Raw genomic sequence first — 114,281 nt, forward strand, 5'->3', positions numbered from 1 at the left:
GTGGATTGAGTGATATCGCCCATGCGCAAAAAAGCGTGCCGCAAATGCTGGAAGATTTTAAACAACACCCCGCCATTCGCCCGCTGATTAGCGGCGGCAAACTGCTTGAATATTCCGCGCATATGGTGCCGGAGGGCGGTCTGGCAATGGTGCCGCAGCTGGTTAACGATGGCGTGATGATCGTTGGTGACGCCGCAGGCTTCTGCCTGAATTTGGGTTTTACAGTTCGCGGCATGGATTTAGCCATTGCATCAGCTCAGGCTGCCGCCACAACGGTGATCGCCGCCAAAGAACGCGCGGATTTCTCCGCCAGCAGTCTGGCGCAATACAAACGTGAGCTGGAACAAAGTTGTGTTATGCGCGATATGCAGCATTTCCGCAAGATCCCGGCGCTGATGGAAAACCCGCGCCTGTTTAGCCAATACCCACGAATGGTCGCCGACATCATGAACGATATGTTCACCATTGACGGCAAACCAAACCAGCCGGTACGCAAAATGATCATGGGACACGCGAAGAAAATTGGGCTGATCAACTTGCTGAAAGATGGCATTAAGGGAGCAACCGCGCTATGAGCCAGAACGCTACGGTTAACGTCGACATCAAATTAGGCGTCAATAAATTCCATGTTGATGAGGGCCACCCGCATATCATTTTGGCGGCAAATCCCGATATCAATGAATTCCGTAAATTAATGAAAGCTTGCCCTGCCGGACTTTATAAGCAGGATGACGCAGGAAACATTCATTTCGATTCCGCCGGTTGTCTGGAGTGCGGCACCTGTCGGGTGCTGTGCGGCAACACTATTCTCGAACAGTGGCAATATCCCGCAGGCACCTTCGGTATTGAATTTCGCTACGGCTAATCATGCATCCCACAGGCCCGCATCTCGGGCCTGATGTTCTGTTTCGAGAGTCCAAAATGAAAGTGACATTAACGTTCAACGAACAACGTCGTGCGGCGTATCGTCAGCAAGGGTTATGGGGCGATGCTTCGCTGGCCGATTACTGGCAGCAGACCGCTCGTGCGATGCCAGACAAAATTGCCGTGGTCGACAATCATGGTGCAACGTACACCTATAGCGCGCTCGATCACGCCGCGAGCTGTCTGGCAAACTGGATGTTAGCGAAGGGTATTGAATCAGGCGATCGCATCGCATTTCAACTGCCAGGCTGGTGTGAATTTACCGTTATCTATCTTGCCTGCCTGAAAACCGGTGCGGTTTCCGTGCCGCTGTTACCTTCCTGGCGGGAAGCAGAACTGGTGTGGGTGCTCAATAAGTGTCAGGCAAAAATGTTCTTTGCACCGACGTTGTTTAAACAAACGCGTCCGGTAGATTTAATCCTGCCGCTGCAAAATCAGCTTCCACAACTACAACAAATTGTCGGCGTGGACAAACTGGCTCCCGCCACCTCTTCCCTCTCATTAAGTCAGATTCTCGCCGACAATACTCCTCTGACCACGGCGATAACGGTCCACGGCGATGAATTAGCCGCTGTGCTATTTACCTCCGGAACCGAGGGTCTGCCAAAGGGTGTGATGCTAACGCATAACAATATTCTCGCCAGTGAGCGGGCTTATTGCGCGCGGCTAAATCTGACCTGGCAGGATGTCTTTATGATGCCTGCGCCACTTGGTCACGCAACGGGCTTTCTGCATGGCGTAACAGCACCTTTTTTGATTGGTGCTCGCAGCGTGTTGTTAGATATTTTCACTCCTGATGCGTGTCTCGCGCTGCTTGAGCAGCAGCGTTGCACCTGTATGCTCGGCGCAACGCCGTTTGTCTATGATCTTTTGAATTTACTAGAGAAACAACCCGCAGACCTTTCAGCGCTGCGCTTCTTTCTTTGCGGAGGTACCACAATCCCCAAAAAAGTGGCGCGAGAATGCCAGCAGCGCGGCATTAAATTATTAAGTGTTTATGGTTCCACAGAAAGTTCGCCGCATGCGGTGGTGAATCTCGACGATCCTTTGCCGCGCTTTATGCACACCGACGGTTACGCTGCCGCAGGTGTAGAGATTAAAGTGGTCGATGACGCACGCAAGACTTTACCGCCAGGTTGCGAAGGTGAAGAAGCCTCGCGTGGCCCCAATGTGTTTATGGGGTATTTTGATGAACCTGAATTAACCGCCCGTGCCCTGGATGAAGAAGGCTGGTATTACAGCGGCGATCTCTGCCGCATGGATGAGGCTGGCTATATAAAAATAACCGGGCGCAAGAAAGATATTATTGTCCGCGGCGGCGAAAATATTAGCAGCCGTGAAGTAGAAGATATTTTATTGCAGCATCCTAAAATTCACGATGCCTGTGTGGTTGCGATGCCCGATGAACGTTTAGGTGAACGTTCATGCGCTTATGTCGTGCTGAAAGCGCCGCATCATTCATTATCGCTGGAAGAGGTGGTGGCTTTTTTTAGCCGTAAACGGGTCGCAAAATATAAATATCCTGAACATATCGTGGTAATCGAAAAACTACCGCGCACTGTCTCAGGTAAAATACAAAAGTTTTTGTTAAGGAAAGATATTATGCGGCGATTAACTCAGGATGTCTGTGAAGAGATTGAATAAGTTTCATCTTCGGGGATCACATAAACCCGGCGACAAAACGCCGCCGGGTATTTATTTTATTTCTTCAGTTCAGCCAGGCTTAACCAGGTTTGCACCACGGTGTCCGGGTTCAGAGACAGGCTATCGATCCCCTCTTCCATCAACCATGCAGCAAAGTCTTCGTGGTCGGATGGACCCTGACCGCAAATCCCGACATATTTGCCCTGTTTCTTCGCGGCACGAATCGCCATCGACAGCAGTGCTTTCACCGCATCGTTGCGCTCATCGAACAGTTCGGACACCACGCCGGAGTCACGATCCAGACCGAGCGCCAGCTGCGTCATGTCGTTTGAGCCAATTGAGAAGCCGTCGAAATATTCCAGGAACTGCTCTGCCAGCAAGGCGTTGGACGGAATTTCACACATCATGATGATTTTCAGCCCGTTCTCGCCACGTTTCAGCCCCTGACGCGCCAGTTCCTCAACCACCGCTTTCGCCTGATCAACGGTACGCACGAACGGGATCATGATCTCAACGTTAGTCAGCCCCATGTCGTTGCGCACACGTTTCACTGCTTCACACTCCAGCGCGAAGCAGTCGCGGAAGGTGTCGGAAACATAGCGGCCCGCGCCACGGAAGCCGAGCATCGGGTTCTCTTCATCTGGCTCGTAACGCTCACCACCGACCAGATTGGCATATTCGTTCGATTTAAAATCAGAGAGACGGACAATGACGCGCTTCGGATAAAACGCGGCACCCAGCGTCGCGATCCCTTCAGTCAGACGACCAACGTAAAATTCACGCGGAGAATCAAAACCTTTCATCATCTCGCGGATTTCGTTTTGCAACTGCGGTTCCTGATCGTCAAACTCAAGCAGTGCGCGTGGGTGGACGCCAATCATACGGTTGATGATAAATTCCAGACGCGCAAGGCCCACGCCTTCGTTCGGCAGGCAGGCGAAGTCGAAAGCACGGTCCGGGTTACCGACGTTCATCATCACCTTCAACGGCAGGTCCGGCATCGTTTCTACGCTGGAGCTTTTCACGCTAAATTCCAGCAACTTCGCATAGACGTAACCGGTATCACCTTCGGCACAAGAAACAGTGACGTTCTCGCCGTCTTTCATCCGTTCTGTTGCATCACCACAGCCCACTACCGCCGGAATGCCGAGTTCACGAGCGATGATCGCCGCGTGACAGGTACGACCGCCACGGTTGGTGACGATGGCAGATGCTTTCTTCATGATCGGTTCCCAGTCCGGGTCGGTCATGTCAGTAACCAGCACGTCGCCAGGTTCGATGCGGTTCATTTCGCTGATGTCATGGATGACTTTCACCGGCCCCGCGCCGATGCGATGACCAATAGCACGGCCTTCGGCGATAATCTTACCCTGTGAATGCAGCGTATAACGCTCCATGACCTGACCGCGTGAGCGCACGGTTTCCGGACGCGCCTGCACAATGAACAGTTTGCCGGTGTGGCCATCTTTCGCCCACTCAATATCCATCGGGCGACCGTAGTGTTTCTCAATTTGTACGGCCTGTTTTGCCAGTTCCTGCACTTCTTCGTTGGTCAGCGAGAAGATGTCACGCTGTTCCTGCGGTACGTCTTCGATTTTAACCTGCTTGCCGTGCTCCTGGGTCGGCGCGTAAACCATGCGGATTTTTTTCGACCCCATGGTGCGGCGCACGATAGCCGGGCGATTCGCCGCAAGTGTCGGTTTATGCACATAAAACTCATCCGGGTTAACCGCACCCTGCACGACCATTTCACCAAGGCCCCATGCGGAAGTGATAAACACCACCTGGTCAAAGCCGGATTCGGTATCAATGGAGAACATCACGCCAGAAGATGCGAGGTCGGAGCGCACCATCCGCTGAACACCGGCGGAGAGCGCCACGCCACGGTGATCGTAACCCTGGTGCACACGATAAGAGATGGCGCGATCGTTAAACAGAGAAGCAAATACATGTTTCACTGCCACGAGAACGGCGTCAAAACCCTGAACGTTGAGGAAAGTTTCCTGCTGACCGGCAAAAGAAGCGTCCGGCATATCTTCTGCAGTAGCGGAGGAACGCACCGCAAACGAAGCGTTTTCGTCATCGGCGGAAAGCTGTGCATAGGCTTCGCGGATGGCGTTTTCCAGCTCAGGCTGGAAGGGAGTGTCGATAATCCACTGGCGGATTTGCGCGCCCGCTTTCGCAAGCTGGGTAACATCGTCAATATCCGTTTTATCCAGCAGTTCATAAATGCGCTGGTTTACGCCGCTTTGGTCCAGAAACTGGTTAAACGCGTCGGCGGTTGTGGCGAAACCATTCGGAACGGAAACACCCATTCCGGAAAGGTTAGTAATCATTTCACCCAGGGAGGCATTTTTGCCCCCAACCCTGTCTACATCATTCATGCCGAGTTGGTTATACCAAAGCACCAGCGGTGACGAGCCATTGTTGGACATCGAACAATCCTTTTGTGATAAATGAACGGTTTGAGAAACACATTTCTGCGCATTTATCTTTGCATATTTAACCGGATGAAAAAAACGGTGAATCGTTCAAGCAAATATATTTTTTTACTTTTTAAGACTGATCCCAGCGTTGCGCAAATCTGCTCTCTTCGACAATTTCCACATAAACCATCGGTATAAACGAAACCATAAAAATGAAATGCTGTTTTCATAAAAAATAAAATTTAAGTTTCATTTTATAAACCAGACATAACGTTCTACGCTTCTGTGCGTTTTTAATTTATGCTTTCATAGAATTATGTCTGCATCACGGGAAGAACAACATGGATAATGCTGTTGATCGCCACGTTTTTTATATTTCTGATGGTACGGCAATAACTGCGGAGGTATTAGGACACGCAGTAATGTCACAATTTCCCGTCACTATCAGCAGCATTACGCTGCCGTTTGTCGAAAATGAGAGCCGTGCACGGGCAGTGAAGGATCAGATTGACGCAATTTATCACCAGACAGGTGTGCGCCCGCTGGTCTTCTACTCCATCGTGTTGCCGGAGATTCGCGCTATCATCTTGCAAAGTGAAGGCTTTTGCCAGGATATCGTTCAGGCGCTGGTTGCCCCGCTACAACAAGAGATGAAACTGGATCCAACGCCGATTGCTCATCGTACCCATGGCCTTAACCCTAATAATCTCAATAAATATGATGCGCGCATTGCGGCGATTGATTACACCCTTGCCCACGATGACGGTATTTCGTTGCGCAATCTGGACCAGGCTCAGGTGATCCTGCTCGGTGTTTCTCGCTGTGGTAAAACCCCCACCAGTCTGTATCTGGCAATGCAATTTGGTATCCGCGCGGCAAATTACCCCTTTATTGCCGACGATATGGATAATCTGGTGCTACCCGCGTCGCTCAAACCACTTCAGCACAAATTGTTCGGCCTGACTATCGACCCGGAACGTCTGGCGGCGATTCGCGAGGAACGTCGGGAGAACAGTCGCTATGCCTCGCTTCGTCAGTGCAGGATGGAAGTCGCGGAAGTGGAAGCGTTGTACCGTAAAAATCAGATCCCGTGGATTAACAGTACCAATTATTCGGTAGAAGAGATTGCCACCAAGATCCTCGATATCATGGGCCTTAGCCGCCGAATGTACTAGAGAACTAGTGCATTGGCTTACTTTTTTGTTATCATGCTAACCACCCGGCGAGGTGTGACACACCTCGCACTTGAAATCAGCTGCGATTGGTTTATCGTGATGCGCATCACTTCCCGGTAGTCCTGCCGTAGAAGCAACAAATTTCTGAGACTTGTAATGAACAGAACTGACGAACTCCGTACTGCGCGTATTGAGAGCCTGGTAACGCCCGCCGAACTCGCGCTACGGTATCCCGTAACGCCTGGAGTCGCCACCCATGTCACCGACTCCCGCCGTAGAATTGAAAAAATACTGAATGGTGAAGATAAGCGACTGTTGGTCATTATTGGCCCCTGCTCGATCCACGATCTCACCGCTGCGATGGAGTACGCCACCCGTCTGCAGTCGCTGCGCAACCAGTACCAGTCACGGCTGGAAATCGTAATGCGCACCTATTTTGAAAAACCACGAACGGTTGTCGGCTGGAAAGGACTCATCTCCGATCCAGATTTAAACGGTAGCTATCGGGTAAATCACGGTCTGGAGCTGGCGCGCAAATTACTTTTACAGGTAAATGAGCTGGGCGTCCCTACCGCGACTGAGTTCCTCGATATGGTGACCGGTCAGTTTATTGCTGATTTAATCAGTTGGGGCGCGATTGGCGCACGTACTACCGAAAGTCAGATCCACCGCGAAATGGCTTCGGCACTCTCCTGTCCGGTGGGTTTTAAAAATGGTACCGATGGCAACACGCGGATTGCCGTGGATGCTATCCGCGCAGCCCGCGCCAGCCATATGTTCCTCTCGCCAGACAAAAATGGTCAGATGACCATCTATCAGACCAGCGGCAACCCGTATGGCCACATTATTATGCGTGGCGGCAAAAAACCGAATTATCATGCCGATGATATCGCCGCAGCCTGCGATACGCTGCACGAGTTTGATTTACCTGAACATCTGGTGGTGGATTTCAGCCACGGTAACTGCCAGAAGCAGCACCGTCGCCAGTTAGAAGTTTGTGAGGATATTTGTCAGCAAATCCGCAATGGCTCTACGGCGATTGCTGGAATTATGGCGGAAAGTTTCCTGCGCGAAGGAACGCAAAAAATCATCGGCGGTCAGCCGCTCACTTACGGTCAATCCATTACCGACCCGTGTCTGGGCTGGGAAGATACCGAACGCCTGGTCGAAAAACTCGCCTCTGCGGTAGATACTCGCTTCTGAATGCGTGCCCATTCCTGACGGGATGGGCATTTCTGCGCAACTTGTTGTCTTCTCAACAAATTACTACTTGCTCTGGCCCGCCATAATATTGATAATAAGAATCATTGTTATATAAATTATTATTAATTTTTATGCGTTATACGGATAGCAGAAAACTCACGCCTGAAACGGATGCCAGTCACAAGACCGCTTCCCCGCAGCCCATCCGGCGAATTACCAGCCAGACACTGTTAGGTCCGGATGGCAAACTGATTATCGATCATGACGGGCAAGAATATCTGCTCCGTAAAACTCAGGCTGGCAAGCTGCTGTTGACCAAGTAGCCTTTAACTCGAGCAGCTGACTTCCAGCCGTTTACCCCAGTCGGGTGGACGACTGACATAGTCATCATCTCTGTCGCTGAAAGGATTTCGCAACGCCTCATGCAGGCGGTGCAATTCCGTCATATCACCCTTTTCTGCCGCTTCAATCGCCCGTTGCGCCAACCAGTTGCGCAACACCAGAGCCGGGTTAACGCTTTGCATCAGCTGCTGACGCTCACTATCGGTAACCTCGTCTTGTTGCAAACGTACCCGATAACGGGCAAACCAGTCATCAAATGCCGCACGATCGATAAACTCATCACGTAGCGGTGACGCCGCGCTGTGCTGCTCGGTCAGACTCAGCATGCGGAATGTGCGGGTATAATCGCTGCGCTCTCGCGCCATCAGACTGAATAATTCATTAAGTAGCGCGTTATCCTCTTTTTGCTCCGTCATGAAGCCCAGTTTCTGCCGCATCCGTTGTCCATAATGCGTCAACAAAACCTGCTGATAGCTGTCCAGGGCCTCATTCAGGCCATCTACGGCAACAAATGGCGACAATGTCTGCGCCAGACGCTGTAAATTCCACAACGCGACGGCAGGTTGATTATCAAAGCTGTAACGCCCTTGATGATCCGAGTGATTACAAATAAAACCGGGTTCGTAATCATCAAGAAAACCAAACGGCCCGTAATCAAGCGTCAGCCCCAGCAGCGACATGTTGTCGGTATTCATCACCCCATGAGCAAAGCCGACCGTCTGCCATTGGGCAATTAACGAGGCGGTACGTGCGACAACATCGGTAAACCAGAGACGGTATTTGTCCTCCTCATCATCAAGATGTGACCAGTAATGACGAATGGCAAAGTCAGCTAACTGACGAACCTTTTCCGGCTCGCGGCGATAGTAAAAATGTTCGAAATGACCAAAGCGCAGATGACTTGGTGCCACACGCATCAGCATCGCGCCTGACTCCACCGTTTCCCGATACACTGGCGAATCGCTGGTGACGATACTTAAAGCGCGGGTCGTCGGAATGCCCAGATAATGCATCGCCTCACTGGCGAGACTTTCTCGTATCGTCGAACGTAAAACCGCCCGTCCATCCCCCATTCGCGAATAAGGCGTCAGGCCAGCACCTTTCAGATGCCAGTCCATTGTAGTGCCATCAGCAAGCAGTTGTTCGCCGAGTAAAATGCCGCGCCCATCACCCAGTTGGCCCGCCCAGACGCCAAACTGATGACCACTGTAAACCTGCGCAAGTGGTGACATACCCGGCAGTAGGTTTTCGCCGCCCCAGACACCTGCGCCATTTTTAAACAGCGACGATGGAATACTCAGCGTGTTAGCCAGTTCGGTATTATGCCAAATCAGCCGGGCATTATTTAAAGGCGTAGGGGAAAGTGCTGTATAGGTTTCTGGCAATTCATCGCGCCAGCGGGTAATAAAAGACAGGGTCATAGATCCTCCTGTTTGATAGTGTAGACGGTTACTCTCGTCTTAAACACCAGCAAACAGGAGGGTTATCGCTGAACCAACGTCGTTATCTGATTTATAGGAACCGCAGGCCACAGGCATCCCTGGAGAGCATGGAAATCAAAGGGGATAATCTGTGCCAATATTTCTGGCGTATCAATGCCCCCCGCGATGATGCAATTGCAACAAGGGGAAATTTGCGCCTGGATCGCACGAATAAACGGTTCGAAGGAGCGATGCGTGATTTGTTGCTGAATAAAACTTTTATCCAGCATGACGCGGGTGAAAAGACCATCAAACACCGCTTTCATTGTGCTATTACCTGCTCCCAAATTACCTAACACAAGGGGATACATTTGCGATAAGGATAAAAGATCGCGATTATCTTTTCCTTCATTGAAATGCGGGTAATTCTCATTAATCAACAGTTCAATAAAGGGATATTTTAATAGTTCGCCTGCGAAATTATCCCTGTCTAATAATAATGTAGCCACTTGTGGCGTTAAATTAAGCCAGGCAAAGAGTTTATGTTGAATAAAAAAGTGTTGGCATGATTTTAGTAATTCCAACTGTTCAGAAAATAATTGCCAATGTTGCTCCTCGGTAAGTTGCGCTATAACCCGACTCGTCGGGATACGAACCGTACCATCTTCACTGGAGAAATGGGTAATTAACTCAACGCCGACAAGGTCTTGCTGGTTATCTCTTATCGGCAGGAAATAGCAATCAGAATGATAAAGATTCTCCAAAAAAATCTTCATGGTAACCGTCCCTCTCGAAGGATGTTTTTCAGTATCCGGCTAAAAGGGATGAGGCCATAAGACATAACAATTACAGAAGGAGTAACTTTCATTTGTTCCATGTTAACCACTTTTTCAGGGGTCCTTTTTTTAGATTATCCTGATTATAAACGAATAATCCATTTACGGAATTTTTGTCTGCAAAATACTACTGTATTCAGGAGTAAATGGACGGCGATGTATCATCGCCGTCCATTTTTCGACATACTAGATTCGTCTCGCCTGCCAGAAATTTTTCTGCCAATAGACATTATCAAGTGAGGAACGCATCACTCCCTTGCTGGTAGAGGCGTGGATAAATTGGTTGTTGGTATCGTAAATACCTACATGCAAACCATTTTGTCCGGAACCCGTTTTGAAAAAGACCAGGTCACCTGGCAGCAACTCGTCTTTATCAATTTGCGTGCCAATAGAGGCTTGTTGTTTGGTTTCACGGGGCAGCTGCAAATCGAAACGATCGCGCATCGTCACAACCACAAATCCCGAACAGTCCACACCGCGCCGCGTCATGCCACCATAACGATACGGCGTGCCATGCCAGCTTTGTAGCTGGTCGTTCAAACCGGCAATAACGGTAATCGAATCAGAAAGTCTGGCATTTGGCGGCGGTGCTTTATGGTGGCTACACCCGGCCAGAAACAGTGCTGTGATCAAAATAAGGCAGAAACGCATTCCGTACGGTTCCTCTGTTTTTTATTCTTGCATTAATTTAGCGTCGTAATTACCCGATTTTCAAGATACTAATGAAATCAGATGGTCGAAATCAGCATTCTGTGACCTTCGATATCCAGACGGCGAAAATTCATCCCATAGGCCTGCGCCAGATTTGCCGGCGTGAGCACCTCTTCTCTGCGTCCACTGGCCAGCATTTTTCCACCTTTTAGCAACCACGCCCGATGCGCATGACGCAATGTGTGGTTGAGATCGTGACTGCTCATCACAATCGCCAGTCCTTGCTGACACAGCGCGCTCAGAATTTTGTCTAAGGCACTTTGTTGCGCAACATCAAGACTGTTCATCGGCTCATCAAGAAGCAGCAATTGGCCTGCGGGATTGGCTTGTGGTGTGATTTGCAGCACCACCGCAGCAAGACGTACGCGTTGCCATTCACCGCCGGAAAGTTGATTGGTGCTACGTCCGAGTTTGTCATCAAGAGCCAGCGCCCCCGCGACATCATTCAGTAGTTCGGTACGCGTTTTATCGTGCTGATGCAGTGTCAGGTAGTGCCAGACCGGCATTGCAAACGGCGGCGTCTGCTGTTGTGAAAGATAGGCGCGATGCAGCGCGAGCTTTGTTGCAGACCATGCTTCCAGTGGTTGCCCCGCGAACTGAATGCTGCCCTTACCGCTGGTCATTCCGGCCATTCGCGCCAGTAAGGTACTCTTACCCGCGCCATTCGGCCCCACCAGGTGCAGGATCTCCCCAGCCCGAACCTCGCCAGAAAGCGGCCCCAGGCGGGTGGATTCCGCAACATCCTGTAACTGCATCACAATAGACATTATTTTGCCAACGCCAGTTTAATGCTTTCCATCACAATGGGATCTTCCGGCGTCATATCCGGGGAAAAACGCTGGATGACCTTTCCGTCCCTGCCAACTAAAAATTTCTCAAAATTCCATAAAATATCATCAGGGTACAGCGGTGCACGACCTTTGCTGACCATACGGGCATAGAATCCGCTCTCTTCCGGCGCGACTGCAGTCGGCGCTGCGGCAATCAATTTTTGATACAGCGGATGGCGTCCTTCGCCATTAACTTCAATCTTACTGAACATCGGGAACGTCACCCCCCATGTGGTGGTGCAGTAAGTTTTAATCTCTTCATCGCTACCCGGTTCTTGCTCCAGAAACTGGTTACACGGGAATCCCAGCACCACAAAACCACGATCAGCCCAGGCTTTCTGAATATTCTCAAACTGCTCATATTGCGGCGTTAAGCCACACTTTGAGGCGACATTGACAATCAACAGCACATTACCGGCGTACTTCTCCAGCGTGGTCACTTCACCGTCGATATCTTTCACTACGGTCGTCAGAATGGAATCTTGCATCGTTTCTCCTGGGTGTGGTCAGTAAAAATCTTAGCTTTTAATCATAGACCGTCTTTTGCGGCTAACGTCCTGCTTTTAACAATAACCAGATAAACACCGGCGCACCCAACGTTGCGGTGACCACGCCAATTGGCAGCTCTGCGGCAGCTAATGCCAGGCGCGCTACAATATCGGCCAGCAGCAATGCGCTCGCCCCTGCCAGCGCGCAGCCGGGAAGTAATACGCGATGATCGGTTAAACCACACAGCCGGAGAATATGTGGGATCACCAGACCAATAAAGCCGATAGCACCCGCCAGCGCCACACTGACGCCAACCATCCAGCCGGTCGCTGCCACCAGCACATTGCGCCAGAACCACAGGGGTAAACCCAGTTGCCGCGCCGAGATCTCGCCAAGTGCTAACATATTCATCGGCCTGGACTGACAACAGATCCACAACAACACGGGGATCAATGCCAGCATCAGCCAGCTTTGCCGCCAGTCTACGCCGCCAAAACCGCCCATCATCCAGTACATCAGCTGACGTAAATCAACAGAGGTGGAAAAGTAGATAGCCCACGTCATTAGTGCGCTACAGATAATCCCTAATGCAACGCCAGCCAGCAATAACCGACTGGTCGAAAGATGACGACGAGCGAAACGTAAGAGTATTAAAGTGATGATAAGTGCGCCTGCAATCGCACACAGCCCTAGCGCCCAGTTGGGGAGTTGCCCTTGCCCAAGCAATACCGCGGCGATAAGCCCCACGCCTGCGCCGTTAGAGACGCCAAGTAGTCCAGGTTCTGCCAGAGGATTTTCGAACAACGCCTGCATTACAGCGCCGGATATAGCCAGCGCCGCACCAACCAGCAATACAGCCAGCGTACGTGGCAGGCGAATTTGCCAGACGAACAGTTCGCCACGAGGAGTAAACCAGTCACCTGGCGAGATCCATTGTTCACCGGCGCAAAGGCTTAAGAGAAGCGCCAGCAGCATCAAAACTGACAGGCATAATAACCAGCGAATATTTTGTCGCTGTTGTTGGCGGGCAAGTGTCAGCATGGTATCCGTTCTGCTGAAGTGTCATGGCGTTGATTTTACGGTGACTCTTCGACAGTGAAAAGAAAAAAGGCCGCAGAGCGGCCTTTTTAGTTAGATCAGATTACTCGTCTTTGGGCGAAGCGTTTTCGACCCGGCTTTTTAACTTCTGCCCGGGTCTGAAGGTCACCACGCGCCGTGCTGTAATGGGAATATCCTCGCCCGTTTTCGGGTTACGTCCCGGGCGTTGATTCTTATCACGCAGATCGAAGTTACCAAAACCAGAGAGTTTCACCTGTTCGCCGTTTTCCAGAGCGCGACGGATCTCTTCGAAAAACAGTTCAACCAGTTCTTTGGCATCCCGCTTGCTAAGCCCAAGCTTATCAAACAGATATTCTGACATTTCAGCTTTTGTAAGCGCCATAGGTTCAATCCCTCAATGATGCCTGGAATCGCTCTTTTAATGCCTCTACACATTTGGCGACGGTAGCGGCAATCTCCTCTTCTTCGAGTGTACGGCTGGTATCTTGCAGGATCAGGCTTATGGCGAGGCTCTTATACCCCTCCGCAACACCCTTACCGCGGTACACGTCAAATAAGTTTACGCCAACTACCTGATTTACGCCAACTTTCTTACATTCGGATAAAATATCCGCTGCGGGAACGTTTTCTGCGACCACCACCGCGATGTCACGACGGTTCGCCGGGAAGCGAGAAATCTCGCGCGCCTGAGGCACCACGCGGTCTGCGAGCTTGTTCCACTCCAGTTCGAACACCAGAGTGCGACCGTTAAGATCCAGTTTACGTTCCAGTTCAGGATGAACAACCCCAACAAAACCAATACGTTCACCTTTCAGATAAATCGCTGCGGATTGCCCCGGATGCAGTGCCGGATTCGCTTCTGCACGGAACTCAACCTCATTCAGTTTACCGGTCAGGTCGAGAACGGATTCAAGATCGCCTTTCAAATCATAGAAATCAACGGTCTCTTTTGCCAGGTTCCAGTGCTCTTCGTAACGGTTACCGCAAATCACACCGGCTAACATCAGATCCTGACGAATACCCAACGGTGCCTGAGTATCTGGCACGAAACGCAGACCGCTTTCGAAAATGCGTACACGATTCTGCTGACGGTTCTGGTTGTACACCACGGTTGCCAGCAGGCCGGTCCACAGGGAAAGACGCATTGCTGACATTTCAACAGAGATCGGGCTTGGCAGCAGTAAGGCTTCAACGCCAGGATGGATCATCTGCTGCACTTTCGGATCAACGAAGCTATAGGTGATCACTTCCTGATAGCCTTTGTCGTTGAGCAGCGTTTTTACGCGCTTGAGCGACAGGTCAGCTTCACGGTGAGTCCCCATAATCAGGCTTGCCTGTACCGGCTCATCCGGGATGTTGTTGTAGCCGTAAATACGCGCGACTTCTTCGACCAGATCTTCTTCAATCTCCATGTCGAAACGCCAACTCGGCGCAACTGCCTGCCACTCGTCTTTGCCTTCGGTCACTTCGCAGCCGAGACGACGCAGAATGTCTGTTACCTGCTCATCAGCAATATGATGGCCGATCAGGCGATCCAGTTTGCTACGACGTAAAGTGATGGTTGCACGCTTCGGCAGCGTTGCTTCGTTAGTGATATCAATTACCGGACCCGCTTCACCACCGCAGATGTCGATCAGCAGACGGGTCGCACGTTCCATCGCTTTGTGCTGCAGTGCCGGATCAACGCCACGCTCATAACGGTGAGACGCATCAGTATGCAGGCCATGACGACGAGCACGACCGGTGATAGACAGCGGGCTGAAGAAAGCGCATTCCAGCAGAACGTTTTGCGTTTCGTCATTCACGCCAGAGTGTTCGCCACCAAAGATGCCGCCCATCGCCAGCGCCTTGTTGTGGTCGGCGATGACCAGGGTGTCAGCATCCAGCTTCGCTTCAGTGCCGTCGAGCAACACCAGCGTTTCGCCCTCTTTCGCCATCCGCACCACAATGCCGCCTTCAATGCGATCTTTATCGAAAGCGTGCATTGGCTGGCCCAGTTCGAGCAGCACATAGTTGGTGACGTCAACAACTGCATCGATAGAACGGATCCCGCAACGACGCAGTTTTTCTTTCATCCACAGCGGAGTTGGCGCTTTAACGTTAATGCCTTTTACCACACGGCCAAGATAGCGCGGGCAGGCATCCGGCGCTTCTACTGCAATCGGCAGCGTGTCGTCGATGGTCGCACCAACCGGAACGATTTCCGGTTCAACCAGCGGCAGCTGGTTCAGCACGGCAACGTCGCGCGCAACACCAATGATACCTAAGCAGTCGGCACGGTTTGGCGTCACGCTAATTTCGATGGTGTTGTCATCGAGTTTCAGGTATTCGCGGATGTCGGTGCCAATCGGCGCATCCGCAGGCAGCTCGATAATGCCGTTATGATCGTCAGAAATTCCCAGCTCAGAGAAGGAGCACAGCATCCCTTCAGACGGTTCGCCACGCAGTTTCGCGGCTTTAATTTTGAAATCACCCGGCAGAACAGCACCAATGGTCGCTACCGCCACACGCAGGCCCTGACGGCAGTTTGGCGCACCGCAGACGATGTCCAGCAGGCGATCGCCGCCGACATTCACTTTTGTCACACGCAGTTTGTCAGCGTTCGGATGCTGCGCACACTCAACCACTTCACCAACGACCACGCCGTGGAAGCTACCGGCAACCGGTTCTACACCATCAACTTCCAGGCCCGCCATCGTGATTTGATTTGCCAGCGCGTCGCTATCAATCGCCGGGTTCACCCATTCGCGTAACCACAGTTCACTGAATTTCATAATCTATTCCTGCCTTATTTAAACTGTTTGAGGAAACGCAGATCGTTTTCGAAGAATGAACGCAGGTCGGTGACGCCGTAACGCAACATGGTCAGACGCTCCATCCCCATCCCGAAGGCGAAACCAGAGTAAACTTCCGGGTCGATGCCAACGTTACGCAGCACGTTCGGATGCACCATCCCGCAGCCCAGTACTTCCAGCCATTTACCATTTTTCCCCATGACGTCCACTTCTGCAGAAGGTTCGGTAAACGGGAAGTAGGAAGGACGGAAGCGGATCTGCAAATCTTCCTCAAAGAAGTTACGCAGGAAGTCGTGCAGCGTGCCTTTCAGGTTGGTAAAGCTGATGTTGGTATCAACAATCAGACCTTCCATCTGATGGAACATCGGCGTGTGAGTCTGGTCGTAGTCGTTACGATAAACGCGGCCAGGCGCGATGATACGAATCGGTGGCTGCTGGGCTTTCATGGTGCGGATCTGTACGCCAGAGGTCTGGGTACGCAGCAGGCGGGTAGCGTCAAACCAGAAAGTGTCGTGGTCAGCGCGCGCCGGGTGGTGACCAGGAATGTTCAGAGCATCGAAGTTATGATAATCGTCTTCGATTTCCGGCCCGGTTGCCACGGTAAAGCCAAGCTCACCGAAGAAACTTTCGATACGGTCGATGGTACGGGTCACCGGATGCAGCCCGCCGTTTTCAATGCGACGACCCGGCAGGGAGACATCAATCGTTTCCGCCGCCAGACGCGCATTCAGTGCAGCGCTTTCCAGTTCCGCTTTACGCGCATTCAGCGCCTGCTGAACCTGCTCTTTCGCTTCGTTGATAACCGCACCAGCTGCCGGACGCTCTTCTGGCGGCAGCTCACGCAGGGTCGTCATCTGAAGGGTTAAGTGCCCTTTTTTACCCAAATATTCGACGCGCACATTATCTAACGCGGCAACATCTGACGCCTGGCTAATGGCCGCCTTCGCACTGGCAACCAGTTCTGCGAGATGTGACATGTTTTTCCTCATTGTGTCAGTGGTGACACTGGTTCGTTGGACTTAGAGCCCATCCCATCAGGCTATTTTACTTGCCATTTTGGTCCCGGGCAGTGCTCGAAATCCTCACGTACTTAAGTACGCTCCGGTTTCTCCGCGCTGGCCGTGTCCAGACTGGCTGCGACAATTACGCATGATGAGACAGACTTTTTATTTTTCAAAACGCGCATACAAAAAAAGCCTCCACTGGGAGGCTTTCAGGCGCTGTTTTCCGTTTCTCTTCTCACGCGCTAGCCTCCTGGAGTCAGGTGCTAAAGTAAAAAAAGAAGCGGAAAATAGCAGCATTCATTGCTTGCGTTACCTTTTGGTACTCTTCAAAAGACCTTTATTGAAAAGGCTACGGCGATAAAAGTCAATGTTTTGATGGCGTTGAAACGAAAAGAGGGAGACTAGCTCCCTCTTTCAACTGGCTTATGCCAGAGCTGCTTTCGCTTTTTCAACCAGAGCGGTGAACGCTACTTTGTCGAATACTGCGATATCAGCCAGGATCTTACGGTCGATTTCAACAGAGGCTTTTTTCAGGCCATTGATGAATTTGCTGTAAGAAATACCGTTCTGACGTGCTGCTGCGTTGATACGCGCAATCCACAGTTGACGGAACTGACGCTTACGTTGACGACGGTCGCGGTAAGCATACTGACCAGCTTTGATAACAGCCTGGAAGGCAACGCGGTATACGCGAGAACGCGCACCGTAGTAGCCTTTAGCTTGTTTCAAAATTTTCTTGTGACGTGCGCGTGCAATAACACCACGTTTTACGCGAGCCATATGTGCTCTCCTGTATCTATATTCTAATTAAAAAGTTAAAAACGTTAACGGCTTATGCGTACGGCAGGCACGCGATTACCAGGCCCAGATCGCCTTTGGAAACCATGGCTTTCGGACGCAGGTGACGTTTACGTTTGGTCGCTTTTTTGGTCAGAATGTGACGCAGGTTAGCGTGCTTGTGCTTAAAACCACCTTTACCGGTTTTTTTGAAGCGCTTAGCAGCACCGCGTACGGTCTTAATTTTTGGCATTTTAATAACTTCCACTTCGCATTGTTAATAAACGAAACAAAGGCGAACAATGCCTGTGAAGCCCAAAGGCTCCACAGACAGTGCTACTTGAAGGCCTTACTGTTTCTTCTTAGGAGCGAGCACCATGATCATCTGGCGGCCTTCGATCTTCGTTGGGAAGGATTCGACCACTGCCAGTTCTTGCAAATCGTCTTTCACGCGATTAAGCACTTCCATACCGATTTGCTGGTGCGCCATCTCACGACCGCGGAAACGCAGCGTGATTTTGGCTTTATCACCCTCTTCGAGAAAGCGAATCAGGCTGCGGAGTTTTACCTGATAGTCGCCTTCATCTGTACCAGGACGGAATTTAATTTCCTTAACCTGGATAACTTTTTGCTTTTTCTTCTGTTCCTTAGAAGACTTGCTCTTTTCATAGAGGAATTTGCCGTAATCCATTATACGACAAACCGGCGGCTCGGCGTTAGGGCTGATCTCGACTAAGTCTACTCCGGCTTCTTCTGCTTTCTCCAGAGCTTCTCTCAGACTCACAATACCAAGCTGCTCGCCTTCCAGACCTGTTAAGCGAACTTCCTGGGCGCGAATTTCGCCATTGATACGGTTAGGGCGCGCCGTTTGAACTCGTTTTCCGCCTTTAATACCTTATTCCTCCAATTGTTTAAGACTGCGGCTGCGAATCTCTTGTTGCAGCTTCTCGATCACTTCATTTACGTCCATGCTTCCCAGGTCTTTACCACGGCGGGTGCGAACGGCAACTTTGCCTGATTCCACCTCTTTATCACCACAGACCAGCATATATGGGACGCGACGCAAAGTGTGCTCGCGGATTTTAAAGCCAATCTTCTCATTTCTCAAGTCTGCTTTAACACGAATGCCCGCATTTGATAGTTTTTGCGTCAGTTCGTTAACGTATTCAGACTGAGAATCGGTAATATTCATGATAACAACCTGAACTGGCGCAAGCCAGGTCGGGAAGAAACCAGCAAATTCTTCGGTCAGGATACCGATGAAACGTTCCATCGACCCCAGAATTGCGCGGTGAATCATTACCGGTACTTTACGTTCATTGTCTTCGCCTACATAAGAAGCGCTCAGACGAGAAGGCAAAGAGAAGTCCAGCTGTACTGTACCGCACTGCCATGCACGATCGAGGCAGTCATACAGGGTAAATTCAATTTTCGGACCGTAGAAAGCGCCTTCACCCAGTTGATATTCAAACGGGATGTTGTTTTCTTCCAGCGCAACCGCCAGGTCCGCCTCAGCACGATCCCACATTTCGTCGCTGCCAATACGTTTTTCAGGACGAGTGGAGAGTTTGACGACGATCTTCTCGAAGCCAAAAGTGCTGTACATATCATAGACTAAACGGATACATCCGTTAACTTCATCGCGAATTTGTTCTTCAGTACAGAAGATATGCGCGTCATCCTGGGTAAAACCACGCACGCGCATCAGGCCATGCAGCGAACCTGACGGCTCGTTACGGTGGCAGCTACCAAACTCGGCCATACGCAGCGGCAGATCGCGATAAGACTTCAGCCCCTGGTTGAAAATTTGTACGTGCCCCGGACAGTTCATCGGCTTAATGCAGTATTCACGGTTCTCAGAAGAGGTGGTGAACATTGCATCTTTGTAGTTGTCCCAGTGACCGGTTTTTTCCCACAGGACACGGTCCATCATGAACGGACCTTTAACTTCCTGATACTGGTACTCTTTCAGTTTAGAACGAACAAACACTTCCAGTTCACGGAAGATGGTCCAGCCGTCGTTGTGCCAGAATACCATACCCGGCGCTTCTTCCTGCATATGGTACAGGTCGAGCTGTTTACCGATTTTACGGTGGTCGCGTTTCGCGGCTTCTTCCAGGCGTTGCAGGTAAGCGTTAAGCGCTTTTTTGTCTGCCCACGCCGTACCGTAAATACGTTGCAACATTTTGTTATTGCTGTCGCCACGCCAGTAAGCCCCTGCCGTTTTCATTAGTTTGAAATGATGGCAGAAACGCATGTTCGGTACGTGCGGACCGCGGCACATATCGACATATTCTTCATGGAAGTACAGACCTGGCTTGTCATCATGGGCGATGTTTTCGTCAAGAATGGAGACTTTGTAGCTCTCCCCACGGTTGGCGAAAGTTTCACGCGCTTCATGCCAGCTGACTTTCTTCTTAATGACGTCGTAGTTTTTCTCAGCAAGCTCATGCATCCGCTTCTCGAGTGCTTCGACATCTTCCTGGGTTAACGTGCGGTCAAGATCAACGTCGTAATAAAAACCGTTGTCAATAACCGGGCCGATTGCCATTTTGGTATGCGGCCAAAGTTGTTTAATCGCGTGCCCTAACAGGTGCGCACAGGAGTGACGAATGATCTCCAGACCTTCTTCGTCTTTGGCAGTAATGATCGACAGTTGTGCGTCGTTTTCAATCAGATCGCAAGCATCAACCAGTTCGCCATTAACGCGCCCTGCGATACAGGCTTTCGCCAGACCTAGACCAATGTCCAGCGCAACATCCATGGGGCTTACAGCGTGGTCGTAATGGCGTTGGCTGCCATCAGGAAGAGTTATAACAGGCATTTTATATCCTTATTTGCAGTGGTGACCCACACGAAAGATCACATACAAAGAAAAATTTGTTTATTAACAGTTCATTGCGCAACCATCTAGCCAACAAATGCTAAATTGGTCCGCAATCAGGTACACAAATGAAAGACATTAACCTCTCACCTTCCACCCGGTTGAACGATGTTAACACTAAAAAAAGGGAGATTGTACCTTTCCGTTTCACATTGATTCGATTCGCAATTCGTTTGTAGTGAGTACACCAGCAAAACGCTTAAAGAACCACTGATAACATCACAGAGTGTCTGAAAGGTTTACTACGAGCGGATTTACAGCAGCATAAACTGAATCCAGCAAAGTTCGTTGCGTGATTTGGCGGTAGTATTTAAACGATCATGAGATTAATGACGAAGTAGTCATATCGCAATGATAAAAGTGACACAATTCTTATAGCAATTTTTCGTGCGCATTTCGTTCTGGCGATAATAATCAATCATCATCCTCAAAATCTCCAGACATATATAAGGCGAATAGATTATGAGTAAAAACGATATCATTATCAGAACTCATTATGAGTCTCCTCTTAGAATGCACATCGATAGCGACATACTAACGCCTTCATCAGAGCCTATTAATCAATTTGCGCGCCAGCTCATCACCCTACTTGATACCTCTTATTTAAGTTCGATGCTGTCATACTGTGTTACTCAAGAATTTACCGCAAGCTGTCGAAAAATTTCACAAAATTGTTATTCCACTGCCCTTTTTATCATTAACTTTGCCACTTCACCCATCCATGCAGAAAATACACTCATTACATTACACTATAAAAAAGAAATCATTTCCTTATTCCTGGAAACCACGCCGATTAAAGCTAACCATTTGCGAAGCATACTGGATTATATTGAACAGGAACAGTTAACTGCCGAAAAACGTAACCATTGCATGAAACTGTCCAAAAAAATTCATAGAGAAAAAACCATACAGCCAACAGTAAATCTCAACGATAGTGCATTTTTTTGCAATCTCCTTCTGACACTATTTTTTGTCGCCATCTGTCATTAAAATACGCCCTTGATTCATTGAGAAATGGAAAAGGCAAAGTCAACCTGATTAAACATTACTCCTCTGTTGAATCCATACAGCAGCATGTCTCCTTAGTCCGGGACGCGGAATTCAGAGCATTACTTCGCCATCCTCTTGCAAGGAGTCGCGTTATCGCGAGTCAGGATTTTGGCTTTGCTTTAGATATTTTCTTCTGTCGAATGATGGCAAACAATGTCAGTCATATGTCCGCGATTTTATATATAGACAATCATACTTTGTCAGTAAGTAAAGATGTCGTGTTATCTTATATATCAACGTTGGGTACTTTTGAAAAAAATATTCTTTTAGCCAACGTCAGTTATTTACACTGTTGGCCGCTAAAAATCATGACAACATGTCAGCTGTTCATATAGCCATTCATCATAATCATCATAAAACTGTAGAAACATATTATGCTGCTATAAATGTAATCAGCCAAAGCCTGAGTTTTAGTGCTGATGAACTAAAGACGTATTTATAACCCGCTATTTATGATATTTGTATATCGATACATAATTTTTTTCATAAAATGCAGAAACAGTGACCAGGTGTACAACGCCACCCGACGACTGTAATAACAAAAAATCCCTTGATGCCTGTCCCTTTTGTTACACTCCGTTATCACGCACAAGAGATATGCAGGACACTGGTATGCCGACTAAACGCTTTGATAAAAAACACTGGAAGATGGTGGTGGTGCTACTGGCAATCTGTGGCGCTATGTTGTTGCTACGTTGGGCAGCAATGATTTGGGGCTGAGCAGTGACAAACGAAAACAGCCAGACCGCATAACACGGTCCGGCAGATAATTTTACATGCTGTAACCCAACGATAAGGTTGTCCGACGATCGGTATGTTCCGGTGCAGACTCTGGAGGTTCAGAGTTCCATGTAACGTTGTAAGCCACCTTCAGTCCAAAATGTTCATTAATAGCAACATTTAATGCGCTTTCGGAGTTCAGCGTTGTGTCTTCCGCGCCAAAGACCGAAACACCCTGCGTAAATTTAGCGTTGTCAGTCAACTGCCATGCATAAGCCCCGGAGGCATAGCCCAGCGGCTGGGTTTCACTGGCATTGTCGGTATATTTGTCGTAACGCACACCAGGGCCGAATTCAAAGCGGAAACTGTGTACCGGGCCATTCAAAAACTGGCGACCATAACCCGCGGTCAACACATCGCGCTCTCGATAGCCGTTATAACGGTCTGTCAGCCAGCTTGCCTGACCAAATAAATAGTCATAATCAGTTAAATTAAAACGGCTACGCCCGCCCGCCGCATATTTTTCTGAAGAACGCTCATCATTAGAAGAAGTATTACTGGCGTTCCCCCACAGCGACCAGGCAGTGGTTTGTCCATACCAGGTCATAGTGGTGTCAGCCGTAAGTGAGGAGCTTTTCGTATTGCCTGATTGTGCAAGATATCCTGCGTTCAGATTACCTTCGAAAGGTTTTTTAGCGCTGGCAGGATCGTCCATGACAGTAAAAACGGAATCATCGGCAGCTGCATTCAGTGACGCAAACATGCCCCCCGCCAACATAACGATGGCAGGAACTGTCTTCAAAAGCTTCATTTATCAAGAGTCCGTACAACAAAAAAAGAGACCATCGCGGTCCCGGAAACTTTCTTAAGGATCAAAGATTAGCGTCCCTGGAAAGGTAACGAATTATAAAAAGGCGCGAATAACTTAGCAATGTATTCTTATTTCATTTTTTGAATAAGCATGTGGCGAAAACAGATTTTTATTTATATATATTTATCTGCAAAATTTTAAATAAAGCTCCAATAAATCATATTGTTAATTTCTTCACTTTCCGCTGATTCGGTGCCAGACTGAAATCAGCCTATAGGAGGAAATGATGGTACGTATCTATACGTTGACACTTGCGCCCTCTCTTGATAGCGCAACAATTACCCCGCAAATTTATCCCGAAGGAAAACTGCGCTGTACCGCACCGGTGTTCGAACCCGGTGGCGGCGGCATCAATGTCGCCCGCGCCATTGCCCATCTTGGAGGCACTGCCACAGCGATCTTCCCGGCGGGTGGCGCGACCGGCGAACATCTGGTTTCACTGTTGGCGGATGAAAATGTCCCCGTCGCTACTGTAGAGGCCAAAGACTGGACCCGGCAGAATTTACACGTACATGTGGAAGCAAGCGGTGAGCAGTATCGTTTTGTTATGCCAGGCGCGGCATTAAATGAAGATGAGTTTCGCCAGCTTGAAGAGCAAGTTCTGGAAATTGAATCCGGGGCCATCCTGGTCATAAGCGGAAGCCTGCCGCCAGGTGTGAAGCTGGAAAAATTAACCCAACTGATTTCCGCTGCGCAAAAACAAGGGATCCGCTGCATCATCGACAGTTCTGGCGAAGCGTTAAGTGCAGCACTGGCGATTGGTAACATCGAGTTGGTTAAGCCTAACCAAAAAGAACTCAGTGCGCTGGTGAATCGCGAACTCACCCAGCCAGACGATGTCCGCAAAGCCGCGCAGGAAATTGTTAATAGCGGCAAGGCCAAACGGGTTGTCGTTTCCCTGGGTCCACAAGGGGCGTTGGGCGTTGATAGTGAAAACTGCATTCAGGTGGTGCCACCACCGGTGAAAAGCCAGAGCACCGTTGGCGCTGGTGACAGCATGGTCGGCGCGATGACACTGAAACTGGCAGAAAATGCCTCTCTTGAAGAGATGGTCCGTTTTGGCGTAGCTGCGGGGAGTGCAGCCACACTCAATCAGGGAACACGCCTGTGCTCCCATGACGATACACAAAAAATTTACGCTTACCTTTCCCGCTAACTGAAACATTCCCCCTGCATTGGGGGAATCACCACCAACCTGTCGGCAACGCGTTTCTCCGACTATGCTCAAAAGTCATGTGATAACAAAGGGGTGAACTATGGCCAGTGGCGATCTTGTCCGTTATGTCATAACCGTCATGTTGCATGAGGATACATTGACTGAAATTAATGAGTTGAATAATTACCTGACTCGCGACGGTTTTTTGCTCACCATGACGGATGATGATGGCAATATCCATGAGCTGGGGACTAACACTTTTGGACTTATCAGTACCCAAAGTGAAGAAGAAATTAGAGAACTGGTTTCGGGGCTTACCCAAAGTGCAACCGGTAAAGATCCTGAAATAGCCATCACGACCTGGGAGGAATGGAATAGCAACAGAAAATAAATGGTTTTTGGGCAATAATCAGTCTGTGGTGTGCGTTAGCTCGTGTTTTTACACCGCATTCTTGCGCTAACCTTATGATCTGGCAGACAACATGGGAGAGACATCATGTGGCAGGCAATCAGTCGTCTTTTGAGCGAGCAGTTAGGTGAAGGCGAAATCGAACTGCGTAATGAACTGCCTGGCGGAGAAGTCCATGCCGCATGGCATTTGCGCTATGCAGGACATGACTTTTTCGTCAAATGTGATGAAAGGGAACTGCTTCCCGGTTTTACCGCCGAAGCCGACCAACTGGAGTTACTGTCGCGTAGTAAAACCGTCACCGTGCCTAAGGTTTGGGCAGTTGGCGCTGACCGTGACTACAGTTTTCTGGTGATGGATTATCTCCCACCTCGCCCGCTGGATGCGCATAGCGCATTTATTCTTGGTCAGCAAATTGCGCGTTTACATCAATGGAGCGACCAACCGCAATTTGGCCTCGATTTCGATAACGCGCTCTCCACAACTCCCCAGCCCAACACCTGGCAACGTCGCTGGTCAACTTTTTTTGCTGAACAACGGATTGGCTGGCAGCTGGAACTGGCGGCAGAAAAAGGGATCGCTTTCGGCAATATCGATGCCATCGTCGAGCATATTCAGCAGCGTCTGGCCTCGCATCAACCGCAGCCTTCTCTGTTGCACGGCGATTTATGGTCCGGCAACTGTGCGCTGGGTCCGGATGGCCCGTACATTTTCGACCCGGCCTGCTACTGGGGTGACCGAGAGTGCGACCTGGCGATGTTACCGCTGCATACTGAACAGCCGCCACAAATCTATGACGGCTATCAGTCAGTATCCCCGCTACCTGCCGATTTCCTTGAACGTCAACCGGTTTACCAACTCTACACGCTGTTAAATCGTGCAAGGTTATTTGGCGGTCAGCATTTGGTTATTGCTCAGCAGTCACTGGATAGATTATTAGCAGCATGATACGGGTTGAGGATAATGGCCGCTCCGTGCGGCCTTTTAATTAAATAAACCCCAGCAGAGAAAAGAACACATAACCTGCAGCAATACAAATAACCGGCAGGATATACAGCGAGAAAAACTGCAGGAAAATAGTATGGTGCGGCACAACAATACGTGACTCAATTTGTTCACGCGTTAGCCCCTCTTCCCCTTTGGCTTTTTCCAGAATGAGTTGATCTTCAACACCTTCCCGCAAGAAGCGCGCCTGGCGACTCATCCGGGCACCGGAATCCTGCAACGCCAGTCCGACAAAAATCAGGATGAAAATCACCCAGAACATAACGTTCACGCCACCATTAAAATTGGGCGTCGGAGAGTTGTACCAGAACACATTCAAAAAAGGCGTATTCGCCTGCATCATATCGATCATGACATGAGTAAAGTCGAGCATGACCGCATTAATGCCTTCCTGGTTTTCCTGCCGGGTATTCATAAATTTCAGCAAAGAAATCAATGTAGAGATCAATGCAGGTATAAAAATCACCCAACCCAAAATCCTTTTCAAAACAGCAATGCGTCCAGCTTGTTGATACGTCATGAGTTCTCCTTGATTAAGACGCGTCATTTCACTTAGTTTACCTGTAGATATCTGTTTTCGCCCATTCTTTAAAGGCGATATGATAGGCGCTTAATCATAAGCACGGCTTAATACCTTACATATAATGCTCTAAAGGAGAGGTTGTAATGTCAACCCCGCGTCAGATTCTTGCTGCAATTTTTGATATGGATGGATTACTTATCGACTCAGAACCTTTATGGGATCGAGCCGAACTGGATGTGATGGCAAGCCTGGGGGTGGATATCTCCCGTCGTAACGAGCTGCCGGACACCTTAGGTTTACGCATCGATATGGTGGTCGATCTTTGGTACGCCCGGCAACCATGGAATGGGCCAAGCCGTCAGGAAGTAGTAGAACAAGTTATTGCCCGTGCCATTTCACTGGTTGAAGAGACACGTCCATTATTGCCAGGTGTGCGTGAAGCCGTTGCGTTATGCAAAGAACAAGGTTTATTGGTGGGGCTGGCCTCCGCGTCACCGCTGCATATGCTGGAAAAAGTATTGACCATGTTTGATTTACGCGACAGTTTCGATGCCCTCGCCTCGGCTGAAAAATTGCCTTACAGCAAGCCGCATCCGCAAGTATATCTCGACTGCGCAGCAAAACTGGGGGTTGACCCTCTGACCTGCGTGGCACTGGAAGATTCGGTAAATGGCATGATCGCCTCTAAAGCAGCCCGCATGCGTTCCATCGTCGTTCCTGCGCCAGAAGCGCAAAATGATCCACGTTTTGTATTAGCAAACGTCAAACTCTCATCGCTGACAGAACTCACCGCAAAAGACCTTCTCGGTTAATGACCAGGGGGCAGTGATCACACTGCCCCTGGTTCTTTATCTGAATTTGCATTCAACTGACGGATTAATCGCCAATTTAAGAGAAAGAGTTACACCGTCACCACTTCCGTGCACTGTATAAAAACCCTATACTGTACGTATCGACAGTTTAGTGAGTTTTATCATGACGGCGGAAGGTCACCTTCTCTTTTCTATTGCTTGTGCGGTATTTGCCAAAAATGCCGAGCTGACGCCCGTGCTGGCACAGGGTGACTGGTGGCATATTGTCCCTTCCGCAATCCTGACGTGTTTGTTACCGGACATCGATCACCCAAAGTCGTTTCTTGGGCAGCGATTAAAGTGGATATCAAAACCGATCGCCCGCGCTTTTGGGCATCGTGGTTTTACCCACAGTCTGCTGGCGGTATTTGCGCTGCTGGCAACCTTTTACCTTAAAGTTCCTGAAAGCTGGTTCATTCCGGCTGATGCGTTGCAGGGTATGGTGCTGGGTTATTTGAGCCACATACTTGCCGATATGCTGACACCCGCCGGTGTTCCCCTGCTCTGGCCATGCCGCTGGCGTTTCCGCTTGCCTATCCTGGTTTCCCAAAAGGGCAACCAACTGGAACGTTTTATCTGCATGGCATTATTTGTCTGGTCGGTATGGATGCCCCATTCATTACCCGAAAACAGCGCTGTTCGTTGGTCATCGCAAATGATCAATACCTTACAGATCCAGTTTCATCGGCTTATTAAGCATCAGGTTGAATACTAAAAAGGCAAAAATCGCCTTTCTGGAATAAGCAATTCCATTTGAATATAAGAGCCAGCTCACAGTTCTGTTAATCTTGCGCCAACACTATGACTGTTACGCAGTGATAGAAATAATAAGATCAGGAGAACGGGGATGAACTTTCCATTAATTGCGAACATCGTGGTGTTCGTTGTACTGCTGTTTGCGCTGGCTCAAACCCGCCACAAACAGTGGAGTCTGGCGAAAAAAGTGCTGGTGGGTCTTGTGATGGGTGTGGTTTTTGGCCTTGCCCTGCATACCATTTATGGTTCTGACAGCCAGGTACTTAAAGATTCTGTACAGTGGTTTAACATTGTTGGTAACGGCTATGTTCAACTGCTGCAAATGATCGTTATGCCGCTAGTCTTCGCCTCTATTCTGAGCGCGGTTGCCCGTCTGCATAACGCATCTCAGTTAGGCAAAATCAGTTTTCTGACCATCGGTACGCTTTTGTTTACCACGCTGATTGCAGCGCTGGTCGGTGTGCTGGTCACCAACCTGTTTGGTTTGACGGCTGAAGGTCTGGTTCAGGGTGGTGCAGAAACTGCACGTCTGAACGCCATCGAAAGTAACTATGTTGGTAAAGTCTCTGACCTGAGCGTTCCGCAGCTGGTCTTGTCCTTTATCCCGAAAAACCCGTTTGCCGATCTGACCGGAGCCAATCCGACGTCAATTATCAGCGTGGTAATTTTTGCCGCATTCCTCGGCGTAGCTGCGCTGAAACTGCTGAAGGATGATGCGCCGAAAGGTGAACGCGTCTTAACCGCTATCGATACCCTGCAAAGCTGGGTGATGAAACTGGTTCGCCTGGTCATGCAGTTGACCCCTTACGGTGTTCTGGCGCTGATGACCAAAGTGGTTGCAGGTTCTAACCTGCAAGACATCATCAAACTGGGAAGTTTCGTTGTTGCGTCCTACCTCGGTCTGCTGATTATGTTTGCAGTGCATGGCCTTCTGCTGGGCATTAATGGCGTGAGCCCGCTGAAGTACTTCCGTAAGGTATGGCCAGTACTGACGTTTGCCTTTACCAGCCGTTCCAGTGCTGCGTCTATCCCACTGAATGTGGAAGCACAAACGCGTCGTCTGGGTGTTCCTGAATCCATCGCCAGTTTCGCCGCCTCTTTCGGTGCGACCATTGGTCAGAACGGTTGTGCCGGTTTGTATCCGGCAATGCTGGCGGTGATGGTTGCGCCTACGGTGGGCATTAACCCACTGGACCCGATGTGGATTGCGACGCTGGTCGGTATTGTCACCGTTAGTTCCGCAGGCGTTGCCGGTGTCGGTGGTGGTGCAACTTTCGCCGCACTGATTGTGCTGCCTGCGATGGGCCTGCCGGTAACGCTGGTGGCATTGTTAATCTCCGTTGAACCGCTTATCGACATGGGTCGTACGGCGCTAAACGTTAGTGGCTCGATGACCGCTGGCACGCTGACCAGCCAGTGGCTGAAGCAAACCGATAAAGCCATTCTGGATAGCAAAGACGACGCCGAACTGGCACACCGTTAATCCTGATTTGTTACGTTAAACGCCTGTCATCCCGACAGGTGTTTTTTTATTCTTCGACCTCATTTTCCTGACGAATCTGATTTGCCCAACGCTGGGCGGATTCAGGCACAGTAAACGCCGGTGAGCGCAGAAATGACTCCCCCATCAGTACAAACGCAACATATTTGCCACGCAGCATCCAGACATCACGAAACGAATCCATCTTTATCGCATGTTCTGGCGGCGCGGGTTCCGTGCGTGGGACATAGCTAATAATCTGGCGGTTTTGCTGACGGAGCGGTTTCTTCATTACTGGCTTCACTAAACGCATATTAAAAATCAGAAAAACTGTAGTTTAGCCGATTTAGCCCCTGTACGTCCCGCTTTGCGTGTATTTCATAACACCGTTTCCAGAATAGTTTCCGAAGCGGGATCTGGCTGGTGGTCTATAGTTAGAGGGTTTTTTGACCAAAACAGCGGCCCTTTCAGTAATAATTTAAGGAGACGAGTTCAATGTCGCAACATAACGAAAAGAACCCACATCAGCACCAGTCACCACTACACGATTCCAGCGAAGCGAAACCGGGGATGGACTCACTGGCACCTGAAGACGGATCTCATCGTCCAGCGGCTGAACCAACACCGCCTGGTGCACAACCTACCGCCCCAGGGAGCCTGAAAGCCCCTGATACGCGTAACGAAAAACTTAATTCTCTGGAAGACGTACGCAAAGGCAGTGAAAATTATGCGCTGACCACTAATCAGGGCGTGCGCATCGCCGACGATCAAAACTCACTGCGTGCCGGTAGCCGTGGTCCAACTCTGCTGGAAGATTTTATTCTGCGCGAGAAAATCACTCACTTTGACCATGAGCGCATCCCGGAACGTATTGTTCATGCACGCGGATCAGCAGCTCACGGTTATTTCCAGCCATATAAAAGCTTAAGCGATATCACCAAAGCGGATTTCCTCTCAGATACGAACAAAATCACCCCAGTATTTGTTAGGTTCTCTACCGTTCAGGGCGGCGCTGGCTCTGCCGATACCGTACGTGATATCCGTGGCTTTGCCACCAAGTTCTATACTGAAGAGGGTATTTTTGACCTCGTTGGCAATAACACGCCAATCTTCTTTATCCAGGATGCGCATAAATTCCCCGATTTTGTTCATGCGGTAAAACCAGAACCGCACTGGGCAATTCCACAAGGGCAAAGCGCCCACGATACTTTCTGGGATTATGTTTCTCTGCAACCTGAAACTCTGCACAACGTGATGTGGGCAATGTCGGATCGCGGTATCCCGCGCAGTTACCGCACTATGGAAGGCTTCGGTATTCATACCTTCCGCCTGATTAATGCCGAAGGGAAGGCAACGTTCGTACGTTTCCACTGGAAACCACTGGCAGGTAAAGCCTCACTCGTTTGGGATGAAGCACAAAAACTAACCGGACGTGACCCGGACTTCCACCGCCGCGAGTTGTGGGAAGCGATTGAAGCAGGCGATTTTCCTGAATACGAACTGGGCTTCCAGTTGATTCCTGAAGAAGACGAATTCAAGTTCGACTTCGATCTTCTCGATCCAACCAAACTTATCCCGGAAGAATTGGTGCCCGTTCAGCGTGTCGGCAAAATGGTGCTCAATCGTAATCCGGATAACTTCTTTGCTGAAAACGAACAGGTGGCTTTCCATCCAGGGCATATTGTCCCCGGTCTGGATTTCACCAACGACCCGTTATTGCAGGGGCGTTTGTTCTCTTATACCGATACACAAATCAGTCGTCTTGGTGGGCCGAATTTCCATGAAATTCCGATTAACCGCCCGACCTGCCCTTACCATAATTTCCAGCGTGACGGCATGCATCGTATGGGGATCGACACTAACCCTGCGAATTACGAACCGAACTCGATCAACGATAACTGGCCGCGCGAAACACCGCCGGGGCCGAAACGCGGCGGTTTTGAATCATACCAGGAACGCGTGGAAGGAAATAAAGTTCGCGAGCGCAGTCCATCGTTTGGCGAATATTATTCCCATCCGCGTCTGTTCTGGCTAAGTCAGACGCCATTCGAGCAGCGCCATATTGTCGATGGTTTCAGTTTTGAGTTAAGCAAAGTAGTTCGTCCGTATATTCGTGAGCGCGTTGTTGACCAGCTGGCGCATATTGATCTCACTCTGGCCCAGGCGGTGGCGAAAAATCTCGGTATCGAACTGACTGATGACCAGCTGAATATCACCCCACCTCCGGACGTCAACGGTCTGAAAAAGGATCCATCCTTAAGTCTGTACGCCATTCCTGACGGTGATGTTAAAGGTCGCGTGGTAGCAATTTTGCTTAATGATGAAGTGAGATCGGCAGACCTTCTGGCCATTCTCAATGCACTGAAGGCCAAAGGCGTTCATGCCAAACTGCTCTACTCCCGAATGGGGGAAGTGACTGCGGATGACGGTACGGTGTTGCCTATAGCTGCTACCTTTGCAGGTGCGCCTTCGCTGACGGTCGATGCAGTCATTGTCCCTTGCGGCAATATTGCGGATATCGCTAACAACGGCGATGCCAACTACTATCTGATGGAAGCCTACAAACACCTTAAACCGATTGCGCTGGCAGGAGACGCGCGCAAGTTTAAAGCAACAATCAAGGTCGCTGACCAGGGTGAAGAAGGGATTGCGGAAGCTGACAGCGCCGATGGTAGTTTTATGGATGAACTGTTAACGCTGATGACAGCACACCGCGTGTGGTCACGCATTCCTAAGATTGACAAAATCCCGGCGTAAATATGGATAAGGTCACGCCCCCTGGGGAGTGACCTTACCACCTTACTTGCACATCATGATAACTACCCAACCGATAACCACGCTCAGCAATCGCATATTTCAACGACGCTGAAGTCAGCACATCCAGTTCCGTTAACCGAGGGAAGCAATAAGCACTCTGGCGAATCGTATTATCGACAAACGCCGGATGGCACATAACTTCCAACGAGCGTTCCCCACGATGGCTGGAATCATCAAGCACTTGCAGGAACAATGCCTCGCTAATCTCTTCACCATAAAACGCGCTACTGAATCCCTGCGAACTGCGCAGATTAGCCGGTAAATCACCATCGTTAGATAGCGGTTGACGGTCGATGCGCAACGCAATCCCCTCTTCAGCCGCAAACTTTGCCACAATCGGGAAAATCTGCGGGAACATATGCACATGATGATGGCTATCAAGATGCGTAGGTTTGCGTCCAAATAGCTCAATGAAACGCAAATACTGACTGGCGAGCTCCTGAGTAATTTCTTCCAGCGGTAAAGCATCTTCTTCTGCCAACTGCCAGATCCATTTTCCCAGCACACCATCGCGGGTTAACCCCGGCATAACTGTCAGAGGCTTGCCCATAGTAAGGACAAAGTGCATCCCTATGGCCAGACTCGGTTCATCACGGCTCAACTGCACCGCATGGTCAATAGCCTGCCCATTCACCAGCGCCGTCGTCGACGTGACAATCCCATTGCGACAGGCCTCGATAATGCCGTAGTTCTGACCTTTGCTTAAGCCAAAATCATCGGCATTAACAATCAGTAAGCGTTCCATAATCAGCCTCGGTTAATGTGCTTTTTTAAGCTCTGCGATGCAGTCGGCAAAATTTGGCAGCCATTTCTCGTGCGCCAGAATCATCTCGCGTGCCAGCAGCTCAGCATCGCGATCGGAATGCACCAACGGACTAAGGTTTAGCGCCAGTAAGACATCGTTAAATTCTCCACTAAGTGCGGCGTTGCTGGCAGCAATCTCGAAGCCTTTGATGGTGTGAATCAGCCCCATCACTTTATCATCGAAATGCGTAATGCGCGGATGTGGCGTCGCGCCATCGCGCCCCAGCGTACAGGTCATTTCTACCGCCCAGTCTGCCGGAATATTATCAATATGCCCATGATGCGGGATATTAACGTAATGTTCTGCTTGCTTGTCGTTATAGATAGCGTTGATCACTTCGCACGCAGCATCAGAATAATAAGCCCCACCGCGCTGTTCCAGTTCTTTCGGCTTAACGTTCAACTCCGGGTTTTTATATAGCTCAAAAAGTTGTTTCTCGACTTTCTGTACTACCTGCGCTCGTGCGCCGCCTTTGTAGTATTCGCCCATTTCAATAGCCAGCATCTCTTTTTGCTTGAAGTAATAAAGCAAATAAGAACACGGCAACAGATTCATAGAACGAATTAAGCCTTCGCTAAATGGCAGATCGAAAATATTTTTAACGCCAGATGCTTTTAACTGCCCGGATGCCACACCATCAAGCAATTCGGCAAAGCGTGATTTGCCATTTACCAGCACATCCTTAATGAACACCATATGGTTGAGGCCGAACAGATCGATAGATAAATCATCGCTGTCTTTCAGCATCAGAACATCGCGAATAAACATCTTCATGCCGATCGGAATATTACACACGCCGATAAAGCGTTTAAATCCGGTATGACGATAAACGGCTTCAGTGACCATTCCCGCCGGGTTAGTGAAGTTAATCACCCATGCATTCGGACATAGTTCTTCGACATCTTTTACGATGTCAAAAATCACCGGAATGGTACGCAGACCTTTAAACAGACCGCCCGCGCCGTTAGTTTCCTGACCAAGATAACCATGACTTAATGGAATACGTTCATCCAGTTCCCGCGCCGGTAATTGGCCAACGCGCAGTTGGGTAGTAACGAAATCAGCATCTTTCAATGCTTCGCGGCGATCCAGCGTTTTATAAAGCTTCATCGGGACGCCAGCGTTATCAATCATCCGTTGGCAGAGATCAAAAATAATATCCAGTTTCGCTTTACCACCTTCGACATCCACCAGCCATAATTCGCTGACCGGCAATTCGTGATAACGCTTAATAAATCCTTCCAGTAACTCCGGGGTATAGCTGCTCCCGCCACCAATAGTGACGACTTTTAATTTCTGGCTCATAATTTCTCCCTTCAGTACAGAATACTGATATCTGGCATATCTGCCCCCCGGACATAAATAATCCAGCAACAGGACAGATATGTGAATTGTCAGGTATAACGACTTACTGATTAAATTCAGTCAATTTCTTACGATAGCTCTTAGGCGTAAAGGACGTTAATTTCTTAAACGTTTTAATAAACAAGCTCGGGCTACTATAACCGGCCTCAAACGCAATATCCGTCACTGAATAGTTGGTCATTTCCAGTTGTTTTTTGGCAAAATTAATACGGATTTCATTAATAATCTGCATTGGCGTTTTACCATAGTATCGTTGAGTCGCTCGCGTCAAATATTCCTGTGATTTGGCTGACAACGTCACCATATTCTCCAGCGCCGATTCACTAAACTGCTCTTTATCATGCATCTTTTCTACCGTACTTTTCAGCCACTGCGGTATATCATCAATCACCTGTTCTTCGCGGTAATGACGTAAACGGTTAATGACATAAAAAGTAACCATCTCAACAAACTCTTCCAGCCCTGTTTCGCGGAAATTCAATGAAGAAATCACTGTTTCCACATAGGTGAGAAAAGCGTTATTGGTCCGGTATACCTGCGAAGCTACAAAGCAATAAGGCAACAACGGCAGGTAATGCTGCTCAAAAAAGCGTTTACTGATCCCAACGTTCAATATACGCGTGGCACCAAATTCATAAAAACTTTGATGGTGCGAACCTAACGGAATAAAAACAAAATCGCCCCGTTCCAGTAACACGCGCTTACCGTTAATCTCCTGGAAATAACGCCCGGTTAATACCAGAGTAAATTCATAATAGTCGTGCTGATGCAGTCCACTGATACTCTCAGTTTTATTGTAGATAAACACATGGAAGTTTTTGCCATTAAACAACTGCTGTTCTCGGGCAGTGGCAATTTCCGGCGCGTTAATCACTGGCTGCATCATCGACTCCTTATGCCTTCAGTTTTTCATGAAGCTCAATTAATTCAGTAATCAGTTCACGCGCAAGCATGGACGTCATTAAATGATCCTGAGCGTGGACCAGCACCAGACTCACTTTCATCTTACCTTCGCCAGCATCGCCTTCAATCAGTTTCGTCTGTACCAGATGCGCTTCATTCAATGCCATCCGTGACTGATCCATCATCGCTTTTGCTGCGGCAAAATCGCCCTGCTTCGCCTGTTTCAGTGCCGCATACGCCAGGCTACGCGCTTGTCCGGAGTTGATGATAAGCCCCATCACCACTTCTTCCAGCTCTTCAGCTTCCGTTTGCGTATCGGGAATATTATCGAGATCCATCATACATCGTTCCTCTCTATTCTTACCGGCACGATTACCCGTACCGGCATCAATTAAAATTTCAGGGCGTTGGCGATATCTTCTTCGCTCTCTTCTTTATCAATCGCGTTTTGTGCTTTGTTAGCGACCACAACAAAGGGCAGATAAATTAACGTTGCGATACCAAGATTGAAGAGTGCGACCAGCAATGCGGCGACGCTACCGTTGGTGTTAAAGAAGGCTCCCAGACCGGTGGGCATGGTCCACGGTGCAATATTGGTCACCGGTGGAATAATGCCCATGTAGTACGCTGCCAGGGTGATTGCCGCCAGAATCGGTTGTACCAGTACAAACGGGATAAACATCACCGGGTTCATGATAATTGGCAGACCAAACAGAATCGGTTCGTTAATCTGGAAGATGCCGGACGGCAGCGCCAGTTTTGCCACCTGACGATAATCAGCACGGCGAGAAGCGATAAAGATAGCCAGGATCAGGCCTAAAGTCGCACCACTGCCACCAAGGAAAATAAAGGAGTCCAGCATCGGTTTGGCCCAGATATGGAAGGTCTTACCGGCTGCCAGCGCCGCTTCGACGGAACCATATTGCTGATAGGTCGCGATATTTTCCAGCGCCCACGGCGTCATAATGCCGTTGTCCAGTGCGGTCAGCGCCAGCGCGCCATGAATACCGAAGAACCAGAGCAGTGGAACAAAAATCACATAGGCCCAGCCTACCACGCTACCCAACGATGCCAGTGGGGTTGAGATGGTATCCATAATGATCTGATGGAAGTTTGTGCCCCAGGTATTCAACGCCCAGGCAATAATCCCCATCACGGAAAGAATAATAAAACCTGGAATTAATGCTGAGAAAGAGCGCGAAACCGATGTCGGAACGCTATCAGGTAACTTAATGACCCAGTTACGATGAACAATAAAGGTAAACATTTCTGCCACCACCAGGCCAATAATAATCCCGGAGATGATATTCGCCCCACCTAACCAGTTTGCGCCAACCGCATAGGCCTCACCGACACTATATGGGGTGACGGTCATAAATGCTGCAACGGATAACAACCCGGCCGCCAGCGCATCGACTTTACGCTCTTCTGCCAGCGCCATGCCAATAAAGAACGGTGCCATTAAAGACATTATCCCTAATGTTCCGTTATATACGTTGCCGCCAATACCTTTCAGACCATTAAGTGTTTCAATGGTTGAGGCATCCAGGCGAATACCTAAGGAATAAAAAAACGACCCCTCCCCAAAACTTAGAAAAACGTTGTTAATTAATACAAACATGGCCCCCGCAAGGGTTAACGGCATTAAGCGAATAAAGCCATTTTTGATTGCATTAACGTGTGGCTGCTTTCCTATTTTAACTGCAAAAGGGAGGAGTACCTTTTCAAGCGATGCAATAACATTACTCATAGAAAAATACCCTTTAAAACCGCAATTTAAATATTGCGGTATTGATTTATGAAATAACTCTTTGACGGGAAAATTTAAAATAAATTAATTTGCTGCGGCTTTTTTAATCGCTGCAACCGCAGCCTTAAGCACGCCTAAACCATCGACTTTGCCATAAAGCAGCGAGTCAATTACTTCAACCGGTTTGTTGGGTAACAAACGCTGGATTTCGGGCAACATATAAGCAATCTGCGGCCCTAATAACACGACATCGGCATTCTGACCTTTTTCACCAGCCAGTGTTTCCGGAAATGCTTCAATAATGACCGGAACTTCATATTTTTCTGCCTGTGCGCGCATTTTTGATACCAGTAAAGAGGTAGACATGCCCGCAGAACAAAACAGATAAATGTGTTTCTTTTCCATAAAACTGCCCTCATCGACGATTATCTGTCAGCCAGACACTCCGCAAGCCTTAACCTGCTTCCATGCTCTGGGTAACTTGCGAAACCAACATGACTTTTTTTGTGGCTGAAAGGAGTATACGGTATAGGCCTGAGCAATAGTATTTCTTTGACCTTAGAAATTGTCTCTCCTTGACCTGTGGTTATGACCCTCTTCACATTTCGGGCAAATAATTCGCGAAGATAATTAAGAACACAGGCCAAAAAAAAACCGGCGCAATGGCCGGTTTCCGTTGTTACTCAAGCTTTCAGGCGAAGTGATTACTTCGTAGCCTGTGGATCAGTGTCGTATTCAGCACAGGTCTGATAACCGGAGTTGATGACATGTCCGGTATCATCTAACGCGACAAAGTAGGTTTCTGCTTTACCATCACGTTGACCCAGGATGTAGGTCTGGCAAGTACCACGAGCATGGATCATGCTCACTTCAGACGAAGGTTTACCCGCAATTTGTGCAACCTGCGCCCGGCTCATGCCTTTTTTGACGTCTTTCACCACAGGCTGTACAAACTGGTCTTTGGTACGATCATAAGCCGTACAACCCGCCAGCATGGTTAATACCGCCGCTGCACTCAGAATTCCTGCCATATTCTTGTTCATATTCCGTCCTCTTGTTTATCAGCGTGTTAGATAAGCCTGGAATACATTGGGCGCTTTTTCAAGCCCGTGAACGAAACGGCTCCTCTTTCAGAGGATTCCTGTATGACGTTTTAACCACCATTCAGCCCGCTGTCGCTTGTCGTTTCAGTAGCAACGGGTTAGCTTTAAGGAAGTTTTGTCTTTTCTGTCTGGAGGGGTTCAATGACATTGCAACAACAAATAATAAAGGCGCTGGGCGCAAAACCGCAGATTAATGCTGAAGAGGAAATTCGTCGTAGTATCGATTTTCTGAAAAGCTACCTGCAAACTTATCCGTTCATTAAATCACTGGTGCTCGGGATCAGCGGCGGTCAGGACTCCACGCTTGCCGGTAAGCTGTGCCAGATGGCGATTAATGAGCTGCGCCAGGAAACCGGCAACGAATCACTGCAATTTATTGCCGTACGCCTGCCCTATGGTGTTCAGGCCGACGAACAAGACTGCCAGGATGCCATCGCCTTTATTCAACCGGATCGCGTATTAACCGTTAATATCAAGGGCGCGGTACTCGCCAGCGAGCAGGCATTGCGGGAAGCAGGCATTGAACTGAGCGATTTTGTCCGTGGCAATGAAAAAGCGCGTGAGCGGATGAAAGCACAATATAGCATTGCGGGTATGACCAGCGGTGTCGTGGTGGGCACCGATCATGCAGCAGAAGCTATTACCGGATTCTTCACTAAATATGGTGACGGCGGTACGGACATTAATCCGCTGTATCGTCTCAACAAACGTCAGGGTAAACAGTTACTGGCGGCATTAGGTTGCCCGGAACACCTTTATAAGAAAGCGCCAACGGCCGATCTTGAAGATGATCGCCCTTCACTGCCAGATGAAGTGGCACTCGGCGTGACCTATGACAATATCGACGACTATCTGGAAGGGAAAAACGTGCCTGAACAGGTCGCCAGAACAATAGAGAACTGGTATCTGAAAACCGAACATAAACGCCGTCCGCCAATTACCGTTTTCGATGATTTCTGGAAGAAGTAATAATTTGCACATATTGGTTTGTGCGAAAAAGAGTACTTTGTTCACGCCGGATGCGGCGTGAACGCCTTATTCGCCCCACAAAACTATGCAAATTCAATATATTGCATGAGTCGAATAGGCCTGACAGGCGTAGCACGTCAGACGGTGTAACCTTTGTCATCAACCCGCCTCTTTTTTAATCGCTCCCCGCCTGTTACACTGGATAGATAACCAGCATTCGGAGTCAACAGTGGTAAGGCGTTTAACTTCTCCGCGGCTCGAATTTGAAGCTGCGGCAATTTATGAATATCCCGAACATTTACGTTCATTCCTTAATGACTTACCCACCCGACCAGGGGTGTATCTGTTTCATGGCGAAAGTGACACCATGCCGCTCTATATCGGCAAAAGCATTAACATCCGCAGTCGGGTGCTTTCTCATTTACGCACCCCTGATGAAGCCGCCATGCTACGGCAATCCCGACGCATCAGCTGGATATGTACCGCCGGTGAAATCGGCGCTCTGCTCCTTGAAGCGCGATTAATCAAAGAGCAGCAGCCGCTGTTTAATAAACGCTTGCGCCGCAATCGCCAGCTCTGCGCCCTGCAATTAAATGAAAAGCGCGTCGATGTGGTGTATGCCAAAGAGGTGGATTTTTCACGAGCCCCCAACCTGTTTGGCCTGTTTGCCAATAGGCGCGCAGCTTTGCAAGCATTGCAGACCATCGCTGATGAACAAAAACTTTGTTATGGCCTGTTGGGACTGGAACCGTTAAGTCGCGGTCGTGCATGTTTTCGTTCAGCGCTAAAACGTTGCGCCGGAGCATGCTGCGGTAAAGAGAGCCATGACGATCATGCGCTACGTTTGCGCCAGTCTCTGGAACGTTTACGAGTCGTTTGTTGGCCGTGGAAAGGTGCGGTAGCGCTGAAAGAACAGCACCCGGAAATGACTCAATATCATATTATTCAAAACTGGCTGTGGCTGGGGGCGGTTAATTCGCTGAAAGAAGCGACAACGTTAATTCGGGCACCCGCCGGGTTTGATCACGACGGTTATAAAATTCTTTGTAAGCCGCTGCTTTCCGGTAACTATGAAATTACTGAACTTGATCCGGTGAATGACCAGCAAGCCAGTTGATTTCACTGAACAACAGTTTACCTTGCGGTTGCAAAAGCCGCAGGGTGTGCCTGCCATCGAACCAGCACGCGCCCTGGTCAGTAGTGAGCAGTTTGTCGCCCAATTGCCACGCCCCGTTTATTACAAACACCACCCCGCCGCGTGAACCAAAGGTAGTAAACGTACGTTCGGCAATTCTGACTTTCGCCTTACAGACATCCAGGCGTGTCATGATGTTGAAATCCATCGACATCTGCCCTGCCGTCAGTTTCGCTTTTACCACCAGGTCCGCTGCAAAGGAAAAAGGTTGTAACGGTTTTAAGGTATGGTTAAAGCGGTCTGCGCTTTCAAGGAACATCTCGCCGCCTTCCAGCAACGTCACTATCCTTTCCATACCGGGAAACAAAGAAAACTCCCCATTCGCCGCGATGGATGTAATGCTGGCACGCCAGTAAAAATCACGTTTTGCCGGTGGGAAAGTGCAAATTTCGCGCGTTTCACCGGCAGCGTTTCGCCACAGATTCACCGACATTTTACGCATATCAAAGTATTCCATACCCGCTCCCGGCCCGTTCTTTTCATTGCTATCGTTCAGGTAACCGTGGATGGTTATCGGCAACTCGGGTGATTTACGTTAGTGGCGATCAGGCTTTTTTTGCATCTGTTTGAGAAGAGAAAAGAAAACCGCCGATCCTGTCCACCGCATTACTGCAAGGTAGTGGACAAGACCGGCGGTCTTACGTTTTTTGGCTGAAAGATTATTCAGCAGTTGCAGGCATTTTACCTTTTGCCGCTGGACGTTCTGTCAGACGCTTCTCAAAATTAGCATTAAATTGCTTTTTCTGTTCCGGCGTCAGGATGTTGTAAATCTTGTTCTGGGTTTCCATGTGCGCCAGCATGTTAGCTTTGCGCTGTTCTTCCATTTTTGCGATCTGCGCTTCAGCTTTTGCTTTATCGAAGGTATCGCTGGCAATGATGTCATGCATTGCGCGGCGTTCTTCCAGCGGCGGACGTTTCATCTGGTCACGCTGGCCTTTCATGATTTCGCGGATCTGCTGTTTCTGCGCGTCGGTCAGGTTCAGGTCTTTGAACATCATGTCCTCATGCGGACCGAACTTGCCTTTATGGTGCATCATCGGCTTCGCGTCAGCCGGTGCTGCGGTAGTGGTGTCTGCGGCATGGGCCAGGTTAGCCGCGCCAAGAGCCAGGGTAGAGGCAACAAACAGTGCAGTTAATTTACGCATATTCTATATCCTTCCTTTCAGTTATTTATTACGGCTTTCTTAAGTAGCGTGCCGTGTTGACGAGATTAACTTTACTGACTTTAGCGTCAATTAATCAGAGCAACGGTAAAACAATGAAAGTGTAAAAAACACTTTTGCGCCAATTATGGAGAAAAAAAGAAAATTTGATGGAGAGTGATGAGAGAATATTACAACACGATGATTTTGCAGAGATTATGAAGAACTATACCGGATGACTGGTGATAAATAAAGCAAATAACCAGGATTAATCTGTATTAATTTATAAGAAAGCAACTTAATACCCGCAGAATGATTTCTGCGGGTAAGTATTAGCTTATTTTTTCGAGCATTAATCCCGCACGTAATCCCAACGCTACCAACGGATTAGGGAATAACACATACTCTACATCATGGGTTACGGTAAAACGTTCCTCCCCGTCCTGCGCCAGCAATGTTCCTTTCTCAAACGGCATAAAATTCAGCGTGTCATTTGCCATATGCATTTCGAAGGACGGCGAGTGGCGAGTAATTTGCGAAACCACCCGATAACGGAGCGGCGGTGTTCTCACGATACCGACACTCTCACCAGATAGCAGCGCAGCAATTGCGCTGGCAGTTACTGCAAACTGGCGAAGATCGTTTTGCCCAAAGGGCAACGCTTTGCCAAGTTCCAGCGTACAGGCCAGCGCGCCAAAATGTCTGGCGCTGAAATGGGTAAACGTACCACCAGGGTCCTGATGGAACACCAGCGCCTCCAGCCCCGCCGCACCCAGCCACGTCAGAAATTTCTCGTCCCAGGGAATGTCGCGTTGCGGTAATACACCGAACTGCGGATGCAAGGAGCCACGAATTGCGGTATGTAGATCAAGGTGCCAGCGCACAGATTCTTTGCCCTGGTCATAAAAATCTTCCAGGCACTGCTCCAGTTCGCGCGCCCGACAGGTTTCCCCGCTTTCAGCAAACAGTTGCCAACGACCGCCAAACATTCGATTCATATCGCTATGGCAATAACGTTTCCCTTGCTTCAGCGCAGGAGGATTCCCGAGGATCACCAGTAACCGCCAACGTAACGGGATCTCACCGTGAGATATCGCGCCAAGCAACGCGTCCAGCATTTCCACAGGAGCCGTCTCATTACCGTGGATCCCCGCTGAAATCACCAGCGCGCCTTGCGGTGGCGTTAATGGCGTCAGTTCCAGCACACCATCGCCCAGCCAGCGCCAGCGAACGCCGTTGATTTCTCGCTCGGTGATAACCGGTTTTTTACCCGTTAAGGTTAGAGCAAGAAAATTATCCATTGCCCCCTCCCTCGCGCTGGAATGGATAAACCGAACCAAGATCCAATAATTGAGTCAGTGTATCCAGCGCTTCCCTTCCTTCGCGCAGCAATTGTGGATCGGCAAGATCCGCCGCAGTAAGACGATCGCGGTAGTAACGATCCACCCAGTCATTGAGCGCATTAAACAGCGTATCGTTCATCATCACCGCCGGATTCACCGCCCGGCGTTCTTCTTCTGTCAACACCACGCGCAACCGCAGGCACGCCGGGCCACCGCCATTCGCCATGCTTTCACGTAAATCAAAAACTTTTAGTGAGCTTATTGGGTTATCGGCAGCAAGCAATTCATTGAGATAACGCCATACTCCAGCATGTTCCCGACATTCCTGAGGCAGCACCAACATCATGGAACCATCATCGCGGCTCAGTAACTGGCTGTTAAACAGATACGTAGACACCGCATCCGACACGGAAACCTGTGCCGCCGGAACTTCTATCGCCATAAAACCATTGACCCGCGAACGCAGGTTTGCCAGTAACTGTGACTGGCGAGCGAACGCCTGTTGATGGCAAAACAGCACCTGGCGGTTACTCACGGCAATCACGTCATTATGAAAAACGCCCTGGTCGATAACGTCCGGGTTTTGCTGGGCGAAAATCACCTGTTGGGGATTCACCTGATTCAACCTTGCCACCGCCTCGCTGGCTTCGCGAGTCTGCCGCGCCGGATAACGGGAAGGCCGGGTATCATTGCCCTCTTCTCGCCCGTAGACAAAAAGTTGAATACCCGGTTCACCGTAATGACCGCCGAGACGATTGTGGTTTGCCGCTCCCTCATCACCGAGCAAGGCTACCTGCGGCAACGCCGAATGGACACTAAATTTCTCTTCGTCGTTAAAAATCGCTTTTAACAACGATTCGGTGACGGGGGCTTCCAGCGAACGGTGAAATTTATTGTTCAGGTTGGCAACGGTGAGATGCACTTTGCCATCCAGCGTATCGGCAGATGGCGCGATCGTTGCCGCATTGGCTACCCACATTGGCGAAGCGGAGCTGACGCTGGAAAGCCAGTGCGGTGCCTGGCGGGCAACCTTTTCCAGCACTTGTTCATCGCTACCACTGAATCCCAACTGACGTAAAACCGGTATAAACGGACGCTCGTGCGGCGGGATCACGGCCTGGGGGAATCCCGCATCGGCAAGGGTTTTCATTTTCAGTAAGCCCTGTTTCGCCGCCAGTCGCGGGTTAGAGACCTGAAAACAATGACGGGTAGAGGCTTCATTACCAAACGACAGGCCCGCGTAATGATGCGTCAGCCCTACCAGCCCGTCGAAATTGACTTCCCAGGCGTTCATCGCACCACCTCATCGGAAAAATCCAGCCCAGGGTTAAGCGTGGCGGGCAATGTTAACGAGTCCGACTCCAGGCTCGCCATCGGCCAGGCACAATAATCTGCGGCATACCAGGCGCTGGGGCGATGGTTACCGGAAGCGCCAATGCCGCCGAATGGCGCGGTACTGGCAGCGCCGGTAAGCGGTTTGTTCCAGTTAACAATCCCCGCCCGCGCCTCCAGCAACAGTTGATCGAATTTTTCCCGCTCGGGGGAAACCAGACCGCAAGAGAGGCCAAAGCGAGTGTTATTCGCCATTCGAATCGCTTCATCGAAAGTATCATAACGCCAGACGCGCAATAACGGTCCGAACACTTCTTCATCCGGCAAGCCAGTAACGCCTGTCATTTCAATGATCCCCGGCGTCAGCAACGATGTCCCTGCTTGTAATAAGCGCGGCGCAAGCAGGGTCCGTCCGCCCATCGCCTCCAGTTCCTGCCAGGCAGTAACCACCTGCTGTGCGGCCTGCTCAGAAATCAGCCCACCAATAAATGGCTGCGGTTCGTCATCCCAAGTGCCCGGCGTTAACCGCTGGCTGACGGCAACCAGGCGAGCAAGAAATGCATCGCCCTGCGTTCCACTTTTCAGAAATAAACGGCGGGCGCAGGTGCAGCGTTGCCCGGCAGTGACAAACGCCGACTGAATGGTCAGATGGACAGCGGCATCGATATCCGCCACCTCATCGATAATTAGCGGGTTATTACCGCCCATCTCAAGGGCGAGAATTTTCTCCGGCTGACCGGAAAGCTGGCGATGCAGCTGGTAGCCGGTATTGGCGCTGCCGGTAAACAGCAAGCCGTCGAGATCCTCCAGCGCACTCAGCGCCTGACCCGTTGCACGCCCGCCCTGCACCAGGTTCAGCACGCCCGGCGGCAAGCCAGCCTGCTGCCATAAACGCATTACCGCGTCGCCACTCCACGGTGTCAGTTCGCTGGGTTTAAAGATAATGGTGTTACCTGCCAGCAATGCCGGAACGATATGTCCGTTCGGCAAATGACCAGGGAAATTATACGGCCCAAACACCGCCAGCACGCCGTGCGGGCGATGTCGCAGGCTCGCCGCGCCGTCCGGCATTTCGCTACGCTGCTCACCGGTACGAACGTGATACGCCTTAATTGATATCGCGATTTTATTGATCATCGCCGTCACTTCGGTTGCCGCTTCCCAGCGCGGCTTGCCGGTTTCTCTGGCAATAATCGCGGTTAATTCGGCTTTATTGCTTTCCAGCAATCCGGCAAAGCGTTCAACTCTTACCTGACGATCGCCAAATGAGAGCCGAGCCCAGCGCGGAAACGCCGCACGGGCAGCCCGACAAGCCTGCCCGACCTGAGCGGCATCGGCATCATTGCCCTGCCATAACACCTCGCCCGATACCGGATTACGCTTCACACGCAATGCGCCCTGGCCCGTTACCCAGTCACCGTTGATCCATAAAGTCATGCTGTTTTCTCCTCTGCGCACAGGCGCACCAGACGAACGCGATCCCCTGCGTGGCATTTGAGGGCATCCAGTTGTGCGGCGGTTAAAATCAAACGCTCGGTCGCTGGATCGGTACGCACCAGCACCACGCGGAAATGGTGATAATTTTCATTGGCGACCAGGCAGGCCGGAAAATCGCCCTGCGCAGGCTGCCCTTCGGCCACTTCCACCAGCCGACTTTTACGGATGGCGCGCACGCGGTCGATATCACATTCAAGTGTCGGCCCGCCGTCAAAGATGTCGATATAGTTACGGTAGCGAAAACCTTCTTTCTCCAGCACCGCACGGGCAGGCGCGGTTTGCGGATGTACCTGACCGATGACGTCCTGGGCTTCCTGGGATAAAAAGTGGGTATAGATCGGATGTTTCGGCATCAGTTCTGCAATAAATGCCTTTTGCCCGGTGCCGCAGAGAAAATCAGCGCGGCTAAAATCCATCGAAAAGAAGCGTTTACCGAGGCTTTGCCAGAACGGTGAATAGCCGTGTTCGTCAATCACCCCGCGCATTTCGGCGACCACTTTGTCATTAAACTTGTCGCGAAAAGCCGCCATAAACATAAAGCGCGATTTCGACAGCAAATAGCCGTTGCCCTCTTTGCGCCACTCCGGGTCGAGAAACAGCGTGCACAGCTCGCTGCTGCCGGTGTGATCGTTACTGAGAAACAGCGTCGGCAATGCGTTATAGACATTCAGCTCTTTCGAAGCGTGAACCAGCGTGCCGACACGATAGTTGTACCAAGGATCGTTCAGCCCAACCGCCACCTCAATGGCGCAAATCCCCGCCACAGTGCCTGTCTCACTATCTTCCAGTACAAACACATAACCCTGCTCACTTTTGGGCAGTTCGCCTTGCCAGGTTTTGATTGCCCTTTCAATACGCACCGAAAGCGTGGCTTCATTGGCGGGAAGCGACGTCAGGCCGCCGCCCGTTTTGCTGGCAAGCTGCATCAGCGCCGAGACATCTGAGCGCTCAACGGGACGAATGACCATCATGATGAACCTCGGCTAACAAAGTGTTCGCAAGCAGCTGCAAAGCGATCCAGTCCGGTCGTCACCTCTTCTTCGCTGACATTGAGCGCAGGCGCAAAGCGCACCACGTTGCCACCCGCAATCAGCACCATCACGCCTGCTTTCACCGCTTCCTGAGAGATCTGTTTCGCTTGCCCGGCGTAATCGGCATTCAGTACACAGCCAATCAAAAGACCTAAGCCGCGAACTTCACTGAACAAACTGTAGTGGTGATTAATGGAATTTAGACGCTCAACAAACCAGTCGTGACGCTGTTTAACCCCGTTAAGCATCTCTGGCGTGTTGATGAGATCCAGCACTTTGCCTGCCACCGCCGAGGCCAGCGGATTGCCGCCATAGGTGGTGCCGTGAGTGCCAACGGTCATCACGCTGGCGCACTCTTCGGTTGCCAACAACGCACCAACCGGGAAACCGCCGCCCAGCGCTTTGGCGGTAGTTAACAGATCAGGCGTCACGCCGTAGTGCATACAGGCATACAGTTCCCCGGTGCGCCCGACACCGGTTTGTACTTCATCAAAGATCAGCAACGCATTGTGGCGGTCACACAATTCACGCAGACCTTGTAAAAATGCGTTGCTGGCTGGCACCACACCGCCTTCCCCCTGGATGGGTTCGACAATCACCGCACAGGTGGCGTCGTCAATCAGCGCACTGGCAGAGTTAATATCGTTATATGCAGCATGACGAATATCCGGCGGCAGTGGCGCAAAATCCTGTGAATAGGCTGGCTGCCCACCCGCACTGACAGTAAACAGCGTGCGACCATGAAACGCATTTTTGAACGCCACGATGCCGCTCTTATGGCTGCCGTAGCGGTCGTGAGCGAATTTACGCGCCAGTTTTAGTGCCGCTTCGTTGGCTTCCGCACCGGAGTTACAAAAGAAGACGCGATCGGCAAACGTGGCGTCGATCAATTTTTTCGCCAGTCGCAGTACCGGCTCGTTGGTGTAACCGTTGCCGGTATGCCAGAACTTACTCGCCTGTTCGTTCAGCGCCTCACGCAGTTCCGGATGCGCATGGCCCAGCGCGTTCACCGCAATGCCACCCGCGAAGTCGATATACTCTTTCCCCTGCTGATCCCACAAGCGTGAACCTTCGCCACGTACCGGTATAAACGGTGCCGGAGCGTAAACAGGTATCATCCATTCATCAAAGTTTTCACGCGTAATTGGCTGAGACATAGCGACCTCTACAGTAAATAATTGGTTATTTATATGTTAATAATAAGTAATGTTTGCGCTGTAAATGTAGATTGCAGGGTTCGTGCCAGCCAGTGATAAAAGTGCATAAACGGCGGAGGCTAACTGGAAATCAAGCAGTTATAACCACATCATATGCATTTAAAGTGCATATAAAGTGAATACGTTTGCGATGTGGGTGAATAAAAAGAATAAAAAACGCAATGTTATGCAGAAGTAAAATATAATTCTGGAATTGTGATCATTGACGAAATTTACTGGAAATTACTGCGCCATTCTGACGCAACGCGCACCAAAAGCGGGCATTTTTTGCGCCATCGTTGACATCATTAACAACCATCGATCAAATCACTTAACAACAGGCGGTAAGCAAAGCGAAATTCTGCTACCATCCACGCACTCTTTATCTGAATAAATGGCAGCGACTATGAAATTTGTCTCTTTTAATATCAACGGCCTGCGCGCCAGACCTCACCAGCTTGAAGCCATCGTCGAAAAGCACCAACCGGATGTGATTGGCCTGCAGGAGACAAAAGTTCATGACGATATGTTTCCGCTCGAAGAGGTGGCGAAGCTCGGCTACAACGTGTTTTATCACGGGCAGAAAGGCCATTATGGCGTGGCGCTGCTGACCAAAGAGACGCCGATTGCCGTGCGTCGCGGCTTTCCTGGTGACGACGAAGAAGCGCAACGGCGGATTATTATGGCGGAAATCCCCTCGCCGCTGGGCAATGTCACCGTGATCAACGGTTACTTCCCGCAGGGTGAAAGCCGCGACCATCCGATAAAATTCCCGGCAAAGGCGCAGTTTTATCAGAATCTGCAAAACTACCTGGAAACCGAACTCAAGCGTGAAAATCCGGTGCTGATTATGGGCGATATGAATATCAGTCCTGGCGACCTGGATATTGGCATTGGCGAAGAGAACCGTAAGCGCTGGCTGCGTACCGGAAAATGTTCTTTCCTTCCGGAGGAACGCGAATGGATGGAGAGGCTGATGAGCTGGGGGTTGGTCGATACCTTCCGCCATGCGAATCCGCAAACAGCAGATCGTTTCTCATGGTTTGATTACCGCTCAAAAGGTTTTGACGATAATCGCGGTCTGCGCATCGACCTGCTGCTCGCCAGCCAACCGCTGGCAGAATGTTGCGTAGAAACCGGCATCGACTATGAAATTCGCAGCATGGAAAAACCGTCCGATCACGCCCCCGTCTGGGCGACCTTCCGCCGCTAATTTAGCTGATCTCCTGGCTCAAACTGGGTCAGGAGAATTAACCTTGAGAAAAATCAACAAACTGTCAGTAATGATTTGTTGCCTGCCGTCCTTTGTTATACCGTCACTGCGTTTTTAGTTGTCTGACCACTTCTCTATTATCAAGTTTGATATAGGAAACTCCACGATGAACGCTGAGCGTAAATTTCTTTTAGCCTGTCTTATTTTTGCGCTGGTCATTTACGCTATCCACGCTTTCGGTTTATTCGATCTGCTCACCGATTTACCCCACTTACAGACACTCATTCGCCAGAGCGGATTGTTCGGCTATAGCCTCTATATTCTGTTATTCATCATTGCCACCCTCTTTCTGTTACCAGGAAGCATACTGGTGATCGCGGGAGGAATAGTTTTTGGCCCGCTCTTAGGGACACTACTATCATTAATTGCCGCCACGCTGGCCTCCTCGTGCTCATTCCTGCTGGCGCGCTGGCTGGGACGTGATTTACTGCTGAAATACGTTGGTCATAGCCATACCTTTCAGGCCATTGAAAAAGGCATTGCGCGTAACGGTATTGATTTTCTTATTCTGACCCGCTTAATCCCGTTGTTTCCTTACAATATTCAAAATTACGCTTACGGATTAACCACAATCGCCTTCTGGCCTTATACCCTTATTTCAGCACTCACGACCCTGCCCGGTATTGTTATTTATACCGTGATGGCAAGCGATCTCGCCAATGAAGGCATTACGCTGCGCTTTATTTTACAACTCTGTCTGGCGGGCCTGGCGCTGTTTATTCTCGTCCAGCTCGCAAAACTCTACGCCCGACACAAACATGTGGATCTGTCTGCTTCTCGCCGCAGCCCACTTTCTCACCCAAAAAATGAAGGATAGAACGATGTTGCAACATTATTCAGTGTCATGGAAAAAAGGACTGGCTGCACTCTGCTTACTGGCTGTTGCTGGGCTTAGCGGCTGCGATCAAAAAGAGAATGCGGCTGCAAAAGTGGAATACGACGGACTTTCGAACAGCCAACCGCTGCGTGTCGATGCCAATAACCATACGGTAACCATGCTGGTGCAAATTAATGGTCGTTTCCTCACCGACGACACTCGTCACGGTATTGTGTTTAAAGATGGCTCCAACGGACATAAATCGCTGTTTATGGGTTATGCGACCCCGAAAGCATTTTATGAAGCCCTGAAAGAGGCAGGTGGTACGCCGGGCGAAAACATGACGATGGATAATAAAGAAACGACTCATGTCACAGGCAGCAAACTGGATATTTCGGTCAACTGGCAAGGGGCGGCAAAAGCGTATTCCTTCGATGAAGTGATTGTTGACAGTAATGGCAAGAAACTGGACATGCGCTTTGGCGGTAATTTAACGGCAGCAGAAGAGAAGAAAACGGGTTGCCTGGTGTGTCTGGATAGCTGCCCGGTCGGCATCGTCAGCAATGCAACATACACTTATGGTGCGGTGGAAAAACGCGGCGAAGTGAAATTCAAAGGCAATGCCTCAGTTCTCCCGGCGGATAACACGCTGGCAACGGTTACCTTTAAAATCACCGAATAAAGCAGGATAACGGATGATGAAGATGCAATCGCGTAAAATCTGGTACTACCGTATAACCCTCATCATCCTGTTGTTCGCTGTGCTGCTGGCATGGGCGCTGCTTCCCGGCGTCCATGAGTTTATTAATCGCAGCGTTGCGGCGTTTGCCGCCGTGGACCAACAGGGTATAGAACGCTTTATTCAGTCTTACGGCGCACTGGCGGCAGTTGTCTCGTTCTTGTTGATGATTTTGCAGGCCATTGCTGCACCGCTACCTGCGTTTTTGATCACCTTTGCCAATGCGTCGCTGTTTGGCGCGTTCTGGGGCGGCTTGCTGTCGTGGACCAGTTCGATGGCCGGCGCGGCGCTGTGCTTTTTTATCGCCAGAGTGATGGGCCGCGAAGTGGTGGAAAAATTAACCGGCAAAACCGTACTTGACAGTATGGACGGCTTTTTCACTCGCTACGGCAAACACACCATCCTGGTATGTCGGTTATTGCCTTTTGTCCCTTTCGATCCAATCAGCTATGCTGCCGGTTTGACTTCAATACGTTTTCGCTCGTTTTTTATCGCCACCGGGCTTGGTCAATTACCGGCAACTATTGTTTATTCCTGGGCGGGCAGCATGTTAACAGGCGGTACTTTCTGGTTTGTCACCGGACTGTTTATTCTGTTTGCCCTGACCGTGGTGATTTTTATGGCGAAGAAAATATGGCTTGAGCGCCAGAAGAGGAATGCCTGATGGGTTTACCGCCGCTTAGCAAAATTCCTTTCATTTTACGTCCGCAGGCGTGGCTGCATCGTCGCCATTACGGCGAGGTGCTAAGCCCGATTCGCTGGTGGGGGCGGATCCCGTTTATCTTTTATCTGGTGTCGATGTTTGTCGGCTGGCTGGAGCGCAAACGCTCACCGCTGGATCCAGTAGTGCGATCGCTTGTCAGCGCGCGCATTGCGCAAATGTGTCTGTGTGAGTTTTGCGTGGATATCACCAGTATGAAAGTCGCCGAGCGCACTGGCAGCACCGATAAACTGCTGGCAGTGGCTGACTGGCGGCAAAGCCCGCTCTTTAGCGATGAAGAACGGCTGGCGCTGGAGTACGCCGAAGCCGCAAGCGTAACGCCGCCAACGGTCGATGATGCCCTGCGTACCCGACTGGCTACGCATTTTGACGCTCAGGCGCTCACCGAACTGACGGCATTGATAGGCCTGCAAAATCTGTCAGCCCGTTTTAATTCTGCCATGGACATTCCCGCTCAGGGGCTGTGCCGTATTCCTGAAAAACGTTCTTAAGGAGAGAAGATGCGCCATTGTGGGTGGTTGCTGGGATTGTTATCGCTGTTTTCTTTGGCAACACATGCCAGTGACTGGCAGGAAATAAAAAATGAGGCCAAAGGACAAACCGTCTGGTTTAACGCCTGGGGCGGCGATACCGCAATTAACCGCTATCTCGACTGGGTTAGCGGCGAGATGAAAACCCATTACGCTATAAACCTGAAGATTGTTCGTCTCGCGGATGCCGCAGACGCGGTGAAACGCATTCAGACCGAAGTTGCTGCCGGACGTAAAACGGGCGGTTCGGTGGATCTGCTCTGGGTGAACGGCGAAAACTTCCGCACCTTAAAAGAGGCCAATTTATTACAAACGGGCTGGGCGGAGACTCTGCCCAACTGGCGCTATGTCGACACACAGCTTCCGGTGCGGGAAGATTTTTCAGTGCCTACAGAAGGGGCTGAATCGCCCTGGGGCGGCGCACAACTGACGTTTATCGCCCGCCGCGATGTTACGCTACAGCCACCACAAACGCCGCAAGCCTTACTGGAGTTTGCTAAAGCCAATCCCGGCACGGTTACCTATCCGCGCCCACCGGACTTTACCGGCACGGCGTTTCTTGAACAGTTGCTGATTATGCTAACGCCAGATCCCACAGCATTAAAAGAAGCGCCGGACGATGCGACTTTCGCCCGCGTCACTGCGCCCTTGTGGCAATATCTTGATGCACTGCATCCGTATTTATGGCGCGAAGGAAAGGATTTCCCGCCTTCGCCCGCGCGGATGGATGCTCTGCTGAAAGCTAACACATTGCGCCTGTCGCTGACCTTTAACCCTGCACATGCGCAGCAAAAAATCGCCAGCGGCGATTTGCCTGCAAGCAGTTACAGTTTTGGTTTTCGCGAGGGGATGATTGGCAACGTCCATTTCGTCACCATTCCTGCCAACGCGAATGCCAGTGCTGCGGCGAAGGTAGTTGCCAATTTCCTGCTCTCACCCGATGCGCAACTGCGTAAAGCAGATCCCGCTGTCTGGGGCGATCCTTCTGTTCTCGATCCGCAAAAACTGCCTGACGGGCAGCGCGAAACATTGCAATCGAGAATGCCGCAGGATCTGCCGCCGGTACTGGCTGAACCGCACGCAGGTTGGGTAAATGCGCTGGAACAAGAATGGCTACACCGTTACGGTACGCATTAATCTTTTTGCTGTGGGCGATGATAGCGGTGATTTATGCACCGCTGATCCCGGCAGCTCTCACGCTGATATCGCCTGCTTTGTCGTTGACGCACTGGCAGGCGTTATTTGCCGATCCACAGTTACCGCAGGCATTACTGGCGACGCTGGTGTCGACAACCATTGCGGCGGTCGGGGCGTTGTTGATTGCCCTGCTGGTGATTGTGGCGCTGTGGCCAGGGCCGAAATGGCAGCGTATGTGCGCCCGTCTGCCGTGGCTGCTCGCCATTCCCCATGTGGCTTTTGCCACCAGCGCCCTTCTGCTCTTTGCTGACGGAGGGCTGCTTTATGACTATTTCCCGTATTTCACTCCGCCAATGGACAAATTGGGTATTGGGCTGGGCCTCACCCTGGCGGTGAAAGAAAGCGCATTTCTGCTGTGGATCTTAGCGGCAGTATTGAGCGAAAAACGGCTGTTGCAGCAACTCATTGTGCTGGATTCGCTGGGCTACAGCCGCTGGCAATGCCTGAACTGGCTGCTGTTGCCCTCCGTCGTGTCTGCGCTGGCAATGGCGATGCTGGCGATTGTCGCCTGGTCGCTGTCGGTCGTGGATGTGGCGATTATTCTTGGGCCAGGTAATCCCCCGACGCTGGCGGTAATTAGCTGGCAGTGGTTAACTCAGGGCGACGCCGATCAACAAACGAAAGGTGCACTCGCCAGCCTGCTGCTGATGCTGTTACTCGCCGCCTACGTTTTGCTGGGCTATCTGCTATGGCGTGGCTGGCGGCGTACTATTCCCCGCGTAGATGGCGTTCGTAAGCCTGCCACGCCTTTATTGCCAGGCAATACGCTGGCGAGTTTTTTACCCTTAACCGGTGTGCTGTGTGTGGTTCTGCTGGCGATCCTCGCGGATCAGTCGACGATCAATAGTGAAGCGCTCATCAACAGCCTGACAATGGGGCTGGTGGCGGCATTCATCGCTTTGCTCCTGTTACTGCTGTGGCTGGAATGGGGGCCACAGCGTCGCCAGTTGTGGCTATGGTTGCCCATTTTATTACCCGCTCTGCCGCTGGTGGCGGGCCAGTACACGCTGGCGCTATGGCTGAACCTGGATGGAAGCTGGACGGCGGTGGTCTGGGGGCATCTGCTATGGGTAATGCCGTGGATGCTGTTTATCCTGCAACCCGCCTGGCAGCGCATTGATTCACGGTTAATTTTGATTGCGCAAACACTGGGCTGGTCGCGGGCCAAAATCTTCTTTTACGTAAAATGCCCACTCATGTTGCGCCCTGCGCTGATTGCCTTCGCGGTGGGATTTTCAGTCAGTATTGCGCAGTATATGCCGACGCTGTGGCTGGGCGCGGGGCGTTTTCCGACGCTCACCACTGAAGCGGTGGCATTAAGCAGCGGCGGCAGCAACGGTATTCTCGCCGCCCAGGCTTTATGGCAACTGCTGTTACCGCTTATTATTTTTGCCCTGACCGCGTTAGTCGCAAAATGGGTAGGTTATGTCAGACAAGGACTCCGCTAATGCTCTGCGTGAAAAATGTTTCGCTACGTTTACCAGAAAGCCGCTTGCTGACAAACGTTAACTTTACAGTAGATAAAGGTGACATTGTCACGTTAATGGGACCATCCGGCTGCGGGAAATCCACTCTGTTTTCGTGGATGATTGGTGCGCTGGCCGGACAGTTTTCTTGTACAGGGGAGCTATGGCTTAATGAGCAACGGATTGACATGCTACCCACCGCACAGCGTCAGATTGGCATTCTTTTTCAGGATGCACTGTTATTTGACCAGTTCAGCGTCGGGCAAAATTTACTGCTGGCGCTACCGGCGACACTTAAGGGGAATGCCCGACGTAATGCCGTGAATGATGCACTTGAGCGTTCAGGCCTTGACGGAGCGTTCCATCAGGATCCTGCCACTTTGTCTGGCGGTCAGCGAGCGCGCGTTGCTCTGCTGCGCGCCCTTCTCGCTCAGCCAAAAGCGTTGCTACTGGATGAGCCATTCAGCCGTCTTGATGTGGCCCTGCGCGATAATTTTCGCCATTGGGTGTTCAGCGAAATTCGCGCCATGGCGATCCCTGTTGTGCAGGTGACGCACGATCTTCAGGATGTTCCTCCTGATAGCCCCGTTCTGGATATGGCGCAGTGGTCAGAAAATTACAACAAACTGCGATAACGCAAAGTTTTTCCCGATGCGTCAGTTCAGAATGGCGCTCTCAAAACTACAATGTCGGGATTTTCGATGAAACGTGTTTCTCAAATGACCGCGCTGGCAATGGCTTTAGGGCTGGCTTGCGCTTCTTCGTGGGCCGCTGAACTGGCGAAGCCTCTTACACTTGACCAGCTTCAACAACAAAATGGCAAAGCGATTGATACTCGCCCCAGCGCGTTTTATAACGGCTGGCCACAAACCTTAAATGGCCCTTCCGGTCATGAACCTGCCGCCTTAAACCTCTCTGCTAGCTGGCTCGACAAAATGAGTACCGAACAGCTCAACGAGTGGATCAAGCAACATAACCTGAAAGCCGATGCCCCGGTGGCGCTGTACGGTAATGACAAAGATGTCGACGCCGTCAAAACGCGACTGCAAAAAGCAGGTTTTACGCATATCTCCATCCTTAGTGACGCGCTAAGCGAACCTTCCCGTCTGCAAAAACTGCCGCACTTTGAACAGCTGGTATATCCGCAGTGGCTGCATGACCTGCAACAAGGTAAAGAGGTTACGGCGAAACCTGCCGGTGACTGGAAAGTCATTGAAGCGGCCTGGGGCGCTCCAAAATTTTACCTTATCAGCCATATTCCCGGCGCTGACTACATCGACACCAACGAAGTGGAAAGCGAACCGCTGTGGAACAAAGTTTCTGATGAACAACTGAAAGCGATGCTGGCAAAACACGGCATTCGCCATGACACCACGGTCATTCTGTACGGGCGTGACGTATACGCTGCAGCGCGTGTGGCGCAAATTATGCTTTATGCCGGCGTGAAAGATGTGCGCCTGCTGGACGGAGGCTGGCAAACCTGGTCCGACGCGGGTCTGCCCGTTGAGCGCGGAACGCCACCGAAAGTGAAAGCGGAACCGGATTTCGGCGTGAAGATCCCGGCACAACCGCAACTGATGCTTGATATGGAACAAGCGCGTGGACTGCTGCATCGCCAGGATGCATCGCTGGTGAGCATTCGTTCGTGGCCAGAATTTATCGGTACGACCAGCGGTTACAGCTATATTAAACCAAAAGGTGAAATAGCCGGAGCACGTTGGGGACACGCAGGTAGCGACTCGACGCATATGGAAGATTTCCATAACCCGGATGGCACCATGCGCAGCGCCGATGATATAACCGCTATGTGGAAAGCATGGAATATCAAACCAGATCAGCAAGTTTCATTCTACTGCGGCACTGGCTGGCGCGCGTCAGAAACCTTTATGTACGCACGCGCAATGGGCTGGAATAACGTCTCCGTTTACGACGGTGGCTGGTACGAATGGAGCAGCGATCCAAAAAATCCGGTAGCAACCGGTGAACGCGGCCCGGACAGCAGTAAATAACATTGCAATTACTGACGCTGGAGCGACTTCAGCGTCAGATACCCACTCCACACCCGCGTAAAGGTCGTCATCCAGCACAACGCACCAAATACCCACGCAAACCACGGAAAACAGGCCGGAAAGAGGCAACTCAGAACAAACAGCAAAATCGTCTCGCTGCCTTCGGTTAACCCGCCCAGATAATAAAACGATTTATGCGCATAACCAGGATTATCAATCTGATGTTTCGCCGCCAGCGCAGCAAAAGCGAGAAAACTGCTGCCCGTGCCGATAAACGCAAACAGCAGCCAGCCGCCTACCAGGGCGTTTTGCTCCGGTGCGGCGAGGATAAACCCAAAAGGCACCAGCGCGTAAAAAAGAAAATCGAGAGAAATATCGAGAAAGCCGCCCGCGTCGGTAAGCCCTCTGCGCCGCGCCAGCGCACCGTCCAGACCATCAAGCAGCCTGTTCAACAAAATGGCGACTAGTGCCGCCAGATACCAGCCCAGCGCCAGAAAAGGCAGTGCCAGCACGCCGATGGCAAATCCCACTAATGTTAAACCATCTGGCGTAATGCCCGGTTTATCAAGAACCCGCACGCACTGATGCAACAACGGTTTAATCCGGGGATGAAGATGGCGGTCTAGCACAGGCACTCCTTAAATATAAAGCCTTTCTGATTGAGCAACAGTGCGGATATTATGGCATTTTTCGCTTATCTGCCCGTGTGTAATTTATGAAAATGATTGAAGTTGTTGCCGCCATCATCGAACGTGATGGCAAAATTTTACTCGCGCAACGCCCTGCCCATAGCGATCAGGCGGGATTATGGGAGTTTGCCGGTGGTAAAGTCGAGCCGGATGAAAGCCAGCGGCAGGCGCTGGTGCGTGAGTTAAACGAAGAACTGGGCATCGAAGCAACTGTTGGTGACTATGTTGCCAGCCATCAGCGAGAAGTTTCGGGGCGGATTATCCATCTTCATGCCTGGCACGTACCCGACTTCCACGGGACGTTACAGGCACATGAACATCAGGCGCTGGTCTGGTGCTCACCTGAAGAGGCGCTGCGATATCCGCTGGCCCCTGCTGACATTCCATTATTAGAGGCGTTTATGGCTTCACGCGCCGCCAGACCAGCGGATTAGTGCTTAGGGTTTTGTCATCCCGTTGGCATTGCAGCAGTATTCCTTCGGCTTTAATTACCGCCCCTTCAGAATAATTTTGATCCTGATAAACGCAGCACTGAGTACAGGGCTGCGCTGACTGCCCGCCTGAACTAAACACTTCTGGCGGTACGTTTACCTCCACGTCCGGATGATAATGCGGGTTAGCCAGTGTAATTAATGGAAATGCTAATACTACGGCGATCAATGCTCGACTCACAGGGAACTCCTTAACGTTATTGTCTCTTCAACAGATAACGGTAGCCGGGCGGCAAAACTTTAGCGTCTGAGTTATCGCATTTGGTTATGAGATTACTCTCGTTATTAATTTGCTTTCCTGGGTCATTTTTTTCTTGCTTACCGTCACATTCTTGATGGTATAGTCGAAAACTGCAAAAGCACATGACATAAACAACATAAGCATAATCGTATTAATATATAAGGGTTTTATATCTATGGATCAGACATATTCTCTGGAGTCATTCCTCAACCATGTCCAAAAGCGCGACCCGAATCAAACCGAGTTCGCGCAAGCCGTTCGTGAAGTAATGACCACACTCTGGCCTTTTCTTGAACAAAATCCCAAATATCGTCAGATGTCATTACTGGAGCGTCTGGTTGAACCGGAGCGCGTGATCCAATTTCGCGTAGTATGGGTTGATGATCGCAACCAGGTGCAGGTCAACCGTGCATGGCGTGTGCAGTTCAGCTCTGCCATCGGCCCGTACAAAGGCGGTATGCGCTTCCATCCGTCAGTTAACCTCTCCATTCTCAAATTCCTCGGCTTCGAACAAACCTTCAAAAATGCCCTGACTACTCTACCGATGGGCGGTGGTAAAGGCGGCAGCGACTTTGATCCGAAAGGGAAAAGCGAAGGCGAAGTTATGCGTTTCTGCCAGGCGCTGATGACTGAACTGTATCGCCACCTGGGCGCGGATACTGACGTTCCGGCAGGTGATATCGGCGTTGGTGGTCGTGAAGTCGGCTTTATGGCGGGGATGATGAAAAAGCTCTCCAACAATACCGCCTGCGTCTTCACCGGTAAGGGCCTTTCATTTGGCGGCAGTCTTATTCGCCCGGAAGCTACCGGCTACGGTCTGGTTTATTTCACAGAAGCAATGCTAAAACGCCACGGTATGGGTTTTGAAAGAATGCGCGTTTCCGTTTCTGGCTCCGGCAACGTCGCCCAGTACGCTATCGAAAAAGCGATGGAATTTGGTGCTCGAGTGATCACTGCGTCAGACTCCAGCGGCACTGTAGTTGATGAAAGCGGATTCACGAAAGAAAAACTGGCGCGTCTTATCGAAATCAAAGCCAGCCGCGATGGTCGAGTGGCAGATTACGCCAAAGAATTTGGTCTGGTCTATCTCGAAGGCCAACAACCGTGGTCTGTACCGGTTGATATCGCCCTGCCTTGCGCAACCCAGAACGAACTGGATGTTGACGCCGCGCATCAGCTTATCGCCAATGGCGTTAAAGCCGTCGCCGAAGGGGCAAATATGCCGACCACCATCGAAGCGACTGAACTGTTCCAGCAGGCAGGCGTACTGTTTGCACCGGGTAAAGCGGCTAATGCTGGCGGTGTAGCAACATCGGGCCTGGAAATGGCGCAAAACGCTGCGCGCCTGGGCTGGAAAGCCGAGAAAGTTGACGCACGTTTGCATCACATCATGCTGGATATCCACCATGCCTGTGTTGAGCATGGTGGTGAAGGTGAGCAAACCAACTACGTGCAGGGCGCGAACATTGCCGGTTTTGTGAAGGTTGCGGATGCGATGTTAAGCCAGGGCGTGATTTAAGACAATTGTGCCGGATACAGCGCAAACGCCTTATCCGACCATAAAAATCTTCAGTATCAGATGGTTGAAAGAACCTTTATATTATCACTCCATTGCCCGCCTCTTCTGATGGCGGGCTTTTTTTCGGCGCTCTCTTGCGTGGCGAATCCTTTTTCTTCCCTTCTCTACCGCCGGGAGCCATTATTCCCCGAAACTGCCTTACCGACGTGCGCTTTGCCTGATCAATCAACTGGTACAATGTCCCCACCAGCGGCTGCATAAAGTCCTGATAGCGACACTGCTTTTCGCTGATTTGCGTCAGCACCGATTCCCAGTGCGCGGTCATGTCCGGTCGCGTCGCCATTTCTGGCAGCGAATGGAATAGCGCTTTTCCGGCGTCGGTGGAGTGGATATAGCGCCCTTTTTTGGTCAGGAAACCACGCTTGAACAACAGTTCAATAATCCCGGCACGGGTTGCTTCTGTCCCCAAACCATCGGTCGCACGAAGGATCTTTTTCAGATCTTTGTCCTGCACAAAGCGTGCGATCCCGGTCATCGCCGAAAGCAGTGTTGCATCGGTAAAATGGCGTGGCGGCTGGGTTTGCCGCTCTACCACTTCGCCTTTTTCGCACAACAATTCATCGCCTTTCGCCACCACAGGCAGCGGCGTGCCGTCGTTTTCTTCATCGCGCTCTTTGCTGCCTAACAGCGTGCGCCAGCCTGCTTCAGCAAGAAAACGGGCTTTAGCGACAAATTTGCCTTTGGCAATATCCAGTTCGATAACACACTTGCGGAACACCGCATCCGGGCAGAACTGCATCAAGTACTGACGGGCAATCAGGTTATAGACCTTCGCTTCGTTCTCCGTCAGGTTGATCGCAGAACTCCGTGCGGTCGGAATGATGGCGTGGTGCGCATCGACCTTTTTGTCATCCCAACAGCGGTTGCGTATATCTGGATCTACCACTGGCTGCGGCAACAGATCCGGTGCATGAACGCTGATAGCATTCATCACCGCGTGGCGTCCGGCAAAATGTTCTTCTGGCAAATAGCGGCAATCGGAACGCGGATAAGTGATTAGCTTGTGCGTTTCGTACAGCTTCTGGCAGATATCAAGCACGTTCTGCGCGCTCAGACCAAAACGTTTAGCCGCTTCAATCTGCAACGCCGAAAGCGAAAAAGGCAGCGGCGCGGATTCTGATTCCCGTTTATCGTTATAGCTGGTGACAATAGCTGGTTGACCACTAATGCGGTTAACCACATGCTCCGCCAGCGGACGATGTAACAAGCGCCCTTCTTCATCCTGGTACGGTTCACACGCTTCGCTCGGTTGCCAGATAGCGGTAAACCGCTCATCGGCAGGTGTCACGATATGTGCTTTGACTTCAAAGAAGTCTTTCGCCACGAAGTTTTCAATCTCTTCGTCGCGGCGCACCACCAGTCCGAGTACGGGCGTCTGCACGCGTCCCACGGAAAGCACGCCCTGATAACCGGCATTGCGGCCGAGAATGGTATACGCACGGGTCATATTAATGCCGTACAGCCAGTCAGCCCGCGCCCGCGCCAGTGCAGAAACGCACAGCGGTACAAACTCGCTATTGGAGCGAAGACGATCGATCGCCCGCTCAACCGCCTGCGGGTTCAGGTCGTTTATCAAACAACGCTGTACCTGCTGGCGCTTTTCCGGTGCCAGTTGCAGGTAGTCCAGCACTTCATCCACCAGCAGTTGCCCTTCGCGATCCGGGTCTCCGGCGTGAACGATTTCGCTGGCTTCATGCAGGAAGCGTTTGATGACATTAAGTTGTTTAGTCACGGAGGGTCGGGGCTGTAATTGCCACTTTTCCGGGACAATCGGCAAATCCGCAAGATTCCAGCGCGCATAGCGGCTGTCGTAGGCGTCTGGCTGCGCCTGCTCAAGCAGGTGACCGATACACCAGGTCACCACCTGACCATTACCGCACTCGATAAAGCCATCGCCTTTCCGGTGCGGTTTAGGCAGGACATCAGCAATGGCGCGCGCCAGACTCGGTTTTTCGGCAATAAACAACCGCATTGAATTAACGGATCTCAACCATGGCACGACCGCCGCGCGCTGGCACCAGTTCGCCAATCGCCGTCAGTTCAATGCCAAACTCGGCGGCTGTAGCTTTGACCTCATTTTCTGCTTCCGGCATGACCGCCAGCAGCAAACCGCCAGAAGTTTGCGGATCGCACAGCAGATCGCGCACTTCACGCGGCATTTCACCCATCAGATGACCGTAGCTGGCAAAGTTACGTTCGGTGCCGCCAGGCACTGCGCCCAACTTAATGTACTCTTCAACCCCCGGCAATTTCGGGATCGCGTCATAGTCGACGCGCGCCTGCACACCTGCGCCCTGACACATTTCGCTTAAATGCCCCAGCAAACCAAAACCCGTAACGTCGGTCATCGCTTTTACGCCTTCGATGTTGGCAAAGGACGCGCCTGCGATGTTCATCCGGCACATCACTTCCGTCGCCAGTCCCTGATGTTCTGGTTTCAGCAGTGATTTTTTCTCAGCCGTGGTAAGAACGCCAATCCCCAGCGGTTTCGTCAGGAACAGTTTGCATCCGGCTTGTGCGGTACTGTTTTTCTTCACCCGCTCGGTCGGTACGATCCCCGTTACCGCCAGACCAAAAATCGGCTCCGGCGCATCGATGGAGTGACCGCCAGCCAGCGCAATACCCGCCTGACGGCATGCATAGCGTCCACCTTCGGTCACTTCGCGGGCAATTTCCGGGGAAAGTTTGTTAATCGGCCAGCCGAGGATCGCAATCGCCATAATCGGTTTGCCGCCCATAGCAAAGATATCGCTGATGGCGTTAGTCGCCGCAATGCGGCCAAAATCGAAAGGATTATCAACGATCGGCATAAAGAAGTCGGTGGTACTGATAACGCTGGTGCCATTGCCCAGATCGTACACCGCCGCATCGTCGCGGGTTTCATTACCCACAAGCAAATTCGGATCAACAAACTTCGCCTGCTCACTGTGCAGGATGGTTTCCAACACTTTTGGGGAAATTTTACAGCCGCAACCAGCGCCGTGGCTGTATTGGGTCAAACGAATCGAGTTCTCGCTCATGGACATCTCCTGTCAATGCAATCCGGGTATGGTAACCCTCATTCCATGAAGTGATAAGTGAGAGTGTCTGAATTCCTGCGCCTTTGCTCACAATCCAGACAGTTTCGCGACAATTATCAGAAATAAGTCACAAACGGCGTCGGGTCCGGGACGTTTATCGACGTAGATGCTTTCAACTGCGGCGTACCGAGGTAGAGAAAACCGACAATTTTATCCTGCTCACGGCAACCGAATGCTTCACGCACTACCGGACTTTCAGTTAATGCACCACTGCGCCAGATGCCGCCAAACCCCTGGGCAACTGCTGCCATTTGCATCGCCATGACCGCGCATCCCGCAGACATTTCCTGTTCCCAGCGCGGGACTTTATGATTTTCTTCGCATTTCGCCACCACCGTTATGATGAGCGGTGCGCGGAACGGCGCATTACGCGCTTTGTCGATTGCTTTGTTATCACTACCGGCAGCAATCGCCCCCTGCTCCAGTACAGCGCTGAAACGCTCGCGCCCTTCCCCTTCAATCACAAAGAAATGCCACGGTTGCATGGACTTATGGTCCGGCGCACGCATACCCGCACGCAGGATGTTTTGCAGTTGTTCACCCGTTGGCGCGGGTTCAGCCAGGCGGGAGGCGCTACGGCGATTGATCAATAGTTCGAGTGCATCCATTTGATTAACTCCTGTCATGATATTTATTCACAAAATTAACACGAGAGTGGATTTTGTTACAGCCCAGTCCGCAATTCCTGCTGACAAGTGCCGGTTGGGTCATTACGATAACCACATCTATTGCGCCTGAAACAGGTGTGACCTTAAGTTGGGAGAATACATGCGAACCCTTTGGCGATTTATTGCCGGATTTTTTAAATGGACGTGGCGTCTGCTGAATTTCGTCCGTGAAATGGTACTTAACCTGTTCTTTATTTTTCTCGTGCTGGTTGGTGTGGGGATCTGGATGCAGGTCAGTGGTGGTGATTCGAAAGAAACGGCCAGTCGTGGCGCACTGCTGCTGGACATTTCTGGTGTGATCGTCGATAAACCCGACAGTTCTCAGCGGTTTAGTAAATTAAGCCGCCAGCTGCTTGGTGCCAGTTCCGATCGTCTGCAGGAAAACTCACTGTTTGATATCGTCAACACCATTCGCCAGGCGAAGGACGACCGCAATATCACCGGTATTGTGATGGATCTGAAAAACTTCGCAGGCGGCGACCAGCCGTCTATGCAGTACATCGGCAAAGCTCTGAAAGAGTTTCGTGATAGCGGGAAACCGGTTTATGCCGTTGGCGAGAACTACAGCCAGGGGCAATATTATCTCGCCAGTTTCGCCAATAAAATTTGGCTGTCTCCGCAAGGCGTGGTTGATCTGCACGGCTTTGCCACCAACGGTCTGTACTACAAATCGTTACTGGATAAGCTGAAAGTTTCCACCCATGTGTTCCGCGTGGGTACGTATAAATCTGCCGTTGAACCGTTTATTCGTGATGATATGTCGTCGGCAGCCCGCGAAGCTGACAGCCGCTGGATTGGTGAGCTGTGGCAAAACTATCTGAATACTGTTGCTGCTAACCGCCAGATCCCTGCTCAGCAGGTATTCCCTGGTGCGCAAGGGTTGCTTGAGGGTTTAACCAAAACCGGTGGCGATACCGCGAAATATGCGCTGGAAAACAAGCTGGTCGATGCACTGGCATCGAGTGCCGAAATCGAAAAAACTCTGACCAAAGAGTTCGGCTGGAGTAAAACTGATAAAAATTATCGCGCCATCAGTTATTACGATTACGCATTGAAAACGCCGGCAGATACCGGTGACAGTATCGGTGTCGTCTTCGCTAATGGCGCAATTATGGATGGCGAGGAAACTCAGGGGAATGTTGGCGGTGATACCACTGCGGCACAAATCCGCGACGCTCGCCTTGACCCGAAAGTGAAAGCGATTGTTCTGCGTGTTAATAGTCCCGGCGGCAGCGTTACCGCGTCTGAAGTGATTCGCGCTGAACTGGCAGCAGCCCGGGCAGCGGGTAAGCCTGTGGTTGTATCGATGGGCGGCATGGCGGCATCTGGTGGTTACTGGATTTCCACACCAGCTAATTACATTGTGGCTAACCCCAGCACCCTGACCGGTTCTATCGGTATCTTCGGCGTGATCACCACCGTAGAAAATAGTCTGGATTCGATTGGTGTTCATACTGATGGTGTCTCAACTTCACCGCTGGCAGATGTTTCTATCACCAAGGCACTGCCGCCGGAAGCGCAGCAGATGATGCAGTTAAGCATTGAGAATGGCTATAAACGCTTTATCACGCTGGTTGCTGATGCGCGTCATTCAACGCCGGAGCAGATTGATAAAATCGCCCAGGGTCACGTCTGGACCGGTCAGGATGCAAAAGCTAACGGGCTGGTCGATAGTCTCGGGGATTTCGATGATGCGGTCGCCAAAGCAGCAGAGCTGGCAAAAGTGAAACAGTGGCATCTGGAATACTACGTTGATGAACCGACCTTCTTCGACAAAGTGATGGACAACATGTCTGGTTCTGTCCGGGCAATGTTGCCAGATGCGTTCCAGGCCATGTTACCTGCACCGCTGGCCTCGGTAGCCTCTACCGTTAAAAGTGAAAGCGACAAGCTGGCCGCGTTTAACGACCCACAAAACCGTTATGCGTTTTGCCTGACCTGCGCCAACGTGCGTTAAGTCTTGTACTAAGTGGCCGACAGATCGTCGGCCACATTACTTTTTACGTCGACGAATCCTCTTCCCGCTGTCTCGCCACATATTTCCTTATCCTCATAGTATCAGGTGCGCTCCCCCTGCCTCACGTATATACTTTTGCTCTTTCGATATCATTCATATCAATATCATGCAAAAGAAATCAATTTACGTCGCCTACACGGGCGGGACCATCGGGATGCAGCGTTCCGAGCAGGGTTATATTCCGGTGTCAGGTCATCTACAACGCCAACTGGCGCTGATGCCGGAATTCCATCGCCCGGAGATGCCAGATTTCACCATTCATGAATATACGCCATTGATGGATTCTTCTGATATGACGCCAGAAGACTGGCAGCATATTGCTGAAGATATTAAAGCGCACTATGACGACTATGATGGTTTTGTCATTCTGCACGGCACAGACACGATGGCGTATACCGCCTCTGCACTGTCGTTCATGCTCGAGAATCTCGGTAAACCGGTCATTGTGACAGGGTCACAAATCCCGCTGGCTGAGTTACGCTCTGACGGACAAATTAATCTACTGAATGCGTTGTACGTTGCGGCGAATTATCCTATCAACGAAGTAACTCTCTTTTTTAATAATCGACTGTATCGTGGCAACCGAACCACCAAAGCCCATGCCGATGGTTTTGATGCGTTTGCCTCTCCAAACCTTCCTCCGTTACTGGAAGCAGGTATCCATATTCGTCGTTTGAATACGCCACCCGCCCCGCACGGTGAAGGGGAATTGATCGTTCATCCAATCACGCCGCAACCAATTGGCGTAGTGACGATTTATCCGGGGATTTCTGCTGACGTCGTGCGCAATTTTCTGCGCCAACCTGTGAAAGCATTGATTCTGCGCTCATATGGCGTGGGTAATGCGCCACAAAACAAAGCCTTCCTGCAGGAATTACAAGAAGCCAGCGATCGCGGTATTGTGGTGGTCAACCTGACACAATGTATGTCCGGTAAAGTGAACATGGGTGGTTATGCCACTGGTAACGCCCTCGCCCATGCCGGCGTTATTGGCGGTGCAGATATGACTGTAGAAGCCACGCTAACCAAACTGCATTACCTGCTTAGCCAGGAACTTGATACTGAAACCATTCGCAAGGCCATGAGCCAAAACCTGCGTGGCGAACTGACGCCGGATGATTAAGGAGACTGCAATGCCCCCTCGCGCCCTGTTACTGGTCGATTTACAAAATGATTTCTGTGCTGGTGGCGCGCTCGCCGTGCCGGAAGGTGACAGTACGGTGGATGTCGCTAACCGCCTGATTGACTGGTGCCAGTCGCGCGGTGAAGCGGTTATCGCCAGTCAGGACTGGCACCCGGCGAATCACGGCAGTTTTGCCAGTCAGCACGGTGTAGAGCCTTATACGCCGGGCCAACTCGACGGTTTGCCACAAACCTTCTGGCCCGATCACTGTGTGCAGAACAGTGAAGGCGCACAATTACATCCGTTACTGAAGCAAAAAGCGATCGCAGCGGTGTTCCATAAAGGCGAAAATCCTTTAGTTGACAGTTACAGTGCCTTTTTTGATAACGGCCGTCGGCAGAAAACTGCGCTCGATGACTGGTTGCGCGCTCATGTAATCAATGAATTGATCGTTATGGGTCTGGCTACTGACTATTGCGTTAAGTTTACCGTGCTGGACGCGTTACAGTTAGGTTATAAGGTGAACGTGATTACCGATGGTTGTCGTGGCGTGAATATCCAGCCACAGGACAGTGCGCACGCGTTTATGGAGATGTCAGCAGCTGGGGCAACGCTATATACGCTGGCAGACTGGGAAGAAACGCGGGAGTAATTTTACGCTGGCCTACAATTCTGTACTGGCATTGTAGGCCAGATAAAACACATCAGTGATACATCTGGTAATTGACGCCATCAACGAAAGATTTAATTCACCTCAGAAATCTCTTCCAGCGACACCTTCCGCGTTTCGATGCCAAAAATGGAGAGAACCAGCGCACAGAGCACTAACATGACACCAAGCACCATAAACACCGTGATCGACCCATAATGCGTTAATAGTGTCGCAACGCCATAGGGCGTGAAGACTGCGACGATCCGTCCGACGGCATTAACGAAACCCGAACCACGCAGGCGTAAATGCGTTGGCCAAAGTTCCGGGATATAAACCGCCGACGCGAAGCACACATACATGTATAAAAAGAAGATCATCACCAGGCCATAGATTAAAATCGCCCACTCTGTAGTTTGAATTGAATAGATATAGCCTAACACAGCAATAATAATAAGTAAGGCAGAGCCAAATAATCGACGAGGAAAATGATCAATAATTAATGCCGCAATAAATATCCCTACCGGAGCGCCAATCATAATAACAGCGGTCATTAATATTGATTTATCAACATCAATGCCGGAGTTAACAAATATGGTCGGTATCCATACGGTGATGGTATAAAGCGAAATGTTCATTGCAATTAAAACAGTAATCGCGACTAATGTACGTCGTAACATTTCCCCTTTAAACAGCAGCCAGAAGGTACCCTTGATTACCTTAACCTTGCTGTTGCTCTGGTTCAAAGTAAGCGGGGGTAAACGAATACTCTTCTCTCTTTCAATTTGCTGCTCTACTTCACGAAGTTGGCTTTCTGCACCTGCGATTTGCCCTTTCCCTGCCAGCCATCGTGGCGACTCAATAAAGTATTTACCTGAGAGAAACCAGGCTAACAGTATGCCAATACCGCCCAGCAGAAACATTATCCGCCAACTAAAAAAAACGATAACCACCACGCCTATCGCCGCAGACAGCATGGGCGACCAGTTACCAACAAATGAGAGCCGCGCGGACCATTTTCCACGCACCGTCGCGGGGATAAACTCCGTAAATGAGGCATAGCCAACCATAATCAGCGCCCCCATTCCTGTTCCCATCAGGAAGCGAAAGAAGATGAGCCAGTACATATCAGGGACAAAAGCGGCCCCTGTTGCCGCAATACCGACGATGAGAAGATTTATGCGAAACGCCCTGCGCCGCCCAAAGTAGTCACCAATAAACCCACCGGTAAGAGAGCCGATGAAATAACCAAACATTAATGCCGAGGTAAAGGCGGCATTGAGGAAATTATTTGACCATCCATTGCTTACCAGCTTTGCTAAGACGACATTACCGGAGTAACTCAAAAACCCCGTTAATAACAGACTAAAGCTTATTATACCAAATATACGATAATGAAACCGGGCCAAAGGCAAGCGGTCCAGTCTTGCGCCAATTTGATCATATTGTTCCATTGGGTGCCTCGGATTTGCTAAAAAAGGTAGCAATTGCGGCAAATTCACTTGCCGCATCTTTATCATCATTTTATTTCCAGGCGCAGGAACAAATAATATTGACAATGTGTGCTTAAATTACCACACCAGCTGGATATTATTGTCTTTGCAAAATGCTATCCACTCTGCACCCGGTGATTTATCAGTTATTATGTAATTAATATGACTAAAGTCAGCTAACTGGACAAAAGCTTTGCGATCAAACTTAGAGTGATCAACCAATAACGCAACTTCTGTCGCCTGACGGATCATTGTCTTTTTGATTTCAGCTTCCGCTTCATTAGAGTCCAGCGCGCCGCTGTTAATATCAAGACCTTTACAACTCATTACCATGATATCGACATGGTAGCGGCTGATGATCTCTTTAGTAATTCTTCCTTGCAGTGAAAGTGTATTTTTGTTTAGTTCCCCACCCGTTGAAACGACTTTAATTTCTGACTGAGCCAGAACATGAATCGCTTCCGCCGAGTTGGTTAGCAACGTCAGGTCACTACGGTCCTGTAACAATTTGAGCAATTCCATTACGGTACTACTGGAATCGGCTGCCATGGTGGTTTTATTGTCGATAAAGGGGAGTGCCTTGCGTGCAATAAGCTGCTTCTCTTCATAAAACGATGAAGCGCGCTTATAAAAATGGATATTCTCCGTCAACATCGCTGTATTTAAAACAGCACCACCATAGGTTCTGGTCAAAAAGCCTTCATCTTCCAACTTCTCAAGATCGCGGCGAATGGTTTCTTCGGTTACCTGAAAAATCCCACTCAAATTTGAGACTGTCACCTTTTTATCGTTGGCAACCATTTGCTTAATTGCCTGAATCCTGTCTTTTGCCGCCACGATTACACCCCTGTATCTTTTTACATCACATTAGCGCAATTATCGCATAACCGATGTTTACTTTCAAAATAACCTGTTTGAATCACAGATTTTCATCACAGTTTTCACAGAAACAGAGGTGAATCGTGTTGAGTATTTAACGCTCCAGGGCCTCTGCCATTTCCCTCATCAATGTTGCGTCTGCATCCGATAAGTTGATATTCAGTGCCGCGACATTTTCACGTACCTGTTCCGGCGCAGTAGCCCCACTAAGAATGGAGATTAAATCACTCTGTTTTAATATCCACGCCAGTGCCAGAGTGGGAATTGTGCACTGATAACGAGCACAGAGTGGCTGCCACTGTTCAAGCATATCAATCACTTTCAGCATGTTTTCACGCTGGAACCAGACTTTATTTGCCCGAGCGCCGCCCGGAACGTAATCACGCGTGATGGTCCCGGTCAACAATCCCTGCTCTAGCGGAGAGTAGACCTGTACCACAATGCCATTATCACGACATAGCGGCAGCAGTTCGTTTTCCATTGCCCGGTCGAGGATACTGTATTTCGCCTGAATAATATCCAGTTCACCATGTTGCAGATACTCGCGGATATGGTCAGCATCGACGTTAGCAGCGCCTATAGCGCGAATTTTCCCTTCGGCCTTTAACGCATTAAGCACTGCGACAGTTTCAGCTATCGGCGTAAAAAATGGCGGCACCGACTGCCAGTGCGTCATGTAGATATCGATGTAATCAATACCCAGACGTTGCAAGCTGGCTTCTACCTCTTCGCGGATAGATTCCGGAGAAAGGTTTTTATACAACTGCCGATCGCCAACTTTGTTGAATAAACTCCCTTTTCGTTCCCAGACAATGCCGCATTTGGTTTCTACTACAACCTGTTCACGGGGCAGTTTTTTTAACGCCTGACCAACGATAACTTCACTATTGCCAAAGTTATATCCTGGCGCAGTATCAATCAGGTTAATGCCGCAACGATGGGCTTCAAGAATCGTATCAATGCATATTTGTCGATCGAGATCGCCATTCCATGCAGGACCGCCGCCAATGGCCCATGTCCCCAACCCCATTCGCGAAAGCGTTATATCCGTTGTGCCTAAAGGTATCTTTTTCATTTGCCTTCATTATCCTTCGTATTCTTCCAGCAATTGTTCGACCAGCTTTCTGTTTTTTACACCGGTGGTGGCGCCGATGCTTAGAACCGAGATAGCCGCCGTTGCATTGGCAAAGCGTGCGCATTCACGCAGATTTTTACCTTCTAACAGTGCTGCAATAAAACCTGAAGCAAAGTTATCGCCCGCACCAATGGTGTCGATGGCGGTTATTCCTGCGACCGCCGGCACCTTCATCGTCATGTCACCACGCTTGATAAAGCAGCCGTCTTTACCCGTTTTAATCACCACCGTTTTTACGCCGCACGCAAGAAAGCAGTCAGCAATTTCATCCAGTGTCTCTTTCCCGGTGAGTAATTTTGCCTCGGCAAAATTAGGAAACAGATAATCGACATAACTCAATGCTTCGCAAATATCATTCAGCGTTTCATTCAACCGCGGTTTGATCATATCGGCACAGATAATCATCTGCCGGGCTTTAGCTTGCGTAAAAATTTCTGTTAGCGCTCTACCATCCAATAGAGGACTGTTGAAAATACTGGCCAGTGATAATAATTTCGCCTGAGAAAACCGCGCAAAATCAACATCGTCAATATTCAATTTCCACAGACTGCCGTTACGGTTTGTGACAAAGGTCCGCTCGCCATCCTCCGTCACCAGTCCAACGTTAATAGAGGTATCTATGCTGACGTCCTGCTTCAGGCTTTGAATATCAATATTCTCTTTGCGGCAATGGTCGAGAATAAATTGCCCTGCGGCATCTTTACCAATACGACTCATTAATGCTGTGCGATGGCCCAGACGAGAAATAATTGTTGCTTCATTTATTGCATCCCCCCCGGTGGTCATTGCGATTCTTTCAAGAGGATAAGAATCCACATCAAAGATATTTTTACTGACCGGTTGCAATGGAATATCAACAATAGCGGCACCTATACAAATAACGTCGAGATTATCCATATTATTATTCCGCTTTGCCATCAGAACCGAACAGTTTAATTTTATCCAATGCCCGTTCTTTTACAGCTTTACGCACTTCACGTTCTAAATGCAGGAAAGGCTGATCCTGGTTTTCTTTCACTGCTACCATTGCGGCCTGACAGAGCTCCGTATGAATGTTGATTTTCGCAATACCCAACGAAATTGCAGTTTTAATGTCGGCATCACTGATCCCTGATGCGCCATGCAAAACCAGCGGAACAGAAACAGCATCGCGTACGCGTTTGACGACCTCAAAGTTCAATTGTGGCTCTGACGTATAAACCCCATGCTGGTTGCCGATGGCGACAGCCAATGAGTCACAGCCCGTACGTTCAACAAATTCAGCCGCCTGGTCAGGATCGGTATAGTGATAGCCCGCCAGCGCTTCCTCATAAACGGTTTCATTACCAACATGCCCTAATTCCGCCTCTACCGGAATACCCAGCGGATGGAAGAAATCAACAGCCTCTTTGGTTAAACGAATATTTTCTTCGAAATCAAATGCAGAAGCATCACGCATTAATGAATTCATACCATGAGTCCAGGCGTTATGAATAATCTCCATACTCCGACCATGATCCCAATGAGTTATTACCGGCACCGTTGCTTTTTGTGCCATTGATACCATCATGTGAGAGAAATCTTCAAATGAGGTGTTGCCGACAAAACCTGTGCCAAAAGAAATAATAACCGGTGATTTCGCTTCTTCGGCTGCGTCGATAACGCCCATCAACATTTCTGCATTCCATACGTTAAAATGGGCAATTGCATAATGTTTATTTGTGGCATCGTTTTCCCAATATCTGATATCTGCGAGCATGTTCTGTTCTCCCGTATTAATTAATCGCTAATTTTAATAACGCCTTTAATAATGTCGCGTTTGTTGTTAACTGACTCTTCAAATGCCTGTTGTACATCCCGATAATCGTAAATATGCGTCACCATCGATTTCACATCGAATCGCCCTGAGGAAATAGCTTCAATCGTGACCGGATAACGATTGGCATAGCGGAATACCGTCTGGATAGTGACTTCGCGATTGATTTTGAGGAAATTGATTGCCGAATCGCCGGGTACAGTACCAACAATCATAATTTTACCGCCGCGCATGACCAGATAAGGTGCCTGTTTAACGGTGACCGCAGAACCCGCTGTTTCAAAAACAATATCTGCGCCCATGTCTTCGGTAAATTGCTGACAGCGTGCAATAGTGTCTTCTTTTGCGCCGTTAATAACCACTGTCGCGCCGAGCTGTTCCGCCATTGTCAGACGTTTTTCCAGCACATCAACGACGGCAATTTCCGTTGCTCCCAGGCATTTGCACGCTTGCAACGTCATCAAACCAATACAACCCGCTCCCAGAATAATTATCTTCTTACCAGGTTTAACATCTGCCAGCATCGCGGCATGCATCCCGACTGCGGCAGGCTCCACCAGCGCCCCTTCCATCGTGTCCATATTGTCTGGCAGTTTGTAAGTAAAGCTCTCCGGATGACACAGATAGTGCGTTAATGCGCCGCGGTAGTTGGGTTGTGTCGCCATAAAATCAACGTCCGGGCAGATGTTATATTTGCCTTCCAGACAGTAACGACAGTGACCGCAAGGAACGCCAGGTTCGATATTTACCCGATCCCCCGGTTTAAATTTGCGCACGCGGCTTCCCACAGCCACAACCGTCCCGGCACATTCATGACCCAGGCCAATTTCTTGATTTGGGTCTTTAGGCGGAATAAACGGGCCTGATTCAAAACCATGTACATCTGAACCACAAATACCGACATATTCCACTTTAATCAAAACTTCATCTTCTTTAGGCACAGGTATTTCTGCTGAAATAATTTTCATTGTGCCCGGCACCTGCAATATTGCTTTTGAATTTTTCATTTTGAATCCACCAGTATTATTTATTGGCTACTGCATCAATACTTAAACTTTCAACGGAGACACCTTTGGTTTCAATTCCAATGGTGGCGATAGCAATTGCGACAATAATTGAAACAGCCCCCAGAAGAATAAAGACTCCCGTTACGCCATAACTACTGAGCAGCACTGCAACGGCATAAGGCGCGGCAATACCACTGATTCGCCCTACCGCATTCGCCAGACCGGAGCCACGGAGTTTGGCCTCTGTCGGCCAGATCTCAGGGACATACACTGCCGAGGCATAGCAAACGTACATATAGACGAAAGTAATCAGGAAGAAACCAATCAGCGTTATGAGCAACATACTGGTTTGCAGTGAATAGATATATCCGAGCACCGCAATCAGGATTAATAGCCCCACACCCATTGTTTTACGCGGAATTTTATCCATCACCAGCATGGCAATAAAAATACCAAATGGCGCGCCAAACATACTCATGGTATTTAAAACAATCGAGTCTTTTAAATTAATTCCCTGGGTCATGAATATCGTTGGCAACCAGTTAATTAGTGTGTACTGCACAACGTTCATGGCAATCAGCACACAAGAGCCTAATATCACGCGTTTCAGTAATACTCCTGTCAGTAAGGCTGAATACGGCACCGCTTGTGGTGCTTTACCGTCATCAGCAATAACCACAGGCGGCAAAGGTTTACCCGTCTGGCGTATGACGCCTTCTTCTATACTCCGCATGACTTTCTCGGCTTCCTGATACCGTCCGCGCGATTCCAGCCAGCGCGGGGATTCAGGAAAGTAGCGCCAGGCCAGCGCCGTAGCGATAAGTGACAATATTGCAGGGATAAGCAGTTGTACCCGCCAGTTCCACTCTGCACTAATCAGCGGCGTGAGTCCCATCGCAATCAATGAACAGAGCGGATATGACCAGTTACCAATAAAGGAAACCCGACTGGACCACGTTCCGCGATTTCTTCCGGGCATATATTCGGTGAAACCAGCAAACAGTGTAACCAGTAAAGCTCCCAGCCCAACGCCCATCACAAAACGGCAGGCAATAAGGAAATCCATATTCGGTGAGAAAGCACCGACAACCATCGAAGCAATATGAATGGCCTCATAGAGGATAAACGCATTTCTGCGACCGGTTTTGTCACCGATGATGCCGCCCATCAGCGCACCGAGAAACATTCCGGCGGTCGTGATTGCTGAGAATGTGGCAGTGGTGGAATTATCTGTCCAGCCCAACGCTTTCAGCTGCGCGAGGATCAAGCCACCAACGGCATTACTCCAGCAGACAAGCAAGCCAAACGCGACGATGGCAAACATTGACGAATGCCAGCGGCAATCCGGTAAGCGATCCAGCCGTGCACCACAATGCGGTTTTGTTATCTGTTCCATGCGATAACGTTCCTTCAGGAGAGTAGTTATTCATCAAAGTCGTAAGTCATGATCACTTTGATTGCAGTTTTATCGACCATCGCATCAAACCCTTCGCGCCATTGCGACAGGCCGATACGATGCGTGATCATCGGTTTGACTTTGATCGCGCCGCTGGCTAATAGCCTGATAGCGTTACGCCATGAGGTGGAGTCATAGGCCATATGCCCAATGATGCTTTTGTTCCAGGCGGTAATGTCATTAATCGAGAAATCAAGAGGTTTGAAGCCCATTCCAACGCGTACCACTTCCCCGTTCGGACGGAGCATTTCGATGGCTTGTTTCAGTGCGATATTGGCACCGGAGCATTCAATCACCAGTCCCAGATTGTCTTTGCCACAAATTTGCTGGCAGCGCGCCACCACATCTTCGGTAGAACCATTTACTACTGCCGTCGCACCCAGTTCTTTTGCAACCGGGAAGCGGACCGCCACATCTTCTTGTAGACCAACGACGACGATATTTACCGCCCCCATAATCCGCGCCATTTGTACGGAGAACAGCCCGAGTGGGCCAGTGCCGATGACGACCACATCCTGACCAGGGAGGAATTTCGATTGCTGCGCGATGGATTTGTAGGCATTACAAATAGGGTCAAGTACGGCTGCGTCCTCATAATCAACACCATCAGGGATTTCCCACAACGCATGACGATGAATTTTGAGAATTTCACCAGGAACAAGACAATATTTGGAAAAACCACCGCCCCAGGTATTGTTATCCAGACCAAGGTTTACTTTTTCTGTACAACACAGAAAATCACCTTGTTCACAGGCCGGGCAAACACCGCAAACGTGACCGCTGTTATCCGACACGACGCGTTGCCCCACTTTCCAGTCTTTGACTTTTTCACCAACCTGCGCAATACAACCTGCGAACTCATGGCCGCGGATAGAGTTAAACTCATCAGAACCGCTATCGACATTGTAGTGCTTCATGTCTGCGCCGCAGATTGCCGCGGCTTTAATTTCAATCACGACATCTTCCGGGCCACAAATGGGTTGTGGGACATCAATCATCTTGTAGCCGCCAAAGGCCTTGCCAAACCGAGCCAGTGCTTTCATTGCGTCATCCTCTGTGTTTTGTTTTGCTTAGATGGTCATCATACTTACCCACATGATTTTTGAGGTCAACATCAAATCTGTAAAACACAGATAATGATCTGCGTTTTACAACTTGGATCACAATTACGCAGAAAATGGCTGGGGCTGTTACAGGTTGATGGAAGGCGGGACGCAAAAAGAGCAAATTCGAGAGGGATTCCCGGCCAAATAGGCCTGAGACTTAAGTTCAGGAGAAGTCATTCAGGTGTGAACGCGACTGCAAGAGATCGGACTGGGACTTAGCCAGGTCGGGGCGAGATAATTGAGATGAGTCGTGGGGTCATTGTTGGCTATCCCCTTTATAACCGCGGCAAAAAGGGGATAAACCACTTACTTAAACATGGCAATAGGCTTTGCTGAGATACCAAAATCTTCTTTTAACTGCTGTTTGCTCTTCATGACCATCTGACCATTTGTGTCAATTGTCATATGCTGTGCTTCGGTATTATGGCGGGCTTGCCACAGCATCACCAGTTGCAGGCAGTTCTCTTTTTGTTCCTCGGTCAACGTAACGCCATCAGGCCATTTCCCCAGTTCAACGGCGGTCGACAAACGCTGGTATACCTCAGGCGTCATGCTGTTGATAATGTCATCAAGATTCATAATTTTTCCGCTCCTGTGGAATAAGTTGCTGAATCGTTTTTTCAACCGTTGATTTCTTCGCCGTTTTCGCCATCAGTGAAGCGTAAAGAAGCAGAGTTAACACAATAACGTTCGCCCGTTGGCTGCGGCCCGTCAGGGAAGACATGGCCCAGATGGGCATCGCAGTTACCGCAACGAATTTCTATGCGCTGCATTCCATGTGACAAGTCTTTGATATAACGAATAGATTCTTCACTCACCGGTTCGTAGAAACTGGGCCAGCCACAGCCGGAATCATACTTGGTTTGGGAATGAAACAGCGGGGCATCGCAGATCAAACAGTGATATACGCCGTCACGCTTGTTATGCAGTAAACGACCCGTAAATGGCGGTTCTGTCCCATGATTCTGCGTCACGTAGAACTGCATCTCGGACAAATTTTTTTTCAGTTCTTCTGCCGAAGGTTTATTAGCCATTTGCTCACATCTCACTTTAATCGTGCTCACATTACGTGACTGATTCTAACAAAACATTAACACCAACTGGCAAAATTTTGTCCTAAACTTGATCTCGACGAAATGGCTGCACCTAAATCGTGATGAAAATCACATTTTTATCGTAATTGCCCTTTAAAATTCGGGGCGCCGACCCCATGTGGTCTCAAGCCCAAAGGAAGAGTGAGGCGAGTCAGTCGCGTAATGCTTAGGCACAGGATTGATTTGTCGCAATGATTGACACGATTCCGCTTGACGCTGCGTAAGGTTTTTGTAATTTTACAGGCAACCTTTTATTCACTAACAAATAGCTGGTGGAATATATGACTATCAAAGTAGGTATCAACGGTTTTGGCCGTATCGGTCGCATTGTTTTCCGTGCTGCTCAGAAACGTTCTGACATCGAGATCGTTGCAATCAACGACCTGTTAGACGCTGATTACATGGCATACATGCTGAAATATGACTCCACTCACGGCCGTTTCGACGGTACCGTTGAAGTGAAAGACGGTCATCTGATCGTTAACGGTAAAAAAATCCGTGTTACCGCTGAACGTGATCCGGCTAACCTGAAATGGGACGAAGTTGGTGTTGACGTTGTCGCTGAAGCAACTGGTCTGTTCCTGACTGACGAAACTGCTCGTAAACACATCACCGCTGGTGCGAAGAAAGTGGTTATGACTGGTCCGTCTAAAGACAACACTCCGATGTTCGTTAAAGGCGCTAACTTCGACAAATATGCTGGCCAGGACATCGTTTCCAACGCTTCCTGCACCACCAACTGCCTGGCTCCGCTGGCTAAAGTTATCAACGATAACTTCGGCATCATCGAAGGTCTGATGACCACCGTTCACGCTACTACCGCTACTCAGAAAACCGTTGATGGCCCGTCTCACAAAGACTGGCGCGGCGGCCGCGGCGCTTCCCAGAACATCATCCCGTCTTCTACCGGTGCTGCTAAAGCTGTAGGTAAAGTACTGCCAGAACTGAATGGCAAACTGACTGGTATGGCGTTCCGCGTTCCGACCCCGAACGTATCCGTAGTTGACCTGACCGTTCGTCTGGAAAAAGCTGCAACTTACGAGCAGATCAAAGCTGCCGTTAAAGCTGCTGCTGAAGGCGAAATGAAAGGCGTTCTGGGCTACACCGAAGATGACGTAGTATCTACCGATTTCAACGGCGAAGTTTGCACTTCCGTGTTCGATGCTAAAGCGGGTATCGCTCTGAACGACAACTTCGTGAAACTGGTATCCTGGTACGACAACGAAACCGGTTACTCCAACAAAGTTCTGGACCTGATCGCTCACATCTCCAAATAAGTTGAGATGACTCTGTGATCTAAAAAGAGCGACTTCGGTCGCTCTTTTTTTTACCTGATAAAATGAAGTTAAAGGACTGCGTCATGATTAAGAAAATTTTTGCCCTTCCGGTCATCGAACAAATCTCCCCTGTCCTCTCCCGTCGTAAACTGGATGAACTGGACCTCATTGTGGTCGATCATCCCCAGGTAAAAGCCTCTTTTGCATTACAGGGCGCACACCTTCTCTCGTGGAAACCTGCGGGTGAAGAAGAAGTTCTGTGGTTGAGTAACAACACACCGTTCAAAAATGGCGTCGCCATTCGCGGTGGCATACCGGTTTGCTGGCCGTGGTTTGGTCCGGCTGCACAACAAGGTCTGCCTGCGCACGGTTTTGCCCGCAACCTGCCGTGGACGCTGAAATCACATCGTGAAGATACTGATGGCGTAGCGCTGACTTTTGAATTGACACAAAGCGAAGAGACGAAAAAATTCTGGCCGCACGACTTTACGCTGTTAGCGCATTTCCACGTGGGTAAAACCTGTGAAATCGATCTTGAAGCACACGGCGAATTTGAAACTACCTCTGCTCTGCATACCTACTTTAACGTGGGTGATATCGCTAAGGTAAGCGTCAGTGGACTAGGCGATCGCTTCATTGATAAAGTAAATGACGCGAAAGAAGATGTACTGACCGACGGTATTCAGACCTTCCCTGACCGTACCGATCGCGTGTATCTGAATCCGCAAGATTGCAGCGTAATTAATGACGAAGCGCTGAATCGTATTATCGCCGTAGGCCACCAGCATCATCTGAACGTTGTAGGCTGGAACCCAGGACCGGCGCTTTCAGTTAGCATGGGCGATATGCCGGATGATGGCTACAAGACCTTTGTTTGTGTAGAAACGGCTTACGCTTCAGAAACGCAAAAAGTCACCAAAGAGAAATCTGCACATCTGGCGCAATCCATTCGCGTTGCGAAACGTTAATTTGCGTTAATATTGTGTGCCGGGTGCGATGCATCCGGCACGTATCAACATCACACCATATCCAGCGCAGTTTTTCCTTTTGGTGCCGGATACGCTTTATCCAGCATAACTAATTCCGCTGACGAAAGTTCAACCTCAAGCACAGCCGCATTTTGTTGGACATGTGCGACAGTTGCCGCTTTTGGAATCGCCATCACACCCTGATGGCTGATTACCCACGCCAACAATACTTGTGCCGCACTGATATTGTGAGCATGTGCAATTTCGTTGACTACCGCGTTTTTTAACAGTCCATTGCGCAACCGCCCGGCCTGAGCTAATGGACTGTAAGCCATCACCGGCATCTGCTGTTTCTGGCACCAGGGAAGTAGATCGTACTCAATCCCTCGTGAACCGAGATGGTAAAGCACCTGATTAGTGGCACACTGATTTCCCCCCGGCAGCTGCCAGAGTTCCTGCATATCGGCATAATCAAGGTTAGAAACGCCCCAGCGGCGGATTTTTCCCTGGGCGATCAATTTTTCCATCGCTGCGACAGTCTCTTCGAGAGCGAAACTGCCAGACCAGTGTAATAAGTAGAGATCGAGGTAATCAGTATTGAGACGGCGTAAACTGGCTTCGCATGCATTTATCGCTTTTTGCCCGCCAGCATTCCACGGATAGACTTTAGAGACGAGAAAGACGTTCTCACGCAGACCGATTAATGCTTCCCCAACCACTTTTTCGGCACCGCCATCGGCATACATTTCGGCGGTATCAATGAGGGTTAAACCGAGTTCAATGCCCGCGCGTAGTGCAGCAACTTCTGTTTTACGCTGACTGGCATCTTCGCCCATATACCATGTTCCCTGCCCTATGGCTGGCAGTGAGACATCACCACTAAATTGAATCATTTTTTGTTGCATTGCTTCCTCCCAGGTATTGCACCACCGTAATGCAAAACAGGGCATTACGCCCTGTTTTTATGCACAAAATGCCCTGGAAAAATGCATTATCAGAATTTGTAGGTGATCCCGGTAGAAATCAGGCCAGTCCAGGATTTATCCACCATTGGGCTGTCAGTAACTTCATCAGACAGACGGGTGTAGCGCGCGGTACCGTAAACACTCCAGTCACCGAGGAAGTTGTAGCTGGCGCTCAGCTCCAGGTAAGGGCTCCAGCTGTCGTTCGGGTTATAGCCACGCAGACCGCTGCGAGCGGACTCTTTGCGCGATACGCCATAATAGTATTCGTTCTGGTTTTCGCTGTTCCACTGCACACCAATACCCGGAGTCACGGTCAGGCCACCGTTGGTGTAACGATACAACCAGGCCATATCCCAGACGATGCCGTTGCTGTTATCCAGGGTATCGCCAGCCAGGGTGGTACGCAGGTAACCGTACTGGGTAAAGTGAGCATAAGACAGACCAGCCATCATGGTGCTCTTACGGTCATCCAGGTGACGCATTTGGTGATCGCCACTGTCTTTAGCTTTGAAGTAAAGCGGCGACCAGTAAGCGGTAATTGAAAGTTTGTCCGTTGCGTCATTCCACAGGTAGTAACCACCACCTAAGCCACGGAACCAGAAGTTATCGCCTTCATAGTTGATTACCGGTACTGGGTAAACATCGGTATCGTAATCTTTATATGGGTGTTCAACGACACCTACGCCTGCGCCCAGGGAAAATTTACCTTCAGCGTGCGCTACGCCTGCAGACGTTGCGATAAGCACTCCAAGTGCCAGAAGTTTGAGTTTGGTCACAATTAATCATTCCTTAAACAAATGTTTAGCGGGCGACAAAGTTTACCCGTCAATACATCGAAACCCAACCTTTTTACGTTTTCATTTTTTATAGTAACTGTTTAATTTTCCTGACGCAGATGACACCACGCTTACAGCCAAATGAATTTAGCGTTACCGGCGACCCTATTATTTACATTAATTATGCAAAATTTATGGATGAGTTGTTGATATGCCATTGAAATTAAGAAAGCCGTGCAGGCAAGTTTTCCATTTGCCATCTACGCTTAATTTTGAAGGTGTATCACCGGGCACGTTGTTCTCATCGTCAATAAAATGGCATGAGAGTTGCTGTGTTTTAGCAAGAGACGTCGTTCAGTTTACCTCTTCCGGGAGCCTCAACTATTCATATGAACGGCTCTTAACCTGTGCTAAAAAACGAAAGGACGGCATACCATGAATATATTCGATCACTATCGCCAGCGATATGAAGCTGCCAAGGACGAAGAGTTCACACTGCAGGAGTTTCTTACCACTTGTCGGCAAGATCGCAGTGCTTATGCCAACGCGGCTGAGCGGCTATTGATGGCTATTGGTGAGCCTGTCATGGTCGATACAGCCCAGGAACCCAGACTTTCTCGACTCTTTTCTAACCGGGTCATTGCACGTTATCCGGCGTTTGAAGAGTTTTACGGCATGGAAGACGCGATTGAACAGATTGTCTCTTATCTGAAACACGCGGCTCAGGGGCTGGAAGAGAAGAAACAAATCCTGTATCTGCTGGGGCCTGTGGGTGGGGGTAAATCATCGCTTGCTGAGCGACTGAAATCATTAATGCAGCTCGTACCGATTTATGTATTGAGCGCCAACGGTGAGCGTAGCCCGGTCAACGATCATCCTTTCTGTCTTTTCAATCCGCAGGAAGATGCGCAGATTCTGGAAAAAGAGTATGGCATTCCTCGCCGTTATCTCGGCACCATCATGTCGCCGTGGGCGGCAAAGCGCCTGCATGAATTTGGTGGCGATATCACTAAGTTCCGGGTAGTGAAGGTCTGGCCGTCAATTCTGCAACAAATTGCCATCGCCAAAACGGAACCCGGCGATGAGAACAACCAGGACATCTCCGCCCTGGTAGGGAAAGTCGATATTCGTAAACTCGAACACTACGCGCAGAATGACCCGGACGCCTACGGCTATTCCGGTGCGCTGTGCCGCGCCAATCAGGGGATCATGGAATTTGTCGAGATGTTTAAAGCACCGATAAAAGTGCTGCATCCCTTGTTAACCGCCACCCAGGAAGGTAACTACAACGGGACGGAAGGTATCTCCGCCCTGCCGTTCAACGGGATTATTCTCGCCCACTCGAACGAATCCGAATGGGTCACTTTCCGTAATAACAAAAACAACGAAGCCTTCCTCGACCGTGTTTACATCGTGAAGGTGCCGTATTGCTTGCGCATTTCCGAAGAGATCAAAATCTACGAGAAATTGCTTAATCACAGTGAATTGACTCACGCCCCCTGCGCCCCTGGCACGCTGGAAACGCTGTCACGTTTTTCTATTCTTTCGCGTCTGAAAGAGCCAGAAAACTCCAGCATTTACTCAAAGATGCGGGTTTATGATGGTGAAAGTTTGAAAGACACTGATCCCAAAGCCAAGTCGTATCAGGAATATCGTGACTACGCCGGTGTCGATGAAGGGATGAACGGTCTGTCGACGCGTTTTGCGTTTAAGATCCTCTCCCGCGTGTTCAACTTCGATCATGTAGAAGTGGCGGCAAACCCGGTCCATCTGTTCTACGTCCTGGAACAGCAGATCGAGCGCGAGCAGTTCCCGCAAGAGCAGGCAGAACGCTATCTGGAGTTCCTGAAAGGTTATCTGATCCCGAAATATGCCGAGTTTATCGGCAAAGAGATCCAGACGGCCTACCTTGAATCCTATTCAGAATATGGGCAGAACATTTTCGACCGTTATGTTACCTACGCGGATTTCTGGATTCAGGATCAGGAGTATCGCGATCCGGATACCGGGCAGCTGTTTGACCGCGAGTCTCTTAACGCCGAGCTGGAGAAAATCGAGAAACCGGCGGGGATCAGTAATCCAAAAGATTTCCGCAACGAGATTGTTAACTTCGTACTGCGAGCCAGAGCGAATAACAGCGGACGCAATCCGAACTGGACCAGCTATGAAAAACTGCGCACGGTTATCGAGAAGAAAATGTTCTCCAATACCGAAGAGCTGTTGCCGGTTATTTCGTTTAACGCCAAAACGTCAACCGACGAGCAGAAGAAACACGACGACTTTGTCGACCGTATGATGGAAAAAGGCTACACCCGTAAACAGGTGCGTTTACTGTGCGAATGGTATTTGCGCGTACGTAAATCGTCTTAACAACCCTGGCCCGGTACACATGCTACCGGGCCTACAACGACAGCGAACCGTGGGCCAGAGAAGCGGCAACACAGGCGTAGCATACCGTTGGCAAATGTAGTACGGGGGGCATATGACCTGGTTTATTGACCGGCGTCTGAACGGCAAAAATAAAAGCATGGTGAATCGCCAGCGTTTCTTACGCCGTTATAAAGCGCAAATTAAACAGTCGATCTCCGAGGCCATAAATAAGCGTTCGGTGACTGACGTCGACAGCGGCGAGTCCGTATCCATTCCCACGGAAGATATTAGCGAACCGATGTTTCATCAGGGGCGTGGTGGCCTGCGCCACCGCGTACATCCGGGCAATGACCATTTCGTCCAGAACGACCGAATTGAACGTCCCCAGGGTGGTGGCGGAGGTTCCGGCAGTGGTCAGGGCCAGGCCAGCCAGGATGGTGAAGGTCAGGATGAATTTGTCTTTCAGATTTCGAAAGATGAGTATCTTGATCTGCTCTTTGAAGATTTGGCCTTACCGAATCTGAAACAAAACCAACAACGCCAGCTGACCGAATATAAAACGCATCGGGCGGGTTATACCGCTAACGGCGTTCCGGCCAATATCAGCGTTGTACGTTCATTGCAGAACTCACTGGCGCGGCGCACAGCCATGACGGCGGGCAAGCGGCGGGAACTTCATGCGCTGGAAGAGAATTTGGCCATCATCAGCAACAGTGAACCTGCGCAACTGCTGGAAGAGGAACGTCTGCGCAAAGAAATTGCAGAATTACGTGCCAAAATTGAACGCGTCCCTTTCATTGACACCTTCGATTTACGTTACAAGAACTACGAAAAACGGCCCGATCCCTCCAGCCAGGCAGTGATGTTTTGCCTGATGGACGTTTCCGGTTCAATGGATCAGTCCACTAAGGATATGGCTAAACGTTTTTATATTCTGCTGTATCTGTTCCTCAGCAGAACGTATAAGAACGTGGAAGTCGTATACATCCGCCATCATACCCAGGCGAAAGAAGTCGATGAACATGAGTTTTTCTACTCGCAGGAAACTGGCGGCACCATTGTTTCCAGCGCCCTAAAACTGATGGATGAGGTAGTGAAAGAGCGTTATAACCCGGCACAGTGGAATATTTACGCAGCCCAAGCATCAGACGGCGATAACTGGGCCGATGACTCTCCGCTTTGCCATGAAATTCTGGCGAAAAAAATATTACCCGTTGTTCGTTATTACAGCTATATCGAAATTACACGTCGCGCGCATCAGACACTGTGGCGAGAATATGAGCATCTGCAATCTACTTTCGACAACTTTGCGATGCAGCATATCCGCGACCAGGATGATATTTATCCGGTATTCCGTGAACTGTTTCATAAACAAAATGCAACAGCTAAAGACTAAAACTGTCAGCCGGGTCATTATCGCCTGGCTGATTTTTAGCTCACTGTAAATTATCTCATTTATTACATACATTAGCTTACAATCGCTTTAAATATGACAGCATAACCTTTACACAATTTAGTTCCAGAAAACAATCATTCGGAAAAATGATTCGGTCAACACGTATTTCCCTGGGGTTATTCTTTAATTATTTTTTATCGTCAACGAAAATTGATCTTGGTCAAAACTATATATCTCTGCCATCAATAAAATCCAGCACTCACATTGCTCTCCTTTTTATGGTTTCTATGGGTACACAAAAATTAAAAGCTCAAGGCTTTTTTATTTTCAGCTTATTGCTGACGTTAATTTTATTTTGCATTACTACCTTATATAACGAAAACACAAATGTAAAACTCATCCCACAGATGAATTACCTGATGGTTGTTGTGGCTTTGTTTTTCCTTAACGCCGTCATTTTCCTTTTCATGTTAATGAAGTATTTCACTAACAAACAAATTTTACCAACACTCATTTTAAGCCTTGCATTTTTAAGTGGCCTTATCTATTTAGTTGAAACCATTGTAATTATCCATAAACCAATCAACGGCAGTACACTGATCCAGACAAAGTCGAATGATGTTTCTATTTTCTATATTTTCCGCCAACTCAGTTTCATTTGTTTAACCTCGCTGGCGCTCTTTTGTTATGGGAAAGACAACATCCTTGACAACAATAAGAAGAAAACTGGCATTCTGTTGCTGGCGCTGATTCCTTTTTTAGTTTTTCCCCTTCTGGCACACAATCTGAGCAGTTATAACGCTGACTATTCTTTGTATGTCGTCGATTACTGTCCGGACAACCATACTGCGACCTGGGGAATCAACTATACAAAAATATTGGTTTGTTTGTGGGCATTTTTACTGTTCTTTATTATCATGCGTACACGATTAGCCAGCGAACTATGGCCGTTAATAGCATTATTATGTCTGGCATCGCTATGCTGCAACTTACTTCTACTGACTCTGGATGAGTATAATTACACCATCTGGTATATCAGTCGCGGGATTGAAGTTTCCAGTAAACTGTTTGTTGTGTCTTTTCTGATTTATAACATTTTTCAGGAACTGCAACTCTCCAGCAAACTGGCAGTTCATGATGTACTGACCAATATTTATAATCGGCGCTACTTTTTCAACAGCGTAGAGTCATTATTGTCGCGACCTGTTGTTAAGGACTTTTGTGTCATGCTGGTTGATATTAATCAGTTCAAACGCATCAATGCCCAATGGGGACATCGTGTGGGTGATAAAGTGCTGGTATCAATTGTCGATATTATCCAGCAAAGCATCCGCCCCGATGATATTTTAGCGCGACTGGAGGGTGAGGTGTTTGGCTTGCTATTTACCGAACTCAATAGTGCCCAGGCAAAAATCATTGCGGAACGTATGCGTAAAAATGTCGAACTCCTGACCGGCTTTAGTAACAGATATGATGTTCCTGAACAAATGACCATCAGTATTGGCACGGTTTTTTCAACGGGTGACACGCATAATATCTCGCTTGTCATGACGGAAGCAGATAAAGCCTTACGCGAAGCGAAAAGCGAGGGGGGCAACAAAGTGATTATTCATCATATTTAAGTGCAAAAATATTCACAGCCATGCTTTTTGCGTGGCTTTTGCATACAATTTATTACTATTACCCCTAAATTTCCCCTCCCCAGCGGCGCAGAGATGAGTATAATTAGCGCCCCTGTGCCAGGCCGCAATCGAACTTTATCTGGTTTTCTCGTTTCACTAACCGAAGGAGTGCCATTTATCATGAAATTGCACCATAGAATGCTCCGGCATTTTATCGCCGCAAGTGTCATTGTGCTGACATCTTCCTTCCTTATTTTTGAACTTGTCGCCAGCGACAGAGCAATGAGTGCCTACCTGCGCTATATCGTGCAGAGAGCAGACTCTTCCTTTCTTTATGATAAGTATCAGAATCAGAGTATTGCCGCGCATGTGATGCGCGCTCTCGCTGCTGAGCAGTCGGAAGTGCCGCCAGAACAGCGGCGCGCCATCTGCGAGGCTTTTGAGTCTGCCAATAATACCCATGGCTTAAACCTGACTGCCCATAAATACCCGGGCTTACGCGGCACATTACAAACCGCATCCACTGACTGCGACACAATTGTGGAAGCTGCAGCACTATTACCCGCTTTTGATCAGGCAGTGGAAGGCAACCGCCACCAGGATGATTACGGTTCAGGTCTTGGGATGGCCGAAGAGAAATTTCACTATTATCTCGATCTCAATGACCGCTATGTCTATTTTTATGAGCCGGTTAATGTTGAATACTTTGCGATGAATAACTGGTCCTTCCTGCAGTCAGGAAGTATTGGTATAGATCGCAAAGATATTGAAAAAGTATTTACCGGGCGTACCGTATTATCGAGCATTTACCAGGATCAGCGTACTAAACAGAACGTGATGAGTTTGCTGACGCCGGTATATGTCGCAGGGCAGCTAAAAGGGATTGTGCTGCTGGATATTAACAAAAACAATCTGCGGAATATCTTTTACACTCATGACCGCCCTCTCCTCTGGCGTTTTCTCAATGTCACGCTAACCGATACAGATTCGGGGCGCGACATTATCATCAACCAGAGCGAAGATAATCTGTTCCAGTATGTCAGTTACGTCCATGACTTACCGGGCGGCATTCGTGTCTCGTTATCCATTGATATTCTTTACTTTATCACGTCTTCGTGGAAAAGCGTTCTGTTCTGGATTTTGACGGCGTTAATTTTGCTGAATATGGTGCGGATGCACTTCCGCTTATACCAAAATGTGTCGCGAGAAAATATTAGTGATGCGATGACTGGACTCTATAATCGCAAAATTTTAACCCCTGAACTGGAGCAGCGGTTGCAGAAACTGGTGCAATCCGGTTCTTCGGTGATGTTTATTGCTATTGACATGGACAAGTTAAAGCAAATAAATGATACCCTCGGTCATCAGGAGGGGGATTTAGCGATTACGTTATTAGCTCAGGCGATTAAACAATCGATTCGTAAAAGTGATTATGCCATCCGACTCGGTGGCGATGAATTCTGCATCATTCTTGTCGATTCGACGCCGCAAATTGCAGCACAACTGCCTGAACGTATCGAAAAACGTCTGCAACATATCGCGCCGCAGAAAGAGATCGGCTTCTCTTCCGGTATTTACGCGATGAAAGAAAACGATACGTTACATGATGCGTATAAAGCTTCCGATGAGCGTTTATATGTCAATAAGCAGAACAAAAACAGCCGTTCATGATAACCTTCTGTAGTTGTTTGCTTGTAATCTCAGGAGCATGAAATGACTGAAATGGCTAAAGGAAGCGTGACGCATCAGCGGTTAATCGCTTTATTATCACAAGAAGGTGCTAACTTCCGCGTCGTTACCCATGAAGCGGTAGGTAAATGTGAAGCGGTGTCAGAAATTCGTGGCACCGCTTTAGGCCAGGGGGCTAAGGCACTGGTATGTAAAGTCAAAGGCAATGGCGTAAATCAACATGTTCTGGCGATCCTCGCTGCCGATCAACAGGCCGATCTGAGCCAACTCGCCAGCCATATAGGCGGATTACGCGCTTCGTTGGCCAGCCCGGCGGAAGTCGATGAACTCACAGGCTGTGTCTTCGGCGCGATCCCCCCTTTCAGCTTCCATCCAAAACTCAAACTGGTTGCCGACCCCCTACTCTTCGAACGATTTGATGAAATCGCCTTCAATGCAGGCATGCTGGATAAATCCGTTATTTTGAAAACCGCGGATTATTTGCGTATTGCGCAACCAGAACTGGTCAATTTCCGCCGCACTGCGTAACTAGCCTGTCCGTTCAATAAGCAGAACGGACAAAACCAGCACAACTGCAATGGCAAAAAACGATGACGTGATAATCAGTGTCTCGACGAACATTTGATCGTTCATAGTATGCCCCCGGGAGATAGCTGTTTTCACGTTATTGTTAGCGTGCACAAATGGCAGTTTGATGACAGTTCGCCTGATTTTTTATGCAGAAAACGTAAAGATTTTCTACTTCCTGCCTGCAGCAAGCGTAAAGTAAGCAGGCTTATTATTTTTTGGCAAGGAAACCACGATGTTTGATGTCACTTTGCTGATCCTGCTCGGGTTAGCTGCGCTGGGCTTTATCAGTCATAACACCACTGTCGCCGTTTCAATTCTGGTGTTGATCATTGTCCGCGTCACACCGTTAAGCACCTTTTTCCCGTGGATTGAAAAACAGGGGCTAAGTATCGGGATAATCATTCTGACGATTGGCGTTATGGCTCCCATCGCCAGCGGGACGCTACCGCCCTCAACCCTGATTCACTCGTTTCTGAACTGGAAATCGCTGGTGGCAATTGCAGTCGGCGTTATTGTCTCCTGGCTGGGGGGGCGCGGCGTGACGTTAATGGGCAGCCAGCCGCAACTGGTCGCCGGGCTGCTGGTGGGCACTGTTTTAGGCGTGGCGCTGTTTCGCGGCGTACCGGTTGGCCCGCTTATTGCCGCGGGTCTGGTTTCGCTGATTGTGGGGAAACAGTAGTTAATCCCGCAATATATCGGCCTGGCGTTTGCCCCAGGCCTTTCTTAAACATAGTAATAAAGGCCGTTGTTGAATCATACCCCAGCGTATGAGCAACTTTCTGTACAGTATCGCCTTTCACTAATCCCTGAAGCGCCATAATCAGCTGTAACTGCTGACGCCACTGGCGAAAACTCAACCCCGTCTCTTTCACTATCAGCCGGGCAAGATTGCGTTCACTCATCGCAAAAAAGCCAGCCCATTGCCCCAATGAGCCCCACTCGACGGGCTCTTTCGCCATCATCTCCACCATCGTGCGGATTTTAGGATGAGAAGAAACGGGCAGGTGCAGCTGTTGTTGTGGCTGCTGAGGGAGTTCATCAAACAGGACCTGAATTAATCTGCGGGTCATCGGCTCAGCACGCTGAGTCGTCGTCCTGTTTGCCAGGGTTAAAATTAATTCCCGGCATAAGGGCGATATTTTCAATGTGCAACATGTTGTCGGCATTGTCACTGCGCTGGGCTCGATAAACAGAAAACAGAGTTCAGCGTTAGCTGTCACTTGATTACTATGTTTCACCCCGCCCGGTATCCAAACCGCATATTGTGGCGGCACCATCCACAAAGCATTTTCCACCGTACAGGTAATTGCACCATGTAGTGCCAGTATCAACTGCCCTTTGCGGTGCTGATGTACAGGACTGGTTAACTCATCCGTTCCGGCGTGAATACAAAATGCGACCGCGGCTTCATGGTGTCGGTCGGGTTCATAGCCATTGAGATTCAACCTGTGCATCATTTTGTCCGAATTTAGCGATATTTTGTCATTTTAGCTTGATTCAACATAACAATAAAAACGGTAAGGTACAGCCTCGTTTGTAACAATGAGAAGCATATGACCTGTTCAACTTCATTAAGCGGCAAAAACAGGATTGTCCTTATCGCTGGCATTCTGATGATTGCCACAACATTACGCGTCACCTTTACCGGCGCAGCACCGTTACTGGATACGATTCGTTCCGCTTACTCGCTAACGACGGCGCAAACCGGCTTATTGACCACCCTGCCATTATTAGCCTTTGCGCTGATCTCACCGCTAGCCGCCCCGGTGGCGCGACGTTTTGGTATGGAACGTAGCCTGTTTGCCGCGTTACTTTTGATCTGTGCAGGTATCGCAATTCGCTCTCTCCCTTCGCCTTACTTATTATTTGGCGGTACAGCGGTCATTGGCGGTGGGATTGCATTAGGCAATGTCTTACTGCCAGGATTAATTAAACGCGATTTCCCTCATTCCGTCGCCAGACTTACCGGCGCATATTCCCTGACAATGGGAGCTGCGGCGGCACTGGGATCGGCGATGGTAGTGCCGCTGGCTTTGAACGGTTTTGGCTGGCAAGGCGCGTTGCTCATGCTGATGTGTTTTCCTCTGCTGGCTCTTTTTTTATGGCTGCCACAGTGGCGAAGTCAACAACATGCAAATTTGAGTACCTCACGCGCCTTACATACTCGGGGTATCTGGCGGTCGCCGCTTGCCTGGCAGGTAACATTGTTTCTTGGGATCAACTCACTGGTCTATTACGTGATTATTGGCTGGCTTCCGGCGATTCTCATCAGTCACGGCTATAGCGAAGCACAGGCGGGTTCACTGCATGGTTTGCTGCAACTAGCCACAGCAGCTCCCGGTTTGCTGATCCCACTTTTCTTACATCATATGAAAGATCAGCGTGGTATTGCAGCGTTCGTTGCCTTGATGTGCGCAGTGGGCGCGGTTGGGCTCTGCTTTATGCCAGCACACGCGATCACCTGGACTCTGCTTTTCGGTTTTGGTTCCGGCGCAACAATGATACTGGGGTTGACGTTCATTGGTCTGCGGGCAAGTTCTGCGCATCAGGCGGCGGCACTCTCGGGGATGGCACAATCCGTCGGGTATTTGCTGGCAGCCTGTGGGCCGCCGCTGATGGGTAAAATACACGATGCTAACGGTGACTGGTCCGTACCACTGATGGGTGTTGCAATACTTTCACTACTGATGGCGATTTTCGGACTTTGCGCCGGGAGAGACAAAGAAATTCGCTAATATCCGGTGCTATAGTGACGTGACAAATCATGCGTGAAAGGGAGAACAAATACGATGAATATTCAGTGCAAACGCGTTTATGATCCGGCTGAACAGAGCGATGGTTATCGCGTACTGGTCGACCGCCTCTGGCCACGCGGTATCAAAAAAACCGATTTAGCCCTTGATGAATGGGATAAAGAAATCACGCCGTCAACGGAGCTGCGCAAAGCCTTTCACGGCGAAGTCGTCGATTTTGCAACCTTTCGCGAGCAATATCTTGCAGAACTGGCGCAACACGAGCAAGAAGGAAAGCGGCTGGCAGACATCGCCAAAAAACAGCCGCTGACCCTGCTCTACTCAGCAAAAAACACCACGCAGAACCATGCGCTGGTGCTGGCAGACTGGCTACGTAGCTTGTGATTTTAGTACAGCATCCGGCGGTTATTTTTCACCAGCCGGATGGTCCCGTCGCCACAATGCCCATTCATCAATCGTTTCACCGCCCGGTAATTTGCAATTGTTGCTGACCCCTTGCGCTGTCTGCACAGGAATGAGCGTCCCGCCCTTCTGCTGGCAATAGACCGACGCCGGATTTGCCATACCAATCTGCGGCGGTTTAGGTGCTTCTGGCTGAGAAGGGGTTGAACAACCAGCCAGGACCAGCAAGCAAGGCAGAACAAAACTGATAATTTTCATTTATTGATCTCACATATTTATCCAGGCTTAGAGTATCGCGGTATCGTTTTGTTTTGCAGCACTATTTTTATTACATTCACTCAAAACATATTACGCCTTGTTTCATCTTTGTTGATGATGTTTTATCATGCCTGCAAAGATTAAATAATCAGCATTTACCCGCCGTATCCTGGAGTTGTTTCGTGTCAGATCAGATTATCGCCCGCGTCTCGCAATCCCTTGCCAAAGAACAGTCACTGGAAAGTCTGGTTCGACAGCTTCTGGAGATGCTGGAAATGGTCACTGATATGGAGTCAACCTACCTGACCAAAGTGGATGTCGAAGCGCGCCTGCAGCATATAATGTTTGCCCGTAATAGCCAGAAAATGCACATCCCGGAGAATTTTACCGTCTCGTGGGATTACTCGTTATGCAAACGCGCCATTGATGAAAACTGTTTTTTCAGCGATGAAGTCCCCGACCGTTGGGGCGACTGTGTTGCGGCACGCAATCTTGGCATCACCACATTTCTGAGCACGCCAATTCACTTACCGGATGGATCATTCTATGGCACGCTTTGCGCCGCCAGCAGTGAGAAGCGCCAGTGGAGTGAACGCGCGGAACAGGTCTTACAGTTGTTCGCCGGACTGATTGCACAATATATTCAAAAAGAGGCACTGGTTGAACAGCTGCGCGAAGCTAATGCTGCGCTGATTGCGCAATCGTATACCGACTCGTTAACCGGGCTACCGAATCGGCGGGCGATTTTTGAAAATCTGACGACGCTGTTTTCTCTCGCCCGGCATCTTAACCATAAGATAATGATCGCGTTTATCGATCTGGATAACTTCAAATTAATCAATGATCGTTTTGGTCATAATAGTGGCGATCTGTTTCTCATTCAGGTTGGCGAGCGCCTTAATACGCTCCAGCAAAATGGCGAAGTTATTGGTCGTCTCGGCGGTGATGAGTTTTTGGTTGTTTCACTGAACAACGAGAATGCGGATATTTCGTCGCTGCGAGAACGTATTCAACAACAAATACGCGGAGAATATCACTTAGGTGATGTTGATTTGTATTATCCTGGTGCCAGTCTTGGCATAGTAGAAGTCGATCCTGAAACGACCGATGCAGACAGTGCCCTGCATGCTGCCGATATCGCGATGTATCAGGAGAAAAAACATAAACAGAAAACACCTTTTGTCACGCATTCAGCGCTACATTCCTGAGGCGTATTCACATCCTTTTGATTGGTGATAACATGCGAATCGGTATTATTTTTCCGGTTGTAATCTTTATTACAGCGGTCGTATTTTTAGCATGGTTTTTTATTGGCGGCTATGCTGCCCCGGGAGCATAAAGATGAAAAAAACAACGATTATTATGATGGGTGTGGCGATTATTGTCGTACTCGGCACTGAGCTGGGATGGTGGTAACGTCACATCTAAAAAATAGCAAAGGCTGCCTGTGTGCAGCCTTTGTGCAATTTACGCGTTAACTTTTAATCTTCCTGTAGATAAATAGCACAACAATCGCACCAATAACGGCAACCACGAAGCTGCCAAAATTGAAGCCATCGACTTTACCAAAGCCAAACAGCGTGCTGATCCATCCGCCGACTACGGCACCGACTATCCCCAGCAGGATAGTCATAAAGAATCCACCACCATCTTTACCTGGCATGATCCACTTCGCCAGAATACCGGCAATAAGCCCAAAAATAATCCATGACAGAATGCCCATTGTTTCCTCACTTATCTGTTTTGCATTAGCGGGTTAGTCGCTGATAAAAAGCATAGCACAACATCGGGAGGGTAAGATTTGTGACGAGCATCACGGAGGAATTTTTTGCGATGGCGCAGAAATTGCGCCATCAACGATCAGTGATAATTACCAACCACAAACATCATGTTCGTTTTCCGTGTCATAAGAACGCACGGTATTCACCAGATCTTTTATCACTTCAGCCGCCACTTCTGGCACCAGCAAAGTCATCGGCGTCTCTGTTTCATAATCGACAGAAACGCCATTGCTGTTATTGGTGACGGTCACGGTATACGTTGCTTTGCCCATGATTCATTTCCCGTTATGAATGACTTTCCGTTGTTGCGCACCTTCCATCAGGACTTCAGGAGCAACGAAGAAGTCAATGTTGAAATAAGTATCGTCAGTCATGGCTTCAATGTTGTGCCACTTTTCTGGAGGGAACACCGCAAACTGCCCCGCTTCGATAAGGATCACCTGATCAGGCTCTGCACTGTGTTCATCAGCGTAGCCGAGATATTTGACCGCCCCATGCATAACGGAAAGGCGTGGGTAAACCCCTGGGCGCGTTCCTTTATCAAGATGACGTTCGAATATTCCGGCAGGCGCAGTTTGTTTATTCCAGAAAGGCGTTGAGCGCGTATGAATATAATTCTGTGGGATTTGCAGCATCCTTTTCCCTCCTTCGGTGAATGCGCTGAAAACGGTTTATTCCAGCCGTTTCAGGGTACGCCTGATAATTTGCATTTTAAATACCATTTATTGGTTACTTTTTAGCACCGTATCAGAGAAGAATCAGGGAGAATTACAGGTGGGAAGCCCGCGGCAACGCGGGCTGAAAGCATCAGGATTGCAGCGTCGCCAGTCGGGCGGCGAAACCCACGAACATCAAACCAATCAGTGAGTTGCCCACTTTAGCCAGTTTCTTTTTGGTACGTATGTACTGCGTGACAAAAGCCCCAGAAATAATCAGAAAGCTCAAATAGCAGAAACTCACCAGTTCCAGCGTCGTCGCCAGAATAAAGAATGAAATTCCCGTATGTGGGGCATTAACATCGATAAACTGTACGAAAAACGACACATAGAACAAAATGGCTTTCGGATTAGTCAGGCTCAAAATTAACGCGCGTTTAAAAATGGCACCGTATTGGGGCTCATCGGATTTGGTCTCGCTATTTTTACCTTTCAGGGTCGCGTAGAGAATTTTACTCCCCAGATAGAGCAAATAAAACGCACCAAGATAACGTACAATGTTGAATAATATCGGGGTGGTCTTAATTAATGTCGCCACTCCAGCCCATGCCAGAAACATCAATACCGCATCGCCAATAAATACACCACAGGCCGCAAGATAACCGCCTTTCATACCGCTACTGACGCTATTTTTGAGTACAAACAGGGTATTTGGCCCTGGCACCAACACAATAAAAATGGCCCCAACCAGATAGGTCCAGTAATTCAGAACCCCGTATTCAGCGAACACATTAACCTCTTTAATTATCTTTCGATCATGCGCGATTAAAGGTGAATATGCTAACCAATCTGTAGCGGCTTAGAAAGGAGAAAATCAGGTTTTAACTCGATATCAACCCGATAATTGAATCATTAATCAGGCATGCTCCAGTGAAAAATTCGGGTAGTGCTCGGCAAAATACTGGCGTAAAAATTCTACCGTTATCCGCACTTTCGCTGACGTCGACAGCTTTGAAACATAAACGGCCCAGACATTCGCTGGCTGGTAATATTCCGGTAGCACTTGTACTAAATGACCACTGGCGGGAAACAGCCTGGCGACATCGATTTTTACGTGGTCCGGAAAAACACCGAAGGCGAATATTCCTCGCCAGGCGGTAGAGTAAATGAAGGAACAGAGAATGAAGTCGTCATTCAGGAATCGGTATTTACTCGTCGTGGTGTCGAGCGCATTTTGCGTTAAGCTCAAATAAGTTCATTTGAACCACCTGCTGTTGGATTTGTAGTTTGCCGAAGCCGGACTGAGCGCGCCCAGTCCGGCTTCGGAAGATTTTACTGTGGATATTCCTGCAATAAATTGTGTAATGCTTCCGCCATCAACTCACCACGCCAGCCGGAAATCAGCTCCGGCAAATTGTTCTGCGGTTTCAGTTTCCAGTGCCAGTTCAGCAGTTGGTTGATTTGCCGACGCGACGCCAGCAATTCGGCGCTGATCTTGTGCGTTTCGCTGACGTCAGTAATCAGCGACTTAATCGCTTTAAACGCTTTACGATAACCCGGCATGTCCATCAGGTTAAGCATCGGCTGCGGTAAGGCCTCTTCTGGCAATGCCTGCGCTTTTTCCACCAGCGCCAGCAACGTTTTACCGTGGAAGCGGATTTCGCTACCGGATAAGCCCAGGCTGTCCAGTTCGCCCAGACTTCCCGGCATATAACGCGCTACCGACCACAAATGCTCTTCACGCACGACAAAGTTCACCGCCAGATCGCGCTCTCGCGCCTTGCGCAATCGCCAGTCGGCTAACAGTTGCAGACAGGCCAGTTGGCGTGTGCGTAACTGCCAGGCATTGGTGATATCACGCCAGGCGTCTTCCGGCGCAACGACTTCCTGACGACGCATTTGCATCAGGCGGCATTCATCCAGCGCCGCAGGTAGCCAGCCGGAGGCCTCCGTTTCTACCATAAGCTTTGCGGTGATCGGTAACAGATACCAGACATCCGCCGCTGCATATTCACACTGACGTTCGGTCAGCGGTCTGGCCAGCCAGTCGGTGCGCGATTCACTCTTGTCCAGCGTAAGGCCGGAATACTCTTCCACCATGGAAGCGAAACCCCATGACATCGGGCGTCCGCAGAAGGCAGCAAGGATTTGCGTGTCAATCAAGGGTTGTGGTAATTCGCCAAAGACATTGAGGAACACTTCCAGATCTTCACTACCTGCATGAAGAAATTTTGTGATGGACGGATCGCGCAGGATCGCTTTCAGCGGTGACCAGTCGGTGATCCCGAGAGGATCAATTAGCGCCAGATGCTCACCATCAAAAAGTTGAATTAAACCCAGCTGCGGGTAATAAGTGCGCGTACGAACAAATTCAGTATCCAGGGCTATCGCCGGAAAGGCACGGACGGCTTCACACAAAGAAGCCAGCGCATCGTCCGTGGTAATCATTTGGTAATTCAAATTGTATTCTCTTTAGTGGGCGTCAAAAAAAACGCCGGATTAACCGGCGTCTGACGACTGACTTAACGCTCAGGCTTTATTGTCCACTTTGCCGCGCGCTTCGTCACGTAATTCTCGTCGCAAAATTTTTCCGACGTTAGATTTCGGTAACTCATCACGAAACTCCACCAGCTTCGGTACTTTGTAGCCCGTGAGCTGACGGCGGCAAAAGGTCACCAGTGACTCTTCGGTAAGCGATGGATCTTTTTTCACTACGAAGATTTTCACCGCTTCACCACTGGAGCCGGAAGGTACGCCAACAGCCGCGACTTCCTGTACGCCAGGATTCTGCATGACGACATCTTCAATCTCGTTGGGATAAACGTTAAAACCGGAAACCAGAATCATGTCTTTTTTACGATCGACAATGCGCAGGAATCCTTCTTCATCCATCACCGCGATGTCGCCGGTGTGTAACCAGCCATTTTTGATGATTTCATCGGTAGCATCCGGACGCTGCCAGTAACCCAGCATCACCTGCGGTCCTTTGACACAAAGCTCACCTGGTTGACCAGGTGGTACTTCATTATCATCATCATCCACCAGTTTGGCTTCCGTCGACGGCACCGGCAAACCGATGCTACCACTATGATAATCAATATCATACGGGTTAACGCTGACCAGCGGCGCGCACTCGGTCAGGCCATAACCTTCCAGCAGATACTGTCCAGTCAGTTTAACCCAACGTTCTGCAACCACTTGCTGAACAGGCATCCCACCGCCTGCGGAAAGATGCAGACTGGAGAAATCCAGCTGCTGGAACTCTTTATTGTTCAGCAACGCATTGAACAAGGTGTTAACGCCAGTGATAGCGGTAAACGGATATTTCGCTAACTCTTTTACCAGCCCTGGAATATCGCGCGGGTTAGTGATAAGCAGGTTCTGCCCCCCCAGTTCGATAAACAGCAGGCAGTTAATGGTCAGGGCAAAAATGTGATACAGCGGCAGCGCCGTCACCACCAGCTCTTTGCCCGGATGCAACAGCGGACCATAGGTCGCGTTAACCTGTTCCAGGTTCGCCAGCATATTGCGGTGAGTCAGCATCGCGCCTTTCGCCACACCAGTGGTGCCGCCGGTGTATTGCAGGAAAGCTAAATCTTCCGGCACCAGTTCTGGTTTGACGTACTGCATCCGGTAGCCGTTGTGCAGGGCGCTACGAAATGAAATGGCATCTGGCAGATGGTATTTCGGCACCAGACGCTTGATGTATTTAACAACGAAATTGACTACCGTGCCTTTTGCCGTAGATAGCTGATCGCCCATACGGGTCAGAATAACGTGCTGAACGGCGGTTTTATCAACCACTTTTTCCAGAGTGTGGGCAAAGTTAGACACGATAACAATCGCCGATGCGCCGCTATCGTTAAGCTGATGCTCAAGCTCACGCGGGGTATACAACGGGTTAACGTTTACGACGATCATCCCGGCACGCAAAATGCCAAACAGCGCCACCGGATATTGCAATAAGTTAGGCATCATCAACGCAACGCGATCGCCTTTCTTCAGCCCCAACCCTTGTTGCAAATAAGCGGCAAACGCGCGACTGCGTTCTTCCAGTTTGCGGAAGGTCATCACCTCCCCCATATTCACAAACGCGGGTTGATCGGCGTAGCGCGCGACCGACTGCTCAAACATATCTACCAGAGATTGATAACGGTCAGGGTTGATCTCCGTCGGAACGTCCGCGGGATAACGGTTAAGCCAAACCTTCTTCAATTCTTCACCTCTAAAATGCGTGTTCGTCGTCATCGCAACCCCAAGTGATAAACATACTGTTAACATAATATTAACTCATCTTACCAGCTTGATAATTACCCAAGGAAAAGGTTGCGAAGCGCGTCACTATTTATTTTTATCTTTACCGTAAGAATGCAGAAACAGCGGACCGGCCGCTGTTTCTTTTTCTTTAAAAACAAGCAATTATTCAGTTACAACTGTTTGTACTCTCGCGGGGCCGGGATTATACCAGCCCCATCCGCCGTAGCCATAGGGCCAGCCACGACCGCCATAAAACCATGGATCAATCGGCTGAGGCGGCATAATCACCTGCTGGGTTAAATGCCAACGTTTGTAACCCGTTACTTGCATCACCATAAATTTATAGGGCGTATTACCGATTTTGCCGTCAACCGCACCGGTGATTGGCCCGACTACCGTCACCAGTTGTCCGCGGAAATCCACCGGGTCCAGAAAACCGTTCACATCGGCATAAATGCGACCGCGAGAAGGTTCTCCCAGCGTCGGTCTGGCTCCGCTGTCCAGTGGTACGGTGGCAATTTCCAGGCGTGTTTTCCCTTGCTGGTTTTGTACCGCAACCACTTTGCCGCCAAAGCGAGCCTCCTGACCAACGTACAGCTGCGGCGCACTCATCACCCGAACTAAATCTTGTTGCGGCGTGGGACTGCTGCCTTTAATGGCGTCTGGCACAGTAACACAACCGCTCAGCATTAGCGCAAACGTACCTGCCAGTATGCCTTTGATAACATTCTTTTGAACCGCCATGATGCGACTCCTTTTTTTCTCAGGGCATACTCTTAAGATTCATTCTTTGCCCGGAAGTTTCTTCCATGCGACGTTGTTACGTAAATAAACTGGTTCAGCATGTTCCACCGCCACCATTTTACCCTCGGCAAACATCTGGCACGCAATCGGCAGCATATCTTCTGCAGCGGGCAGTAACACTTCGCCATCGAGCAAAACCAGCCCGCTCTCTTTACCGAGATCCGGCCAGGCTTGCCAGCCCGTCCCTACTGTCACCCATTCGCCGGAAAGCTGTTGCATTCGTTCATGAACGAGTTCGGGTTTGAGTACGGCTTCGGTTTCTTCACCGTGCCAGATACCGTTTTCATCACGCTGATATTCGGCCCAGTAAACTTCGCCCATTCGCGCGTCAATAGCTGCCAGCACGCGGGTTGCGCCGTTTTTGCGCCACGCCCCTTGCGCCATCGTCATTAGCGTGGAGACGCCAATCATTGGTAACTCCGCGCCAAGTGCCAGTCCTTGCGCAATGCCAATACCAATGCGCACGCCGGTGAAGCTACCGGGGCCGCGCCCGTAAGCCAGAGCGTTTATGTCAGTCAGGGAAGTTCCGCTGGTGGTCAGGATATCCTGCACCATCGGTAAGATTCGTTGAGTATGTTCACGAGGGCAAAGCTCAAAATGAGCGTTGACAGTACCGTCGTTCCACAGGGCGACAGAGCAGGCCTCTGTCGCGGTATCGATAGCCAGAATTCGCATGGGTCTTCGTGCTTAGATCAATAAAAAGGCGCGCATCATACCATACTCCGTAACAAATTACCTGGAGGATGGTATCGCAAGGAAACGAACCGCACGGGCAATGTCACGGGTGCGCGGCGCTGGCGGCAGACTGGCGAGAAACGTCGCGCCGTAAGGGCGCATCACCAGCCGATTGTCGCAAATCACTAACACGCCGCGATCGTCGGCGTCGCGAATCAATCGCCCTACCCCCTGCTTGAGAGTAATGACCGCATCCGGCAGTTGTACTTCATCGAACGGATCACCACCGCGCAAACGGCAATCTTCCATGCGTGCTTTTAATAGTGGATCATCCGGCGAGGTAAACGGCAATTTGTCGATAATCACCAATGACAATGTATCGCCACGCACGTCCACCCCTTCCCAGAAACTGCTGGTTGCCACAAGAAGCGCGTTACCGGCGCTGACAAATTGCTGCAACAGTTGCCCTTTGCTGGTTTCCCCCTGCAACAAAACGGGAAGCGTCATGGTAGCGCGGAACTGCTCGGCCAGATCGCGCATCATGGCGTGCGAGGTACAAAGCATAAAACAACGACCGTTGTTAGCTTCGATGATCGGTCGCAGCATTGCCGCCAGTTGCCGTGCGGAACCCGGTTGATTAGTTTGCGGCAGGTTGCGCGGCACACAGAGTAACGCCTGGCGGCTGTAATCAAAGGGGCTGGGTAACAGCAACGACTCTGCCAGTTCAATGCCAAGCCGCGAGGTGAAATGATGCAGATCGTCGTTCACCGACAGCGTTGCTGAGGTAAAGATCCAGCTACCGGGTTTTTGCGCCATTAACTCTTTGAATTTATCCGCCACGCTGAGCGGCGTGAGAGCCAGAGTAAAATGGCGCGAAGTGCATTCGTACCAGTAGCTGTAGCCCGGCTGATTGATCTCTTTTAGCCGTTTCAGCCGTGTGCGATATAACGTGGCGCGTTCAAATGCCGCATCCAGCAAGGCGGAACGCCCCAGCGACAGTTTCGCCACGTCATAACAAAGTTCCAGAGTGTCATCGAGCAGTAAAAATGCCCGCTGAATTTGCGGATTAGCTAACAGCTCACGCAGGTTACCGCGATAACCTGGCTCACCGAGTTGCAGGCGAAAATCCTGCGCACTCTGGGCAAGACGGTCAGCGCACTTTTGTAACTGCTGGGTGTCTTTTAATTCGGTGCGGTAGGCGATGGTGATGTCTTTTGCCAGGTCGAGCAGTTGTCGACTGGAGAGTGACTGACCAAAATACTGGCTGGCAATGTCGGGCAGCTGGTGGGCTTCGTCGAAGATCATGACGTCAGCTTCCGGGATCAGTTCGCCAAATCCACTCTCTTTCACCACCATATCCGCCAGAAAGAGATGATGGTTTACCACCACCACATCGGCGTCCATCGCTTTTTTGCGTGCTTTGACTACAAAGCAATCTTTATACATCGGGCAGTCGCTGCCAAGGCAGTTATCGTTGGTGCTGGTGACCAGCGGCCACGCCTGTGAATCTTCCGCCACGCTGACGCAGGTGCTGATATCACCATCGACTGTTTGATTAGACCAGGAGCGCAGCAGGATCACATCGCTTAATATTTGTACCGGCAGATCGCCGCCCGCTAGCGCCTGTTGTTCGAGACGTTCGAGGCAGAGGTAGTTTGAGCGCCCTTTCAGCAACGCCACGTTGCCCGTATATTTCAACGCCTTTGAAACCGTTGGCAAATCGCGGCTGTAGAGCTGATCCTGCAACGCTTTTGAACCGGTCGAGATAATGACTTTCTTTTTCGCCCGCAGCGCAGGGGCCAGGTAAGCGTAGGTTTTGCCCGTACCGGTTCCGGCTTCCACCACCAGCGGCTGGCCTTTTTCTATCGCCTGGGTGACGGCTACCGCCATCTGTCGCTGTGGTTCTCGCGGCTTAAAGCCTGGTATCGCTTTCGCCAACTGACCGTCTGGTGCAAAATCGTCCGTCACACTACCCCCTGTTGATTTGAACAGGGATTATGTCAGGATGAGGGCGCTTTCGCCAGTTGAAGTGGTGACGGCGACCTCACATTGTGGCAGTCTTTGCAGCACGAAAATGGAAGGATAATGAGGACAAAATGATGACTATCGTTCGTATCGATGCTGAAGCCCGCTGGTCTGATGTAGTGATCCACAACAACACGCTCTACTACACTGGTGTACCGGAAAACCTCGACGCCGATGCTTTTGACCAAACCGCCAACACGCTGGCGCAGATTGACGCCGTGCTGAAAAAACAGGGCAGCAATAAATCGAGCATTCTGGATGCCACCATTTTCCTGGCTGATAAAAACGACTTCGCGGCGATGAATAAAGCGTGGGATGCCTGGGTTGTCGCGGGTCATGCGCCGGTGCGCTGCACGGTACAAGCGGGTTTGATGAACCCGAAGTATAAAGTTGAAATTAAGATTGTGGCTGCGGTGTAAGCTTTATCGAAGCAAAATAAGTCAGACGATAATTTATCGATAATACTGGTCGGTTTTACATAAATCGACCAGAGATTAAGATATTACTGTTGATGCTCCTGCTAATTCATTATTTATTTTTATAATTTCAATTTTAGCTATAAAACTAACTATATAAATAAACATAACAATGCCGTTGTGTTCGCCCTTCGATTAGCGTCTCTGGTTTTCTTTCTTAGCTGAACAATTTGGTTATAGCGTGAGAACTGACCGTTAATTTTCTCCCTCTTACTGGATAACACACCATGAGCTGCTACCTTTAAAACACCTGAATGTCAACAGGTTAACTCGTGCCATATCGTTATAATCCCTTTGATATTAGATGCAAATTAAGGTCATATATAGCCTTATCGATAACATGGTTAATTTTAAGGATAAGAATATGCCTGCTGTAATAGATAAAGCCCTGGATTTCATTGTTGCCATGGATGTATCAGCACCAACACCAAGTTCGATGAATGAAAGTACGGCGAAGGGAATCTTTAAATATTTAAAAGAACTGGGAGTACCCGCGAGTGCCGCTGATATTACGACGCGAGCTGACCTGGAAGGCTGGAACCCGGGGTTCACGGAAAAAATGGTTGGATGGGCAAAAAAAATGGAGTCTGGTGAACGCATTGTGATTAAAAATCCTGAATACTTTTCAACATATATGCAGGAAGAACTAAAAGCACTGGTCTAAGTTAAATTTACATCAGCATAAATGGGTCAGGACGCTTTTAATCACATATGAAAAGCGTCCTTTTTCTCACAATCAAATAACCATCGGCTTCTATAACGAAAGCGATACGGATAAGTGTGTTACTCGTCTTCATCCTCAAAACGCGCCACGATTCGCTCGCCGGAATGGTTGGCACGCAGCTCTTCTGCCACCAGCGCGATTGCCTGGCCGCTGCTCATCCCTTGAGCCATCAGTTCCTGGATCCGCTCGACAGCTTTTTGCTGCTGTTCATGGGTGAGTGAAGGTAAACCTGCAAACATTGTTAACTCCTGCTAAATTGTTGGCGCTAATTATTTCATGCTACCCGGCACATAGCCAGTAGAGTCAGGACTGATGAAGACGTTATCTCCCGCTGTGATTACTTTACCCTGGCGTCAGGACGCCGCTGAATTTTATTTCTCACGCTTAAGCCACCTGCCGTGGGCGATGCTTTTACACTCCGGCTATGCCGATCATCCATATAGCCGCTTTGATATTGTGGTCGCCGAGCCGATTTGCACTTTAACCACTTTCGGTAAAGAAACCGTTGTTAGTGAAAGCGAAAAACGCACAACGACCACTGATGACCCGCTACAGGTGCTCCAGCAGGTGCTGGATCGCGCAGACATTCGCCCAGCGCATAACGAAGATTTGCCATTTCAGGGCGGCGCGCTGGGGTTGTTTGGCTACGATCTGGGCCGCCGTTTTGAGTCACTGCCAGAAATTGCGCAGCAAGATATCGTTCTGCCGGATATGGCAGTGGGTATCTACGACTGGGCGCTGGTTGTCGACCACCAGCGTCAAACAGTTTCTTTGCTGAGTCATAATGATGTCAATGCCCGTCGGGCCTGGCTGGAAAGCCAGCAATTCTCGCCGCAGGAAGATTTCACGCTCACTTCCGACTGGCAATCCAATATGACCCGCGAGCAGTACGGCGAAAAATTTCGCCAGGTACAGGAATATCTGCACAGCGGTGATTGCTATCAGGTGAATCTCGCCCAGCGTTTTCATGCGACCTATTCTGGCGATGAATGGCAGGCATTCCTTCAGCTTAATCAGGCCAACCGCGCGCCGTTTAGCGCTTTTTTACGCCTTGAGCAGGGCGCGATTTTAAGCCTTTCACCAGAGCGGTTTATCCTTTGTGATAATAGTGAAATCCAGACCCGCCCGATTAAAGGCACGCTACCACGCCTGCCCGATCCTCAGGAAGATAGCAAACAAGCAGAGAAACTGGCGAACTCAGCGAAAGATCGTGCCGAAAATCTGATGATTGTCGATTTAATGCGTAATGATATCGGTCGTGTTGCCGTAGCAGGTTCGGTAAAAGTACCAGAGCTCTTCGTGGTGGAACCCTTCCCTGCCGTGCATCATCTGGTCAGCACCATAACGGCGCAACTACCAGAACAGTTACACGCCAGCGATCTGCTGCGCGCGGCTTTTCCTGGTGGCTCAATAACCGGGGCACCGAAAGTACGGGCTATGGAAATTATCGACGAACTGGAACCGCACCGACGCAATGCCTGGTGCGGCAGCATTGGCTATTTGAGCTTTTGCGGCAACATGGACACCAGCATTACTATCCGCACGCTGACTGCCATTAACGGACAAATTTACTGCTCTGCGGGCGGTGGAATTGTCGCCGATAGCCAGGAAGAAGCGGAATATCAGGAAACTTTTGATAAAGTTAATAAGATATTACGCCAACTGGAGAAGTAAGACGTGGAATACCGTAGCCTGACGCTTGATGATTTTTTATCGCGCTTTCAACTTTTGCGCCCGCAAATTAACCGGGAAACCCTAAATCATCGTCAGGCTGCCGTGTTAATCCCCATCGTCCGTCGACCGCAACCGGGGTTGTTGCTGACTCAGCGTTCGATTCATCTGCGTAAACACGCTGGACAAGTGGCATTCCCTGGAGGCGCAGTCGATGACACGGACGCATCAGTTATCGCCGCTGCGCTGCGCGAAGCTGAAGAAGAGGTCGCTATACCGCCTTCCGCCGTTGAGGTTATCGGCGTGCTGCCGCCCGTCGATAGCGTCACTGGCTATCAGGTAACCCCAGTGGTCGGTATTATCCCGCCCGATCTGCCGTATCGCGCCAGTGAAGATGAAGTCTCCGCCGTCTTTGAAATGCCGCTCGCCCAGGCATTACATCTGGGTCGTTATCATCCTTTAGATATCTACCGCCGTGGCGATTCACATCGGGTATGGCTGTCCTGGTACGAACAGTATTTTGTATGGGGAATGACCGCAGGCATAATTCGTGAGCTGGCGCTGCAAATTGGTGTGAAACCCTGACTATACTTATCTTTACATCTACAAAACACTACTTGAGACAATCATCGCAATATTAGTTAAATCGCGGTTTTTGATTAGTTTAATTCATGTGAATAGTTAAGCCAGTCGCCGCGTTCCCTCTTACACTATGCGCTGTTATTAGTTCGTTACTGGAAGTCCAGTCACCTTGTCAGGAGTATTATCGTGATTAGTCTATTCGACATGTTTAAGGTGGGGATTGGTCCCTCATCTTCCCATACCGTAGGGCCTATGAAGGCGGGTAAACAGTTCGTCGATGATCTGGTCGAAAAAGGCTTACTGGATAGCGTTACTCGCGTTGCCGTGGACGTTTATGGTTCACTGTCGCTGACGGGTAAAGGCCACCACACCGATATCGCCATTATTATGGGTCTTGCAGGTAACGAACCTGCCACCGTGGATATCGACAGTATTCCCGGTTTTATTCGCGACGTAGAAGAGCGCGAACGTCTGCTGCTGGCACAGGGACGGCATGAAGTGGATTTCCCGCGCGACAACGGGATGCGTTTTCATAACGGTAACCTGCCGCTGCATGAAAACGGTATGCAAATCCACGCCTATAACGGCGATGAAGTCGTCTACAGCAAAACTTATTATTCCATCGGCGGCGGTTTTATCGTCGATGAAGAACACTTTGGTCAGGATGCTGCCAACGAAGTGAGCGTGCCGTATCCGTTCAAATCTGCCACCGAACTGCTCGCGTACTGTAATGAAACCGGCTTTTCGCTGTCTGGTCTCGCTATGCAAAACGAACTGGCGCTGCACAGCAAGAAAGAGATCGACGAGTATTTCGCGCATGTCTGGCAAACCATGCAGGCATGTATCGATCGCGGGATGAATACCGAAGGCGTACTGCCAGGCCCGTTGCGCGTGCCACGTCGTGCGTCGGCCCTGCGCCGGATGCTGGTTTCCAGCGATAAACTGTCTAACGATCCGATGAATGTCATTGACTGGGTAAACATGTTTGCGCTGGCAGTTAACGAAGAAAACGCCGCCGGTGGCCGTGTGGTAACTGCGCCAACTAACGGTGCCTGCGGTATCGTTCCGGCAGTGCTGGCTTACTATGACCACTTTATTGAATCAGTTAGCCCAGACATCTATACCCGTTACTTTATGGCAGCGGGCACGATTGGTGCACTGTATAAAATGAACGCGTCTATTTCCGGTGCGGAAGTCGGTTGCCAGGGCGAAGTAGGTGTTGCCTGTTCAATGGCTGCTGCGGGCCTTGCCGAGCTGTTGGGCGGTAGCCCGGAACAGGTTTGTGTGGCAGCGGAAATTGGCATGGAACACAACCTCGGTCTGACCTGCGACCCCGTTGCAGGGCAAGTTCAGGTGCCGTGCATTGAACGTAATGCCATTGCCTCTGTGAAGGCGATTAACGCCGCACGGATGGCTCTGCGCCGCACCAGTGCACCGCGCGTCTCGCTGGATAAGGTCATCGAAACGATGTACGAAACCGGTAAGGACATGAACGCTAAATACCGCGAAACCTCACGCGGTGGTCTGGCAATCAAAGTCCAGTGTGACTAATACTTCCTACTCGCCCATCTGCAACGGATGGGCGAATTTATTCCCGCTTCCTCGTCTGCTGTAATTTTCCCCACTACACTTCCACTGTTGCGTCAGGCGTTTGTCGCCATACGCTTACAGGGTGGCCCGCATGCAAAAAGCACAACGGATCATTAAAACCTATCGCCGTAATCGAATGATTGTTTGTACGATTTGCGCACTCGTTACGCTCGCTTCGACCCTGAGCGTGCGATTTATTTCACAGCGTAACTTAAATCAACAACGGGTAGTACAATTCGCCAATCACGCTGTAGAGGAATTAGATAAAGTACTGCTTCCCCTACAGGCAGGTAGCGAAGTCTTGCTTCCGCTGATTGGTCTGCCCTGCTCTGTCGCCCATTTGCCATTACGTAAACAGGCTGCAAAACTCCAAACTGTGCGATCCATTGGCCTGGTGCAAGACGGCACACTTTATTGCTCCAGCATTTTTGGTTATCGCAATGTGCCCGTCGTGGACATTCTGGCTGAACTTCCTGCATCGCAACCACTTTTACGACTGACGACCGACCGTGCCCTGATAAAAGGCAGTCCGGTTTTGATTCAATGGACGCCTGCAGCGGGCAGTAGCAATGCTGGGGTCATGGAGATGATTAACATCGACTTACTGACGGCAATGCTCCTTGAACCACAACTGCCGCAAATCAGTAGCGCCAGCCTGACGGTGGACAGTCGGCATTTGCTCTATGGTAATGGGCTGGTAGATTCCCTTCCGCAACCTGAAAACAATGAAAACTATCAGGTTTCTTCGCAACGCTTTCCTTTTACCATTAACGTTAATGGCCCAGGGGCTACGGCGCTGGCATGGCACTATCTTCCAACACAATTACCGCTGGCGGTGCTGCTAAGTTTACTGGTGGGCTACATCGCCTGGCTGGCGACCGCTTACCGAATGAGCTTTTCCCGCGAGATCAATCTGGGCCTGGCGCAACATGAGTTCGAATTGTTCTGTCAGCCTTTGCTTAATGCGCGCAGCCAGCAATGTATTGGTGTAGAGATTTTGCTGCGCTGGAACAATCCACGTCAGGGCTGGATTTCACCGGATGTGTTTATTCCTATCGCGGAAGAACATCATTTAATTGTGCCACTAACCCGCTATGTGATGGCCGAAACCATTCGTCAGCGCCATGTTTTCCCAATGAGTAGTCAGTTTCATGTTGGCATTAACGTCGCACCCAGCCATTTTCGCCGTGGTGTGCTGATAAAAGATCTCAATCAGTACTGGTTTAGCGCTCACCCGATTCAGCAACTGATCCTCGAAATCACCGAACGCGATGCCTTACTGGATGTTGATTACCGGATTGCCCGCGAGCTGCATCGTAAAAACGTCAAACTGGCGATTGATGACTTCGGCACCGGCAACAGTTCATTTTCCTGGCTTGAAACATTACGTCCTGACGTTCTGAAAATTGATAAGTCATTTACCGCAGCTATAGGTTCTGATGCGGTTAACTCGACGGTGACCGATATCATCATCGCACTGGGGCAAAGACTGAATATTGAACTGGTGGCGGAGGGCGTAGAAACGCAAGAACAGGCGAAGTATTTGCGCAGTCATGGCGTGCATATTTTGCAAGGGTATTTGTACGCACAGCCGATGCCGCTACGTGATTTTCCCAAATGGCTGGCGGGCAGCCAACCGCCGCCCGCCCGGCATAATGGACATATCACACCCATTATGCCGTTACGTTAACGCTTACTCATCTTCATCGTGCGCCGGTTGCTCTTTAACAATGCGAACCAGATCAACACGATAATCATTGGCTTCAATGATGGTGATATGCAGTGGCCCTACATCAATCACATCGCCCACACGGGGAATGTGACCATTTGCCGAGATCACGAGGCCCGCGACCGTCGCGATATCATCGTCATCGGCAAGGTGCTCAACATCAAGCGCCTGCTGCAAGGCATGCAAATCTGTACCGCCTTTTACCAGCCAGCCGTCACCGTCGGTAATGATTTCCGGCGTTTCGTCAGCGTCCGGGAATTCACCCGCAATGGCTTCCAGCACATCCAGCGGCGTGACCAGACCTTGTACCACACCAAACTCGTTGGTCACGATAACAAAGCTCCCGCGAGCACGACGCAGCACGCCCAGCAGGTTGATCGGATCGAGGGTTTCCGGGACGATAATCGCCGGAGACGCCGAAGCAATCGCCGCCACATCAACGCCCTCTTCCAGCGCCACCAGCAGTTCTTTAGCACGTACGATGCCGATAATTTCATCCAGTTCACCGCGACATACCGGGAACAAACTGTGCGGTGAGGAGAGCAGCTGCTCGCGGATTTCATCGACCCCGAGATTAGCATCAACCCAGCTTATTTCACCGCGCGGCGTCATGATCCCGCGCAGAGAACGCGACGCCAGCGTCAGTACGCCGTTAATCATGTAACGTTCTTCTTCGGCAAACGCACCTTCCGGGATCGGCATCGGCATCGGGTTATCGGCATCGTGCTGAACATTGGCCTGACGTTTCCCGCCCATCAAACGCAGGATGGCATCGGCAGTACGCGCTCGCAGCGGCAAAGTCGACTGGTGACGAATAAAGTTGCGACGCGCAATCTGGTTAAACACTTCGATGATGATCGAGAAGCCAATCGCGGCATACAGGTAACCTTTCGGAATGTGGAAACCGAAACCTTCTGCCACCAGACTCAGACCAATCATTAACAGGAAGCTCAGACAGAGCACCACCACCGTGGGGTGCTGGTTAACGAATCGCGTCAGCGGTTTTGATGCCAGCAGCATAACTGCCATCGCAATCACTACCGCCGCCATCATCACCGGCAAATGGTTAACCATCCCTACTGCAGTAATTACCGCATCCAACGAGAAGACGGCGTCAAGGATGACAATCTGTGTGACGACCACCCAGAAACTGGCGTAGCCTTTACCGTGGCCGGAATCATGATCGCGGTTTTCCAGCCGTTCATGCAGTTCGGTTGTTGCTTTGAACAGCAAGAATATGCCCCCGAACAACATAATCAGGTCGCGTCCGGAGAAGGAGAAATCCATGACGGTAAATAGCGGTTTGGTCAGCGTGACCATCCATGAAATCAGCGACAGCAGCCCCAGACGCATAATCAGCGCCAGTGATAATCCCAGCAAACGCGCTTTATCGCGTTGTTTTGGCGGCAGTTTGTCAGCAAGAATGGCGATGAAGACCAGGTTATCGATACCCAGCACAATTTCGAGAACAACAAGCGTGAGTAGCCCCGCCCAAATCGAGGGGTCCATTAAGAATTCCATGACAAGCTCCTGCTTAAGGAATAGCTATTCGACGCCAGAAATAATGCAGGCGTAACGACAAAATGCAAACGAAAGGTGCGGCATAAAGTGCCAGAAAGGCAGGCGTTAAAAGGCCTGATGCTGAAATGACGTCGGTGACGATCCATACTGCGGGCTACTGCCCTATACTCCATGGTTGTTAAACAGGAGTTAAACATATCAGAGACGCCTCTGATTTGGCAAAGATTTACCTTCCTTTGCAAACGAATGTGACAAGGATATTTTACCTTTCGAAATTTCTGCTAATCGAAAGTTAAATTACGGATCTTCATCACATAAAATAATTTTTTCGATATCTAAAATAAATCGCGAAACGCAGGGGGTTTTTGGTTGTAGCCCTTATCTGAATCGATTCGATTGTGGACGACGATTCAAAAACACATCTGGCACGTTGAGGTGTTAACGATAATAAAGGAGGTAGCAAGTGACCATTGCTATTGTTATAGGCACACATGGTTGGGCTGCAGAGCAGTTGCTTAAAACGGCAGAAATGCTGTTAGGCGAGCAGGAAAACGTCGGCTGGATCGATTTCGTTCCAGGTGAAAATGCCGAAACGCTGATTGAAAAGTACAACGCTCAGTTGGCAAAACTCGACACCACTAAAGGCGTGCTGTTTCTCGTTGATACATGGGGAGGCAGCCCATTCAATGCTGCCAGCCGCATTGTCGTCGACAAAGAGCATTATGAAGTCATTGCAGGCGTTAACATTCCAATGCTCGTGGAAACGTTAATGGCCCGAGATGATGACCCTAGCTTTGATGAACTGGTGGCACTGGCAGTAGAAACAGGCCGTGAAGGCGTGAAAGCACTGAAAGCCAAACCGATTGAAAAAGCCGCGCCAGCACCCGCTGCCGCAGCACCCAAAGTGGCTCCAACTCCGGCAAAACCAATGGGACCGAACGACTACATGGTTATTGGCCTTGCGCGTATCGACGACCGTCTGATTCACGGTCAGGTCGCCACCCGCTGGACCAAAGAAACCAATGTCTCCCGTATTATTGTTGTTAGTGATGAAGTGGCTGCGGATACCGTTCGTAAGACACTGCTCACCCAGGTTGCACCTCCGGGCGTAACAGCACACGTAGTTGATGTTGCCAAAATGATTCGCGTCTACAACAACCCGAAATATGCTGGCGAACGCGTAATGCTGTTATTTACCAACCCAACAGATGTAGAGCGTCTCGTTGAAGGCGGCGTGAAAATCACCTCTGTTAACGTAGGTGGTATGGCATTCCGTCAGGGTAAAACCCAGGTGAATAACGCGGTTTCGGTTGATGAAAAAGATATCGAGGCGTTCAAGAAACTGAATGCGCGCGGTATTGAGCTGGAAGTCCGTAAGGTTTCCACCGATCCGAAACTGAAAATGATGGATCTGATCAGCAAAATCGATAAGTAACGTATTGTGTTGATTATCATTCAGTTTTCACACTTTAGTCTTACGTAAACAGGAGAAGTACAATGGAGATTACCACTCTTCAAATTGTGCTGGTATTTATCGTAGCCTGTATCGCAGGTATGGGATCAATCCTCGATGAATTTCAGTTTCACCGTCCGCTAATCGCGTGTACCCTGGTGGGTATCGTTCTTGGGGATATGAAAACCGGTATTATTATCGGTGGTACGCTGGAAATGATCGCGCTGGGCTGGATGAACATCGGTGCTGCCGTTGCGCCTGACGCCGCCCTGGCTTCTATCATTTCTACCATTCTGGTTATCGCAGGTCATCAGAGCATTGGTGCAGGTATCGCACTGGCAATCCCTCTGGCCGCTGCAGGCCAGGTACTGACCATCATCGTTCGTACTATTACCGTTGCTTTCCAGCACGCTGCGGATAAGGCAGCTGATAACGGCAACCTGACAGCAATTTCCTGGATCCACGTTTCTTCTCTGTTCCTGCAAGCAATGCGTGTGGCTATTCCGGCCGTCATCGTTGCGCTGTCTGTTGGTACCAGCGAAGTACAGAACATGCTGAATGCGATTCCGGAAGTGGTGACCAATGGTCTGAATATCGCCGGTGGCATGATCGTGGTGGTTGGTTATGCGATGGTTATCAACATGATGCGTGCTGGCTACCTGATGCCGTTCTTCTACCTCGGCTTCGTAACCGCAGCATTCACCAACTTTAACCTGGTTGCTCTGGGTGTGATTGGTACTGTTATGGCAGTGCTCTACATCCAACTTAGCCCGAAATACAACCGCGTAGCCGGTGCGCCTGCTCAGGCTGCTGGTAACAACGATCTCGATAACGAACTGGACTAACAGGTGAGCGAAATGGTTGATACAACTCAAACTACCACCGAGAAAAAACTCACTCAAAGTGATATTCGTGGCGTCTTCCTGCGTTCTAACCTCTTTCAGGGTTCATGGAACTTCGAACGTATGCAGGCACTGGGTTTCTGCTTCTCTATGGTACCGGCAATTCGTCGCCTCTACCCTGAGAACAACGAAGCTCGTAAACAGGCTATTCGCCGTCACCTGGAGTTCTTTAACACCCAGCCATTCGTGGCTGCGCCGATTCTCGGCGTAACCCTGGCACTGGAAGAACAGCGTGCTAATGGCGCAGAGATCGATGACGGTGCTATCAACGGCATCAAAGTCGGTTTGATGGGGCCGCTGGCTGGTGTAGGCGACCCGATCTTCTGGGGAACGGTACGTCCGGTATTTGCAGCGCTGGGGGCTGGTATCGCGATGAGCGGCAGCCTGTTAGGTCCGCTGCTGTTCTTCATCCTGTTTAACCTGGTGCGTCTGGCAACCCGTTACTACGGCGTAGCGTATGGTTACTCCAAAGGTATCGATATCGTTAAAGATATGGGTGGTGGCTTCCTGCAAAAACTGACGGAAGGGGCGTCTATCCTCGGCCTGTTTGTCATGGGGGCGTTGGTTAATAAGTGGACACATGTCAACATCCCACTGGTGGTCTCTCGCATTACTGACCAGACGGGCAAAGAACACGTTACCACTGTCCAGACTATTCTGGACCAGTTAATGCCGGGCCTGGTACCACTGCTGCTGACCTTTGCTTGTATGTGGCTGTTGCGCAAAAAAGTTAACCCGCTGTGGATCATCGTTGGCTTCTTCGTCATCGGTATCGCTGGTTACGCTTGCGGCCTGCTGGGACTGTAAGACTGTTGTACACTACCGGGGCCTTTTGGCCCCGTTTTTTTATCTGGAGGATTAATGACAATCACGGACCTGGTACTGATTCTTTTCATCGCCGCACTTCTGGCCTTCGCGATCTACGATCAGTTCATCATGCCCCGCCGTAACGGCCCCACCCTGCTGGCAATTCCTTTGCTCCGGCGTGGTCGCATCGATAGTGTTATCTTCGTCGGATTGATTGTCATTCTTATCTATAACAACGTCACGAATCATGGCGCGCTAATAACAACATGGTTATTAAGTGCACTGGCTCTGATGGGTTTTTATATATTCTGGATCCGCGTTCCGAAGATCATCTTTAAACAAAAAGGTTTTTTCTTCGCCAATGTCTGGATTGAATATAGCCGAATCAAAGCGATGAACTTGTCGGAAGATGGCGTGTTGGTGATGCAATTAGAACAGCGCCGGCTGTTAATCCGCGTTCGAAATATCGACGATTTGGAAAAAGTTTATAAGCTTCTCGTTTCAACTCAATAAGTTATGAATTTAGCCAAAGCTATGTT

At 49.9% G+C, this 114,281-nt stretch carries 117 protein-coding genes, 3 pseudogenes and 1 other annotated feature (1 of these 121 only partly in view); of the genes and pseudogenes, 55 read left to right on the plus strand and 65 right to left on the minus strand.

Annotation, left to right across the window (positions count from 1 at the left end; translation table 11 throughout):
* The 3 genes in view from ACJHYO_RS11100 to fadK are tightly spaced (at most 56 nt apart) and all read left to right on the plus strand, a layout consistent with a single transcriptional unit that may run on beyond the window.
* Positions 1-575: the 3' portion of an FAD-dependent oxidoreductase gene (locus ACJHYO_RS11100; RefSeq protein WP_021580775.1), read on the plus strand. 715 nt of this gene lie to the left of the window's left edge; only the last 575 of its 1,290 coding nucleotides appear in the window; the start codon falls outside the window, past its left edge; it ends in the stop codon at positions 573-575.
* On the plus strand, positions 572-865 hold the full coding sequence (locus tag ACJHYO_RS11105; protein WP_000081072.1) for a ferredoxin family protein: 294 nt from the start codon (positions 572-574) through the stop codon (positions 863-865). Before ACJHYO_RS11100 ends, ACJHYO_RS11105 begins: the two co-directional genes overlap by 4 nt.
* Before the next feature lie 56 nt (positions 866-921).
* On the plus strand, positions 922-2,568 hold the full coding sequence (gene fadK, locus ACJHYO_RS11110) for a medium-chain fatty-acid--CoA ligase (protein WP_001298223.1): 1,647 nt from the start codon (positions 922-924) through the stop codon (positions 2,566-2,568).
* 56 nt (positions 2,569-2,624) lie between these two features.
* Here the strand turns inward: fadK and ppsA are convergent, their stop codons facing one another.
* The gene (gene ppsA / locus ACJHYO_RS11115; protein WP_000069388.1) at positions 2,625-5,003 is read right to left on the minus strand and encodes a phosphoenolpyruvate synthase; all 2,379 of its coding nucleotides are present in this window, start codon (positions 5,001-5,003) and stop codon (positions 2,625-2,627) included.
* A gap of 332 nt (positions 5,004-5,335) precedes the next feature.
* On the opposite strand from ppsA, the gene ppsR reads away from it, so the two are divergent.
* From ppsR to hemP, 3 genes are all read left to right on the plus strand, one after another.
* Complete coding sequence (gene ppsR, locus ACJHYO_RS11120) at positions 5,336-6,169, plus strand: posphoenolpyruvate synthetase regulatory kinase/phosphorylase PpsR (RefSeq protein WP_000368046.1); 834 nt, start codon at positions 5,336-5,338, stop codon at positions 6,167-6,169.
* Between the two features lie 156 nt (positions 6,170-6,325).
* Complete coding sequence (gene aroH / locus ACJHYO_RS11125; RefSeq protein ID WP_001082224.1) at positions 6,326-7,372, plus strand: 3-deoxy-7-phosphoheptulonate synthase AroH; 1,047 nt, start codon at positions 6,326-6,328, stop codon at positions 7,370-7,372.
* Between the two features lie 131 nt (positions 7,373-7,503).
* The gene (hemP, locus tag ACJHYO_RS11130) at positions 7,504-7,695 is read left to right on the plus strand and encodes a hemin uptake protein HemP (protein ID WP_001313872.1); all 192 of its coding nucleotides are present in this window, start codon (positions 7,504-7,506) and stop codon (positions 7,693-7,695) included.
* Between the two features lie 3 nt (positions 7,696-7,698).
* Here the strand turns inward: hemP and selO are convergent, their stop codons facing one another.
* From selO to thrS, 14 genes are all read right to left on the minus strand, one after another.
* Positions 7,699-9,135 carry a protein adenylyltransferase SelO gene (gene selO / locus ACJHYO_RS11135; RefSeq protein WP_085455366.1) on the minus strand — a complete coding sequence of 479 codons (1,437 nt, stop codon included), beginning with the start codon at positions 9,133-9,135 and terminating at the stop codon, positions 7,699-7,701.
* Between the two features lie 62 nt (positions 9,136-9,197).
* On the minus strand, positions 9,198-9,911 hold the full coding sequence (ydiV, locus tag ACJHYO_RS11140) for an anti-FlhDC factor (protein ID WP_001296111.1): 714 nt from the start codon (positions 9,909-9,911) through the stop codon (positions 9,198-9,200).
* Positions 9,912-10,157: 246 nt separating this feature from the next.
* A complete protein-coding gene (locus ACJHYO_RS11145; protein WP_001209785.1) occupies positions 10,158-10,622 on the minus strand; it encodes a C40 family peptidase in 465 nt (154 codons plus the stop codon).
* Between the two features lie 77 nt (positions 10,623-10,699).
* Positions 10,700-11,449, minus strand: coding sequence for a vitamin B12 ABC transporter ATP-binding protein BtuD (gene btuD, locus ACJHYO_RS11150; RefSeq protein WP_000029464.1), 750 nt, complete (start codon positions 11,447-11,449; stop codon positions 10,700-10,702).
* On the minus strand, positions 11,449-12,000 hold the full coding sequence (gene btuE / locus ACJHYO_RS11155; protein WP_001154169.1) for a bifunctional thioredoxin/glutathione peroxidase: 552 nt from the start codon (positions 11,998-12,000) through the stop codon (positions 11,449-11,451). The genes btuD and btuE overlap by 1 nt, the downstream gene beginning before the upstream one ends.
* Before the next feature lie 61 nt (positions 12,001-12,061).
* Complete coding sequence (gene btuC, locus ACJHYO_RS11160; RefSeq protein ID WP_000956528.1) at positions 12,062-13,042, minus strand: vitamin B12 ABC transporter permease BtuC; 981 nt, start codon at positions 13,040-13,042, stop codon at positions 12,062-12,064.
* Between the two features lie 100 nt (positions 13,043-13,142).
* Positions 13,143-13,442, minus strand: a complete 300-nt coding sequence (ihfA, locus tag ACJHYO_RS11165) for an integration host factor subunit alpha (RefSeq protein WP_001229265.1) — start codon at positions 13,440-13,442, stop codon at positions 13,143-13,145.
* 4 nt (positions 13,443-13,446) lie between these two features.
* Positions 13,447-15,834, minus strand: coding sequence for a phenylalanine--tRNA ligase subunit beta (gene pheT / locus ACJHYO_RS11170; protein WP_000672318.1), 2,388 nt, complete (start codon positions 15,832-15,834; stop codon positions 13,447-13,449).
* A gap of 14 nt (positions 15,835-15,848) precedes the next feature.
* Entirely contained in the window at positions 15,849-16,832 is a 984-nt protein-coding gene (pheS, locus tag ACJHYO_RS11175) for a phenylalanine--tRNA ligase subunit alpha (RefSeq protein WP_000018588.1), read from the minus strand.
* Between the two features lie 209 nt (positions 16,833-17,041).
* Positions 17,042-17,166: a sequence feature (Phe leader region), on the minus strand.
* Positions 17,116-17,160, minus strand: coding sequence for a pheST operon leader peptide PheM (gene pheM / locus ACJHYO_RS11180; RefSeq protein WP_001386830.1), 45 nt, complete (start codon positions 17,158-17,160; stop codon positions 17,116-17,118). It overlaps the preceding feature by 45 nt.
* Positions 17,167-17,282: 116 nt before the next feature.
* Complete coding sequence (rplT, locus tag ACJHYO_RS11185) at positions 17,283-17,639, minus strand: 50S ribosomal protein L20 (RefSeq protein WP_000124850.1); 357 nt, start codon at positions 17,637-17,639, stop codon at positions 17,283-17,285.
* A 52-nt stretch (positions 17,640-17,691) separates the two neighbouring features.
* Positions 17,692-17,889, minus strand: coding sequence for a 50S ribosomal protein L35 (gene rpmI / locus ACJHYO_RS11190; RefSeq protein WP_001124225.1), 198 nt, complete (start codon positions 17,887-17,889; stop codon positions 17,692-17,694).
* A gap of 96 nt (positions 17,890-17,985) precedes the next feature.
* Positions 17,986-18,528, minus strand: a complete 543-nt coding sequence (infC, locus tag ACJHYO_RS11195) for a translation initiation factor IF-3 (protein ID WP_001700733.1) — start codon at positions 18,526-18,528, stop codon at positions 17,986-17,988.
* Between the two features lie 3 nt (positions 18,529-18,531).
* Positions 18,532-20,460, minus strand: a complete 1,929-nt coding sequence (gene thrS, locus ACJHYO_RS11200) for a threonine--tRNA ligase (protein WP_032286780.1) — start codon at positions 20,458-20,460, stop codon at positions 18,532-18,534.
* Positions 20,461-20,982: 522 nt separating this feature from the next.
* Between thrS and ACJHYO_RS11205 the strand changes: the two are divergent.
* A pseudogene (locus tag ACJHYO_RS11205) lies at positions 20,983-22,012 on the plus strand (ShET2/EspL2 family type III secretion system effector toxin).
* 170 nt (positions 22,013-22,182) lie between these two features.
* The gene (gene yniD / locus ACJHYO_RS11210) at positions 22,183-22,290 is read left to right on the plus strand and encodes a small membrane protein YniD (RefSeq protein ID WP_001142445.1); all 108 of its coding nucleotides are present in this window, start codon (positions 22,183-22,185) and stop codon (positions 22,288-22,290) included.
* 52 nt (positions 22,291-22,342) lie between these two features.
* Here yniD and ACJHYO_RS11215 read toward each other — a convergent pair whose 3' ends face one another.
* Positions 22,343-23,101, minus strand: coding sequence for a YdiY family protein (locus ACJHYO_RS11215; RefSeq protein WP_000771396.1), 759 nt, complete (start codon positions 23,099-23,101; stop codon positions 22,343-22,345).
* 286 nt (positions 23,102-23,387) lie between these two features.
* Here ACJHYO_RS11215 and pfkB point away from each other — a divergent pair, with 286 nt between their 5' ends.
* From pfkB to ACJHYO_RS11230, 3 genes are all read left to right on the plus strand, one after another.
* Positions 23,388-24,317 (plus strand): 6-phosphofructokinase II, encoded by a 930-nt coding sequence (gene pfkB / locus ACJHYO_RS11220; RefSeq protein WP_000251757.1) that lies wholly within the window; start codon positions 23,388-23,390, stop codon positions 24,315-24,317.
* Between the two features lie 100 nt (positions 24,318-24,417).
* On the plus strand, positions 24,418-24,708 hold the full coding sequence (gene ghoS / locus ACJHYO_RS11225; RefSeq protein WP_000146147.1) for a type V toxin-antitoxin system endoribonuclease antitoxin GhoS: 291 nt from the start codon (positions 24,418-24,420) through the stop codon (positions 24,706-24,708).
* Between the two features lie 105 nt (positions 24,709-24,813).
* Complete coding sequence (locus ACJHYO_RS11230) at positions 24,814-25,674, plus strand: fructosamine kinase family protein (protein WP_000267650.1); 861 nt, start codon at positions 24,814-24,816, stop codon at positions 25,672-25,674.
* 40 nt (positions 25,675-25,714) lie between these two features.
* On the opposite strand, the gene ACJHYO_RS11235 is transcribed toward ACJHYO_RS11230, so the two are convergent.
* Complete coding sequence (locus tag ACJHYO_RS11235; protein ID WP_021541005.1) at positions 25,715-26,251, minus strand: YniB family protein; 537 nt, start codon at positions 26,249-26,251, stop codon at positions 25,715-25,717.
* 146 nt (positions 26,252-26,397) lie between these two features.
* On the opposite strand from ACJHYO_RS11235, the gene hxpB reads away from it, so the two are divergent.
* The 3 genes from hxpB (at position 26,398) to tcyP (ending at position 29,344) form a co-directional block, all read left to right on the plus strand.
* Complete coding sequence (gene hxpB, locus ACJHYO_RS11240) at positions 26,398-27,066, plus strand: hexitol phosphatase HxpB (protein WP_000106821.1); 669 nt, start codon at positions 26,398-26,400, stop codon at positions 27,064-27,066.
* Between the two features lie 163 nt (positions 27,067-27,229).
* Positions 27,230-27,820 (plus strand): metal-dependent hydrolase, encoded by a 591-nt coding sequence (locus tag ACJHYO_RS11245; RefSeq protein ID WP_001327813.1) that lies wholly within the window; start codon positions 27,230-27,232, stop codon positions 27,818-27,820.
* Positions 27,821-27,952: 132 nt separating this feature from the next.
* Positions 27,953-29,344 (plus strand): cystine/sulfocysteine:cation symporter, encoded by a 1,392-nt coding sequence (tcyP, locus tag ACJHYO_RS11250; RefSeq protein WP_001764566.1) that lies wholly within the window; start codon positions 27,953-27,955, stop codon positions 29,342-29,344.
* A gap of 46 nt (positions 29,345-29,390) precedes the next feature.
* Here the strand turns inward: tcyP and cedA are convergent, their stop codons facing one another.
* Positions 29,391-29,654, minus strand: a complete 264-nt coding sequence (gene cedA / locus ACJHYO_RS11255; protein ID WP_001241562.1) for a cell division activator CedA — start codon at positions 29,652-29,654, stop codon at positions 29,391-29,393.
* Positions 29,655-29,836: 182 nt separating this feature from the next.
* Between cedA and katE the strand changes: the two genes are divergently transcribed.
* Positions 29,837-32,098: a catalase HPII gene (katE, locus tag ACJHYO_RS11260; protein ID WP_000077881.1), complete on the plus strand. Its 2,262-nt coding sequence runs from the start codon at positions 29,837-29,839 to the stop codon at positions 32,096-32,098.
* 34 nt (positions 32,099-32,132) lie between these two features.
* On the opposite strand, the gene chbG is transcribed toward katE, so the two are convergent.
* The 7 genes from chbG to osmE all read right to left on the minus strand — a co-directional run bounded on the left by chbG (position 32,133) and on the right by osmE (position 38,024).
* Positions 32,133-32,903: a chitin disaccharide deacetylase gene (gene chbG, locus ACJHYO_RS11265; RefSeq protein ID WP_094258946.1), complete on the minus strand. Its 771-nt coding sequence runs from the start codon at positions 32,901-32,903 to the stop codon at positions 32,133-32,135.
* 12 nt (positions 32,904-32,915) lie between these two features.
* A complete protein-coding gene (gene celF / locus ACJHYO_RS11270; RefSeq protein ID WP_000078752.1) occupies positions 32,916-34,268 on the minus strand; it encodes a 6-phospho-beta-glucosidase in 1,353 nt (450 codons plus the stop codon).
* 103 nt (positions 34,269-34,371) lie between these two features.
* Positions 34,372-35,214, minus strand: a complete 843-nt coding sequence (gene chbR, locus ACJHYO_RS11275; RefSeq protein WP_000983641.1) for a transcriptional regulator ChbR — start codon at positions 35,212-35,214, stop codon at positions 34,372-34,374.
* 7 nt (positions 35,215-35,221) lie between these two features.
* Positions 35,222-35,572: a PTS N,N'-diacetylchitobiose transporter subunit IIA gene (gene chbA, locus ACJHYO_RS11280; RefSeq protein WP_000968919.1), complete on the minus strand. Its 351-nt coding sequence runs from the start codon at positions 35,570-35,572 to the stop codon at positions 35,222-35,224.
* 50 nt (positions 35,573-35,622) lie between these two features.
* The gene (chbC, locus tag ACJHYO_RS11285; RefSeq protein ID WP_000073030.1) at positions 35,623-36,981 is read right to left on the minus strand and encodes a PTS N,N'-diacetylchitobiose transporter subunit IIC; all 1,359 of its coding nucleotides are present in this window, start codon (positions 36,979-36,981) and stop codon (positions 35,623-35,625) included.
* Between the two features lie 84 nt (positions 36,982-37,065).
* Positions 37,066-37,386, minus strand: coding sequence for a PTS N,N'-diacetylchitobiose transporter subunit IIB (gene chbB / locus ACJHYO_RS11290; protein ID WP_000412169.1), 321 nt, complete (start codon positions 37,384-37,386; stop codon positions 37,066-37,068).
* 299 nt (positions 37,387-37,685) lie between these two features.
* On the minus strand, positions 37,686-38,024 hold the full coding sequence (gene osmE / locus ACJHYO_RS11295) for an osmotically-inducible lipoprotein OsmE (protein WP_001039046.1): 339 nt from the start codon (positions 38,022-38,024) through the stop codon (positions 37,686-37,688).
* Positions 38,025-38,225: 201 nt separating this feature from the next.
* Between osmE and nadE the strand changes: the two genes are divergently transcribed.
* Both nadE and cho read left to right on the plus strand, forming a co-directional pair.
* Complete coding sequence (gene nadE, locus ACJHYO_RS11300) at positions 38,226-39,053, plus strand: ammonia-dependent NAD(+) synthetase (protein WP_000175018.1); 828 nt, start codon at positions 38,226-38,228, stop codon at positions 39,051-39,053.
* 229 nt (positions 39,054-39,282) lie between these two features.
* A complete protein-coding gene (gene cho, locus ACJHYO_RS11305) occupies positions 39,283-40,170 on the plus strand; it encodes an excinuclease Cho (protein ID WP_000252363.1) in 888 nt (295 codons plus the stop codon).
* On the opposite strand, the gene ves is transcribed toward cho, so the two are convergent.
* From ves to astC, 7 genes are all read right to left on the minus strand, one after another.
* Positions 40,130-40,705 (minus strand): environmental stress-induced protein Ves, encoded by a 576-nt coding sequence (gene ves / locus ACJHYO_RS11310; protein ID WP_000455604.1) that lies wholly within the window; start codon positions 40,703-40,705, stop codon positions 40,130-40,132. The genes cho and ves overlap by 41 nt on opposite strands.
* Positions 40,706-40,907: 202 nt before the next feature.
* Positions 40,908-41,393: an ATP-independent periplasmic protein-refolding chaperone Spy gene (spy, locus tag ACJHYO_RS11315; RefSeq protein WP_001228972.1), complete on the minus strand. Its 486-nt coding sequence runs from the start codon at positions 41,391-41,393 to the stop codon at positions 40,908-40,910.
* A gap of 329 nt (positions 41,394-41,722) precedes the next feature.
* Positions 41,723-42,691: a succinylglutamate desuccinylase gene (astE, locus tag ACJHYO_RS11320; RefSeq protein ID WP_000368498.1), complete on the minus strand. Its 969-nt coding sequence runs from the start codon at positions 42,689-42,691 to the stop codon at positions 41,723-41,725.
* Complete coding sequence (astB, locus tag ACJHYO_RS11325; RefSeq protein ID WP_021520772.1) at positions 42,684-44,027, minus strand: N-succinylarginine dihydrolase; 1,344 nt, start codon at positions 44,025-44,027, stop codon at positions 42,684-42,686. The genes astE and astB overlap by 8 nt, the downstream gene beginning before the upstream one ends.
* Entirely contained in the window at positions 44,024-45,502 is a 1,479-nt protein-coding gene (gene astD, locus ACJHYO_RS11330; RefSeq protein ID WP_000177317.1) for a succinylglutamate-semialdehyde dehydrogenase, read from the minus strand. The genes astB and astD overlap by 4 nt, the downstream gene beginning before the upstream one ends.
* The gene (gene astA, locus ACJHYO_RS11335) at positions 45,499-46,533 is read right to left on the minus strand and encodes an arginine N-succinyltransferase (protein ID WP_000989436.1); all 1,035 of its coding nucleotides are present in this window, start codon (positions 46,531-46,533) and stop codon (positions 45,499-45,501) included. The genes astD and astA overlap by 4 nt, the downstream gene beginning before the upstream one ends.
* Entirely contained in the window at positions 46,530-47,750 is a 1,221-nt protein-coding gene (gene astC, locus ACJHYO_RS11340; protein ID WP_000081990.1) for a succinylornithine/acetylornithine transaminase, read from the minus strand. Before astC ends, astA begins: the two co-directional genes overlap by 4 nt.
* Positions 47,751-48,195: 445 nt before the next feature.
* On the opposite strand from astC, the gene xthA reads away from it, so the two are divergent.
* From xthA to ynjE, 9 genes are all read left to right on the plus strand, one after another.
* Positions 48,196-49,002, plus strand: coding sequence for an exodeoxyribonuclease III (gene xthA, locus ACJHYO_RS11345; RefSeq protein ID WP_000673927.1), 807 nt, complete (start codon positions 48,196-48,198; stop codon positions 49,000-49,002).
* 166 nt (positions 49,003-49,168) lie between these two features.
* Positions 49,169-49,879: a TVP38/TMEM64 family protein gene (locus ACJHYO_RS11350; RefSeq protein WP_001304313.1), complete on the plus strand. Its 711-nt coding sequence runs from the start codon at positions 49,169-49,171 to the stop codon at positions 49,877-49,879.
* A gap of 4 nt (positions 49,880-49,883) precedes the next feature.
* The gene (ydjY, locus tag ACJHYO_RS11355) at positions 49,884-50,561 is read left to right on the plus strand and encodes a lipoprotein YdjY (protein ID WP_000939207.1); all 678 of its coding nucleotides are present in this window, start codon (positions 49,884-49,886) and stop codon (positions 50,559-50,561) included.
* A 13-nt stretch (positions 50,562-50,574) separates the two neighbouring features.
* A complete protein-coding gene (locus ACJHYO_RS11360; protein ID WP_000977153.1) occupies positions 50,575-51,282 on the plus strand; it encodes a TVP38/TMEM64 family protein in 708 nt (235 codons plus the stop codon).
* Entirely contained in the window at positions 51,282-51,830 is a 549-nt protein-coding gene (locus tag ACJHYO_RS11365; protein WP_000524084.1) for a carboxymuconolactone decarboxylase family protein, read from the plus strand. The genes ACJHYO_RS11360 and ACJHYO_RS11365 overlap by 1 nt, the downstream gene beginning before the upstream one ends.
* Positions 51,831-51,839: 9 nt before the next feature.
* Positions 51,840-53,006, plus strand: coding sequence for an ABC transporter substrate-binding protein (locus tag ACJHYO_RS11370; protein ID WP_001215365.1), 1,167 nt, complete (start codon positions 51,840-51,842; stop codon positions 53,004-53,006).
* The gene (locus ACJHYO_RS11375; RefSeq protein WP_085455368.1) at positions 52,979-54,514 is read left to right on the plus strand and encodes an ABC transporter permease; all 1,536 of its coding nucleotides are present in this window, start codon (positions 52,979-52,981) and stop codon (positions 54,512-54,514) included. Before ACJHYO_RS11370 ends, ACJHYO_RS11375 begins: the two co-directional genes overlap by 28 nt.
* Positions 54,514-55,167 carry an ATP-binding cassette domain-containing protein gene (locus ACJHYO_RS11380; protein ID WP_001296116.1) on the plus strand — a complete coding sequence of 218 codons (654 nt, stop codon included), beginning with the start codon at positions 54,514-54,516 and terminating at the stop codon, positions 55,165-55,167. Before ACJHYO_RS11375 ends, ACJHYO_RS11380 begins: the two co-directional genes overlap by 1 nt.
* A gap of 66 nt (positions 55,168-55,233) precedes the next feature.
* Positions 55,234-56,541, plus strand: coding sequence for a thiosulfate sulfurtransferase YnjE (ynjE, locus tag ACJHYO_RS11385; protein WP_001296117.1), 1,308 nt, complete (start codon positions 55,234-55,236; stop codon positions 56,539-56,541).
* Between the two features lie 8 nt (positions 56,542-56,549).
* Here the strand turns inward: ynjE and ACJHYO_RS11390 are convergent, their stop codons facing one another.
* On the minus strand, positions 56,550-57,170 hold the full coding sequence (locus ACJHYO_RS11390) for a CDP-alcohol phosphatidyltransferase family protein (RefSeq protein WP_001313900.1): 621 nt from the start codon (positions 57,168-57,170) through the stop codon (positions 56,550-56,552).
* An 86-nt stretch (positions 57,171-57,256) separates the two neighbouring features.
* Between ACJHYO_RS11390 and nudG the strand changes: the two genes are divergently transcribed.
* Positions 57,257-57,664: a CTP pyrophosphohydrolase gene (gene nudG / locus ACJHYO_RS11395; protein WP_000781864.1), complete on the plus strand. Its 408-nt coding sequence runs from the start codon at positions 57,257-57,259 to the stop codon at positions 57,662-57,664.
* On the opposite strand, the gene ACJHYO_RS11400 is transcribed toward nudG, so the two are convergent.
* Positions 57,630-57,902 carry a YnjH family protein gene (locus tag ACJHYO_RS11400; protein ID WP_000085248.1) on the minus strand — a complete coding sequence of 91 codons (273 nt, stop codon included), beginning with the start codon at positions 57,900-57,902 and terminating at the stop codon, positions 57,630-57,632. The two genes, nudG and ACJHYO_RS11400, sit on opposite strands and share 35 nt — an antisense overlap.
* A gap of 235 nt (positions 57,903-58,137) precedes the next feature.
* On the opposite strand from ACJHYO_RS11400, the gene gdhA reads away from it, so the two are divergent.
* Positions 58,138-59,481 (plus strand): NADP-specific glutamate dehydrogenase, encoded by a 1,344-nt coding sequence (gene gdhA / locus ACJHYO_RS11405; RefSeq protein ID WP_340531900.1) that lies wholly within the window; start codon positions 58,138-58,140, stop codon positions 59,479-59,481.
* A gap of 76 nt (positions 59,482-59,557) precedes the next feature.
* Here the strand turns inward: gdhA and topB are convergent, their stop codons facing one another.
* From topB to ACJHYO_RS11420, 3 genes are all read right to left on the minus strand, one after another.
* A complete protein-coding gene (gene topB / locus ACJHYO_RS11410; protein WP_001337807.1) occupies positions 59,558-61,513 on the minus strand; it encodes a DNA topoisomerase III in 1,956 nt (651 codons plus the stop codon).
* A gap of 4 nt (positions 61,514-61,517) precedes the next feature.
* Positions 61,518-62,561, minus strand: a complete 1,044-nt coding sequence (selD, locus tag ACJHYO_RS11415; RefSeq protein ID WP_001298241.1) for a selenide, water dikinase SelD — start codon at positions 62,559-62,561, stop codon at positions 61,518-61,520.
* A 116-nt stretch (positions 62,562-62,677) separates the two neighbouring features.
* Entirely contained in the window at positions 62,678-63,229 is a 552-nt protein-coding gene (locus ACJHYO_RS11420; RefSeq protein ID WP_000339292.1) for an NAD(P)H nitroreductase, read from the minus strand.
* A 160-nt stretch (positions 63,230-63,389) separates the two neighbouring features.
* Here ACJHYO_RS11420 and sppA point away from each other — a divergent pair, with 160 nt between their 5' ends.
* From sppA to pncA, 3 genes are all read left to right on the plus strand, one after another.
* Entirely contained in the window at positions 63,390-65,246 is a 1,857-nt protein-coding gene (gene sppA / locus ACJHYO_RS11425; protein ID WP_033807373.1) for a signal peptide peptidase SppA, read from the plus strand.
* A gap of 166 nt (positions 65,247-65,412) precedes the next feature.
* Positions 65,413-66,429, plus strand: a complete 1,017-nt coding sequence (ansA, locus tag ACJHYO_RS11430) for an asparaginase (protein WP_001170162.1) — start codon at positions 65,413-65,415, stop codon at positions 66,427-66,429.
* 10 nt (positions 66,430-66,439) lie between these two features.
* Positions 66,440-67,081 (plus strand): bifunctional nicotinamidase/pyrazinamidase, encoded by a 642-nt coding sequence (gene pncA / locus ACJHYO_RS11435; protein WP_021531350.1) that lies wholly within the window; start codon positions 66,440-66,442, stop codon positions 67,079-67,081.
* A 92-nt stretch (positions 67,082-67,173) separates the two neighbouring features.
* Here the strand turns inward: pncA and ACJHYO_RS11440 are convergent, their stop codons facing one another.
* The 10 genes from ACJHYO_RS11440 to msrB form a co-directional block, all read right to left on the minus strand.
* Positions 67,174-68,532 (minus strand): MFS transporter, encoded by a 1,359-nt coding sequence (locus ACJHYO_RS11440; RefSeq protein ID WP_085455369.1) that lies wholly within the window; start codon positions 68,530-68,532, stop codon positions 67,174-67,176.
* Between the two features lie 117 nt (positions 68,533-68,649).
* Entirely contained in the window at positions 68,650-69,408 is a 759-nt protein-coding gene (locus ACJHYO_RS11445) for a DeoR/GlpR family DNA-binding transcription regulator (RefSeq protein ID WP_000719088.1), read from the minus strand.
* A 136-nt stretch (positions 69,409-69,544) separates the two neighbouring features.
* Positions 69,545-70,525 carry an NADH-dependent methylglyoxal reductase gene (gene ydjG, locus ACJHYO_RS11450; protein ID WP_000723717.1) on the minus strand — a complete coding sequence of 327 codons (981 nt, stop codon included), beginning with the start codon at positions 70,523-70,525 and terminating at the stop codon, positions 69,545-69,547.
* Between the two features lie 9 nt (positions 70,526-70,534).
* A complete protein-coding gene (locus ACJHYO_RS11455) occupies positions 70,535-71,482 on the minus strand; it encodes a sugar kinase (RefSeq protein WP_001298227.1) in 948 nt (315 codons plus the stop codon).
* Positions 71,483-71,486: 4 nt separating this feature from the next.
* On the minus strand, positions 71,487-72,323 hold the full coding sequence (locus tag ACJHYO_RS11460; RefSeq protein ID WP_000878891.1) for a ketose-bisphosphate aldolase: 837 nt from the start codon (positions 72,321-72,323) through the stop codon (positions 71,487-71,489).
* A 20-nt stretch (positions 72,324-72,343) separates the two neighbouring features.
* Positions 72,344-73,387 carry an NAD(P)-dependent alcohol dehydrogenase gene (locus ACJHYO_RS11465; RefSeq protein ID WP_000798120.1) on the minus strand — a complete coding sequence of 348 codons (1,044 nt, stop codon included), beginning with the start codon at positions 73,385-73,387 and terminating at the stop codon, positions 72,344-72,346.
* Between the two features lie 16 nt (positions 73,388-73,403).
* Positions 73,404-74,783 carry an MFS transporter gene (locus tag ACJHYO_RS11470; protein WP_085455370.1) on the minus strand — a complete coding sequence of 460 codons (1,380 nt, stop codon included), beginning with the start codon at positions 74,781-74,783 and terminating at the stop codon, positions 73,404-73,406.
* A 26-nt stretch (positions 74,784-74,809) separates the two neighbouring features.
* Positions 74,810-75,886: a zinc-binding dehydrogenase gene (locus ACJHYO_RS11475; protein ID WP_000645203.1), complete on the minus strand. Its 1,077-nt coding sequence runs from the start codon at positions 75,884-75,886 to the stop codon at positions 74,810-74,812.
* 369 nt (positions 75,887-76,255) lie between these two features.
* Positions 76,256-76,528 (minus strand): YeaC family protein, encoded by a 273-nt coding sequence (locus ACJHYO_RS11480; protein WP_001046792.1) that lies wholly within the window; start codon positions 76,526-76,528, stop codon positions 76,256-76,258.
* Between the two features lie 41 nt (positions 76,529-76,569).
* Entirely contained in the window at positions 76,570-76,983 is a 414-nt protein-coding gene (gene msrB, locus ACJHYO_RS11485) for a peptide-methionine (R)-S-oxide reductase MsrB (RefSeq protein WP_001284618.1), read from the minus strand.
* A gap of 341 nt (positions 76,984-77,324) precedes the next feature.
* On the opposite strand from msrB, the gene gapA reads away from it, so the two are divergent.
* Together gapA and ACJHYO_RS11495 are read left to right on the plus strand one after the other, a co-directional pair.
* Positions 77,325-78,320, plus strand: coding sequence for a glyceraldehyde-3-phosphate dehydrogenase (gene gapA, locus ACJHYO_RS11490; protein WP_000153502.1), 996 nt, complete (start codon positions 77,325-77,327; stop codon positions 78,318-78,320).
* A gap of 83 nt (positions 78,321-78,403) precedes the next feature.
* Positions 78,404-79,288 carry a D-hexose-6-phosphate mutarotase gene (locus ACJHYO_RS11495; protein ID WP_085455371.1) on the plus strand — a complete coding sequence of 295 codons (885 nt, stop codon included), beginning with the start codon at positions 78,404-78,406 and terminating at the stop codon, positions 79,286-79,288.
* A 50-nt stretch (positions 79,289-79,338) separates the two neighbouring features.
* On the opposite strand, the gene yeaE is transcribed toward ACJHYO_RS11495, so the two are convergent.
* Together yeaE and mipA are read right to left on the minus strand one after the other, a co-directional pair.
* On the minus strand, positions 79,339-80,193 hold the full coding sequence (gene yeaE / locus ACJHYO_RS11500) for a methylglyoxal reductase YeaE (protein WP_001296125.1): 855 nt from the start codon (positions 80,191-80,193) through the stop codon (positions 79,339-79,341).
* A gap of 89 nt (positions 80,194-80,282) precedes the next feature.
* Positions 80,283-81,029: a scaffolding protein MipA gene (mipA, locus tag ACJHYO_RS11505; protein WP_000163771.1), complete on the minus strand. Its 747-nt coding sequence runs from the start codon at positions 81,027-81,029 to the stop codon at positions 80,283-80,285.
* 435 nt (positions 81,030-81,464) lie between these two features.
* On the opposite strand from mipA, the gene yeaG reads away from it, so the two are divergent.
* The 5 genes from yeaG to yeaK all read left to right on the plus strand — a co-directional run bounded on the left by yeaG (position 81,465) and on the right by yeaK (position 88,634).
* Positions 81,465-83,399 carry a protein kinase YeaG gene (gene yeaG, locus ACJHYO_RS11510; protein ID WP_001019882.1) on the plus strand — a complete coding sequence of 645 codons (1,935 nt, stop codon included), beginning with the start codon at positions 81,465-81,467 and terminating at the stop codon, positions 83,397-83,399.
* Between the two features lie 112 nt (positions 83,400-83,511).
* Complete coding sequence (locus ACJHYO_RS11515; RefSeq protein ID WP_000219684.1) at positions 83,512-84,795, plus strand: YeaH/YhbH family protein; 1,284 nt, start codon at positions 83,512-83,514, stop codon at positions 84,793-84,795.
* Between the two features lie 146 nt (positions 84,796-84,941).
* On the plus strand, positions 84,942-86,417 hold the full coding sequence (locus ACJHYO_RS11520; protein ID WP_000621393.1) for a GGDEF domain-containing protein: 1,476 nt from the start codon (positions 84,942-84,944) through the stop codon (positions 86,415-86,417).
* A 180-nt stretch (positions 86,418-86,597) separates the two neighbouring features.
* Complete coding sequence (gene dgcJ, locus ACJHYO_RS11525) at positions 86,598-88,088, plus strand: diguanylate cyclase DgcJ (protein ID WP_001298230.1); 1,491 nt, start codon at positions 86,598-86,600, stop codon at positions 88,086-88,088.
* A gap of 42 nt (positions 88,089-88,130) precedes the next feature.
* Positions 88,131-88,634 carry a mischarged aminoacyl-tRNA deacylase gene (yeaK, locus tag ACJHYO_RS11530; RefSeq protein WP_000138051.1) on the plus strand — a complete coding sequence of 168 codons (504 nt, stop codon included), beginning with the start codon at positions 88,131-88,133 and terminating at the stop codon, positions 88,632-88,634.
* On the opposite strand, the gene yoaI is transcribed toward yeaK, so the two are convergent.
* Positions 88,635-88,739, minus strand: coding sequence for a small membrane protein YoaI (gene yoaI, locus ACJHYO_RS11535; RefSeq protein ID WP_000999630.1), 105 nt, complete (start codon positions 88,737-88,739; stop codon positions 88,635-88,637). It abuts the gene before it with no gap.
* A gap of 169 nt (positions 88,740-88,908) precedes the next feature.
* On the opposite strand from yoaI, the gene ACJHYO_RS11540 reads away from it, so the two are divergent.
* On the plus strand, positions 88,909-89,355 hold the full coding sequence (locus ACJHYO_RS11540) for a DUF441 domain-containing protein (protein ID WP_000460707.1): 447 nt from the start codon (positions 88,909-88,911) through the stop codon (positions 89,353-89,355).
* On the opposite strand, the gene nimR is transcribed toward ACJHYO_RS11540, so the two are convergent.
* Positions 89,312-90,133 (minus strand): DNA-binding transcriptional regulator NimR, encoded by an 822-nt coding sequence (gene nimR / locus ACJHYO_RS11545; RefSeq protein ID WP_000972263.1) that lies wholly within the window; start codon positions 90,131-90,133, stop codon positions 89,312-89,314. The two genes, ACJHYO_RS11540 and nimR, sit on opposite strands and share 44 nt — an antisense overlap.
* A gap of 96 nt (positions 90,134-90,229) precedes the next feature.
* Here nimR and nimT point away from each other — a divergent pair, with 96 nt between their 5' ends.
* Both nimT and ACJHYO_RS11555 read left to right on the plus strand, forming a co-directional pair.
* Entirely contained in the window at positions 90,230-91,411 is a 1,182-nt protein-coding gene (gene nimT, locus ACJHYO_RS11550; protein WP_000128488.1) for a 2-nitroimidazole transporter, read from the plus strand.
* 54 nt (positions 91,412-91,465) lie between these two features.
* On the plus strand, positions 91,466-91,813 hold the full coding sequence (locus tag ACJHYO_RS11555) for a DUF488 domain-containing protein (RefSeq protein WP_001025381.1): 348 nt from the start codon (positions 91,466-91,468) through the stop codon (positions 91,811-91,813).
* A 21-nt stretch (positions 91,814-91,834) separates the two neighbouring features.
* On the opposite strand, the gene yoaF is transcribed toward ACJHYO_RS11555, so the two are convergent.
* A complete protein-coding gene (gene yoaF / locus ACJHYO_RS11560; RefSeq protein WP_000691930.1) occupies positions 91,835-92,089 on the minus strand; it encodes a DUF333 domain-containing lipoprotein YoaF in 255 nt (84 codons plus the stop codon).
* A gap of 182 nt (positions 92,090-92,271) precedes the next feature.
* Between yoaF and dgcP the strand changes: the two genes are divergently transcribed.
* From dgcP to yoaJ, 3 genes are read left to right on the plus strand one after another with little or no spacing between them, the layout of a single operon-like run.
* Entirely contained in the window at positions 92,272-93,297 is a 1,026-nt protein-coding gene (dgcP, locus tag ACJHYO_RS11565; RefSeq protein WP_001283458.1) for a diguanylate cyclase DgcP, read from the plus strand.
* A 32-nt stretch (positions 93,298-93,329) separates the two neighbouring features.
* Complete coding sequence (locus ACJHYO_RS11570; RefSeq protein WP_001219350.1) at positions 93,330-93,428, plus strand: YoaK family small membrane protein; 99 nt, start codon at positions 93,330-93,332, stop codon at positions 93,426-93,428.
* Positions 93,429-93,430: 2 nt separating this feature from the next.
* Positions 93,431-93,505, plus strand: coding sequence for a protein YoaJ (yoaJ, locus tag ACJHYO_RS11575; protein WP_001386836.1), 75 nt, complete (start codon positions 93,431-93,433; stop codon positions 93,503-93,505).
* A 58-nt stretch (positions 93,506-93,563) separates the two neighbouring features.
* On the opposite strand, the gene ACJHYO_RS11580 is transcribed toward yoaJ, so the two are convergent.
* From ACJHYO_RS11580 to ACJHYO_RS11600, 5 genes and pseudogenes are all read right to left on the minus strand, one after another.
* Positions 93,564-93,812 carry a GlsB/YeaQ/YmgE family stress response membrane protein gene (locus tag ACJHYO_RS11580; RefSeq protein ID WP_000512153.1) on the minus strand — a complete coding sequence of 83 codons (249 nt, stop codon included), beginning with the start codon at positions 93,810-93,812 and terminating at the stop codon, positions 93,564-93,566.
* 147 nt (positions 93,813-93,959) lie between these two features.
* The gene (locus ACJHYO_RS11585) at positions 93,960-94,142 is read right to left on the minus strand and encodes a DUF1869 domain-containing protein (protein WP_000513737.1); all 183 of its coding nucleotides are present in this window, start codon (positions 94,140-94,142) and stop codon (positions 93,960-93,962) included.
* A gap of 3 nt (positions 94,143-94,145) precedes the next feature.
* Positions 94,146-94,505, minus strand: a complete 360-nt coding sequence (yeaR, locus tag ACJHYO_RS11590) for a DUF1971 domain-containing protein YeaR (RefSeq protein ID WP_000939317.1) — start codon at positions 94,503-94,505, stop codon at positions 94,146-94,148.
* A gap of 172 nt (positions 94,506-94,677) precedes the next feature.
* Positions 94,678-95,316, minus strand: a complete 639-nt coding sequence (gene leuE / locus ACJHYO_RS11595) for a leucine efflux protein LeuE (RefSeq protein WP_000457211.1) — start codon at positions 95,314-95,316, stop codon at positions 94,678-94,680.
* A gap of 126 nt (positions 95,317-95,442) precedes the next feature.
* Positions 95,443-95,610, minus strand: a pseudogene (locus ACJHYO_RS11600) (LysR family transcriptional regulator); the annotation flags it as partial.
* Between ACJHYO_RS11600 and ACJHYO_RS11605 the strand changes: the two are divergent.
* Positions 95,611-95,766 (plus strand): annotated as a pseudogene (locus ACJHYO_RS11605) (tartrate dehydrogenase); the annotation flags it as partial.
* Positions 95,767-95,858: 92 nt separating this feature from the next.
* Here ACJHYO_RS11605 and rnd read toward each other — a convergent pair.
* From rnd to ACJHYO_RS11630, 5 genes are all read right to left on the minus strand, one after another.
* On the minus strand, positions 95,859-96,974 hold the full coding sequence (rnd, locus tag ACJHYO_RS11610) for a ribonuclease D (RefSeq protein ID WP_001682950.1): 1,116 nt from the start codon (positions 96,972-96,974) through the stop codon (positions 95,859-95,861).
* An 81-nt stretch (positions 96,975-97,055) separates the two neighbouring features.
* A complete protein-coding gene (gene fadD / locus ACJHYO_RS11615; protein WP_077634368.1) occupies positions 97,056-98,741 on the minus strand; it encodes a long-chain-fatty-acid--CoA ligase FadD in 1,686 nt (561 codons plus the stop codon).
* Between the two features lie 204 nt (positions 98,742-98,945).
* Positions 98,946-99,527 (minus strand): Slp family lipoprotein YeaY, encoded by a 582-nt coding sequence (gene yeaY, locus ACJHYO_RS11620; RefSeq protein ID WP_000290576.1) that lies wholly within the window; start codon positions 99,525-99,527, stop codon positions 98,946-98,948.
* A gap of 39 nt (positions 99,528-99,566) precedes the next feature.
* Positions 99,567-100,262, minus strand: a complete 696-nt coding sequence (tsaB, locus tag ACJHYO_RS11625) for a tRNA (adenosine(37)-N6)-threonylcarbamoyltransferase complex dimerization subunit type 1 TsaB (RefSeq protein WP_001220975.1) — start codon at positions 100,260-100,262, stop codon at positions 99,567-99,569.
* A gap of 57 nt (positions 100,263-100,319) precedes the next feature.
* Positions 100,320-102,230 (minus strand): ATP-dependent DNA helicase, encoded by a 1,911-nt coding sequence (locus ACJHYO_RS11630; protein WP_000128839.1) that lies wholly within the window; start codon positions 102,228-102,230, stop codon positions 100,320-100,322.
* A 131-nt stretch (positions 102,231-102,361) separates the two neighbouring features.
* On the opposite strand from ACJHYO_RS11630, the gene ACJHYO_RS11635 reads away from it, so the two are divergent.
* Positions 102,362-102,706: a RidA family protein gene (locus tag ACJHYO_RS11635; RefSeq protein ID WP_033555403.1), complete on the plus strand. Its 345-nt coding sequence runs from the start codon at positions 102,362-102,364 to the stop codon at positions 102,704-102,706.
* A gap of 421 nt (positions 102,707-103,127) precedes the next feature.
* Positions 103,128-103,427, plus strand: a complete 300-nt coding sequence (locus ACJHYO_RS11640; RefSeq protein ID WP_410232472.1) for a DUF1889 family protein — start codon at positions 103,128-103,130, stop codon at positions 103,425-103,427.
* Between the two features lie 119 nt (positions 103,428-103,546).
* Here the strand turns inward: ACJHYO_RS11640 and ACJHYO_RS11645 are convergent, their stop codons facing one another.
* Positions 103,547-103,726 (minus strand): YoaH family protein, encoded by a 180-nt coding sequence (locus tag ACJHYO_RS11645; protein ID WP_000457334.1) that lies wholly within the window; start codon positions 103,724-103,726, stop codon positions 103,547-103,549.
* Positions 103,727-103,799: 73 nt separating this feature from the next.
* Here ACJHYO_RS11645 and pabB point away from each other — a divergent pair, with 73 nt between their 5' ends.
* The 4 genes from pabB (at position 103,800) to ACJHYO_RS11665 (ending at position 109,020) form a co-directional block, all read left to right on the plus strand.
* The gene (pabB, locus tag ACJHYO_RS11650; protein WP_000855011.1) at positions 103,800-105,161 is read left to right on the plus strand and encodes an aminodeoxychorismate synthase component 1; all 1,362 of its coding nucleotides are present in this window, start codon (positions 103,800-103,802) and stop codon (positions 105,159-105,161) included.
* 3 nt (positions 105,162-105,164) lie between these two features.
* Positions 105,165-105,743 carry a CoA pyrophosphatase gene (locus tag ACJHYO_RS11655; protein ID WP_000456725.1) on the plus strand — a complete coding sequence of 193 codons (579 nt, stop codon included), beginning with the start codon at positions 105,165-105,167 and terminating at the stop codon, positions 105,741-105,743.
* A 183-nt stretch (positions 105,744-105,926) separates the two neighbouring features.
* Positions 105,927-107,291 (plus strand): L-serine ammonia-lyase, encoded by a 1,365-nt coding sequence (gene sdaA, locus ACJHYO_RS11660; protein ID WP_021580802.1) that lies wholly within the window; start codon positions 105,927-105,929, stop codon positions 107,289-107,291.
* Positions 107,292-107,421: 130 nt separating this feature from the next.
* Positions 107,422-109,020 (plus strand): EAL domain-containing protein, encoded by a 1,599-nt coding sequence (locus ACJHYO_RS11665; RefSeq protein WP_085455373.1) that lies wholly within the window; start codon positions 107,422-107,424, stop codon positions 109,018-109,020.
* 3 nt (positions 109,021-109,023) lie between these two features.
* Here the strand turns inward: ACJHYO_RS11665 and yoaE are convergent, their stop codons facing one another.
* Positions 109,024-110,580: a CNNM family cation transport protein YoaE gene (gene yoaE / locus ACJHYO_RS11670; protein WP_000394983.1), complete on the minus strand. Its 1,557-nt coding sequence runs from the start codon at positions 110,578-110,580 to the stop codon at positions 109,024-109,026.
* Positions 110,568-110,726: a protein YoaL gene (locus tag ACJHYO_RS11675; protein WP_001327808.1), complete on the minus strand. Its 159-nt coding sequence runs from the start codon at positions 110,724-110,726 to the stop codon at positions 110,568-110,570. The genes yoaE and ACJHYO_RS11675 overlap by 13 nt, the downstream gene beginning before the upstream one ends.
* A gap of 317 nt (positions 110,727-111,043) precedes the next feature.
* On the opposite strand from ACJHYO_RS11675, the gene manX reads away from it, so the two are divergent.
* From manX to ACJHYO_RS11695, 4 genes are all read left to right on the plus strand, one after another.
* A complete protein-coding gene (gene manX, locus ACJHYO_RS11680; protein ID WP_000150538.1) occupies positions 111,044-112,015 on the plus strand; it encodes a PTS mannose transporter subunit IIAB in 972 nt (323 codons plus the stop codon).
* Between the two features lie 62 nt (positions 112,016-112,077).
* Positions 112,078-112,878 carry a PTS mannose transporter subunit IIC gene (gene manY, locus ACJHYO_RS11685; RefSeq protein WP_000406926.1) on the plus strand — a complete coding sequence of 267 codons (801 nt, stop codon included), beginning with the start codon at positions 112,078-112,080 and terminating at the stop codon, positions 112,876-112,878.
* A 12-nt stretch (positions 112,879-112,890) separates the two neighbouring features.
* Entirely contained in the window at positions 112,891-113,742 is an 852-nt protein-coding gene (gene manZ / locus ACJHYO_RS11690) for a PTS mannose transporter subunit IID (protein WP_000228655.1), read from the plus strand.
* A gap of 54 nt (positions 113,743-113,796) precedes the next feature.
* Positions 113,797-114,255 (plus strand): DUF986 family protein, encoded by a 459-nt coding sequence (locus tag ACJHYO_RS11695; protein WP_000156257.1) that lies wholly within the window; start codon positions 113,797-113,799, stop codon positions 114,253-114,255.
* The last annotated feature ends 26 nt before the right edge of the window (positions 114,256-114,281 follow it).

It is taken from the genome of Escherichia sp. WS1118 (assembly GCF_046487695.1).
Classification (GTDB): domain Bacteria; phylum Pseudomonadota; class Gammaproteobacteria; order Enterobacterales; family Enterobacteriaceae; genus Escherichia; species Escherichia coli.

Coding starts and splice junctions, on each gene's coding strand:
- selO (WP_085455366.1), bottom strand. CDS start 9,135: ATGACCCTGTCTTTTATTACCCGCTGGCGCGATGAATTGCCAGAAACC.
- ACJHYO_RS11375 (WP_085455368.1), top strand. CDS start 52,979: ATGGCTACACCGTTACGGTACGCATTAATCTTTTTGCTGTGGGCGATG.
- pheT (WP_000672318.1), bottom strand. CDS start 15,834: ATGAAATTCAGTGAACTGTGGTTACGCGAATGGGTGAACCCGGCGATT.
- ACJHYO_RS11365 (WP_000524084.1), top strand. CDS start 51,282: ATGGGTTTACCGCCGCTTAGCAAAATTCCTTTCATTTTACGTCCGCAG.
- ppsR (WP_000368046.1), top strand. CDS start 5,336: ATGGATAATGCTGTTGATCGCCACGTTTTTTATATTTCTGATGGTACG.
- ACJHYO_RS11580 (WP_000512153.1), bottom strand. CDS start 93,812: ATGGGCATTCTGTCATGGATTATTTTTGGGCTTATTGCCGGTATTCTG.
- nimR (WP_000972263.1), bottom strand. CDS start 90,133: ATGATGCACAGGTTGAATCTCAATGGCTATGAACCCGACCGACACCAT.
- hxpB (WP_000106821.1), top strand. CDS start 26,398: ATGTCAACCCCGCGTCAGATTCTTGCTGCAATTTTTGATATGGATGGA.
- ACJHYO_RS11360 (WP_000977153.1), top strand. CDS start 50,575: ATGATGAAGATGCAATCGCGTAAAATCTGGTACTACCGTATAACCCTC.
- astA (WP_000989436.1), bottom strand. CDS start 46,533: ATGATGGTCATTCGTCCCGTTGAGCGCTCAGATGTCTCGGCGCTGATG.
- yniD (WP_001142445.1), top strand. CDS start 22,183: ATGCCGACTAAACGCTTTGATAAAAAACACTGGAAGATGGTGGTGGTG.
- ACJHYO_RS11645 (WP_000457334.1), bottom strand. CDS start 103,726: ATGTTTGCAGGTTTACCTTCACTCACCCATGAACAGCAGCAAAAAGCT.
- osmE (WP_001039046.1), bottom strand. CDS start 38,024: ATGAACAAGAATATGGCAGGAATTCTGAGTGCAGCGGCGGTATTAACC.
- astD (WP_000177317.1), bottom strand. CDS start 45,502: ATGACTTTATGGATCAACGGTGACTGGGTAACGGGCCAGGGCGCATTG.
- ACJHYO_RS11230 (WP_000267650.1), top strand. CDS start 24,814: ATGTGGCAGGCAATCAGTCGTCTTTTGAGCGAGCAGTTAGGTGAAGGC.
- astB (WP_021520772.1), bottom strand. CDS start 44,027: ATGAACGCCTGGGAAGTCAATTTCGACGGGCTGGTAGGGCTGACGCAT.
- ACJHYO_RS11585 (WP_000513737.1), bottom strand. CDS start 94,142: ATGGGCAAAGCAACGTATACCGTGACCGTCACCAATAACAGCAATGGC.
- pncA (WP_021531350.1), top strand. CDS start 66,440: ATGCCCCCTCGCGCCCTGTTACTGGTCGATTTACAAAATGATTTCTGT.
- ansA (WP_001170162.1), top strand. CDS start 65,413: ATGCAAAAGAAATCAATTTACGTCGCCTACACGGGCGGGACCATCGGG.
- ACJHYO_RS11455 (WP_001298227.1), bottom strand. CDS start 71,482: ATGGATAATCTCGACGTTATTTGTATAGGTGCCGCTATTGTTGATATT.
- ydjG (WP_000723717.1), bottom strand. CDS start 70,525: ATGAAAAAGATACCTTTAGGCACAACGGATATAACGCTTTCGCGAATG.
- ACJHYO_RS11105 (WP_000081072.1), top strand. CDS start 572: ATGAGCCAGAACGCTACGGTTAACGTCGACATCAAATTAGGCGTCAAT.
- ydiV (WP_001296111.1), bottom strand. CDS start 9,911: ATGAAGATTTTTTTGGAGAATCTTTATCATTCTGATTGCTATTTCCTG.
- katE (WP_000077881.1), top strand. CDS start 29,837: ATGTCGCAACATAACGAAAAGAACCCACATCAGCACCAGTCACCACTA.
- ACJHYO_RS11640 (WP_410232472.1), top strand. CDS start 103,128: ATGCCTGCTGTAATAGATAAAGCCCTGGATTTCATTGTTGCCATGGAT.
- chbC (WP_000073030.1), bottom strand. CDS start 36,981: ATGAGTAATGTTATTGCATCGCTTGAAAAGGTACTCCTCCCTTTTGCA.
- ACJHYO_RS11520 (WP_000621393.1), top strand. CDS start 84,942: ATGATTCGGTCAACACGTATTTCCCTGGGGTTATTCTTTAATTATTTT.
- ACJHYO_RS11460 (WP_000878891.1), bottom strand. CDS start 72,323: ATGCTCGCAGATATCAGATATTGGGAAAACGATGCCACAAATAAACAT.
- ACJHYO_RS11470 (WP_085455370.1), bottom strand. CDS start 74,783: ATGGAACAGATAACAAAACCGCATTGTGGTGCACGGCTGGATCGCTTA.
- topB (WP_001337807.1), bottom strand. CDS start 61,513: ATGCGGTTGTTTATTGCCGAAAAACCGAGTCTGGCGCGCGCCATTGCT.
- chbB (WP_000412169.1), bottom strand. CDS start 37,386: ATGGAAAAGAAACACATTTATCTGTTTTGTTCTGCGGGCATGTCTACC.
- ACJHYO_RS11695 (WP_000156257.1), top strand. CDS start 113,797: ATGACAATCACGGACCTGGTACTGATTCTTTTCATCGCCGCACTTCTG.
- rplT (WP_000124850.1), bottom strand. CDS start 17,639: ATGGCTCGCGTAAAACGTGGTGTTATTGCACGCGCACGTCACAAGAAA.
- selD (WP_001298241.1), bottom strand. CDS start 62,561: ATGAGCGAGAACTCGATTCGTTTGACCCAATACAGCCACGGCGCTGGT.
- ihfA (WP_001229265.1), bottom strand. CDS start 13,442: ATGGCGCTTACAAAAGCTGAAATGTCAGAATATCTGTTTGATAAGCTT.
- ACJHYO_RS11675 (WP_001327808.1), bottom strand. CDS start 110,726: ATGGATCGTCACCGACGTCATTTCAGCATCAGGCCTTTTAACGCCTGC.
- yeaR (WP_000939317.1), bottom strand. CDS start 94,505: ATGCTGCAAATCCCACAGAATTATATTCATACGCGCTCAACGCCTTTC.
- xthA (WP_000673927.1), top strand. CDS start 48,196: ATGAAATTTGTCTCTTTTAATATCAACGGCCTGCGCGCCAGACCTCAC.
- tcyP (WP_001764566.1), top strand. CDS start 27,953: ATGAACTTTCCATTAATTGCGAACATCGTGGTGTTCGTTGTACTGCTG.
- chbA (WP_000968919.1), bottom strand. CDS start 35,572: ATGATGGATCTCGATAATATTCCCGATACGCAAACGGAAGCTGAAGAG.
- ACJHYO_RS11475 (WP_000645203.1), bottom strand. CDS start 75,886: ATGAAAGCACTGGCTCGGTTTGGCAAGGCCTTTGGCGGCTACAAGATG.
- ACJHYO_RS11440 (WP_085455369.1), bottom strand. CDS start 68,532: ATGGAACAATATGATCAAATTGGCGCAAGACTGGACCGCTTGCCTTTG.
- aroH (WP_001082224.1), top strand. CDS start 6,326: ATGAACAGAACTGACGAACTCCGTACTGCGCGTATTGAGAGCCTGGTA.
- chbR (WP_000983641.1), bottom strand. CDS start 35,214: ATGATGCAGCCAGTGATTAACGCGCCGGAAATTGCCACTGCCCGAGAA.
- rnd (WP_001682950.1), bottom strand. CDS start 96,974: ATGATTACCACGGACGATGCGCTGGCTTCTTTGTGTGAAGCCGTCCGT.
- gapA (WP_000153502.1), top strand. CDS start 77,325: ATGACTATCAAAGTAGGTATCAACGGTTTTGGCCGTATCGGTCGCATT.
- ACJHYO_RS11420 (WP_000339292.1), bottom strand. CDS start 63,229: ATGGATGCACTCGAACTATTGATCAATCGCCGTAGCGCCTCCCGCCTG.
- btuE (WP_001154169.1), bottom strand. CDS start 12,000: ATGCAAGATTCCATTCTGACGACCGTAGTGAAAGATATCGACGGTGAA.
- btuD (WP_000029464.1), bottom strand. CDS start 11,449: ATGTCTATTGTGATGCAGTTACAGGATGTTGCGGAATCCACCCGCCTG.
- manZ (WP_000228655.1), top strand. CDS start 112,891: ATGGTTGATACAACTCAAACTACCACCGAGAAAAAACTCACTCAAAGT.
- ACJHYO_RS11665 (WP_085455373.1), top strand. CDS start 107,422: ATGCAAAAAGCACAACGGATCATTAAAACCTATCGCCGTAATCGAATG.
- ACJHYO_RS11245 (WP_001327813.1), top strand. CDS start 27,230: ATGACGGCGGAAGGTCACCTTCTCTTTTCTATTGCTTGTGCGGTATTT.
- pheS (WP_000018588.1), bottom strand. CDS start 16,832: ATGTCACATCTCGCAGAACTGGTTGCCAGTGCGAAGGCGGCCATTAGC.
- rpmI (WP_001124225.1), bottom strand. CDS start 17,889: ATGCCAAAAATTAAGACCGTACGCGGTGCTGCTAAGCGCTTCAAAAAA.
- manY (WP_000406926.1), top strand. CDS start 112,078: ATGGAGATTACCACTCTTCAAATTGTGCTGGTATTTATCGTAGCCTGT.
- yoaF (WP_000691930.1), bottom strand. CDS start 92,089: ATGAAAATTATCAGTTTTGTTCTGCCTTGCTTGCTGGTCCTGGCTGGT.
- ppsA (WP_000069388.1), bottom strand. CDS start 5,003: ATGTCCAACAATGGCTCGTCACCGCTGGTGCTTTGGTATAACCAACTC.
- yeaY (WP_000290576.1), bottom strand. CDS start 99,527: ATGGCGGTTCAAAAGAATGTTATCAAAGGCATACTGGCAGGTACGTTT.
- ACJHYO_RS11495 (WP_085455371.1), top strand. CDS start 78,404: ATGATTAAGAAAATTTTTGCCCTTCCGGTCATCGAACAAATCTCCCCT.
- yeaG (WP_001019882.1), top strand. CDS start 81,465: ATGAATATATTCGATCACTATCGCCAGCGATATGAAGCTGCCAAGGAC.
- thrS (WP_032286780.1), bottom strand. CDS start 20,460: ATGCCTGTTATAACTCTTCCTGATGGCAGCCAACGCCATTACGACCAC.
- nimT (WP_000128488.1), top strand. CDS start 90,230: ATGACCTGTTCAACTTCATTAAGCGGCAAAAACAGGATTGTCCTTATC.
- pfkB (WP_000251757.1), top strand. CDS start 23,388: ATGGTACGTATCTATACGTTGACACTTGCGCCCTCTCTTGATAGCGCA.
- tsaB (WP_001220975.1), bottom strand. CDS start 100,262: ATGCGAATTCTGGCTATCGATACCGCGACAGAGGCCTGCTCTGTCGCC.
- nudG (WP_000781864.1), top strand. CDS start 57,257: ATGAAAATGATTGAAGTTGTTGCCGCCATCATCGAACGTGATGGCAAA.
- ACJHYO_RS11555 (WP_001025381.1), top strand. CDS start 91,466: ATGAATATTCAGTGCAAACGCGTTTATGATCCGGCTGAACAGAGCGAT.
- yoaI (WP_000999630.1), bottom strand. CDS start 88,739: ATGAACGATCAAATGTTCGTCGAGACACTGATTATCACGTCATCGTTT.
- pabB (WP_000855011.1), top strand. CDS start 103,800: ATGAAGACGTTATCTCCCGCTGTGATTACTTTACCCTGGCGTCAGGAC.
- msrB (WP_001284618.1), bottom strand. CDS start 76,983: ATGGCTAATAAACCTTCGGCAGAAGAACTGAAAAAAAATTTGTCCGAG.
- chbG (WP_094258946.1), bottom strand. CDS start 32,903: ATGGAACGCTTACTGATTGTTAATGCCGATGATTTTGGCTTAAGCAAA.
- ydjY (WP_000939207.1), top strand. CDS start 49,884: ATGTTGCAACATTATTCAGTGTCATGGAAAAAAGGACTGGCTGCACTC.
- btuC (WP_000956528.1), bottom strand. CDS start 13,042: ATGCTGACACTTGCCCGCCAACAACAGCGACAAAATATTCGCTGGTTA.
- ACJHYO_RS11515 (WP_000219684.1), top strand. CDS start 83,512: ATGACCTGGTTTATTGACCGGCGTCTGAACGGCAAAAATAAAAGCATG.
- ACJHYO_RS11635 (WP_033555403.1), top strand. CDS start 102,362: ATGACTATCGTTCGTATCGATGCTGAAGCCCGCTGGTCTGATGTAGTG.
- dgcJ (WP_001298230.1), top strand. CDS start 86,598: ATGAAATTGCACCATAGAATGCTCCGGCATTTTATCGCCGCAAGTGTC.
- ynjE (WP_001296117.1), top strand. CDS start 55,234: ATGAAACGTGTTTCTCAAATGACCGCGCTGGCAATGGCTTTAGGGCTG.
- hemP (WP_001313872.1), top strand. CDS start 7,504: ATGCGTTATACGGATAGCAGAAAACTCACGCCTGAAACGGATGCCAGT.
- ACJHYO_RS11380 (WP_001296116.1), top strand. CDS start 54,514: ATGCTCTGCGTGAAAAATGTTTCGCTACGTTTACCAGAAAGCCGCTTG.
- ACJHYO_RS11235 (WP_021541005.1), bottom strand. CDS start 26,251: ATGACGTATCAACAAGCTGGACGCATTGCTGTTTTGAAAAGGATTTTG.
- astE (WP_000368498.1), bottom strand. CDS start 42,691: ATGGATAATTTTCTTGCTCTAACCTTAACGGGTAAAAAACCGGTTATC.
- ves (WP_000455604.1), bottom strand. CDS start 40,705: ATGGAATACTTTGATATGCGTAAAATGTCGGTGAATCTGTGGCGAAAC.
- cedA (WP_001241562.1), bottom strand. CDS start 29,654: ATGCGTTTAGTGAAGCCAGTAATGAAGAAACCGCTCCGTCAGCAAAAC.
- ACJHYO_RS11370 (WP_001215365.1), top strand. CDS start 51,840: ATGCGCCATTGTGGGTGGTTGCTGGGATTGTTATCGCTGTTTTCTTTG.
- celF (WP_000078752.1), bottom strand. CDS start 34,268: ATGAGCCAGAAATTAAAAGTCGTCACTATTGGTGGCGGGAGCAGCTAT.
- spy (WP_001228972.1), bottom strand. CDS start 41,393: ATGCGTAAATTAACTGCACTGTTTGTTGCCTCTACCCTGGCTCTTGGC.
- sppA (WP_033807373.1), top strand. CDS start 63,390: ATGCGAACCCTTTGGCGATTTATTGCCGGATTTTTTAAATGGACGTGG.
- fadK (WP_001298223.1), top strand. CDS start 922: ATGAAAGTGACATTAACGTTCAACGAACAACGTCGTGCGGCGTATCGT.
- ACJHYO_RS11465 (WP_000798120.1), bottom strand. CDS start 73,387: ATGAAAAATTCAAAAGCAATATTGCAGGTGCCGGGCACAATGAAAATT.
- yeaK (WP_000138051.1), top strand. CDS start 88,131: ATGACTGAAATGGCTAAAGGAAGCGTGACGCATCAGCGGTTAATCGCT.
- ACJHYO_RS11480 (WP_001046792.1), bottom strand. CDS start 76,528: ATGAATCTTGATGACATTATCAACAGCATGACGCCTGAGGTATACCAG.
- ACJHYO_RS11350 (WP_001304313.1), top strand. CDS start 49,169: ATGAACGCTGAGCGTAAATTTCTTTTAGCCTGTCTTATTTTTGCGCTG.
- astC (WP_000081990.1), bottom strand. CDS start 47,750: ATGTCTCAGCCAATTACGCGTGAAAACTTTGATGAATGGATGATACCT.
- gdhA (WP_340531900.1), top strand. CDS start 58,138: ATGGATCAGACATATTCTCTGGAGTCATTCCTCAACCATGTCCAAAAG.
- ACJHYO_RS11570 (WP_001219350.1), top strand. CDS start 93,330: ATGCGAATCGGTATTATTTTTCCGGTTGTAATCTTTATTACAGCGGTC.
- ACJHYO_RS11540 (WP_000460707.1), top strand. CDS start 88,909: ATGTTTGATGTCACTTTGCTGATCCTGCTCGGGTTAGCTGCGCTGGGC.
- yoaE (WP_000394983.1), bottom strand. CDS start 110,580: ATGGAATTCTTAATGGACCCCTCGATTTGGGCGGGGCTACTCACGCTT.
- ACJHYO_RS11145 (WP_001209785.1), bottom strand. CDS start 10,622: ATGCGTTTCTGCCTTATTTTGATCACAGCACTGTTTCTGGCCGGGTGT.
- nadE (WP_000175018.1), top strand. CDS start 38,226: ATGACATTGCAACAACAAATAATAAAGGCGCTGGGCGCAAAACCGCAG.
- ACJHYO_RS11215 (WP_000771396.1), bottom strand. CDS start 23,101: ATGAAGCTTTTGAAGACAGTTCCTGCCATCGTTATGTTGGCGGGGGGC.
- yeaE (WP_001296125.1), bottom strand. CDS start 80,193: ATGCAACAAAAAATGATTCAATTTAGTGGTGATGTCTCACTGCCAGCC.
- ghoS (WP_000146147.1), top strand. CDS start 24,418: ATGGCCAGTGGCGATCTTGTCCGTTATGTCATAACCGTCATGTTGCAT.